Origin of the sequence: Streptomyces sp. NPDC047880 (assembly GCF_040706515.1) — a bacterium.
Lineage (GTDB): Bacteria > Actinomycetota > Actinomycetes > Streptomycetales > Streptomycetaceae > Streptomyces.
This window is the reverse complement of record NZ_JBEZOK010000008.1, coordinates 1-113,964: the sequence shown is the minus strand read 5'-3', so window position 1 is coordinate 113,964 and position 113,964 is coordinate 1. Positions and strand designations below refer to the sequence as shown.

Below are 113,964 nucleotides of genomic sequence, written 5' to 3'. Positions count from 1 at the left end.
GCTCACGGCCGTCGGCGGACGCGCGGCCGTCGTCCTTCCCGACAACGTCCTCTTCGAAGGCGGCGCGGGCGAGAAGATCCGCCGCAAGCTGCTCGACGAGTTCGACCTGCACACGATCCTGCGGCTGCCCACCGGCATCTTCTATGCGGGCGGCGTCAAGGCCAACGTCCTCTTCTTCGAGAAGAAGCCCCCGCGCGCCGACGGCAAGCCGCACACCACCGAGACCTGGGTCTACGACTTCCGCACCGGCCAGCACTTCACGCTCAAGCAGCGCCCGCTCACCCGCGCCCACCTGGACGACTTCGTCACGGCCTACCGGCCGGGTGAGCCCCGCTCCTCACGCGTCGAGTCCGAGGACGAGAACGGGCCGTTCAAGAAGTTCACCTACGAGGAACTGGTCGCCCGCGACAAGGTCAACCTCGACATCACGTGGATGAAGGATCCCGCCCTCGACGACGCCGACAGCGGCCTGCCGCCCGAGGTGATCGCCGAGGAGATCGTCCGCGACCTCCAGTCCGCCCTGAACGAGTTCACGGCCATCGCCCGTTCCTTGGGCGGCGACGTGGACGTGCCGGAGGTCGAGGTCGAGTAGCAGCCGTTCAGCCCTTGGAGGCGTACGCGACGAAGTCGGCCCAGGCCACCGGTGAGAGCTGGAGGCGGGGGCCGACGGCGTTTTTGGAGTCCCGGATGTGAATGGTGCTGGGGGTGTGGGCGACCTCGACACAGTCGCTCGGGTTGCTGCTGTCGCTGTAGCTGCTCTTGAACCACACCAGCTCGGATGCGTCTTCGACAGAGGCCTTGCGGATCATGTCTCTCCCACCAGTTGCTCGACGAAGGCCAGTGACTGCCGTGCAGTCAGAGCCTCGGCCCGGATGATGCCATAGCGCAGTTCAAGGATCCTGACCTGCCTCGGATCATGGACGGGGCGGCCATTGAACTCGTCGTCCATGCGCCCGACCGCCGTACCGTCCTCGAACTTCAACACCTGGACGCGACCTCCGGTTCCAGGATGGTTCCAACGGTCCGTCGGCATCACCTGAATTTCCACGTTTGGCAACTGGCCGACCTCAATCAGGTGTTCGAGCTGACTGCGCCACACCATCTTGCCTCCGACTGGGCGCCTGAGTGTCGTCTCTTCCAGGACGAAGCTGAGCTCAGGAGCTGGCGCACGATCGTAGATCGCCTTTCGAGCCATACGTGCCGCCAGTGCCTGCTCCAACTGGTCTTCCGGGTTCACCGGCCGTCGTGTCCGCAGCAACGCCCACGCGTACTCCTTGGTCTGGAGCAAACCGTGCAGGTTGTGATTGCCGTACGAGAGCAGCTCTGCGGCCTTCGCCTCCAACTCCGCCAGGTCCCGCACCTTCTTCGGGTACCGGACCTTCTTCACATCCTCCTTCATCGCCGAGAGCAGCCCACCAGCCCCCAGCACCTCGTCCGCCATGTCCAGATACTCGGGCCGTGGGATCCGCTTCCCGGCTTCGATCTTGTACACCATGTCCTCGCCGTACCCCACTGCCTCCCCGAACTCGGCGGCCCGCATCCCCGCGGCCTCCCGCCGCAGCTTCAGCTGCCGCCCCACGGTGGCGATGACCGCCAGTCCCCAGTCGTCATCCGGGTCCACCTCCCAGCCCGGTTCGTCAGCCTCGGTCTTGAGCCGTGCTACCTCGCCGTTCACCGACATTCCGTGCCCTCCCGTCGTGCGGCCCTGCCGAACCGCCCCTCGTCGCCGTACGGCCCGTCTCGACAAGCCAGGACACCACCGGACAAGACCGGACAGTCACCGTACGCAACCGCTTCGTCACTGTTCACGGTAAGAGCACTCCGCGACGCTGAGTGACGTGAATCAAGAAACCGCCACCCCTGAGGTGCAACTCCGCCCTCCGATCCGCAACTTCAGCGTTCAGCTGTCACCCACGCCCCGCGGAGCCCGCCTCGCCCGGCTGCTCGCCACCGAACAGCTCCGTTCCTGGGGCCTGCCCCTGGACCCGGCGGCGCACCTCGTGGCCGAACTCGCGGCCAACGCCGCCACACACAGCCGGGTCCCCGGCCGGGACTTCCAGGTCACCCTCTACGTCGTCGGCGCCACCTTGCGCATCGAGGTCACCGACACCCGGGGCGACCACCTCCCGCAACTGCACCACCCGCTCCCTCATGCCGAATCCGGCCGAGGTCTCGTCCTCGTCGACGCCCTCGCCGACCGCTGGGGCACCGCCCTCGGGCCGTACCCGCGAAAGACGGTGTGGGCAGAGTGCCGAGTCGGCCCACCGGCCGAACGCTGCCGGGCCGAAGAGCCGTAACCCTGCATGGCCGAAACGCATACGCACCGTTGAACGCGCCTGAGAAGCCCCAGAAGATGGTCATGAGCGCCCCCGCCTGACCGATATATGGGGCCTCCAGGGCACATGACACGGTGCCGGCGCTTCGAGGCCGGTGGGGAACGGAGGCTGATCGGTGCTGGCGGGCAGCGGCGCGATCGTGAGCGGTGCCCGATGAGGAACCGTATGCAGGTCGTCCTTCAGATCATGCTGGCCCTGGTCGCCTGTTTGCTCGGGATCGCCACCAACTACGCGACCAGTACCGACGACGTCCCCTGGGCGCTGGAGGCCATTCAACGGTTCTCCGTTCCGGCCATCGGCGTGCTGATCGTGGCGCTGGTGGTCGGGCAGGTCGTCGTCTACCGGCTGGAGAACCCCGCGCCGCCTCAGGTCGAATGGCCGCGTGAGAGGGTCCCGTACCCCGGCCTCGACGCCTTCGACGAGGACGAGGCGCCCGTCTACTTCGGCAGGGAGGCCCAGGCTGCCGAACTGACGCGCAGGCTGCACGCCACGGCGACCCATCCCGCCGATCGGTTCCTGGTGCTGGCCGGGGCGTCCGGTAGCGGTAAGTCCTCGCTGGTCAGGGCGGGAGTGATGCCTCGGCTCCGGGAACGCCGCTGGACCGTCGTACCGGCCTTCGCTCCCGGACCCAGCCCGCTCGGTGCCCTCGCGACTGCGCTGGCGGCGGTCGCAGGCGGGCAGGAACCGGCAAGTGCCGTACTGCGCAGACTGCGCCAGGGACCTGGCGCGCTCCGAGCCGAGCTGTCGCGGCTGCGGGGCGGCCGGTTCCGGCGGATACTGCTCGTGGTCGACCAGTTCGAAGAGGTCGTCACCCTGGCGGGGGAGCGGGAACGCGTCCAGTTCCTCGAAGCGCTGCGTGCCTGTGTGGAACAGGATCCGGCGGTCCGCGTGCTGGCGACTCTCCGGGTGGATCTGCTCGGCAGGATCCTCGGCACCCCACACGCGGAGCTCCTCCAGCACCCCGTCGTCATCGGTACCTTGGGCAGAGCACAGCTCGCCGAGGTCGTGGAGCGGCCCGGGGCCCTCGTCGGGCTCGGTTTCGAGGCCGGAGTCGTCGACTCCATCGTGAGCGAGACCGGCGCGGACGACGCACTACCGCTGCTCGCCTATCTCCTCCAAGAGCTGTACTTCGCCTCCGGCCCCGGCGGGACGGTGACCGAGGAACTGTACCGGCGGCTCGGCGGAGTACCCGGCGCCCTGGCGCGCCAGGCGGACAACACCGTGACCGGGCTCGGCGCGGGCGTGGGCATCGACGCTGTTCTCCGAGTCCTGCTCCGCTTCGTCACCGTCGAGGGGCAGGAGGTGGCCCGCCGCCGTGTACCGCTGTCCGAACTCGACGGACAGGAACGCCATATCGTCGAAGCCTTCGTCGAGGCACGGTTGCTGCGCACCGACGCCACCGGTGGCGCCACGACCAACAGCGAGCCCTACGCGCAGGTGACGCACGAGGCGCTGTTCCGCCAGTGGGCCCCCTTGCGCCAGGAGGTCGAGGCGCGTGCCGAACGGCTTCGCGAGCGCGCCGAACTGGAACGGTGGGCCGCCGACTGGGAGCGGGCCGGGCGCAGCGACGACTACCTGCTCACCGGGGAGCGCCTCAGCGCGGCCCGCCGCTGGCTGGAGGGCTTGGAGGAAACCGGGCAGGCGTCCCCACCGGCACGTGCGCTCGTCGAGTCCTCTCAGCGCCGCGACCTGACCTTCCTCAGCAGGGTTTCCGACAGCATCGGCCGACAGGTCCTCCTGAGTGCGGAGGGCGAACCGGAGCGGTCGCTGCTGCTGTCGCTCGCCGCGCTCGGGGAGTGCACACCCACCCCCTCTGCCAGACGTGGCCTGATGGCGGCACTGGCGGCGAGCCACGCCCGTGCCCGGCTCGGCGGGCACACTGACACAGTCCGGCACATCGCCTGGTCCCCCGACGGCCGCATGCTGGCCACGGCGTCCAGGGACGGCACGGCCCGTGTCTACGAGGCGCCGTCCGGACGCACGCTGCTGGTGCTGCCGTGCGACGGCGTCATGGTCGAGTCCGTCGCCTGGTCGCCGGACTCGGCCAGGGTGGCAACCGCCGGCCGTGACCGAGTGGTACGGATCTGGGACGCCACCTCGGGGGAGCCGGTCCGGTTGCTCACCGGAGCGGGGGACCTCAGCAGGCAGGTCGCATGGTCACCGGATGGCCGGCACGTCGCGGCGAGCTCCAAGGACCGGGTCGTCCGAGTCTGGGAGGCCGACAGCGGCCGGGTCGTGCACGAACTGCACGGGCACAGCGACGACGTGTGGGGTGTGGCCTGGGCGCCGGACGGCGATCGGCTCGCCTCGGCCTCCCACGATCAGACCGCGATCGTGTGGGACCTGACGACCGGGACCGCGGCCCTCACGCTCAACGGGCACTCGGACTTCGTCGAGGGCATCGCCTGGTCACCCGACGGGCGGCTCATCGCCACCGGCTCCGGGGACCACACCGCCCGTATCTGGAACGCCAGGACCGGCGACCTGCGTCTGTTGCTGCGAGGACACACCGACTACGTGTGGAATCCGGCCTGGTCGCCGGACGGGCGGATGCTGGCCAGCGCATCCTCGGACCACACCGTGCGCATCGTCGACACCGAGGACGCCAAGGTCCTGGCCGTGCTGCGGGGCCACACGGACACTGTGTGGGGCGTGACCTGGTCGCCCTGCGGGACCATGCTCGCCACCAGTTCCACCGATGGCACCGGCATGGTGTGGGACCTGCGCCCGCGCGGCGCCGAGGCCGTACTGGCCGACGGACACCGAGGCCCCGTGAATCAGGCCGCGTGGTCCAGTGACGGCGACCGTTTCGCCACGGCCTCGGACGACGGCACCGTACGGGTCTGGGACGCGGTCACCGGAGCTCCGGCCGGACCGGTGATCGAGTGGGAGGACCGGGTCTGGTCTGTTGCCTGGGCTCCCCAGGGGGAACGGCTCGCGTTCTGTACGAACGACGGACTGTTTCGGGTCGTCGACGGGCGCGGCAGCACACTGTTCGAGCGGAACGGCGAGGTCGTCGAGGGGTGCGCGTGGTCTCCGAACGGCAGCCGGATCGCCACCGGGGGGCATGACGGTGCCGTGCGCGTCCTGTCCGGGCCGGACGGGACCGAGCTGCTGAAACTGACGGAACACCAGGACTGGGTGGGGCGCGTGGCCTGGTCGCCCAGCGGTCGGCTGCTCGCCAGTTGCTCCGACGACCGCACGTGCCGACTGTGGGACATCGTGGAAGGGCGGCAGTTCACAGTGCTGCGCGGCCACGAGAACTACGTGGAGGACGCGGCCTGGTCCCCGGACGAGACGAGAATCGCCACCGCTTCCGGCGACTGGACCGCCGCTTTGTGGGACGTTGTCACCGGGCGACGGATCGACGTGCTCAAGGGACACGAAGGGCGGCTTCGCGCAGTCGCCTGGTCCCCCGATGGACGGCACATCGCCACGGGCGGCGACGACCGCACCGTACGCGTTTGGTCTGCCGCGACCCTGGAAGAGGTCGCCGTTGTCGGTGTGCACCAGGACAAGGTGCTCTCCGTGGCCTGGTCCCCGGACGGCACGCGGCTGCTCACGGGATCGGCCGACGGGACGGCGCGGGTATGGAACGCCGAGCCCGACTACGACCGGCTGGAGGCCGCGGCCCGGGGGAGGGTTTTCCGCACCCTCACCCACGAGGAACGGCGGCAGCATCTGCTGCCGCTCGATCCCCTGTGACGTAGTGATCAGTAGGCCGACTCGACCGTGCGCTCTTCGGTGCGGACGAGGTAGTCGTCCGGGTTCAGGCCCATCGCTTCGCGCTTGGGCGACGACCAGTACAGCGCGTTGCGTTCGGCGAAGGTCTCCGGGCCCTCGTAGGCGATCAGCCAGAGGAACTGATTGCGCTCACGGTCCACCCAGGCCCCTCCGATCGTGAATCCCAACTCCAGCCGCAGCGGGACGATTTCTTCCCGCCACCGCTGCACCCACTCGTCGAGCAGACCGTCCCGGACCGTGTACGTGCGCAGTTGTGTGGTCTTCGGCATGGCAGACATCCTCTCCGAGCGGCGAAGTCGGGGTACCACCGGAACCCGAGAACTCGTGCTTCGGTGAAAGGGGCGCTCTCTTTACCCAAGGACCACGGCGGCGAAATGACCTCACCAAACCCCACCCCTCCCGCCCGCGGCGCCCCGCTCACCCGCGCGAGTGAACATCGCCAACTCCACTGGATTTCCGGCCCCTAGCCGGCCCTACGCTCGGCGCAACACAACCGCAGACATGAGACGGCCCCCGCCGGGACTGCAATCCCAGTGCGAGGGCCTGACCACCGAGGAAGAGGAAGCTTCCCGATGGGTATCCAGAACCCTAGCGTGCCCCTGCGCGCCCAGGCCCGAGTTGCGGCCCAAAAGCACCCGAACCGGCGGCCCGGCGCGGCCCACCGCACGGGCGGGCTCCAGCACGACAACACCCGCCACACCACCCGCTTCACGGTGATCGGCAATCACCTGGCCCAGCACAGGGAGCTCTCACTCCTCGCCATCGGGCTGGGTACGCACCTCCAGTCGCTGCCCAAGGGCGCCCCCGCAGACATCAAGACCCTCGCCGCCCGCTTCCCCGAGGGTACGAACCGGATCGCCGCCGCCCTGCGCGAACTGGAGGCCCACGGCTACCTGCGCCGCGAACGCGTTCGCACCTCCACCGGCCGCATCGTGACTCGCACGATCTCGTGCAACCAGCCGGAGGCCCGTCACCGCCCCGAGACTCACGACCATCACCCGGAGGCCCGAGCCGCGGCGGCACCGCAGCAGCGGGAGAAGTGTGAGGAAAACAGGACGTACCCCGCGCGGGCGGCGCACGAGAGACGAGCACCCCGCAAGCCGCTCCCCGCAGTACCGAGCCCCGCCTACTCCGCCCCCGCCCTCCTCCAAGCCGCCACCGACCTCCTCGCGGACCTCCACCGACACGACCCCCGGCTGCTCCTCTCCACGTGCGACACCGCCCACCTGGCCCCCGGCGTGGCCGCGTGGCTGGAGCGGGACGTCGCTCCCGCAGCCGTACGCCGCGCCCTGAGCGCCGACCTGCCGCCGGAGGGCGTACGACGCCCGGCCGCGCTCCTCGCCCACCGCCTCGCCACCCAGCTCCCGCCTCCGCCCCCGTTCCGGGTTCCGACCATCCCGCAGCCGCCCGTGTACCCGGTGCGGAACTGCGACGGCTGCGACCGCAGCTTCCGCTCACCCGACCCCGGAGCCCGCTGCCGTGACTGCCGAGCGACCTCCACAGGAGCTTCAGTGTGAACGTGACTATCCCCGCCCCTGCCATGGACGGCGGGGAGCGGGCGCCATGACGACCGCATCCGACGCGTGCCAGGGCCCTCCCACCGGTATCGGGTCATGCGTGACTTCGTTCAGTCCACAGACGGCACGCTTCCGGGCAAGTTGAAGATCACCAAGGAAGGGATTGTTCACGACCTGCTGTGCACCAACGGCCCACACGGGCGAGCCCGACATGGAGAACACACCCGAGGGTGTCATGCGCCGTCCCGACATCATGGTGATCACCGGAGACGACATGGATGTCGCCGGATGTTTCGACGCCCGTACTCTCATCGTCGTCATCGAGGTCGTATCCCGCTCCAGCCCGCGCAACGACTGGGTGGGCAAGGTGCGTGACTACCCGCTGCTCGGCATCCCTGTCTACGCGATCTTCGGCCCTAGTACCGGTACCGGTGCCGTCCTCACCGACATCCATCGGGCCCCGGGCGGGCGTCTGTACGCCACCCGCAAGGAAATCCTCTACGGCGAAGACGTCACCATCCGGGAAGGGACCATTCCGACAAGCGGCCTGCCGCGCTACCGAGACAACGATGCGGAAGAGGTCGGGACCTGAGGGGCTCGATCCGGAAACGGGAGAATCGGTTTCGGTCACCTTCGTCCGGACGACGCGTTCCTGCTTGACCGGCCCCCTGGCAACTTCGCGATCGTTCTCGTAAGGATCGTGGCGAAGAGCGAGTACGGGGTTGCGCATGGCTGTTTCCAGACCACAGACGCGTCAGTTCGAGGCGTTCATGACGAACCTGTCGTACGCCCGGCGCATGGTCGAGACGGGGCGGATGCTCACGCCTCTGCAGTCGCCCACGATCGGCATCGACGACTTCTACCGGGCAGCCTGGGTCCAGGCTGTCGCCGCCATCGATCACTGGCTGCACGAGGAGGTGCTGCGCCGGGTGGCCGAGCTGACGGTCAAGGACAGCCCCGAGATGCCGCCCCAGCTGCGGAGGTACGAACTGCCGCTGTACCGGGTCGAGGCTGTGCGACGAGGTGAGGTCACGCTCTCCGAGGCCGTCGTGGAGCACTTGCGTGAGAAGCTCGCTGTGCAGGCGCTCCAGCACCCCGGAAAGATCTCGGAAGTGCTCAGGCTCGTGACCGAGAAGAAAGTCTGGTACGAGGCGGCGGGATGCATCAACCAGCACTTCTTCCAGGGGCGGACCACGTTCAACGAGAAGAAGCTGCGCGGTCGGTACCTGGAGATCACCCAGCGCCGTAACAAGATCGCACACGACGCAGACCTGATCGACGGCGACCTCAAGCAGCGCCGTCCGATCGACGAGGCCGAGGTCACGGACGCCATCGACTGGATCGAGCGGATCGCCCTGGCCATCGCCCACGTGCTCGACGACGAGGGGTGACAGACCAGGGCGCGACGGACAGTCCCACGGCGCCTCGTAGGCTGGCCCCATGACGGAACTGCCCTCCCGGCGTCTGCTGCTGGTGCACGCGCACCCGGACGACGAGTCGATCATCAACGGCGCGACCATGGCCAGGTACGCGGCCGAAGGTGCCCACGTCACGCTGGTCACCTGCACCCTGGGTGAGCGCGGCGAGGTCATCCCGCCCGAGCTGGCTCACCTGACGGGCGCCGCCCTGGGCCAGCACCGCCGCCGCGAGCTCACCGCGGCCCTGGCCGAGCTCGGCGTCCGGGACTTCCGCCTCCTCGGCGGCGCCGGACGCTACAGCGACTCCGGGATGATGGGCCTGCCCGACAACGACGACCCCGGCTGCTTCTGGCAGGCCGACGTCGACGCGGCCGCCGCGCACCTCGTCGAGGTGATCCGCGAGGTGCGGCCCCAGGTCCTCGTCACCTACGACGAGAACGGCGGCTACGGCCACCCGGACCACATCCAGGCCCACCGCGTCGCCATGCGCGCCGTGCAGCTGTCCGCGGACGCCGGCCTGCCGGTCCCCAAGGTGTACTGGAACCGGGTCCCCCGGCCGGTTCTGGAGGAGTCCTTCGCCCGGCTCCGGGAGGATCTGTCCGGCACGTCCTTCACCAAGGTCGCCGACATCGACGACGTCCCGGGTGTCGTGCCCGAGGAGCGCGTCACCACCGTGATCGACGGCACCGCCCACGCCGCCGCCAAAGCCGCCGCGATGCGCGCCCACGCCACCCAGATCACCGTGGACGGGCCGTACTTCGTGCTGTCCAACGAACTCGCCCAGCCGATCCTCACCACCGAGTACTACGAGCTGGTGCGCGGCGAGGCGGGCGCCGGGGAGCGGGAGACGGACCTCTTCGCAGGTGTCGGGGAGACCTCATGAACGACCGGACGCCGATGCTGGCCCAGCCGATGCGGCCGCCCACGGCCGGACGGGTCGGCGCCTGTCTCGGGTTCTTCGTGCTCGGCGCGGTGATGGGCGTCGCCGGGGCCCTGGTGCAGCCCGGGTGGTTCCCGGGCGGGCTCCTGCTCGCCCTGGCCGGAGAGGCCGGGGCCGTCCTGGGCGGCTCACTCGTGCTCCGCGGCCGGGCCGGGGGCGTCGCGGCCGCCGCCGGCTGGATGCTCGCCGTCGTCCTGCTCACCGCCAGCCGCCCCGAGGGCGACTTCCTCTTCGCCGCGGGGAACGGCTCCTATCTCTTCCTGCTCGGGGGCATCGCCGTGGCTGTGATCTGCGCCACCCTCGCCCCGGGGCGGCAACCGGACGGCGGTCCCGCCCGACTTGCCAAGTGACGTACCACTTCGCCAGACGTGGCCGTGGGGGTCCGGTGTGGGTTTCCAAGGCGGTCACGAGATAAGGGTGAGAAGTGGCCAGTATGGTGGTGCGCGCCGCCGAGCTGCCCGCGTGAGGTTGTGTCGGGCGGCGGAGCCAACCGGGAGAACCTGCCTTGAGTCGTGAAACTGACACTCCGTCCTCCGGGCCCAACGGGCGCGGCGGAGCCGCCTACCCGTCGGGTACGCCGCCGTACGGGACCCCGACGGTCTCCGACGCCGGTACGGACGCGGGCCGTTCCGCCACCCGGCCGGAGGAACGCAAGACCGAGACCACGCTGACGACCCGGATCCGGATCAACATCCCCGGGTCGCGGCCCATTCCGCCCGTGGTGGTGCGCAAGCCCGTCGCGGAGACGGAGGGCACGGCCGACACCGACACGCGCGGTGAGACGTCGACGGCCCCGGGCACCGCCCCGTCCCCGGCACCGGCCGAGCCGGCCGCCGAACCCCCGCAGCAGGGCGACGACAAGCCGGCCAGCGACTGGTTCGCACCCCGCAAGTCGGGCGGCGGCAAGGGCGGTCCGGGCAGCGGCTCCACCAACGGTGCCGGAATGCCGGGCGGTTCGCGTCCGGCGGCGGGTGCTCCCGGTACGGCGGCGCCCGGCTCCGGCGCCGGTGCGTCCGGTGGGGCGCGGCCGGGCACCGGCAGGCCCGGCGGCGTGGTCGGCTCCATGGGCGCACCGGGCGGTTCCCGGTCCGGCGGCACGAACGGCGCCGGGCTTCCGGGCGGCGCCACCGGCGGCCCCGTCGCGCCCGGGCACGGCGGCGGTACCGGCTCCTTCGACGTCACCGAGGCCCTGGCGGCGGGCCCGCTGGGCAGCGGCTCCCGCCCCGCCCCGGGCGGCGCCGAACCGCGCCGCGACGACCTGCCGTACTTCTCCGAGAACGGCCGCGACGGACAGAACAGGCAGGACGGTCAGAACGGCCAGGGCGGTTACGGCGGTCCGGCCGGCGGCCCGGGCACGTCCGACGGCTTCGGCGCGAACGGCACGTCCGGCGGCCCCGGATCCCGGCGCCCGGCCGGCCCGACCGGCGGACCGGTCACCGGCGACGGCCCGATGGTGCCGCCGCCCGGCGGCCCGGGCGGCTCCGGCGAGCAGGGCGGCCCCGGGGCGAGGGACTCCTTCAGCACGCCCGGCGGCCCCGGCGGCTTCAACGCTCCCGGTGCACCCGGCGGCCCTGGCGGCTTCGGTGAGCAGGGCAGGCCCGGCGCTCCCGAGGCCTTCAACGAGCCCGGCCGCACCGGCACCCCGAGCGGCCCCGGTGCCCCCAGTGCCTTCAACGCCCCGGGCAGGCCGGGAGGACGCGGCGCTCCAGGCGGTCCCGGAGCCATAGGCGGTGGCCCGGCGGGTCCGGGCGCCCCGGCCGCCCCCGGCGCCGCGGCCGCGGGCCCCGGCGGTGGCATGAGCGACGACACCGCCGTCCTCACCCCGCAGAAGCCGGCCCCCGAACCGCCGGACGGCCAGGGCCACGGCCCCCGGCACGACAACGTCTCCGGCCACACCGTCACCAGCGGCATGCCCGTCGTGACGCCCGGCGCTGCCTCGCCGTTCGGCTCGGGCGCACCCGCCGACGGCCCCGTGCCCCACGCCGCCCCGAAGCTGCCCGAGCCGGTCTCCCCGCCCCCGGCGAGCTCCTCCAAGGCGCCGAAGAAGAAGGGCCGCAACAAGCTCGTGCTGCTCGCGGTCGGCGTGGTCGTGGCCGCCGGCGGCGTCTACGGCGCCGGTCTGCTGATGAACCGCACCGACGTGCCCAAGGGCACCACCGTGCTCGGCGTCGACATCGGCGGCACGACCCGCGACGGCGCCGTCAGGAAGCTCGACGAGGCCTTCGACGACCGCGTCGGTACGCCGATGAAGCTGTCGGTGGGCGGCAAGACCGTCGCCCTCGACCCGGACAAGGCGGGCCTGCAGTTCGACATGGACGCCACGGCCGACGCGGCGGCGAAGAGCGACTACAACCCGGTCTCCGTGATCGGCTCGCTCTTCGGCGACCACCGTGTCGTCACGCCGGTCATGCCCGTCGACGAGGAGAAGCTGCACGCCTCGCTGGAGGAGGCGGCGGGCGGCTCCGGCGCGTCGACCGACGGAACGATCGAGTTCAAGGGCGGCAAGGCCGTCCCCGTGTACGGCAAGACCGGCAAGGGCGTCGACCTCGCCAAGTCGACGCCGGTCGTGGAGGAGGCGTACCGCACCCAGGTGGAGACCGGCGCGTCCGGTGTGGTGAACCTGCCGACCACCACCCGGCAGCCGACCGTCTCGAACGCCGAGGTCGACCGGGTGCTGAAGGACTTCGCGCAGCCGGCGATGTCGGCCAAGGCCATCGTGCAGACCGACGCGGCGCACAGCATCCCGTTCGGCGCGCTGTCGCTGCCGAAGATCCTCAGCTTCAAGGCCGTCGACGGCAAGCTCGTGGACACGTACAACCTCAAGGCGCTCCAGGAGGCGTACGGCACGACCTTCGACGGCGTGCAGATCGAGGGCGCGAGCGGCAAGCGCGACGTCACGCCGCAGGACGTCGTCACGGCACTGCGCAAGGCCCTGCGGGGCAAGACGCCCGCGGAGCGCGTCGGAGTCATCGACACCAAGCCGAACTGACCTCCGGCCGGCCGCCGTACGAGAGCCCCCGCCCGGTGCGGACGGGGGCTCTCGTCGTCATCTCACCGGCATGACACCTGTCATGCGGCAGTCCGGACACCAGGCACTGCCGCCGCCCGCACCCCCGAAGCCGCCCAGCTCGCCGCCAACGAGGAGCGCCTGCGCCTGGCCAGGGACCTGCACGACCTGCTCGGCCACTCGCTGTCCCTGATCACGCTGAGGAGCGAGCTGGCCGGGCGGATGCTGCCCGACCGCCCCGACAAGGCGGCCCAGCAGGTCACCGACATCGAGCGGGTCAGCCGCCAGGCCCTCGTCGACGTACGGGAGGCCGTCACCGGCTACCGCCGTCCCCGCCTGAACGCCGAGTGCGCCGGTGCCCGGGTCGCCCTGACCGCGGCCGGCGTCACCGCCGAACTGCCCGCCGAGCCGGGCCTCGACGGTGTGCCCGAGGAGAGCGAGTCCGCCCTGGCGTGGGCGCTGCGCGAGGCCGTCACCAACGTCGTACGGCACAGCGGCGCCCGCCGCTGCACAGTCGAGCTGGTGCGCCGTCAGACGCTCGACGGGCCGGTGCTGGAACTCACCGTCGAGGACGACGGCTCGGGCGGTACGGACATCGAGATGCCCGGCGCGACGGGCATAGAGGCCGCGGCCCGCCTGCACGCCGAACTCCCGGCCGTGAAGCTGGTCATCCTCACCACCTTCGGCCGCCCCGGCTACCTGCGCAGCGCGATGGAGTCCGGCGCCGACGCCTTCCTGGTCAAGGACGCCCCCGCGGCCCAGCTCGCGGAGGCGATCCGCAAGGTCCTCACCGGCGAACGCGTCATCGACCCCACCCTCGCGGCAGCGGCCCTGGCGGAGGGCGCCAACCCGCTGACGGACCGCGAGCGAGAGGTCCTCCGGGCGGCTTCCGACGGCTCCACGAACGCGGAACTGGCAGCGGCCCTGCACCTCTCCCAGGGCACGGTCCGCAACTACCTCAGCACAGCCATCCAGAAACTGGCGGTGAGAAACCGGGCGGAGGCGGTCCGGGTGGCACGGGAGAAGGGCTGGTTGCAAGAGCGCCCCGTCAGGGGCGCGGGGCTGTGTCGCTACGCGGCTCCGCCGCGTGAGCGCGAACGGCCCCCGCACACCGGCACCCGCAAGACCACGCGAAGCCGTACGGCGAGAGGTCAGTTCAACATCGCCCTGGCCGCCAGGGCCTCCCCCCGTACCTGCTCCGCGGCCCCCTCGTCCACCGCCGAGACAACCTCCGCATAGGCCTCCAACTCCAAGGCCCCATGGAGAAACTCCCCCCGCTGCACCAGCAACCGCGCCCGCTCGTACCGCAACCGCGCCGGATGCGACGGCAGCAGCAACGACAACTCCACCGCCCACAACGCCACGTCCGACCGCTCGGGCCGGGCCGCCGCCCACGCCCGCACGTTGTTCAGGATCCGCAGCACCACGTCCAGCGGATCGGCCGGCCGCAGCATCGCCGGATCCGGTCGCGCCCCGGTCGCCCCCACGACGAGCAGCTCCGCGTCCGCCCCCGTCAGCACCCTCCCCCCGTCGAACGGATCCGCCAGCACCTGCCCCTCCTCGGGCCCGAACCCGACCACGAAGTGCCCCGGCAGGGCCACCCCGTACACCGGTGCCCCCGCCCGCCTGGCCACCTCCATCCACACCACGGACAGCAGGATCGGCAGCCCCCTGCGCCGCCCCAGCACCGCGTGCAGCAGCGACGACTCCAGACGCTGGTAGTCGCCCGGGGTGCCGTGGAACCCCATCCGCTCACCGAGCAGCTCCCGCAGGGCGACCGCCCACGCCCGCGGCCCGGCGGGCCGGTACGGCAGCAGCCCGGCCAGCCGGTCCAGCTCGACCTGCGCGGCGTCCAGGCCCGCCTCGTCCAGTTCCCGGTCCGCCTCCGCCCCCACCAGCAGGCACAGCGTCGACAGATCGGGCCGTTCGGAGCGGGCCTCCTCGGCGAACCGCCTCCGCAGCTCGGCGGAGCGTTCCGGGGACGGGGGGTACGGGGGACGCATGACTGGCTCGTGCCCTCTCACGACGATCGGTTACCGGCCGTTTCCGGTGTCGCCGGCATCCGGCGCCCGGTAGTGGTGGTAGGCGTGGTGCGCGGCGAAGCCCATGCCGGCGTACAGCGCCCGCGCTGCCGCGTTGTCCGCCTCCACCTGGAGCCACGCGGCCGACGCGCCCTCGTCGAGCGCCCTGCGGGCCAGCGCGGCCATCACGGCCGTCGCGAGACCCTGCCGGCGCAGCGCCGGATCGACCTCGACGGCGGCGAACCCGGCCCACCGCCCGTCCACGACGCACCGCCCGATGGCGGCCGGGGGCGCCCCGTCGGCCGCCCCGGGCACGGTCGCGAACCACACCGACGGCCCGCTCGCGAGCACCCGCAGCGCCACCTCGCTGACGCCCTTGCGCTGGTACCGGGCCAGCCACCCCGCACCGGCCTCCCGGGACAGTGCGACCTCGTCCGGGTCGCCCGCGTCGGCGATCGGCGCCAGCGGCCCGATCCACAGCTCGGCGGTCACCTCCCGCACCCAGCCCCGCCGCTCCAGCTCCGCGCAGAGCAGCTCCTGCGTGCCCTCGGCACCGGTCGCGGTCTGGACGTGGGCGGGCAGCCCACGCTCGCCGTACCAGCGCCGTACGGCCGCGAGTGCCTCGTCGAGCGGCACGCCCGGCGCGCCCAGCGGCAGCACCGAGTTGGCCCGCCGGGTGAATCCCGACGCGGCCCGCAGTTCCCACTCGCCGAGCCGTTCGCTCTCCACGGGTCGCCAGGCCCGCGCGGCGACCCGGGCCAGCTCCTCGTACGAGGCGGCCGGACCGCGGCGACGCGCCGGTGCGGACGGCACGGTCTTGCCCGCGACCAGCGCGGATTCCGCGATTCGGACGCTCTCGCCGTTCTTGCGTGTGATGAGCAGCACACCGTTGTCCCATGATGTGAGAACACCGACCGTGTCGGTGAACTTCTCACCCGGAGCCTCATGTTCGATCAAGCTCCGCACGGAGACCCGTTTGCCCACGTCAGCAGTGGTGATACGGACCTCGAGTCGCCCGGCGGCAGAGATTTCCACAGGTCAGTTCACCCCTCCTGTTCGGATCATGCCCAGGAACGGAGATACTAGGGGCGGGCATCGACGACGCCGCGCTCCCGCGCGCCAGGCGGCGGAGCCTGAGGAGGCCCGCCAGCGCCCTATCGAGGAGGAACGACAGCGTGACCTACGTCATCGCGCAGCCTTGTGTCGACGTCAAGGACAAGGCGTGCATCGAGGAGTGCCCGGTCGACTGCATCTACGAGGGCCAGCGGTCCTTGTACATCCACCCGGACGAATGCGTCGACTGTGGTGCCTGTGAGCCGGTCTGCCCGGTCGAGGCGATCTTCTACGAGGACGACACTCCCGAGGAGTGGAAGGACTACTACAAGGCGAACGTCGAGTTCTTCGACGAGCTCGGCTCGCCGGGCGGCGCCAGCAAGCTGGGGCTGATCGAGCGCGACCACCCCTTCGTCGCCGCGCTGCCGCCGCAGAACCAGTAAGAGCGGCCCGCACTCCGTGCCGCCTCGGTCCCGTACGGCCCGATCACCCGCTGATCGCCGTACGGGGCCGAGGCGTTTGCCGTGACCGGCTCGTACGTGCCAGAAAGTGAGCCAGAACCCGTGTCCGCAGTCTCCGACCGCTTGCCCACCTTCCCCTGGGACAAGCTGACCCCGTACAAGGCCACGGCCGCCGCCCACCCGGACGGCATCGTCGACCTGTCCGTCGGCACCCCGGTCGACCCGGTGCCCGAGCTGATCCAGAAAGCGCTGGTGGCCGCCGCCGACTCGCCGGGCTATCCGACCGTCTGGGGCACGCCCGAGCTGCGCGACGCGATCACCGGCTGGGTGGAGCGCCGCCTCGGCGCCCGGGACGTCACGCACCACCACGTGCTGCCGATCGTCGGCTCCAAGGAGCTCGTCGCCTGGCTCCCGACCCAGCTGGGCCTCGGCCCCGGCGACCGGGTGGCCTACCCGCGCCTGGCCTACCCGACGTACGAGGTCGGCGCACGACTGGCCCGTGCCGCGTACGAGGCCTACGACGACCCGACGGAGCTGGACCCCGAGGGCCTGAAGCTGCTCTGGCTGAACTCCCCGTCGAACCCCACCGGCAAGGTCCTCTCCAAGGAGGAGCTGACCCGGATCGTCGCCTGGGCCCGCTCGCACGGCGTCCTGCTCGTCTCCGACGAGTGCTACCTGGAACTGGGCTGGGAGGCCGAGCCGGTCTCGGTGCTGCACCCGGACGTCAACGGCGGCTCGTACGACGGCATCGTCTCCGTCCACTCCCTCTCCAAGCGCTCGAACCTCGCGGGCTACCGCGCCGCCTTCCTGGCCGGTGACCCGGCGGTCCTCGGCCCGCTGCTGGAGATCCGTAAGCACGGCGGCATGATGACCTCGGCCCCGACGCAGGCGGCGGTGATCGCGGCCCTCGGCGACGACGACCACGTCCGCGTCCAGCGGGAGCGCTACGCCTCCCGCCGTGAGCTGCTGCGCGAGGCCCTGGTCACCCACGGCTTCCGTATCGAGCACAGCGAGGCCAGTCTCTACCTGTGGGCCACCAGGGGCGAGTCCTGCTGGGACACGGTGGGCCACCTCGCCAAGCGCGGCATCCTCGTGGCCCCCGGCGACTTCTACGGCCCGGCGGGCGCGGAGTTCGTCCGGGTGGCGCTGACGGCGACGGACGAGAGGGTGGCCGCGGCCGTCCGGCGTCTGTGAGCGCCGCCGGGCATGCCGATGGGGTCCAGGGAAGCTCCCTGGACCCCATCGGTGTCCTGGTGCGGGCGGATCAGCCGACCGGCAGGCTCTGCACCGGCAGCGTGTCCGCGGACGGCACGCCGCCCTTGGCCAGGGAGTCCGTCGGCAGACCGCCCTGGGCCGAACCGGCCGCGTCACCGACGAGCTGACCGGCGGAGCCGGCCGCGTCACCGGCCGTCTTCTGTGCGACGGGCGTGGTCTTCTTGACCTCCTTGCCGCCGGTCTTGCCCGCGGAGGACACCGCGTTCTTGACGGTCTTGCCGCCGGTCTCACCAGCGGACCCGGTGACCTTCTGCGCCGTGCCGTCGACGGTGTTGCCGACGTTCGCCCCGTCCAGGGCGGTCAGGCCACCGAGGTTCGGGGTGGCGGGCAGCTCGGGGGCCGCGCTGGCGGAGCCGGCCGCACCGACCCCGGCAGCCGCTCCCGCAGCGACGATCAGCGCGGCACGGGCGATACGGCGGGTCAGGGGGAGGGACATGGTGCTCCTTCGACGGAGGAAACGGTGAGCTTGTGAAAAATCCGGCCGGGGTCCGACAGTTGATCGACCGGCTGTCGATCTCCCCGGCCCGGACGCAGTGACTACCGCTCGAAGCCCGCGAAGGTTGCGGCGCCGCAACGTAAAGAGTTGGCAATGCGTCGCATAATCGGCTGCGGATGAATCCGGTCAAAGAGGCGTTCGCCGAAACCCCGCCGAATCCTTCCCGCCCTGTGTTCCCAAGGGATCCCCGCCTCCCGGGTGAGGGTGCGAAAACCTGCGCACACCGTTGCCGCCGGGCCGCGCGGGTAATCCCCGTGGGTGATCCCCCGCACCCCTGCGCGATCTAGCCCATCGTGACGATGCGGACGGCGGCCGCGCCCCGCTCCGCACCCGCGGTGCCCTTCGCCGCGGGATCCCGCCACTGGCTGGCGGTGTTCCCGGCGATCCACTCGCGCCCCGCGTAGGTGACCCGCGCGATGTGCAGCTCCGAGGCGTTGGCCACGGCCCAGTGCGCCAACTGCCAGCCGCGCTGGTCCAGGCTCCGCCCGGCCGCCGCCCTGGGGTCGGCGGTCACCGGCAGCGTCACGGTCCGGCCACCGGCCCCGTCCGCGGCGCTCGGGGACGGTGTGGGCGCCGCCGTCGGCGCACCGCCCACCTCGGCTCCGGCCGGCTCCAGCACATCGCGCCCGAAGTCCCGCACGAGCGCGGCACGCACCCCGCCCGGGCCCGAGGCCCGGGTCGCGGCCGGGCGGCCCTCACAGGTCAGCGTGGCCGCGGACTGCCCGGTCAGGGCCGCGGCCAGCAGCGCGGCGTCCGGCTCGTGCTTGGCGTAGGCCTGCGGGAAGCCGCTGCGCTGCACGCGCTGCGCGGCGACGGTGAGCGGCAGCCGGGTGTAGCCGGGCACCTTGACCAGATGGTCGTAGAACTCACCGGCCGAGTACGTCGGGTCCATGATCTCCTTCGGCGTTCCCCAGCCCTGCGAGGGCCGCTGCTGGAACAGGCCGAGGGAGTCCCGGTCGCCGTGCCTGATGTTGCGCAGGGCCGACTCCTGCAGCGCGGTCGCCAGCGCGATGGTGACGGCCCGCTCGGGCAGCCCGCGTGCGGTCCCGACCGCTGTGATCGTCGCCGCGTTCACCGCCTGCTCGGGCGTGAACTCGTACGACGCCCCGTCGCCCTTGCCGGAGACGACCTTGCAGCCCGGTCCGCCCGAGCCCCCGGTGATGTACTGCACGACGACGTAACCGGCGACCGCGAGCAGGGCCACGAGGGCGGCTCCGCATCGGAAGAGGCGGCCACGACGCTGGGGAGAGGACGACTCTGGCACGCCGTACAAGGTACTGGAGAGTACGGAGTGGTATGGGCCGAGTGGGAAGAGTGGGGGCGGGGCCTGGCGCGTTAGGGTCGACGCCATGGCCGACACCTCGCTTGACCTCACGCTGGACGCCGCGGAGCTCACCGCCCGGCTCGTCGACTTCCGCTCCGAGAGCGGCACCGAGGAGCCCCTCGCCGACGCGATCGAGACCGCGCTGCGCGCGCTGCCCCACCTGACGGTCGAGCGGTACGGCAACAACGTCGTGGCCCGCACGAACCTCGGCCGCTCGGAGCGGGTGATCCTGGCCGGCCACATCGACACGGTCCCGATCGCGGACAACGTCCCCTCCCGGCTCGACGAGGACGGCGTCCTGTGGGGCTGCGGCACCTGTGACATGAAGTCCGGCGTCGCCGTCCAGCTGCGCATCGCGGCCACGGTCCCCGCCCCCAATCGCGACCTGACCTTCGTCTTCTACGACAACGAGGAGGTCGCCGCGGAGCTGAACGGCCTCAAGCACGTCTCCGAGGCGCACCCCGAGTGGCTGGAGGGAGACTTCGCGGTGCTCCTGGAGCCGTCCGACGGCCAGGTCGAGGGCGGCTGCCAGGGCACGCTGCGGGTGCTGCTGAAGACCACGGGCGAGCGGGCCCACTCGGCGCGCGGCTGGATGGGCTCCAACGCGATCCACGCCGCGGCCCCGATCCTGGCCCGCCTGGCCTCCTACGAGCCCCGCCGGCCGGTCATCGACGGCCTGGAGTACCGCGAGGGTCTCAACGCCGTGGGGATCAGCGGGGGAGTGGCCGGCAACGTGATCCCCGACGAGTGCGTCGTCACCGTCAACTTCCGCTACGCGCCCGACCGCACGCCCGAGGAGGCCGTCGCACACGTCCGTGAGGTCTTCGCGGACTGCGGGGTCACGCAGTTCGAGGTCGTCGACCACAGCGGCGCGGCGATGCCCGGGCTGTCCCACCCGGCGGCGAAGGCGTTCATCGAGGCGGTCGGCGGCACCCCGATGCCGAAGTACGGCTGGACGGACGTCTCCCGCTTCTCCGCGCTCGGCGTCCCCGCCGTCAACTACGGCCCCGGCAACCCCCACTTGGCGCACAAGCGGGACGAGCGCGTGGAGGTCGCCAAGATCCTCGCGGGCGAGGAGCGCCTGCGGAACTGGCTGACCGCCTGAGCCCGCGCCCGACACCTCACGGGTTTACGCCGCTGCATCGCGGACATGCTCACGTCCCTCGTTCGTAACCCGCGTAGATCTACGCTGAGGTGGAAAGACAGGCACGACGGAGGGAGCGCACATGGCGACCGGCAACCCCGAGGGGAAGAAGCAGCCGCCGGAGGAAAAGCGCCTGGGCCCGCTCCTCCAGCGGCGGGACCAGGTCCAGGCCAGTACGACCGACCAGCGGCTGCTGGACGAGCGGGCCCCCTCCGACTGGGTCCACACCGACCCCTGGCGCGTGCTGCGCATCCAGTCGGAGTTCATCGAGGGCTTCGGCACGCTGGCCGAACTGCCGCCCGCGATCAGTGTGTTCGGATCGGCCCGGACGCCCGCCGACTCACCCGAGTACGAGGCCGGCGTCCGGCTGGGCCGGGGCCTGGTCGACGCGGGCTTCGCGGTCATCACGGGCGGTGGCCCGGGCGCGATGGAGGCGGCCAACAAGGGCGCCCTGGAGGCGAAGGGCATCTCGGTCGGTCTCGGCATCGAGCTGCCGTTCGAGCAGGGCCTGAACCCGTACGTCGACATCGGGCTCAACTTCCGCTACTTCTTCGTCCGGAAGATGATGTTCGTCAAGTACGCCCAGGGCTTCGTGGTCCTGCCCGGCGGCCTCGGCACCCTCGACGAACTCTTCGAGGCCCTCACCCTGGTCCAGACCCAGAAGGTCACCCGGTTCCCGATCGTCCTCTTCGGCACCGACTACTGGGGCGGCCTGGTCGACTGGCTCCGCCACACGGTGATCGCCCAGGGCAAGGCGGCGGAGAAGGACCTGCTGCTGTTCCACGTGACGGACGACGTGGACGAGGCGGTGGCCCTGGTGTCGAAGGAGGCCGGGAGGTAAGGCGAGCCGGGCTTCTTGCCCGACCGCGCCGCGCGGTGGGTGGGCGCCGGTTCCGGGAGTACCAGGGGGCTGAGCCCCCTGGTACTCGGGCTAGGCCAGCCCGCGCCGGGCGACGGCGGGGGCCCGATGCCCCGCGATCGCCGCCACCATCTCCAGCACCTGCCGTGTCTCGGCGACCTCGTGCACCCGGTACACCTGCGCCCCCAGCCAGGCGGACACCGCCGTCGTCGCCAGCGTCCCCACGACCCGCTCCTTCACGGGCCGGTCCAGCGTCTCCCCGACGAAGTCCTTGTTGGACAGCGACACCAGCACCGGCCACCCCGTGGCGACCATCTCGTCCAGCCGCCGCGTCGCCTCCAGGCTGTGCCGCGTGCTCTTCCCGAAGTCGTGCCCCGGGTCGATCATGATCGACTCCCGCGGCACCCCCAGCGCGAGCGCCCGCTCGGCCAGTCCGACCGTCACGTCCAGGATGTCCCCCATGACGTCGTCGTACTCGATCCGGTGCGGCCGTGTCCGCGGCTCCGCCCCGCCCGCGTGCGTGCACACCAGCCCCACCCCGTACCGCGCCGCGACCTCCGCCAGCCCCGGATCGGCCCCGCCCCACGCGTCGTTCAGCAGATCGGCCCCGGCCTCGCACACGGCCGCGCCGACCTCGGCCCGCCAGGTGTCCACGCTGATGATCACGTCCGGGAACCGCCGCCGCACCTCCGCGACGAACCCGACCGTCCGCCGGGCCTCCTCCTCGGCCGTGACCTCCTCGCCCGGACCGGCCTTGACCCCGCCGATGTCGATGATCGCGGCACCCTCGGCCACCGCCCGCTCCACCCGCGCGAGGGCCGGCTCGTCGCGGAAGGTGGCGCCCTGGTCGTAGAAGGAGTCCGGGGTGCGGTTCACGATCGCCATGATCACCGGCTCGTGCGTTCCGAATTCCCGCTTGCCCAGCCTGAGCATCCCCTGTGACCTTTCCTGGTACGTCCCCGTCTTCCGCCGCCTGCGACCCTAACCGGCGCGCTCGCATGGCACGATCGGAGCCTGACACATCCGACTCGGAGGACGTCCGCAGCGTCCGATCCATCCGCCGTGGGGGCCCCGCGATGGTTATGTTCCTGTTCCTGGTCGTCGCGCTCGCCGTCGTGGTCGCCGCGGTGACGCTCGCCGTGGTGGGCGGCGGCGAGAACGCCCCGCTGCCCGAGGCGGTACCCGAGCGGCTGCGGGATCCGCTGCCCCCGGACCGGCCGGTCGACCGCGCGGACATCGAGGGACTCCGCTTCCCGCTCGCCGCCCGCGGCTACCGCATGGCCGACGTGGACGACGCCCTGAGCCGCCTGGGCGCCGAGCTCGCCGAGCGCGACGCCCGCATCGCCGACCTGGAGTCCGCTCTGGCCGGTGCCCGGTCGGCCGCCGACCACGGGCCGGTGCGCCCTGCCGGGGAGAACCACGTGTCCATGGACAAGCCGCGGCGGGAGGACCGGCCGTGAGCGACGGCGCCGCCCTGGCCGGCCCGGACGGCGCACTGCGCTGCCCCTGGGCCCTGTCCGCCCCCGAGTACGTCGCCTATCACGACGAGGAGTGGGGCCGCCCCGTCCACGGCGACGACGCGCTCTTCGAGCGGCTCAGCCTGGAGGCCTTCCAGTCCGGTCTGTCGTGGATCACCATCCTGCGCCGCCGCCCCGGCTTCCGCGCCGCCTTCGCCGACTTCAAGATCGCTGCGGTGGCCGCCTTCACCGACGAGGACCGCGAGCGCCTCCTGGCCGACGCGGGCATCATCCGTAACCGCGCCAAGATCGACGCGACCCTTGCCAACGCGCGTGCGCTGACCGAATGGGCACCGGGCGAACTGGATGAACTGATCTGGTCCCACGCTCCCGACCCGGCCGGCCGCCCGGCCCCGAAGACCCTCTCGGACGTCCCGCCCGTCACCTCCGAGTCGACCGCGCTGTCCAAGGCCCTGAAGAAGCGGGGCCTGCGGTTCGTCGGGCCGACGACGGCGTACGCCTTGATGCAGGCGTGCGGCCTCGTGGACGATCACTTGGAGGCATGCATGGCGAGGAGCGCCCCGTCAGGGGCGCGGGGCTGAGCCGATGTGCGGCTCCGCCGCGGGGGCGCGGTCCACCATGTGGGACCCGCAGCCCCCGACGGCGCCGAACCCCCGGGCTCACCGGCCCAGGTACTTCGGCTTCTCCTTGTTGACGAAGGCCTGCACCGCGATCGCGTGGTCCTCGGAGGAGCCGGCCCGGGTCTGGAGCTCGTCCTCCTTCTCCAGTGCCTCCTCCAGGGAGTGCGTCAGCCCGAAGGCCACCGACTCCTTCAGGGCCGCGTACGCCACCGTCGGCCCCCCGGCCAGCGCCCGCGCCAGCTTCTCGGCCTCCGCGCGCAGCTCACCGGCCGGCACCAGCCGGTTGGCGATGCCCAGCTCGTACGCCTCCTGCGCGCTGATGCTCCGCGGGAAGAGCAGCAGGTCGGTGGCGCGGCCCGGGCCGATCACCCGCGGCAGCGTCCAGGAGATCCCCGAGTCGGCGGTCAGCGCCACACCGGCGAACGAGGTGTTGAACGCCGCGGTGTCCGCCACGATCCGGTAGTCCGCGGCGAGCGCGAAGCCGAAGCCCGCCCCGGCCGCGACGCCGTTCACGGCGGCGACGACCGGCTTCGCCGCCCCCGCCAGTGCCCGCACGATCGGGTTGTAGTGGTCCCGTACGGTGCTCATGGTCTGCCCCGAGCCGGTCTCCCGGTCCTGGACCAGCAGCCCGATGTGCTCCTTCAGGTCCTGCCCGACGCAGAACGCCCGGTCCCCGGCGGCGGTCAGCAGCACCGCCCGCACGGCGTCGTCGCCCGCCGCCGACTCGACCGCCTCCCGCAGGGCGACCTTGGTCTCCACGTTCAGCGCGTTCATCGCCTCCGGGCGGTTCAGCGTGATCGTCGCGAGTCCGTCGCTCACCTCGTAGAGCACGGTGTCGGCCATGGCGTATCCCCTCCGGGTCGCGGAACGGGCACGTACCGGCCGGTACGCCCCGGGTCTGCAGGACAGCATGACGGAGATCGCGGACGAGGAACCGGACCGGACGTGTGACCTGCGTCAAACAATTCTCGTCCGGATCGGTTCGGCGGAAGTGTGTGCGGTGGCGCAGTATCGCAGTCTCATCGCCGAATTGAGTGGTTTTGCTCGCGTGCGTTGCCCAAGCGATGCCGACTGATGTTGGTCATCGGGTCCTGAGATGCGGGATAATGGCCTGGAAGCAATGTGTTCGATGCCGGTGTCGCGTGTCCTGCCACAAGGGCCGCACGTGTGCCCTTCTCAGGGGCCGTCGGCTTTGACGATGAGCTGGGTTTCAGGAAGGGGAACGAGCATGGCGGCCATGAAGCCGCGAACGGGTGATGGCCCGCTCGAGGTGACCAAGGAGGGGCGGGGCATCGTCATGCGCGTTCCGCTCGAAGGCGGCGGTCGGCTCGTCGTCGAGCTGACCCCTGACGAGGCCGACGCGCTCGGCGACGCCCTCAAGAAGGTCGTCGGCTGACGCGCAAGCGACCATACCCTTTCAGTTGCCCCGGCATCACTTGTGGTGCCGGGGCGGCTGTTTTCCCGCCGCTGACACTCGGCTGCCCCGGCTCGGGCGCCGCTGACGTACGACCCGGCTAGCGTTTCACCGCGCACAGCAGCCCGTCGCCCACCGGCAGCAGGGACGGCACCAGTTCCTGGCTCTCGCGCACCGCGCGCAGCAGCTCCCGCAGCCGCAGCACCTCCGTGGGCTGGGGACCGGAGTCCACCGTCCGGCCGTTGGCGAAGGCCCCCTCGAAGACGACCAGCCCGCCGGTGCGCAGCAGACGCAACGATTCAGCGAGGTAGTCCATGACCTCCAGGCGGTCACCGTCGCAGAAGACCAGGTCGTAACCGGCGTCCGCGAGGCGGGGCAGCACGTCCAGGGCCCGGCCCGGGATGAAGCGGGCCCGGTTGCTGGCGAACCCGGCGGCGCGGAAGGCCTGCCGGGCGAACTGCTGGTGCTCCGGCTCGGGGTCCACGGTCGTCAGGACACCGTCCGGCCGCATACCGTGCAGGAGGTGGATCCCGGAGACACCGCAGCCCGTCCCGATCTCCGCGACGGCCTTCGCGTCGACCGACGCGGCCAGCAACCGCAGCGCGGCGCCCGTGCCGGGCGTCACCGAGCGCAACCCTGCCTCGCGGGCCCGGTCCCGGGCCCACTGCAGCGTTTCGTCCTCGGCGACATAGGCGTCGGCGAACGCCCAGCTCGTCTGCCGGTTGCCGGTAATGACCCTCTCCTGTCCCCGTGAATGCCTGGGCGTGACTGTATCCGTTGGGCACGGGAACCCGCAGATGGGACCGGTCGTTTAAAGGGATGAGCAAGTGGCGCGGGTCGTGACGGGGGGCAGGCAGTGGATCGGGACGCCGAGCAAGTGCCGACGCAGCAGTACGAGGCGTATCAGCACAGATCAAATTCTCGTAAAACCGCTTATCCGGTCCTAACGGGCGAGGTGGCTATGGTAGGGGCTCCACTGGACACCACCAGAGCTGACAGGGGAGGTGCGGCTGCGCCTGTGGATCGCGGAGGAGTGCTCCGGCGCTTCCTCGGACCGGCGGGCAGGCCGACATCTGTGAACGACACCGCTGCTGACCACAGTCACGCCGCTGACTTCGCCCAGACCGCGACCTTCACCACCGACGCGGACGGGCAGGCGTGGACTCCGCCCACGTGGGAGGAGATCGTCAGCACGCACAGCGGCCGGGTCTACCGGCTCGCCTACCGTCTGACCGGCAACCAGCACGACGCGGAGGACCTCACGCAGGAGGTCTTCGTCCGCGTCTTCCGCTCCCTGTCGACCTACACGCCGGGTACCTTCGAGGGCTGGCTGCACCGCATCACCACGAACCTGTTCCTGGACATGGTCCGCCGCAAGCAGCGCATCCGCTTCGACGCGCTCGGCGAGGACGCGGCCGAGCGGCTGCCCAGCAAGGAGCCCACGCCGCAGCAGGTCTTCAACGACGCGCACTTCGACGCGGACGTCCAGCAGGCCCTCGACACCCTCGCCCCCGAGTTCCGCGCCGCGGTCGTCCTGTGCGACATCGAAGGCCTGTCCTACGAGGAGATCGCCGCGACCCTCGGCGTCAAGCTCGGCACGGTCCGCTCCCGGATCCACCGCGGTCGCTCCCAGCTGCGCAAGGCTCTCGCGCACCGCTCCCCGGAGGCGCGTGCCGAGCGCCGTTCCTTCGTGCCCCGTGTTCCCGCCCTGGGAGGAGGGGGCGCGAGCGCGTGAGCGGATCTCGGCCGAAAGCCTCCGAGGGTCACCTCGCAGAGCAGCATCTGGGAGACCGACTCTCCGCCCTGGTGGACGGAGAGCTCGGTCATGACGCGCGTGAGCGCGTACTGGCGCACGTGGCCACCTGCCCGAAGTGCAAGGCGGAAGTGGACGCCCAGCGCCGGCTGAAGAACGTCTTCGCGGAGGCGGCCCCGCCGCCCCCCTCCGAGAGTTTCCTGGCCCGCCTGCAGGGACTACCCGCGGGCGGCGGCCCGGACGGTGATGTGACACCGCCGGGCGGGGGAGGGCTGTCCGGACGGTTCGGATCGTCCGGGGCCTTCGGGATGAAGCGCGGCGAGCGCTTCGACTTCGGGTACGCACCCTCCCGGCCGCACCTGCCCGCGTCCCCCGGGGGAAGCCGGAACCTCCCCGCCGACGCCGGAGGCCCGCTCTCCGGTCACCGGGGCCTCCCCTCCGAGAGAGGCTTCCGCATCCACGACGTCGGCCGGCCCGACAGCGACCGGTCCTCCTCCCGGCTGCGGTTCGCGTTCGTGGCCGCCGGTGCGGTGTCCCTGGCGGCGATCGCCCTGGGCGGCGTCACGGGCGGCACCCCGACCGACGCGGAGGCCCGCGGAGGCCAGGGCACGGGGAGCAACGTGACCCCCATGCGCACCCAGGGCACCGGCGCCGTGACACCACCCGAATCCCAGCGCCGCCGGCCGGCGCCGCTGCTCGGGCAGGTACACGGCGAGAGCCCGCTCGGCCGTGCGCCGGCCGCCCCCACCGAGGTCTCGGCTCCGCTGCTGCCCGGGGTGCCGTCCGCCGCCCGGCACCACGCGATGCACGCGCTGACCGCCCCGGTGGTCGCCGGTGCCGCCGTCATGTCCCCGTTGATACGCCCGCTCGAGGCGGCCACTCCGGCCGCCCTGACCTCGTGGTCCGCGGTTCCCGAGATCACGGCTCCCCTGCTCGCCGTGCCCCTCGCGGACCCGGCCTCGTCCCCTTCTTCCCCCGCCGTGCCGCGCACGGCTCACTGACCGGCCTCTGCGCACCGGCCCGCGAACCTGATTGAATCCGGGGGTTGTCGCCCGCGGCCGAGGTCTGGCCGGGCGCCGGTCAGAGGAACTGCGGCCAACGTGACGAGCCGTGCCGCGGCTGTGGGGAGAGCATGAACGAGGGGAAGCCCACGAAAGCGAAGTGGTGGAGCCGTCCGCGGCCGCAGGACCGGACGGGGGAGCCGGAGGGGACGGACCCGCGCGTGGCAGACGACCAGGTCATGGCGGAGAGTCAGGGCGTGGCCGAGGCCCCGGCCGTGGAGGGCCAGGGCGTGGGCGGTCCGCACCAGGCTGAGTCGGCCCGGGCGGACCGGACCGGCGCCTCCGACGGGGACTTCGAGCTGCCGCGCCCCGCGCCCCGGCCCGATCAGGACGGCGACTACGAGCTGAGGCGTCCCGAGGCGCTTCCGGCCGGGGCCGAGGGCGACTCCGCCGAGCCGGCCCATGGGGCGGTGAAGCCGGATGACGCCGTGGTGGTGGGAGCTGACCAGGCCGTTGCCGCGGTCCCCGCCGCGTCGGCGGACGGGGCGGTGAAGACGGATGACGCCCTGGTCGGAGGCACTGCCCAGGCCGTTGCCCCGGTCCCCGCCGCCCGGCAATCGGCCCAGGACGTCCCGGTCGCCGCCGCCTCACCCGCCGCGCCGCCGGAGGAGGCTCCCAAGCCGCTGCACGACCCCGACCCGTACAGCACCCCGCCTTACGGCGAGCCAGGCCCCTGGGCGCCCGCGCCGCCCGTCCAGCACCCGGCGACCCCGGCGCAGGCAGTGGCGCTGCCGGGGCAGCCGGCCGTGCCGTCGGCGCAGGGCACGCCGCCCATCCCGGCGCCCGGGGGGCCGGCCCCCGCAGCTCATCCCACCGCCGCTCACGGGCCGGCCGGGACGCCGCCCCCCGGCATCCCCGCACCCGCGCCGCACTACGCCGACGTCCCGGCACCCGCCCCGGCCACCGACCCCTGGCAGCGCTACGACCCCTGGGCGGCTCCCGCCGTCGCCGGGGGACAAGGGCCCCTCCAGCAGAACGGCGCCGCCGTGCTCAGCACGGAGCAGCGGCGCAGGCGGGGCAGGAAGTCCCTGGTGCTCGGTGCCGTACTGCTCGCGGTCGTGTCCGGGGGCATCGGCGGCGCCGTCGGGACGTACCTGGAGCGCAACGGCGGCGTCGGGACCGTCGAGCTGCCGCAGGCCGGGAAGGAGGCCACCGCCCGGGACGCGGACAGTGTGGCCGGGATCGCCGGGCGGGCCCTGCCCAGCGTGGTCACCCTGCATGTCAGCGGCGCCGGTGAGCAGGGCACGGGCACCGGCTTCGTGCTCGACACCCGCGGACACATCCTCACCAACAACCACGTCGTGCAGCCCGCCGGCTCCGGCGGCGAGATCACCGTGACCTTCAACGGAGGGCAGACCGCCAAGGCCGAGGTCATCGGCCGGGACAGCGGCTACGACCTGGCCGTCGTGAAGGTGAAGGGGGTCAGCGGACTCACCCCGCTGCCCCTCGGCAACTCCGACAACGTGCAGGTCGGCGACCCCGTCGTGGCCATCGGCGCCCCCTTCGACCTGGCCGGCACCGTCACCTCGGGCATCATCAGCGCCAAGCAGCGGCCCATCACCGCCGGCGGCGAGAAGGGCGACGGCAGCGACGTGTCGTACGTCGACGCGCTGCAGACCGACGCGCCCATCAACCCCGGCAACTCCGGCGGGCCCCTGCTCGACGCCCGTGCCCGGGTCATCGGCATCAACTCGGCCATCCGCTCGGCGGGGAGCGGCTCCGGGCAGGACAGCGGCCGGGCCGGTTCGATCGGCCTCGGCTTCGCCATACCGATCAACCAGGGCAAACGCGTCGCCGAAGAGCTGATCAACACCGGGAAGGCGACCCACCCGGTCATCGGCATCACCCTGGACATGGACTACACGGGCGACGGTGCCCGCGTCGCCGCCGAGGGCGGCGAGGGCGGCGCGCCGGTCACCGCCGGCGGCCCGGGAGCCAAGGCCGGGATCAAGGCGGGTGACGTCATCCGGGAGGTCGACGGCCTGCGGGTGCACTCCGGCGAGGAACTGATCGTCAAGACCCGGGCGCACCGCCCCGGAGACCGGCTGGAACTGACCGTCGAGCGTGGTGGCAAGGAGCGGAAGGTCTCGCTCGTCCTCGGATCGTCGGGTGGCTGAGACATGAGGCCCCGTGGCGCGCGCTTTCACCGCGACAGGCCCCACGAGGGACCGGCAAGGCAAACAATCGGGAAAGCGCTCCCACCTCCCGCACTCGGAGGCCCCGGGACAGTACCGGTCGGACAGGATCGCCGGGTACCGTGGATCCGGCCCGGACCACGGCAAGACCCACACCGACCACGAGGGCCGAGGACCGAGGACATCGCAAGGAGCTTCAGGTGTTCAATGACATAGGACCACTCGAGCTGGTGACGCTCATCGTCCTTGCCGTGCTCGTCTTCGGTCCGGACAAGCTCCCCAAGGTCATCCAGGACGTGACGCGCACCATCCGGAAGATCCGTGAGTTCTCGGAGAGCGCCAAGAACGACATCCGGCAGGAACTGGGCCCGGAATTCAAGGACTTCGAGTTCGAGGACCTCAACCCCAAGACGTTCATCCGCAAGCAGCTGGACAACGAGGACCTGGGCCTCAAGGAGATCCGCAACGGCTTCGACCTGAAGAAGGAGATGGCCGAGGTCACCGACGCCGTCCACAGCCGTGACTCGGACACCTCCCCGGCTTCGTCCGCCGGCTCCTCCGGTTCGTCCGGCGGCCGTATCGACATGACGAAGAAGCCCGAGACGTCCGCCCCGGACGACCGGCCGCCCTTCGACGCGGACGCCACCTGAGCGACCCGCCCAGGGGGGTGCACGCCCCCGGCGCGTGACGCGTTTCATACTCCGGTCGGGCTGCGTACGGCCTGAACCGGGCGCCCGTGCGGCCCACGCGCCGGGCGGTTTCCCTGCTGCTCGCAGCGGTGTGGCTATGCTGCCGAGTTGTTGTGCGGACCGTGACGAGTACGCCCGAAGGGGGGCGGGCCGTTCCGGTCCGACTAGAGCGAGGAGGCGTCCGGGCACATGGAGACGACGAGTCGGGCAGTCGCGCAGACGCCGGCCGCGGAGGATGGACAACAGGCCCCCTCCGCCCGGCGTACGGTCGACGGCTACCTGCGTGCGCCCTTCCCCTGGTACGGCCTCGATGAGGCCTTCACGGGGCCGCGCTGGCTGATGCAGGTCGGTACGACGGCCGACGGGGCCGTGGAGCACGGGTCGATCGGACACGGCGACGAGCCCTCGGTGCGCAACGAGTATGCCGCCGGGGGCGATCAGGAATCCAAGGAGAGGTTCGCGGTCGTCGTGACCGTGGCCGCGAACCCCTCACGGCGTACGGCCGACGGCACGGGGCTGCTGGAGGCCACGTCGGTGTCGTCCGCGGCGTGGCTCGCGGGCGTCGGACTGCTGTCCTTCACCTGGCCCGGCCAGATGGACCACACGCTGCGGGACGACTGGCTGGATCAGCAGACCGAGACCGCGTGGGTGCTGGCGGACGACCTCGACGGGGCCGACTGGTCGACGCTGTCGCTTCCCGTGGACGGGGTGCCGACGACGTTCCACTACCGGGAGTCCGAGTTCGGGTGGGTGCTGGCCGGGTCCACCTCGTCGGGGGTTCACGTCGGGGCTTACGGCCGGGGCATGAGCGCGTACGGGCTCGGCTTCGCCGTGGTCAAGGACATCGCCGCTTACGCGTGATGCGGGGGCGCCGTGTTGTTTCGGCGCCCCTTCGCCGTAGGAGTTCTCGTACGCGGGGGGCTGCAGGGCGTCGCTGGTTGCTCGCGCGGTTCCCCGCGCCTCCCGGGTCAGATCAGAACTTGTTCTTCGGAGTGATGCCGAGCGACAGGCCCGACAGGCCGCGCTGCCGTCCTCCCAGCTTGCCCGCGATCGCGCGCAGCGCCGCACCCGCCGGGGAGTCCGGATCCGTGAGGACGACCGGCTTGCCCTCGTCGCCGCCCTCGCGCAGGCGGACGTCGATCGGGATGCTGCCGAGGACCGGGACGTTCGCACCGGTCGTGCGGGTCAGGCCGTCGGCGACCAGCTGGCCTCCGCCCGTGCCGAACACGTCGACCATCTCGTCGCAGTGCGGGCAGGGCAGGCCGGACATGTTCTCGACCACACCGACGATCTTCTGGTGGGTCTGCACGGCGATGGAACCCGCCCGCTCGGCGACCTCGGCCGCCGCCTGCTGCGGGGTCGTCACGACCAGGATCTCGGCGTTCGGCACGAGCTGCGCCACGGAGATCGCGATGTCGCCGGTGCCGGGCGGCAGGTCCAGGAGCAGCACGTCCAGGTCGCCCCAGTACACGTCCGCCAGGAACTGCTGCAGGGCGCGGTGGAGCATCGGGCCGCGCCAGACGACCGGGGCGTTGCCCGGCGTGAACATGCCGATGGAGATGACCTTCACGCCGTTCGCCGACGGCGGCATGATCATGTTCTCGACCTGGGTGGGACGGCCGTCGGCGCCGAGCATGCGCGGCACGGAGTGGCCGTAGATGTCGGCGTCGACGACACCGACCTTGAGGCCGTCGGCCGCCATCGCCGCGGCCAGGTTGACCGTCACCGAGGACTTGCCGACGCCGCCCTTGCCGGAGGCGACCGCGTAGACGCGGGTCAGGCTGCCCGGCTTGGCGAAGGGGACCTCGCGCTCGGTCTGGCCGCCGCGCAGGGCGGACGCCAGCTCGCGGCGCTGCTCGTCGCTCATCACGTCGAGCGTGACGTCGACGCGGGTCACGCCCTCGACCGCGGAGACCGCGTCGGTCACGCGCTGCGTGATCGTCTCCCGCATCGGGCAGCCCGAGACTGTGAGGTACACGGTGACCGCGACCGCCCCGTCCGCGCCGATCTCCACGGACTTGACCATCCCGAGCTCGGTGATGGGCTTGTGGATCTCGGGGTCGTTCACCGTCGCCAGTGCCTCGCGCACCGCGTCTTCCGTAGCCATAGGACGATGGTACGGCGCTGTACCGGTGCGTAGGAAAGCGTCTCAGCGGTCGTCTGCGTCACGTCCCCGTGACCGTTCCGCCGGGAATACAACGGGGTCGTGCCGGTGGCCGTTCTGCCGTTCCTCCATCTCCTTGATCGTGTCCTGCAGCTCCGAGCGGATCCAGTCGCGGGTGGCGACCTCGCCCAGGCCGATGCGCAGGGCGGCGATCTCGCGGGTCAGGTACTCGGTGTCCGCGATCGACCGCTCGTTCTGCTTGCGGTCCTGCTCCAGGTTGACCCGGTCGCGGTCGTCCTGCCGGTTCTGCGCGAGCAGGATCAGCGGGGCGGCGTAGGAGGCCTGCAGGGACAGCATCAGGGTCAGGAAGATGAACGGGTACTCGTCGAAGCGCAGGCCGTGCGGCGCGAAGATGTTCCACACCACCCACAGGATGATGACGACCGTCATCCAGACGATGAACCGCCCGGTGCCCAGGAAGCGCGCGATGCGCTCCGACAGCCGCCCGAAGGCCTCCGGGTCGTATTCGGGCAGGAACCGGCGCCGGCGCGGCAGCGGCTGGTCGAGGCGGGTGGTGCGGGGCCGGGAGGAAGCCGTGGCGCCCGCCGGCGTGCGCTCGCGCAGGCTCTCGCGCTCAGGAACCATCGGTCGCCACCTCCTCGTCCAGGTGGAACTCCTGCTCCCGCCAGTCCTCCGGGAGCATGTGGTCGAGAACGTCGTCCACGGTGACCGCGCCCAGCAGCGAGCCGGACTCGTCGACGACGGGCGCCGCGACCATGTCGTACGTGGCGAAGAACCCGGCGATGGCCGGCAACTCGGCCTCCGGGTCGAGCGGCTGCAGATCGGTGTCCACGATCGAGCTGACCAGGGACGGCGGTGGTTCGCGCAGCAGCCGCTGGAAGTGGACCGTGCCCAGGTACTTGCCGGTCGGCGTCTCGTCCGGGGGCCGGCAGACGTAGATCTGGGCGGCGAGGGCGGGGGAGAGGTCGCGGTTGCGGACCCGGGCGAGCGCGTCGGCGACGGTGGAATCCGGGCGCAGCACGATCGGCTCGGTGGTCATCAGACCGCCCGCCGTGCGGTCCTCGTACGACATCAGGCGCCGCATGTCGGCCGCGTCGCCGGGCTGCATCAGGCTCAGCAGCCGCTCCTGGTCGTCCGTCGGCAGCTCGCCCAGCAGGTCGGCGGCGTCGTCGGGGTCCATGGCCTCCAGGACGTCGGCGGCACGCTCCTCCTTCAGCTTGCCGAGGATCTCGATCTGGTCGTCCTCCGGCAGCTCCTCCAGCACATCGGCGAGCCGGTCGTCGTCGAGGGCGGCGGCGACCTCGGCCCGGCGCTTGGGGGAGAGGTGGTGCAGGACGTTGGCCAGGTCGGCGGGGCGCAGCTGCTCGAAGGTGGCGAGCAGGCTCTCGGCGCCCTGCCCCTGCTCCTCCAGGGAGAAGCCGGTGACGGCGGTCCACTCGACGGTCAGCGCCTCGCCCTTGGCGCGCCGGAAGGCGCTGCCCTTCCTGCCCTTGCGGACGAAGACCCGGTCGATCTCCCACTCCCGGCGGGCCGGCAGCTGATGCACCGACAGGTCGAGGACGGTGACCTCCTCGCCGGTCTCGGTGAGCGTCACGCGCCGGTCCAGCAGTTCCCCGAACACCAGCCGCTCGGTGGGCCGCTGCTCGAAGCGCCGGACGTTGAGCACGCCGGTGGTGATGATCTGGCCGGACTGGATGGCGGTGACCCGGGTCATCGGCAGGAAGATACGGCGGCGGGTGGCGAGTTCGACGACGAGGCCGAGCAGCCTCGGCGGTCGCTGTCCCACCCGCAGCATGACGACGAGATCGCGCACCCGCCCCACCTGGTCGCCGGCTGGGTCGAAGACGGCGACACCTTGGAGGTGCGATACGAAGATCCGGGGGGCGCCCGCTGCCATGGCCGCGGCTCCTTTTCGTGCGGGGTGGTTCGTTGCTGTCGTTGTGGCTGTCTTTGTGCCTGTGTCTTCCGAATTGCCCGCTCGGGTGGGCTTCAGGCTAGCCCGTCCTGATCGGTGGCGCGTGGGCGGCCGGTCCGGACGGACTGGCTCCGATCCGCCCGCACGACCCCGGTACCCTGCGGTACGCCGTTCAGGTCTCCCGTCAGAGAGGCAGCCCCACCTGTGACTCCGATTCGCCAGAACCGTGGCCGCAGTGCCGTACTCGCGAGCGCGGTGTGCGCGCTGCTCGTGACGGGAACGGTGCTCACCGGCTGCGCGGAGGATCCGAACGAGGGCACCAACGGGGTCGGCAGACTCCCCGCCGCCAAGATCCAGGGCAAGACCCGGTCGGCCGCCGAGACCGCGGGGGCGGTCCGGGTGCACGGCAACGTCGTCAGCGGCGGGCGGACGTACACGCTCGACATGCGGCTGAAGGACGACGGCGGCGACGGTTCGGTCACCGGCAACGGCGCGACCTTCAAGCTGCTGCGCATCGGCGAGCAGCTCTACGTCAAGGCGGACGCCGAGTTCTGGACTCACGGCAGCGGCCAGGAGGAGGGCGGCGAGGCGGACGCGGCGGCGGCCTCCAAGCTCGACGGCAAGTTCGTGAAGGTGCCGCAGGGCGACCCCGCGTACAAGAAGTTCAGCGGTTTCACGGACAAGGCTCTCCTCCTCGACGGTCTGCTGACCCTGCACGGGACGCTCGCGACGGACGGCCACGACGAGGAGGCGGGCGTCCGCACCATCCGCGTCACCGGTGACAAGGGCTCCGGCGGCACCCTGGAGGTCTCCCTCGAGGGCAAGCCGTACCCGCTGCGCCTGGAACGGGCCGGCGGGGCGGGCACCCTCACGTTCTCCGCCTGGGGCGAGGACTTCTCCCTCAGGGAGCCGGAGCGGAACGAGACGGTGGACTACGGCAAGCAGCTGCCCTCGTCGTAGGCCGTCAGGTCCGTTTGCGCTTCTTCAGCAGCAGGCGGGGCAGACCCGCCGGGGCCGGCCGACGGGTGATCGCCGGGGACGGCAGGGGAGGCTCGGACAGGGAGCCGTCGGGCAGCGGCGCCGTCGTCCCCGTCGGTTCCAGGCGCAGCACCCGGCACTCGCGGGCCCAGCGGCCGGTGATGCCCTCGCCGTCCGGTGCGTTCAGCCGCTTGCCCTTGAGCTCGGCGACCGCAGCGTCCCACGCCTCGGAGCCCGGCGCGAGCTCGACGACCCGCGCCGTCCAGGTGACCAGCCGGCCGCCCTTGTCCTTGCTGCGGACCGTCACCGTCGCCTCGGTGCCGTCGGCGAGACCCGGCAGCGGCTGCTCGCCCGGCCCGTCGCCGACCAGGCACGCGGCACCCTCGTGCCACACGTGCCACAGCGCACGCGCCGGGCCGCCGGGGCCCTGGACCCAGACGAGGCCGGACTTCTTCGTGGCCTCCTCGACGAGGGCCTGGTCGAGCAGCTCGCTTGTCATGGGCCCAGCCTAACCAGGCCGCTCACAGCCACCCGTTCCGCTTCAGCGTGCGGTGGATGCCGAGGCAGACGACCACGGTGAAGCCGAGGATCACCGGGTAGCCGTAGCGCCAGTGCAGCTCCGGCATGTGGTCGAAGTTCATGCCGTACACACCGCACACCATCGTCGGCACGGCGATGATCGCCGCCCACGAGGTGATCTTGCGCATGTCCTCGTTCTGGGCGACGGACGCCTGCGCGAGGTTGGCCTGGAGGATGGAGTTGAGCAGCTCGTCGAAGCCGAGGACCTGCTCCTGGACGCGGGCCAGGTGGTCGGCGACGTCCCGGAAGTACTTCTGGATGTCGGGGTCGATCAGCCGCATCGGCCGCTCGCTCAGCAACTGCATGGGCCGCAGCAGCGGCGACACGGCCCTCTTGAACTCCAGCACCTCGCGCTTGAGTTGGTAGATCCGTCCGGCGTCCGAACCGCGCGGCGAGCCCTTGCGCCCCGGGGAGAACACCTCGGTCTCCACCTCGTCGATGTCGTCCTGCACCGCGTCGGCGACGGCGATGTACCCGTCGACGACGTGGTCCGCGATGGCGTGCAGCACGGCCGAGGGGCCCTTCGCGAGCAGCTCGGGGTCGTCCTGGAGGCGGTGCCTGAGGGCGCGCAGGGAGCCCTGCCCGCCGTGCCGGACGGTGATGAAGAAGTCCCGTCCGGTGAAGCACATGACCTCGCCGGACTCGACGACCTCGCTGTTGGCGTCGAGCTGGTCGTGCTCGACGTAGTGGATGGTCTTGAAGACCGTGAAGAGGGAGTCGTCGTAGCGCTCCAGCTTGGGCCGCTGGTGGGCCTGGACGGCGTCCTCCACGGCCAGCGGGTGCAGCCCGAACTCACCGGCGATGCCGGAGAATTCGGCCTCCGTCGGCTCGTGCAGGCCGATCCACACGAAACCCCCGTCGCGGCGCACCAGGCGCACCGCCTCGTGCGGGGTCAGGGCGGTCCCGGTCTCGATGCGGCGGCCGTCCCGGTAGACGGCGCAGTCGACGACGGCCGAGGCGGCGGCGGGGCTGCGGGTGGCGTCGTAGGTGCCGCCCTCCTTGCGCAGCGACACACGGGACGGACGGACAACGGCGCGCAGGTCGCGGATCATCGACATGGCGGGCTCCTTCGCGGGCGTGCGACGAACGGCGCCGGCGACGGGTGGAACTACCCGGAATGAGGACGTTGTGACCACGGATGTTTCGCACGTCCACAAAGCGGGGAGCACCGCATCGTCGCGGTGGCCGGTCTGGTCACTGATTCAGCTACTGAGGCAGATCAGGCAAAGCGAAACGAAGCGCTCTTCCGCGGTGAAGCGAGTGCGAGAGGTGGCAGCCAGGGACAGAAGCAGCTACATCGGCGGCGCGAAGAGCGTGGTGCTACTGCACGGTCGACTTCGATCCATTGCAGCCCCACCTCCTCCGGCCGGTCCCTCGTAAGGGAGTTCCTTCGGCGTCGGAGCTTGATCGCGACGCTTCTGCGTGCTGCCCCGAACCACCGGGCAAGAGTAGCAGCCGACACAACTGTCAAGGTGCTGCTTTGCCCGCTACTGGCGAGTTCTATGCTCGCCGCATGGCAGATGTTCTTCCTCTGGTCGAAGCCCGGTTGCGCACGGCACTGGGCGAACCGGACGCGCGCGCCGCGGTCACCTTCCTCGGCACGGACCGCATCGAGGTGCTCCGCTTCCAGGAGGGCGACATCGTCCGCTACGCCTCGCTGGGCATGTCCGCGCACCCCATGACGGACCCCACGGCGGTGGTCGCCGACCCGGTCAAGGGCCCGCGCGCCGAGCTGGTCCTCTCGGTCCGTTCCGGTCTCGCCGACACCGACAAGGTGCTCCGGCCACTCGCCGTACTCGCCGCGTCTCCGCAGGTGGAGGGCCTGGTCGTGGCTCCCGGCGCGTCCCTCGACGTCGGTGAGCCGCTGTGGCCGGGCGCTCCCTTCACCTCGGTCCTGGTCGCCGAGCCGGGCGGTCTGGTCGAGGACCTGGAGCTGGACGAGCCCCTCGATCCCGTGCGGTTCCTGCCGCTGCTGCCGATGACCCCGAACGAGGCGGCCTGGAAGCGTGTGCACGGTGCGCAGGCGTTGCAGGAGAGGTGGCTGAACCAGGGGACGGACCTCCGGGATCCGTCCCGGAAGTCCGTCCCGCTGGAGTGAGGAAGCTCACCAAACTCCGGCTGCGCGGCCTCAGTTGGCGAAGACGGCGACGCCGTCCTCGGTCGCGTGCCTCGGCTCCGGCTCTTCTGCTTCGCTCGTGAGGGCCTTGCGCCGTACGACGACCACGGCGGCGCCCGCGACCGCGGTGACCGCCGCGACCACGAACGGCATGTGGAGGTCGGTCCACTCCTCGATCTTCGGCGCGAAGTACGGAGCCGCCGCCGCCGCGAACCAGCGCACGAAGTTGTAGCCCGCGCTCGCCACCGGGCGGGGGGCGTCGGAGACACCGAGGGCCAGTTCGGTGTAGACGGTGTTGTTCACGCCGATGAAAGCACCGGACAGGATCGTGCAGACGACGGCGGTGGTGTGCGAGCCGTAGCCGAGCACCAGCACGTCGGCCCCCAGCAGTACCAGCGAACCGCCGAGCACCTTCAGTGAACCGAACCGCTTCTGGAGCCGCGGGGCGACGATCACCGAGAAGACGGCGAGCAGCACGCCCCAGGCGAAGAACACCGCACCCGACCGGTACGGGCTCATGTTCAGCACGAACGGCGTGAAGGCCAGCACGGTGAAGAACGTGTAGTTGTAGAAGAACGCCGAGACCGCCGCGGAGGCGAGGCCGCCGTGGCCGAGGGCCTTGAGCGGGTCCAGCAGCGAGGTCTTGCGGGCCGGCTTCGGCTGCTCCTTCAGGAACACCGTGATGCACAGGAAGCCGACGGCCATCAGGAACGCCGTGCCGAAGAACGGGTAGCGCCAGCTGGCGTCGCCGAGCAGGGCGCCCAGCAGCGGGCCGCAGGCCATGCCGAGGCCGAGGGCCGACTCGTACAGCAGGATCGCCGCGGCGCTGCCGCCGGCCGCGGCGCCGACGACGACCGCCAGGGCCGTGGAGACGAACAGCGCGTTGCCGAGGCCCCATCCGGCCCGGAAGCCCACGAGTTCGCCGACGGATCCGGAGGTGCCCGCGAGCCCGGCGAACACCACGACGAACGCGAGGCCGAGCAGCAGCGTCTTCTTCCCGCCGATCCGGCTGGAGACGAAGCCGGTCACCAGCATCGCGACGGCGGTGATGAGGAAGTACGAGGTGAAGAGCAGGGAGACCTGGCCGGCCGTGGCGTTCAGGCCCTGTGCGATGGACGGCAGGATCGGGTCGACGAGCCCGATGCCCATGAAGGCGACGACCGACGCCCCGGCGGTCGCCCACACGGACTTGGGCTGCTTCAGGAGGCCGCCCGCTCCGGCGTCGAAGGAGTCCATTGCTTGCTCCCTTTCCCGAGACGAGATAGTTGGTATATGCACACACTAAGTTAGCCACGCTAATTAATGCAAGTTACATCTAATGTTGCCGGTGAAGGGTTCCGTCCGGATGGGTGATCGTCCTTGACGCGGCGGGGCGCGGGTAGGACCGTGGGGCCCTATGAGGGGCGAACCCAGTTGCCCGAAGTGCGGTGGCCGGGTCAGGGCTCCCGGCCTCTTCTCCGACTCGTGGCAGTGCGATGTGCACGGCACCGTTCATCCGGTGCAGCCCGTGATACCGCCCAGCGTCGACGCCCTCAACGTCGTGGTGCACCGCACCCGGGTGCCGTTGTGGATGCCCTGGCCGCTGCCGGTGGGGTGGCTGTTCACGGGGGTGGCCTGCGCGGGGGACGACCGCACCGGCGGCCGCGCGACCGCCGTGGCCTGCACGGGACCCGGGCCGCTCGGCGGGATGGGCGAGCTGATCCTGGTGGCCGAGGAGCTCGGCGTCGGGCTCGGGGCGCGCTACGCGGGCATGGACGGGCCGGACCCGGGGCCGCACATGGACGTCGAGAAGCCGCCGCAGGCCAAGGTGCTGGCCGCCGGGCGTCCCACACCGCTGTGGCACGTGGCCGGGGCGCCGGGCGACCGTGCGGTGTTCGCGGGGGAGGCGCTCGGGATGTGGCTGTGGGCCGTGGTGTGGCCCGAGCAGTCCGGGCTGCTGATGTACGACGAACTGGTGCTGGCCGATCTGCGGGAGGCGGGGGCCGAGGTGGAGCTGGTGCCGTGTGGGGCGTTGTCACCGCGCTTGCTTCAGCCGTAGCGCCTGCGGGGGCGTGGGTTCGGCGGCGTTGGCCGCTGCCGGCCGGCTGTGGCCGGTCGCGCAGCTCTCCGCGCCCCTTCAGGACGCGTTGGTGTAGGGGGCGCTTGCCGGATTCGGGTGTGACAGCGGTCGTTGAAAATCCGGTTATCCTTGAGCAGTCCTGTTGCTGCCGTCGCGTCTGGAGTCCGTGTCGTGCGTATCGATCTGCACACCCACTCCACCGCTTCCGACGGCACGGACTCGCCCGCGCAGCTGGTCCGGAAGGCCGCCGCCACGGGGCTCGACGTCGTCGCGCTCACCGATCACGACACCACCCGCGGGTATGCCGAGGCGATCGCCGCGCTGCCCGAGGGGCTCACGCTGGTGACCGGCGCCGAGCTCTCCTGCCGGATCGACGGGGTCAGCATGCACATGCTGGCCTACCTCTTCGACGCCGAGGAGCCGGCCCTGCTCGCCGAGCGGGAGCTGGTCCGGGACGACCGGGTGCCGCGCGCCCAGGGCATGATCGCCAAGCTCCGGGAGCTGGGCGTGCCGGTGACCTGGGAGCAGGTGGCGCGGATCGCCGGTGAGGGGTCCGTCGGACGCCCGCACGTGGCGAGCGCGCTGGTCGAGCTGGGTGTCGTGCCCACCGTGAACGACGCCTTCACGCAGGACTGGCTGGCCGACGGCGGCCGGGTCTTCGTGGAGAAGCACGAGACCGACCCCTTCGAGGCGATCCGCCTGATCAAGGGCGCGGGTGGGGTCGCGGTGTTCGCGCACCCCGGGGCGAGCAAGCGGGGGCTCACGGTGCCGGAGGCCGCCATCGCCGAGATGGCCGCGGCCGGACTGGACGGCATCGAGGTCGACCACATGGACCACGACGCGGACACGCGGGCGCGGCTGCGGGGCCTGGCGAAGGAGCTCGGCCTTCTCGTGACCGGGTCCTCGGACTACCACGGCAGCCGCAAGACCTGCGTGCTCGGCGAGTACACGACGGATCCCGAGGTGTACGGCGAGATCACGCGGCGGGCCTTCGGGGCGTTCCCGGTGCCCGGGGCCGGCGGGGCCGTCTGAGGTTCCCCTGCTCCAGATCCATTCCAGGCACTCGGCGCTGTTCGCCGTGCCCACCCGTTCCTCCCCCGGTCACACAAGGGCCTGAGGGGACTCTCTGAGGAACGCCTGCCCACAGCGGTGCCGATACCCCGTGCTCCGCCGTTCCACCCATACCGCAAGGCCATCACGCTCATGTTCGACCTCGCCGTCTTCGGCTCCCTGTTCCTGACCCTCTTCGTCATCATGGATCCCCCCGGGATCACACCGATCTTCCTCGCCCTCACCGCCGGCCGGCCCGGCAAGGTGCAGAAGCGGATGGCCTTCCAGGCCGTCTGCGTCGCCGGCGGTGTGATCACCGTGTTCGGGCTCCTCGGCCACCAGATCCTTGACTATCTGCACGTGTCCGTGCCCGCGCTGATGATCGCGGGCGGTCTGCTGCTCCTCCTGATCGCGCTGGACCTGCTCACCGGGAAGACCGACGAGCCCAAGCAGACCAAGGACGTCAACGTCGCCCTCGTACCGCTGGGCATGCCGCTGCTGGCCGGACCCGGGGCGATCGTGTCGGTCATCCTCGCCGTGCAGAAGGCCCACAGCGTCACCGCTCAGGTGTCCGTGTGGGCGGCCATCCTCGCCATCCACGTCGTGCTGTGGCTGGTCATGCGCTACTCGCTGGTGATCATCCGGATCATCAAGGACGGCGGTGTGGTCCTGGTGACCCGCCTCGCCGGCATGATGCTCTCCGCGATCGCCGTGCAGCAGATCATCAACGGCGTCACCCAGGTGATCCAGGGGAGCTGACGATTCTCGTCAGGGCCTCAGGACGCCGCGGATCTCGCGGGCCGGTCCGGGATGCCCGAGGTACTCGTCGATCTTGTGCGCGCGGTCGCGGCCGTTGGAGACGGCCAGCTGGGTGACCTTCCCCCACCGTTCGTCCGCCAGCGGGCAGCCGATCGCCACCGCGTCGGTGGGGCACCAGACGTTCACCCAGTCACGCACCCTGGGCGGCTGGTGCGGGCCTCGGGTGAGGAGCCGTTCGTTGACGCCGTCCAGCCCGAGCGGGCTGCCCGCGGTGACCAGCAGGACGGGATCGAGGCCTTCGGGCAGCCGGTTCAGCAGGTCCATGCCCACGACCGTGCCCAGGCTGTGCGTGACCAGCACCAGCTCGCCGCTCGTGGGCATCGTCTCCATGACGCCGTCCAGCACCGCCTGCCGTACGGCGCCGTCGCCGAGGTACAGGTCGACGTCCCTCAGGAACGTGGCGATGGTCCACTCGTCCAGGTCGGACCGGGCGGCCAGCCAGCTCAGTGGCCGGTGCAGCGCCCCGGCCAGACCCGCGCCGAAGCCCTCCGTCGCCGCCGGCCCGTTCTGGGGCATGCCGGCCCGGGCCGCCGCCTCGTAGAGCAGCCGCTCGTAGGAGCCGGTGGGTGACTCCGCGGCGAACACCTCGGCGGCAGCCGCGGCGCTCAGCCGGTCGAGGCCGATGGGCTCGGCCACGCTCTCCCTGCCACTCACGAGGTCGTGCAGTCGCGTGCCGTAGAACGGGAACCACACGTCCTGCGGGTCCAGCGGGGGCAGCGAGGCGAGCGTGAGTCCCCGGTTCAGGCCGGCCGTCCAGGTGCGGCGCAGATCGTCGGGGTGGTTGTCCTGCTGGTCGCGGCCGTGCAGGAAGACCAGGTGCTGACGGCCGCCGAAGGCGGTACCGCGGGCCCGGAGCCCCACCTGGGGTCCACGGTCCGCGGCCTCGCTCCCGGCCGTGGGCGCCGACGGGGCCGTGACACCCGGCACCGCCGCCGCACGTGGCGGTGTGCCGGGGGCCGTGGAGGGGAGTGCCGACGCGGTGGGCACGGCCTGATCCAGACCGGTGTCCGTGCCCATCTCGGCCAGCAGGGCGCGCCGCGCCGGGTCGAGGTCCAGGCCGGCCAGGTGCTTGAGGATCGAGCTGACCCGGACGCCCTCGTTGGCGACCCACTCGATGGCGTCGTCGCCGTCGCCCTCCTGCCAGGGCCGGCCGTCCTTGCGCAGGACGCGGCCCTGGTCGTTCTTCTTCGGCACCCCGCTGTGATGCAGCGCCACGACCTCCCACTGGTCGTTGAAGACGGGGGAGCCGGAGTTCCCCGGTTCGGTGTCGGTCGTGTAGTGCACGAAGTCGTCGAGGCGTACCAGCACCGCGTTGTCACGCAGCGCGATCTCCTTCAGCCGGCCCGAGGGGTGGCCGATGATGTTCACCTTCTCGCCGAGCACCAGCTTGCCGATCTGCACGCTCAGCCGGTTCCAGCCGAAAAGATCGCCCGGCGCGGGGCCGTCCGGCGTGGCCGCCAGCGCCACCAGGGCGAAGTCGAGCCGCTGGTCCGCCGTGAAGAACGCCCCGGGGTCGAGCTCCATGCGGACGACCGTGTCGGGCACGTTGTCCGCCGTGACCTGGGCGTTGAACTCGGCGAAGCAGTTCCGGGCGAAGCTCTCGTCGGGCAGGACGTGGTGGTTGGTCATCAGCAGCCGCGGCGAGACCAGGAAGCCGGTGCCGTGCGGCAGCTCGCGGCCGCCGCGCCGCAGGGTGATCCGGGCGACCGTGGCGCCCGCCCTGACCCCGCGCGGCAGGAAGCTCCAGGCCTGGAGCTCGTTGGAGAGGTCGATGATCCGCTCGTTGGCGTCGAGCAGGCCCATGGCCTCGCGGTGGATGTCCGCCACCACCGCCGAGGGCGACAGACCGCCCCGGTCGAGGATCCGGTCGGCGCGGACGGCGAGCGCGTCCGGGGAGTCCGGGAACCGCACACCGGCCGCCAGCCGGCCCTCGACCCGCTCGCGCTCGGCGGCGGAGTCCTCGTAGCGCCGCGCGGCCTCGGCGGCGGCATGGTGATGCAGTTCCCTGTGCGACCGGTCCGTCACCGACATGCTCAACCGTCCTGTTCTGGCTCGCGCTGGGCCCCTCAGCCAGTACGCCCCCGACCTCGGAGGTCCGCAACAGCGGAGCCCCCGCACGGCCGATGCCGGGCGGGGGCTCCACGTACGGGAGAGCTGCGCGCGTTATGAGGCCGCGGTCTCGGCCGGGCGGATCCAGAGGCGCTGCCCGATGGCGGCCGCCTGCTGAACGATGCGGTTGACGGAGGCGGCGTCCACGACGGTCGTGTCCACAGCCGTGCCGTCGACGTCGTCGAGTCGCATGATTTCGAAGCGCAAGGGCTTCTCCCTTCGTCTGGTCATCCTCCTGAGGAGAACTACTCGGTGTTCCGTATGAGTCAACGGAGACGGGTGGGTGAAACATTCCCTACGCTAAAGAAATTTTTCGAACGACTAATTACCGAGTCGTAAGAGTGTGGTTACGGGACCGAACGGGACCGGTTGTGTTCGCAGTGTGACCGCCGGGACAATGGAGGTGATGAACGACGACCTCGCGGCCCTCAGCGCCCGCATCGACCACACCAACGAGCTGCTCCAGCGCATGCTCGCCGAGGTGGCGAAGACGCCCTCGACCCACGCGATCTTCGTCGATGCCGGGTACCTGTACGCGGCCGCCGGGCGGCTCGTCGCCGGCACCGAGGACCGCCGCGCCTTCGACGTGGACGCTGAGGGGCTGATCGACGCGCTCATCGACCGGGCCCGCACGATCTTCGCGGACAGCCGGCTGCTGCGGGTCTACTGGTACGACGGCGCCCGGCGCCGCATCCACACGGCCGAACAGCAGACCATCGCCGAACTGCCGGACGTCAAGGTGCGGCTCGGCAACCTCAACGCCAACAACCAGCAGAAGGGCGTCGACTCACTCATCCGCTCCGACCTGGAGTCCCTCGCCCGGCACCGCGCCATCAGCGACGCGGCCCTGCTCGGCGGCGACGAGGACCTGGTCTCGGCGGTCGAGGCGGCCCAGGGCTACGGCGCCCGCGTCCACCTCTGGGGCATCGAGGCGCCGGACGGCCGCAACCAGGCGGAGCCCCTGCTCTGGGAGGTCGACAGCCAGCGGACCCTCGACCTCGACTTCTTCAAGCCCTACGTCTCCCGCCGCACGGCCCCCGCTCACGAGACGACGACGGAACGGCCCACCCGCGAGAAGGTGCGGTTCGTGGGCGCGCAGATCGCGGCGAAGTGGCTGGCGGCACGCGGCCGGGACGCGCTCGTCGAGCTGCTGCCCGGACACCCCTACCTGCCCGGCTCGGTGGACCAGGACCTGCTCGTGGAGGCGGAGGGCCTCCTGCAGTACTCGCTGCGCGGCCAGGCGGATCTGCGGCGTGCGCTGCGTGACGGCTTCTGGGAGCACTTGCGGACGCAGTATTGAGCCGTCCTGCCGGACACGGTATGGAGCCGTCCTGGCGGACGCGGTAGGGAGCCGTCCTGGCAGACGCCGTATCAGGCCGTCTCGGCGGATGCAGAATGAGGCCGTCCTGCCGGACACAGCGCTGTGCCGTCCCGCCGGACACAGCGCTAGGTGTACTGACCAGTGAGGTTGGGGACGCGGCTGGCAACGTTCGCCCCGTCGCGACGCCCGCCACGCACTCTCGCCGCACCGGCCGAAAGTCCGAGTACGTCCAGTACGAGGGCTTCCGGCCGGCACGCCGAGAGCACGCACCGGACGCCGCTCCGTCACGGGCGAACGTTGCCCGCCGCGGCACTAGGCCGTCCCGCGAGCCGCAGGGCCCCGGCCCTTTCCGAGGCCGTCCCAGAAGTCCGCGAGGGCGTGGGCCGTCGGCAGGGGCCGGTCGGCGTTGGGGGAGTGCTCGGCTCCCGTGACGACCGTGCGGCGCGCGTCCAGCCGGCGGGCCATGTCGTCGAGGATCGCCACCGGCCAGGTGTCGTCGTGCGCACCCGACAGCACGTGGAACGGCAGCGGTACGGCGGCGAGTTCGGCCACGCGGTCCGGCTCCGTGCACAACTGGCGCCCCGTCGCGAGCAGTTGGGCAGGGCTGTGACCCAGCCAGCGGCGGCGCAACTGGTCCTGGTCACCGAGGCCGCGGGCAGGTCCGCCCACTTCCTCCGGCGGGCCCATGGCCTGGATGGCCTCCCACACCTCCGCCATCGACAGCACGGCCAGCGCGTCCCGCAGCAGCTTCACGCGCTGCTGCTGGGAGACGGAGATCTCCGCCGGGCCGGACGAGACCAGGGTGAACGACAGGAAGGGGGAGTGGTCGAGCAGCACGGCCGCACGGGCGATCTGCCCGCCCAGCGAATGCCCCACGAGGTGCACGGCCCCGCCCAGCGCCTCGGCCTGCGCGAGCACGTCCCGCGCCAGTTCCCGCTGCGCGTAGGCCGACTCGTCGTCCAGGGGCCCGGCCGACTCGTGCTGCCCCCGCCCGTCCACGGCGACGACCCGGTACCCCCGCTCCGCGAGCGGCTCGTGCAACAGCCCGAAGTCCTCCTTGCTGCCGGTGAACCCGGGCAGCATCAGAACGACCCCCCTGCCCTCCGCACCGGGCTTCGGCCCCGAGTCGACGACGGCGAACTCACCGCGAGAGGTGTGCAAGGGGTAGGCGCGGGCGCCCGGGGGCGGGGGGAAGGCGGGGTGGCTCGTCACGGGGCGAGGGTAGCGGGGTGGGGCCGGGCTCGTCGCTCGGGTTCGGTGCCGGGGGTCCGGCTTCGTATCGAGGGGCGGGCTGGGGGGAGGTAAGTGGTCTCCGCCGTGGCGATGGCTTGGTGGGTGGGGGCTTGTCGTCCGGGTCGAACGCCGACGGCCCGGCCCCCTGTGTGGGGGCCGGGCCGTCATGGAGGGGTGTGTCAGCCCTCCGTGGGCTCCGCGGTGGCCGTGGCCTTGCGGGTGCGGCGCGCCCTGGGCTTCGCCTCCGCCGTGTCCTCGGCGGCGGCAGGCGTCGCGGCCGTGGCCTTGCGCGTGCGGCGCGGCTTGGCGGGCTCCTGCTCCTGATCCGCCTGCGCGGGGATCTCCGTCGGCTCCGTGGCCTTGCGGGTGCGGCGGCGCGGCTTGGCCTCCGTGCCCTCGGCGGTGTCGACGGCTGCCTCGGCCGCGGTGGCGGTCTTCCGCGTCCGGCGCGGCTTGGAGTCGGCCGCCTCCGCGTCCGGGGTAGCGGCTGCCGTCTTGCGCGTCCGGCGCGGCTTGGCCTCCGCCGCCTCCGCCCCTGCCTCCGTGCCCGGAACGGCGGCGGCGGTCTTCCGCGTCCGCCGGGGCTTGGCCTCGGCGGCCTCCGGCTCCTGAGCCGTCTGGGCCGGGATCTCGGCGACGGCCGGGGCGGCCTCGGCGGCCTTGCGGGTGCGGCGGCGCGGCTTGGCGTCCGTGCCCTCGGCGGTGTCGACGGCTGCCTCGGCCGTGGCGGCGGTCTTCCGCGTCCGGCGCGGCTTGGTCTCCGCCACCTCGGCAACCTCGGCCGTGTCCGCGGTCTCGGCGGCCTTGCGGGTGCGGCGGCGCGGCTTGGCCTCGGCGGCCTCCGCCGTGTCGACGGCGGCTTCGGCCGCGGCCGTCGCCTTGCGCGTACGCCTGGGCTTGGCCTCGGCCGCTTCGGCGGTGTCCGTGGCGCTCTCCGCGGCCGCGGCCGTCTTGCGGGTGCGGCGCGGCTTGGCTTCGGTCCCCTCGGCCGTGTCGACGCCGGCCTCCGCCTTCGCAGCGGCCTTACGGGTACGGCGCGGCTTGGCTTCGGCCGCCTCGGCCGCTTCGGCGGTCTCGGCGGTGTTCTCCGCGGCCGCGGCCGCCTTGCGGGTGCGCCGCGGCTTCGTCTCCGTCGGCTCCGGCGCGGACTCGGTGGTGCCCTCGGCCGTGTCGAGTGCCGACTCGGCCGCGGACGCCGCCGTGGCCTTGCGGGTGCGGCGACGGGGCTTGGCGGCTGCGTCGGGCTGCGCGGCATCCACGGCGGCCGGGGTCTCGGCGACGACCGCCGGCTCCGCCGCCGACGGCGTCACCGCGGCCTCCGTCTCCACCGCCGGGGTCTCCACCGACGGGGTCTCCGCGCGGCGCGTGCGGCGTCGGCGCGGCTTCGCGGCCGCCTCGGCGGCCTCCGCGACCGTGCCCTCCGCCGTCGCGACGGCGTTCTCCGCCTGCTCGGACGCGGGCGACTCGACCGCCGCGACCGGAGCAGTCTGGGACGGTGCCCCGCCGCGGGTCCGGCGGCGGCGGCGCGGAGTGCGCGGAGCCGTCACGGCGTCCGCCTCGATGGCACCGTCGGTCGCCGTGGTGCCCGGGGCGGTGGTGCCGACGGACTCGGGAGCCCCGTCCACGGCGGCCCCGCCGCGCGTACGGCGACGGCGACGCGGCGTACGCGACGACCGCTCGCGATCGGCCGAACGGGACTCGTCCCGGTCGCCACGGCCATCTCGGCCGCCGCGCCCGCGCGGCCCGCGGCCGCCCGGCTCGCCCAGGTCCTCCAGCTCCTCCGCGTCCAGCCCGGCGCGCGTGCGCTCAGAGCGCGGCAGGACGCCCTTCGTACCCTCGGGGATGCCGAGGTCGGAGTAGAGGTGCGGGGAGGTGGAGTACGTCTCCGGCGGGTCGTTGAAGTCCAGCTCCAGTGCCTTGTTGATCAGCTGCCAGCGCGGGATGTCGTCCCAGTCGACCAGCGTGATCGCCGTACCCTTCGCGCCCGCGCGGCCGGTACGGCCGATGCGGTGCAGGTACGTCTTCTCCTCTTCGGGCGACTGGTAGTTGATGACGTGCGTCACGCCCTCGACGTCGATGCCGCGGGCGGCGACGTCGGTGCAGACGAGCACGTCGACCTTGCCGTTGCGGAAGGCCCGCAGCGCCTGCTCACGGGCGCCCTGGCCGAGGTCGCCGTGGACCGCGCCGGAGGCGAAACCGCGCTGCTTCAGCTGGTCCGCGAGATCGGCCGCCGTGCGCTTGGTGCGGCAGAAGACCATGGCCAGCCCCCGGCCATCGGCCTGGAGGATGCGCGCGACCATCTCGGGCTTGTCCATGTTGTGCGCGCGGTAGATGTACTGCTTGGTGTTCGCGACCGTCGCGCCCGCGTCGTCCGGCGACGTGGCACTGATGTGCGTGGGCTGCGACATGTAGCGGCGGGCGAGGCCGATGACCGCGCCCGGCATGGTGGCCGAGAACAGCATCGTCTGGCGGCGCACCGGCAGCATGTTGATGATCTTCTCGACGTCGGGCAGGAAGCCCAGGTCGAGCATCTCGTCGGCCTCATCGAGGACCAGCGACTTGACGTGCTTCAGGTTCAGCTTCTTCTGACCGGCGAGGTCGAGGAGCCGGCCCGGGGTGCCGACGACCACGTCGACGCCCTTCTTGAGGGCCTCGACCTGGGGCTCGTAGGCCCGGCCGCCGTAGATGGCGAGGACGCGGACGTTGCGCACCTTGCCCGCGGTCAGCAGGTCGTTGGTGACCTGCGTGCACAGCTCGCGCGTGGGAACGACGACGAGCGCCTGCGGGGCCTCGGTGAGGGCCTCGGGGGCCGCGCGCCCGGCCTCGACGTCGGCGGGGACGGTGACGCGCTCGAGGAGCGGGAGGCCGAAGCCCAGCGTCTTGCCGGTGCCGGTCTTGGCCTGGCCGATGACGTCCTTGCCCGAAAGGGCCACGGGGAGCGTCATCTCCTGGATGGGGAAGGGAGTGGTGATGCCGACGGCTTCCAGGGCCTCGGCGGTCTCGGGGAGGATTCCGAGCTCTCGGAACGTAGTCAGGGTGCTGCCTCTTCTGTGTGGGCGGCGCGAGGCGAGCGCGGGGTCGTGTCAGACCGTGCCGGGGACGTCGGCTGCCTACGGGCGGGCCGTAGAGCACGGGACCGCGCCGACGCTCTAGCGCTCGTGCCGCTGAGGGTGTCCCCCTCCGGGTCTCGTACGCACTGTGGCGGACGGCCGGGGAGGGCTGTCGGGTCGGAGCCGATCGGGCCACCGACCGGGCATCCTCATACGTGCGGCCTGTCGAGGTACGTCGACGTACCAGCAGGCGCATTACCACCATACCCCGGAATCGCGCACATGCGATGGCCGATTCGGTCACGTAGTCGTCGTCACAGTGATTGACCAGGGCCTTACGCCCCCCGGCAAGCGGGTTATTGTGCGCTTCATGACGAGCTCTGACAAGCCTGACAACGCCTCGGACACCGCCGCCGCCGCATCCGTCTCAGTCGCCGCCCGGGACTGGGCGACGGCCTCCGCCGATCCCCAGTACCGCGCCGCGGTCGTGGACCTGCTCGGTGCGCTCGCCTACGGGGAGCTGGCGGCGTTCGAGCGGCTCGCGGAGGACGCCAAACTGGCGCCGACGCTGGCGGACAAGGCGGAGCTGGCGAAGATGGCGTCGGCGGAGTTCCACCACTTCGAGAGGCTGCGCGACCGGCTCGCCGAGATCGGGGAGGAGCCGACGCGGGCGATGGAGCCGTTCGTCGCCGCGTACGACGGCTTCCACAAGCAGACGGCCCCCTCGGACTGGCTGGAGGGCCTCGTCAAGGCCTACGTGGGCGACTCCATCGCCAGCGACTTCTACCGGGAGGTCGCCGCCCGGCTGGACTCCGACTCCCGCGATCTGGTGCTGGCCGTGCTCGACGACACGGGGCACGGCGGCTTCGCCGTGGAGAAGGTACGGGCCGCGATCGACGCCGACCCGCGCGTGGGCGGGCGGCTCGCGCTGTGGGCGCGGCGGCTGATGGGCGAGGCCCTGTCGCAGTCCCAGCGGGTGGTCGCCGACCGCGACGCGCTGTCGACCATGCTGGTGGGCGGGGTCGCGGACGGCTTCGACCTCGCCGAGGTCGGCAAGATGTTCTCCCGGATCACCGAGGCCCACACCAAGCGGATGGCCGCCCTGGGGCTGGCCGCCTAGGCCCTTCGGGCGACCCGCGTCCTCAGAAGCGCCACCGTCGGCGACCCGTCACGCGGTCGCCGACCGGCGGCGCAGTCTTCCCGCGGGGCGCAGCAGCAGCGACAGCGAGGCCACCGAGACGATCACGGCGCCGAGCAGGATGAGCAGGACGTGCCCCGCCTCCAGCGCGCTGTGCATGACGAAGGCCCCAAAGAGGGCGCCGGCGATTCCGGTCGACAGCACCAGGGAGCGGGCCGGGAGGCGGTGTGGCAGGCGGTGTGCGGCCGCCCATGCCAGGGCCAGGCCGAGGATCGCGGAGCTCAATGCTTCCAGCAGCATGTCGGGGTCCCTCCCATGTGGCCGGCCTGCCCAAATCGGTCGTAGCCCGTCTTACCCCTGACCTGCGAAATCCAATCCACCCCTGTGGGCGACGTGTGCTCCATCCGTGGCGGAACCGGTGCGCCGCAAGGGGAAGCCGGGGCAAGGGACGGCGAAGCCCACGCGGAACGCGGGCGAGGATGCCGAGGGCCACACGGGAGGGGTGTCCGTGGGAGGGCGACGCAAACGGGGCGGGTACGGCCGACAGCCGTCCCGCCCCGCTCCACGCGTGCGCCTACAGCGCGCCGAAACCCACCTTGCGCGGGGCCGGCTCACCGATCTCGACGTAGGCGAGACGGTCGGCCGGGACGAGGAGCTTGCGGCCGTGCTCGTCCACGAGGCTCAGCAGCTGCGACTTCCCGGCCAGTGCCTCGGCGACCACGCGCTCGACCTCCTCGGCAGTCTGACCGCTCTCCAGAACGATCTCGCGGGGCGCGTGCTGCACGCCGATCTTGACCTCCACGGCTATGTCCCTCCGACGGTCAGTGATGTGCGCGACCTTCCGCGCCGTACGCAGCACACATTAGCCCGGTGAGGGGACGTACATGCTCCGCCCGAGAACGCCACGAGCGAACATCGGGCGGGAACAAAGACGCCTGTCAGTGCTGCGGCTGGTCCATGCCGTGCAGCGGGAAGCCCGCGATGCCGCGCCAGGCCAGCGAGGTGAGCAGCTGCACCGCCTGGTCGCGCGGCACACTGCGGTCGCTGTGCAGCCAGGACCGCGCCACCACCTGGGCGAGGCCGCCCATGCCCGAGGCGAGCAGCATCGACTCCGCGCGCGACAGACCGGTGTCCTCGGCGATGACGTCGCAGATCGCCTCCGCGCACTCGTTCGTGACCTTGTCGACGCGCTCGCGTACGGCGGGCTCGTTGGTCAGGTCCGACTCGAAGACCAGACGGAAGGCGCCGCCGTCGTCCTCGACGTACGCGAAGTAGGCGTCCATGGTCGCCCGGACGCGCTGCTTGTTGTCGGTCGTCGACGCGAGCGCGTTGCGCACGGCCTGGATGAGCGACTCGCAGTGCTGGTCCAGCAGCGCGAGGTAGAGGTCGAGCTTGCCCGGGAAGTGCTGGTAGAGCACCGGCTTGCTGACGCCGGCCCGCTCGGCGATGTCGTCCATCGCCGCCGCGTGATAGCCCTGGGCCACGAAGACCTCCTGGGCGGCACCCAGGAGCTGGTTCCGTCGGGCACGGCGCGGCAGGCGTGTGCCCCGCGGGCGAACCGCCTCTGTCTGCTCGATGGCTGTCACGCCGCCTCCCATAGTCGTCCACATGCGGATCTGGCCGCGTCGCCATCGTACTTTTCGGTAACCGTGGTGTGCGCGGTGAGAGCGCAGAATTTCACGGACCGGACGGATGCGAAAGCGGTTGCGAAGGTTTCAAACACGGTCAGAGCGGGCAAAAATCCGCCCCTTTCCCGTCCGGTGGAGCAGCTCGCCCGTCGGCGGCGAGGGTCACCGGTAGTCGTCCTCGTCGAGCGAGACGATCCGGGCCTGCTCCACGAGGTCCGCCTCGTTGGCCCGGTCCGGGTCGACGCCGGTCAGCGGGTCGTCGCGGTCCGGCGCGAGGTCCGCCTGCTGCTCGGCCGCGTCGACCTCGGGCGCCTCGACGTCGAACTCCTGCACCTCCGGCGCCTCCTCGGCCTCGAACGTCTCCGGGTCGGTGGGGTCTACGGCCATGATGGGCTCCCTTCCTACGAACGTCCCTGGGGATGCAGGGGCCACACGCGGGTGCCCTCTGTACGAGCCTAGGAGACACCCGATCCGGACGCTATGCGATCCGCGTCCGGGATGTGACGCAGTGCTGATCCCGTTGACTGCTGCCCGTCCGCCCCCGGGTGCCGACTCCTCCGCGGCTTCAACCGCCGGATTCCTGTGACGGCGAACACAGGCGAACACATGAGTCACTGCGTGATCGTCTCGTAACATTGCCGCATGTCTTCGACCGAGCTGCCGTTCGTGCCGCCCGCCAATGTGCTGCCGAAGGTGGGGACCGTCCGGGTCGCGGAGGGCGAGCGGCTGAGGTCGGTCGAGCTGCCCGGTGTCACGCTCACGATGCGGTCGCGGCCGCCGGCGCGCGAAGGACTGCCTCCCGCGTTGTACGTGCACGGGCTCGGCGGCTCCTCGCAGAACTGGTCGGCGCTGATGGCCCTGCTGGACGGTACCGTCGACGGCGAGGCCCTCGACCTGCCCGGCTTCGGCGACTCCCCGCCCCCGGACGACGGCAACTACTCCGTCACGGCCCACGCCCGCGCGGTCATCCGCTACCTCGACGTCGCCGGACGCGGCCCCGTGCACCTGTTCGGGAACTCGCTCGGTGGCGCCATCACCACCCGTGTCGCCGCGGTTCGGCCCGACTTGGTCCGTACGCTCACGCTTGTGTCGCCCGCTCTGCCGGAAATCCGAGTGCAGCGCACCGCCGTGCCGACCGGGCTGCTGGCGGTGCCGGGCGTCGCCCTGCTCTTCACCCGGCTCACCCGGGGGTGGACGGCGGAGCAGCGGGTCCGTGGCGTGATGGCGCTGTGCTACGGGGATCCCGGGCGGGTGTCGGCGGAAGGGTTCCGCAACGCGGTACAGGAGATGGAGCGGCGGCAGCGGCTGCCGTACTTCTGGGACGCGATGGCGCGCTCGGCGCGCGGGATCGTCAACGCCTACACGCTGGGCGGACAGCAGGGGCTGTGGCGCCAGGCGGAACGAGTCCTCGCACCCACCCTGCTCGTCTACGGCGGCCGTGACCAGCTCGTCGGCTTCCGCATGGCCCAGAAGGCGGCCCGGGCCTTCCGCGACTCCCGGCTCGTGACATTGCCCGATGCGGGCCATGTGGCGATGATGGAGTACCCGGAGACCGTGGCCACGGCTTTTCGTGAACTCCTCGACGACGCGGGCGAGTCGGGCACGCGGCGGGTGAGGCGGGCCGGCCGGGCGGACACCGGGGGCGACGCCGTCGGTGCATCGGGTACCGACGAGAGCATGGGGGGCTGAGGCGCGACGTGGGACGCCACAGCCGCCGCGGACCGGTCGTCAAGGGCGACACCGCGGACACGACCGCAGCACGGGACGGCCGGGCCGGGCCCGCGAAGGGTCCGATGCCGGGCCAGGTCCAGGGCCACCCGCCGGACGCCGGCCGGGGAGGCAGGACCGCACCGCCCGGTGCCCCGCAGGGCGGCTGGCCGCCGCAGGCCCCGCGCCGGGTGCCGGGGCCGCGGCCCGCGCCCGCCCAGGGGACACCGCCGCACGGCTTGCCGCGCCTGCCCGACGGCTGGCACCCGGACGGCACACCGGCCCAGGGCCTCCCACGCCTGCCCGACGGCACACCGGCACGCGGAACACCGCGCCTTCCCGACGGCACTCCCGCACACGGGGTACCGCGGCCGGCTGAGGGCACTGCGGCGCGTGGTGTCCCCCGGTTCCCGGACGGGACTCCCGCGCAGGGTGTTCCGCGGCTGCCGGACGGCACCCCGGCGCACGGCTTCCCGCACACGCGTGGTGGGCATCCCGAGCAGCGGGAGGCCGGGGGCGGCTGGGGTGAGTTGAGGGGGGACGGCGGGGGGACCGCCGGGGGCGCTGTGCCCATACCGCGGCAGCGCCGGGCATCCGTGCCCGGGCCGCGGCAGGACTACATCGAGGCCTTCGTCGACGAGGAGGACGACGTCTTCGCGCCCCGCACGCCCGCCTCCGCGCACGCCGCGGACGCCTATGCCTCCGTCGCGGACTGGAACGCCGGCACCCCCGCCGACTCCGGGTCCGGCCACGACGACGCGGGGCCCACCGGCACGCCCGCGCCGGGCAAGGGCGGCAAGGGCCGTGCCTTCACCGGCATCGCGGCCGCGGCCGTCACCACCGTGCTGGCCGTCATCGTCGCCGGGCAGGTCGCCGACGACAACGGCGGTGGCGCCGGCGTGCAGTCGCAGTCCGCCACCGACCAGGCCCGCGACCTCCGCGACCCCGCGTCGCGCGCGGACGACAGGGCACCCGCGCCCGAAGCCGTGCCGCTGACGTACGACGAGAAGATGAGCAGGACGTACCCGCTCGGCGCCACCCTCAGCGGCTCCGGGAAGTTCGACGCCGTCCCCGGCATCGCCAAGGCGCCGGGCGCCGGGCAGAAGTTCACCTACCGCGTGGACGTGGAGCAAGGGCTCGGACTGGACGGCGCGCTGTTCGCCGAGGCCGTGCAGAAGACCCTCAACGACCAGCGCAGCTGGGCCCACAACGGCGCGCGCACCTTCGAGCGCATCTACTCCGGCAAGCCCGACTTCGTGATCACCCTCGCCAGCCCCGGCACGACCGCCGACTGGTGTGCCAAGTCGGGTCTGGACACCACCGAGGACAACGTCTCCTGCGACTCGGCCGCGACCGAGCGCGTGATGATCAACGCCTACCGGTGGGCGCAGGGCTCGGAGACCTACGGCGACGGCAACATCCACGCCTACCGGCAGATGCTGATCAACCACGAGGTCGGCCACCGTCTCGGCTACAACCACGTCACCTGCGACAAGGACGGCGACCTGGCCCCGGTCATGCAGCAGCAGACCAAGTTCCTCGACCACGACGGCATCCACTGCCGCGCCAACGCCTGGGCGTACCCCCGGAGTTGACAGGCGCCCCACGGGATGTGGCGCGGCTCGCGTTGACATGCTCGGGAAGTTCGATCATATTTCTGAGCATGTCGCCCCGTCACGTCTGCGCATGCGCCGCCATCGAGCTGGCGCTCATCGGCGTGACAGCGCTCTGCGTGGCCGACGTTCACTGTTGCTGACGCCCGCCCCCGGCGCGCGTCGCTCACTCTCCCCGTGACCCGGTCACGGCTTTCCCGACGACTCGGCGCCGGGCAGACGTCTGTCTTCTTCCGTCTCACTCTTTGTCTTTTCGTCTCGCGATACGAGAAATCGTGGTCCGGGGCGCCTTCCGAGAGGTCGTCATTCCGATGCGCCAACCGTCCGTCACAGCGCGCCGCGTGGCCGCGGCATCCGTCAGCCTGGTCCTGGCAGCGGGCGCCGCCGCCTGCGGGCCGGAGGACAACGATGCCAAGGGTGCCGCCGGTGACTCGACGCCTCACAAGGGCGGCACGCTCACCGTGCTGAACGCCAATCCGCAGCAGGACTTCGACCCGGCCCGCCTGTACACCTCCGGCGGCGGCAACGTCCCGTCCCTGGTCTTCCGTACGCTCACCACGCGCAACCGCGAGAACGGCGCCGCCGGCGCGAAGGTCGTCCCCGACCTCGCCACCGACACCGGGCGTCCCAACAAGGACGCGACCGTGTGGACGTACACCCTGAAGAAGGGCCTGACGTACGAGGACGGCACTGCGATCACCTCGGCCGACATCAAGTACGGCATCGAGCGCTCCTTCGCCCCCGAGCTGTCGGGCGGCGCCCCCTACCTGCGGGACTGGCTGGTCGGGGCCGCCGACTACCAGGGCCCGTACAAGGACAAGAAGGGCCTCGACGCGATCGAGACGCCGGACGAGCGGACCATCGTCTTCCATCTGAACAAGCCCGAGGGCGAGTTCCCCTACCTCGCCACGCAGACGCAGTTCACGCCCGTCCCGAAGAGCAAGGACACCGGCACCAAGTACGAGGAGCACCCGGTCTCCTCCGGGCCGTACAAGGTCGTGCAGAACGACAACGACGGAGAGCGGCTGATCCTGGAGCGCAACCCGCACTGGTCCGCCGCGACCGACGCCGAGCGCAAGGCCTACCCGGACAAGATCGACGTGCGGTCCGGGCTCGACTCGTCCGTGATCAACCAGCGGCTGTCCGCCTCCCAGGGAGCGGACGCCGCCGCGGTCACCACGGACACCAACCTCGGCCCGGCCGAGCTGGCCAAGGTCACCGGCGACAAGGACCTCGCCTCCCGCGTCGGCACCGGGCACTTCGGCTACACCAACTACATCGCGTTCAACCCGAAGACGAAGCCGTTCGACAACGCCAAGGTGCGCCAGGCGATCTCGTACGCCATCGACCGGTCGTCCGTGGTCAACGCCGCGGGCGGGTCCGCGCTGGCCGAGCCCGCCACCACCTTCCTGCCCGACCAGAAGTCCTTCGGGTACACGCCCTACGACCACTTCCCGGCGGGCAAGGCCGGCGACCCGGCCAAGGCCAAGCAGCTGCTGAAGGAGGCCGGATACGCGAAGGGCCTCACCGTCACGCTGACGCACTCCAACGCCAAGGACTTCGAGACCAGCCCCGAGATCGCGACCGCCGTCCAGGACGCGCTCAAGAAGGCAGGCATCACGGTCAAGCTGCAGGGCCTGGAGGAGAACGACTACTCCGACAAGATCCACGACGTGAAGTCCGAGCCCGGCTTCTTCCTCGCCCACTGGGGTGCCGACTGGCCCTCCGGCGGTCCGTTCCTCGCCCCGATCTTCGACGGCCGGCAGATCGTCAAGGGCGGCGCGAACTTCAACACCGGCCAGCTGAACGACAAGTCGGTCAACGCCGAGATCGACGCGATCAACAAGTTGACGGATCTTGACCAGGCCGCCAAGAGGTGGGGTGCACTGGACCAGAAGATCGGGGAGAAGGCGTTGACGGTGCCGCTGTTCCACCCCGTCTACAAGCGACTGGTCGGCAAGGACGTCAAGAACGTCGTGATCAGCGACTGGACCGGTGTGCTGGACATCTCGCAGGTCGCGGTGAAGTGACGCCGTGAGTGAGGCACTTCTCGCCGCCGAGGCGGCCGGGACGGATCCTGTCGTCCCGGCCGCCTCGGGGGCCCGTCAGTTCTGGCGGCGGCTGCGCACGCAGCGCGCCGCCCTCGTCGCGGCCGGAGTCGTCGCGCTGCTCGTCCTGGTCGCGCTCGCCGCGCCGCTGCTCACCGCCGTCGAGGGCCAGGACCCGACCACCTACCACCCGTCCCTCGTGGACTCCGCGCGCGGCGGCGTGCCCGTCGGATCCCTGGGCGGAGCGAGCGCCGACCACTGGTTCGGCGTCGAACCGCAGACCGGCCGTGACCTGTTCGCGCGGCTGGTGTACGGGGCGCGCGTGTCGCTGGGCGTCGCCCTGGCCGCGACCGTCGTGCAGGTCGCCATCGGCATCACCCTGGGTGTCGCGGCCGCGCTCGGCAAACGATGGGTCGATCAACTGCTGAGCCGGTTCACGGACGTCATCGTCGCCATGCCGCTCATGATCATGTCGCTGGCGCTGCTCGCGATCGTGCCGTCGAGCTTCCCGCGACCCGTGCTCGTCGCGCTGGTCATCGGCCTGATCGGCTGGGGCAACATCGCCCGGATCGTGCGCGCGCAGACCCTCACCCTCAAGGAACTCGACCACGTCTCCGCGGCCCGGCTCAGCGGCTGGGGCACCTGGAGCATCGCCCGCCGCGAACTCCTGCCCGGAATCGCCGCACCCGTCATCACCTACGCCGCCCTGCTCGTCCCGACGAACATCACCGTCGAGGCCGCGCTCTCCTTCCTCGGCGTGGGCGTGAAACCGCCGACACCCTCCTGGGGACAGATGCTCACCGCCGCCGACGTCTGGTACCAGGCCGCCCCGCAGTACCTGCTGCTGCCCGCGGGCGCCCTGTTCGTCACGGTGCTCGCCCTCACGGTCCTCGGCGACGGCGTCCGCACCGCCCTCGACCCCCGTGCGGCCTCCCGGCTGCGCGTCGGCACGGGACGCAGGCGGGAGTCGAAGGCGGCCGAGGGAGGCACGGCATGACCGGGTTCACCGGCTTCGTCCTGCGCCGCACCGTCGGCGCCGCCGTCACCCTGCTCGCCATCTCGGTGATCGTCTATGTCGTCTTCTACGCCACCCCCGGCAACGTCGCCCAGATCACCTGCGGCCCGCGCTGCTCACCGGAACAGGTGCACCAGGTGGCCCGGCAGCTGAACCTCGACGACCCGCTGGTCGTGCGCTACGGGCACTTCCTCCAGGGCCTCGTCGCCGGCCAGGACCACTCGACCGGCACGTCCGTCCAGCACTGCTCCGCGCCCTGCCTCGGCCTGTCGTACCAGAGCGACCAGCAGGTCACGCAGCTGATCTGGGCGAAGCTCCCGGTCAGTCTGTCCCTGGTGGCCGGGGCGATGGTGCTCTGGCTGATCCTCGGGGTCGGCACCGGCGTGCTCTCCGCCTGGCGGCGCGGCCGGTTCTCCGAGCGGGTGCTGACCGGCCTCACCCTCGCCGGCACGGCCACCCCGGTCTTCGTCATCGGCCTGGTCCTGATGATCGTCGTCTGCGGGGAGCTGCAACTGCTCCCCTTCCCGCAGTACGTCGCCCTCACCGACGACCCCGAGCAGTGGGCGTGGAACCTGCTGCTGCCCTGGCTGTCGCTCGCCCTCATCGAGGCGGCCGCGTTCGCCCGGCTGACCCGGGCCTCGATGCTGGAGACGCTCGCCGAGGACCACATCCGCACCTTCCGTGCCTACGGCGTCGGCGAACGGTCGATCGTCGGACGGCACGCGCTGCGCGGCGCGTTCGCGCCGGTCATCGCGCTCAACGCCAACAACGTCGGGTCGGCGATCGGCGGCGCGGTGCTCACCGAGACGCTGTTCGGCCTGCCCGGCATCGGACAGGAACTCGTCCATGCCGTCAAGGTCGTCGACCTGCCGGTCGTGGTCGGCATGGTCCTGGTCATCGGATTCTTCGTGGTCCTCGCCAACGCCGTCGCGGACGTCCTGTACGCGGTGGCCGACCGACGGGTGGTGCTGACATGAGCCTGGTCGAGGTGACCGGTCTCAGTGTGGAGTTCGGCGCGCTGCGCGCCGTCGACGGACTCTCCTTCAGCCTGGAGGAGGGCGCCGCCCTGGCCCTGGTCGGCGAGTCCGGTTCCGGCAAGTCCACCGTGGCGTCCGCGCTGCTCGGCCTGCACCGTGGCACGGGCGCGCGGGTCGAGGGCTCGGTCGAGGTGGCCGGCACCGACGTGCAGCGGGCCTCCGACGAGGAGTTGCGGCGGCTGCGCGGCGGGCGGGCCGCCATGGTGTTCCAGGATCCGCTGTCCTCCCTCGACCCGTACTACGCGATCGGCGACCAGATCGCCGAGGTGTACCGCGTGCACGCGCGGGCGTCCCGGCGGGCGGCACGCGCGCGTGCCGTGCAGGTCCTCGACCGGGTGGGCATCCCGGACGCGGCCCGGCGGTCCCGGTCCCGGCCGCACGAGTTCAGCGGCGGCATGCGCCAGCGCGCCCTGATCGCCATGGCACTCGCCTGCGAACCCCGGCTGCTGATCGCCGACGAGCCGACGACCGCCCTCGACGTGACCATCCAGGCCCAGGTCCTCGACCTGCTGCACACCCTGCGCGAGGAGACCGGTATGGGCCTGCTGCTCGTCACGCACGACGTGGGCGTCGCCGCCGAGAGCGTCGACGAGGTGCTGGTGATGCGGCACGGCCGGGCGGTCGAACACGGCCCGGCCGCCGACGTGCTGGGCTCCCCGGCCCAGCCGTACACCCGGGAACTGCTCGCCGCGGTTCCCCGGCTGGACGCGCCGCGCAAGGCCTCGGCGGCCCCCGAGGAGGCCGTCCTGGAGGCGACCGGCCTGCGACGGGAGTTCGGGCGCGGGAAGCGGGCGTTCACGGCCGTGGACGACGTGTCGCTGACCCTGCGCCGCGGCGAGACCCTCGGGATCGTCGGCGAGAGCGGCAGCGGCAAGACGACCCTCGGGCGCATGCTCGTCGGGCTGCTGGAGCCGACGGCGGGATCGCTGAACTTCGAGGGCCGCGCGCACACCGGGGTGGACCCGGCCGTACAGATGGTCTTCCAGGACCCGGTCTCCTCCCTCAACCCCCGCCGCAGCGTGGGCGAGTCCATCGCCGACCCGCTGCGCGCACGGGGTGAGCGGCACGAGGGGCGCATCCGGGAGCGCGTGGGTGAACTGCTGGAGCGCGTGGGGCTCGAAGCGGCACACCACGACCGATACCCCCATGAGTTCAGCGGCGGACAGCGCCAGCGGGTCGGCATCGCCCGGGCGCTCGCGGCCGATCCGCGGGTCATCGTCTGTGACGAGCCGGTCTCGGCCCTCGACGTCACCACCCAGGCCCATGTGGTCGACCTGCTGGGGGAGTTGCAGCGCGAGCTCGGGCTCGCACTTGTCTTCGTCGCCCACGACCTGGCCGTCGTCCGCCAGGTCAGCGACCGGGTCGCGGTGATGCGACGCGGCCGGATCGTCGAGGAAGGGCCCGTCGGGGAGGTGTACGAGTCACCGCGCGACCCCTACACCAGGCAGCTGCTGGCCGCGGTGCCGGCGCTCGATCCGCAGGTCGCCGCGCGACGCCGGGCACAGCGACGGGAGTTGGCCGCCGCATGACGATCGGTGTCCGCTTGATCTCCTAGCGCGACAGAACGCGACCTGCACGGGAAAGTTACGACCGTTCACCCCTTTTGGTGGTGCGACGGACAACCGTCCGTCGCACCACCGCCTTGTCCGCATACGTTCGTCCCGCTGCGAGCCGCCGGACAACGGCGGCTCCCCATACGGGAGATCGGGGGTGCACTCGTGCGCATCGGACTGCTTACGGAGGGTGGGTATCCGTATGTGAGCGGTGACGCCAGGCTCTGGTGCGACCGGCTGGTGCGCGGACTCGCCCAGCACGAGTTCGACGTCTACGCGCTCAGCCGCAGCGAGCACCAGGAGGACGAGGGCTGGGTCCCGCTGTCGCCGAACGTCCGCAGGGTGCGCACCGCGTCCCTGTGGATGGCGGAGGACGACGAGGTGGTGCTCGGGCGCCGCGCACGCCGGCGGTTCACCGAGTACTTCGCGGAGCTGGCCGCCGTGCTGTGCGACGGGCCGGGGGGAGCCTCCCCTGCCGCCGGGGGGTCCGGTGGAGGTGCGTTGACCACTGAGGCGGACCGTTTCGCCACCGCTCTGTACGGGCTCGCCGAACTCGCCCGTGAGGAAGGCGGGCTGGCGGGAGCCCTCCGGTCGGAAGCCGCCGTGCGCACCCTGGAACGCGCCTGTCGTGCGCCCGGCGCCCACCGTGCGGCGCGCCAGGCGCGCGTACCGGACCTGCTCGCCGTCGCCGCACACCTGGAACGCGCCCTGCGCCCCCTCTCCCTCGACTGGTACGAGGACGACGGGCTGGGCGCGGTCGACCTCTGCCACGCCGCGTCCGGCGGCGCGGCGGCCCTGCCCGGCCTGCTCGCCCGGCACTTCACCGGCGTCCCCCTGATGGTCACCGAGTACGGCGTGCGCCTGCGGACGCACTACCTCACCGCTCCCGACGCCCCACCCGCCGAACGGACCCTGGTGGCTGCCTTCCAGGGCCGGCTCGCCGCCGAGGCCTACGCGCGGGCGGAGTTCGTCACCGCCGGCAACGTCCACACCCGCCGCTGGCAGGAGCGCTGCGGCGCCGACCGCGCCAAGCTCCGCACGGTCTACCCCGGCATGGACGCACGGCCCTTCGCCGAGGTGGGCGAGTCGCCGGACCGCGCGGATCCGGACACGCTCGTCTGGGTCGGCCGCGTCGAGCCCGCCAAGGACCTGGTCTCGCTCCTGCACGCCTTCGCGGAGGTACGCAAGCAGGAGCCGAGGACCCGCCTGCGCATCGTGGGTGCCCCCGCCGGCCCCGAGGGTGCGGCCTACCTCGGTCACTGCAGGACCCTGGCCGCCCAGCTCTTCCCCGACGAGGCCGAGGGCCCGCACGTCGCCGGTGACAATCCGGTGTCCTTCGAGGAGATCGGCGGCCCGGAACTCCCGGTTGCCGCAGACGTCTACGCCTCGGGCGCGGTGACCGTCCTGTCCAGCGTGGTCGAGGGCTTTCCCGTCGGCCTCGTCGAGGCGATGTTCTGCGGGAGTGCGACGGTGTCCACGGACGTCGGCGCGGTCGTGGAGGTCATCGGTGGCACGGGGCTCGTCGTACCGCCGCGCAATCCACAGGCGCTCGCGGAGGCGTGCGTGGCGCTGCTGCGCGACCCGCAGCGCCGTGCGCGCCTGGGCGCCGCCGCCCGTGCCCGCGCGCTCGAACTGTTCACGGTCGAGCAGAACGTCGAGGCATTTCACGGCATTTACCTGGAGATCGTCTCGCGCGCGCCCGTCCGCCGTGTCCTCCTCGACAGGGCGGGGGCACCGCTGCCGTTCGCGGTTCCCGCCGAGGCCCACGTCCCCGTCCACTGGACCGCCGCGTCACCCCGCCTCGCCGCCCGCAGCGGCCCCGGCTGGGCAGCGGGCAGGCCCGTGCGCGCCACCACCCCCGTCCCCACCCCGGAGGGTGCGTGATGAGCGACCTGGACGAACTGGACCCCACGGCACCGGAAGCGGTCACCGAAGGCAACGTGCCCAGAAGCCGGAAGCCGGCAGCCTCGCGGGAGACGGCCTCGTGTGAGACGTCCGGGGCGGAGGAGCCCGCCGCCGAGGGCAGCGTGCCCGCGAGCCGGGAGACGGCCGTCGATCGCAAGGCCTCCCCCACGCGCCGGGGTGCCGGCGACCCGGTCAAGGCGCTGATGCACCGGCACCGTGAGCTGTGCGAGCGTGCGGTGGACCCCTTGGAGATCGCCGCGGGTCTGGAGGCACACGGCATCACCGAGCGGACCGCCGCCCGCTTCCGCCACCGCGACGTCTTCTCCCTCGCCGAGGAGATGTACGCACGGGTCTCACGGGACGGTGACACCCCCCTGCCCACGCCGGCAGCCCCGCCCCGGGTGCGTGCCGACTGGGTCCTCCTGACCCTCCTGCCCGGTGCGCTGTGCGCAGCCGCCGCGGCCGCGCTGCAGCTCACCCGAGGGCAGTCGCGCCTGTTCGCGGGTGTGGCCGGCGCCCTCGCCGTGGCCCTGGCTCTCCGCGCGGCCCTGCGCCAGGGCCCCCTGAGCAGGACCGACCCGGACCGGCCCGGGCCGCGACCCGGCGCAGCCTCCGGCAGGACCACTCCCTGGACTCTGTGGCTCGTCGCCTACTCCCTCCTGGGGGACGGTCTGCTCCGCAACGCTCTCGCCGGCGGCCCCGACGCCCTGCCCACCGGCTCGCCCGGCGGCCCCTGGCCCCTCACGGCCACGCCGGTCCTGGCCCTCGCCCTGGCCTGCGCGCCCGCCGCCTGGACCGCGCACCTCCTCACCGTGCGCGCCCGCCGCAAGCTCGCGTCCAGCCGTGGCCTGGAGGACTTCGCCGCCGCCGTACGTCCTCTCCTGCTCGGCACGTTCGCCCTGTTCATGGGTGCCCTGGCGGGCCTTCTGACTCTCTGCTCGGCAGCCCTCGACGAGCCCGCGGCCTACCTCCAAGTCCTCGCCCTGGGCGCCCTCCTGTTCCTGGCCCGCCTCCTCACCACGCACGGCTTCACCTACGCCCCCGCCGTGGTCCTCGCCGCGGTGGCCACGGCGGAGGCGGCCGCCCTCGCCACCGTCTTCGCCTCCAGCCTCCCCGGCCTCGGCTTTCTGGCCGTCCCCGTCGAAACGCTCGTCACCGCCGGGGGCGCCGGCAGCGTCCCCGCCCTCGCCTGCACAGCCGCGGCCCTGGCCCTCCTGGTCCACGCGGTCCGCAAGCTCACCCGGGCCTCGGCGCACGCACCGTCGGAGCCCGCCGGGTGACCACCACCGGCATCGGCCCCACGGCCACAGACAGGTCCCGTCTCTTACCTGCCTTCCTCCCTTCCTTTTCACTTCGAGGAGCACCCGCATGATCACCCACCCAGGAACCCCGGCGACCCCGGGAGCCATGCGATGAGAGTCCTGCTGATCGGAGCCAACGGCTACATCGGGCGCTTCGTCGCCGACCGCCTGCTCGCCGACCCGGCCGTGCAGCTCACCGCCCTCGGCCGTGGTGACGACGCCGACGTCCGCTTCGACCTCGCTTCCGGCAGCCCCGGTGCCCTCACCCGCTTCCTCGACGCCGTCCACCCGGGTGTCGTCGTCAACTGCGCCGGCGCCACCCGCGGCGGGGCCCGCGAGCTCACCCGCCACAACACCGTCGCCGTCGCCACCGTCTGCGAGGCCCTGCGCCGCAGCGGCTGCGGCGCCCGGCTGGTGCAGATCGGCTGCAGCGCGGAGTACGGCCCGAGCCAGCCCGGCTCCTCCACCCCCGAGGACGCGGTGCCCCGGCCCGGCGGCCCGTACGGCGTCAGCAAACTCGCCGCCACCGAACTGGTCCTCGGCTCCGGTCTGGACGCCGTCGTCCTGCGCGTCTTCTCCCCGGCCGGACCCGGCACCCCCGCGGGTTCCCCGCTGGGCCGTCTCGCCGAGGCCATGCGCCGTGCCATGCAGTCCGGCGACGGCGAGCTGAAACTCGGCGGCCTCGGCGCCCAGCGCGACTTCGTGGACGTCCGTGACGTGGCCCGTGCCGTCCATGCCGCCTCGCTCTCCGCGGCGCAGGGCGTCATCAACATCGGCTCCGGCCGCGCCGTGCGCCTGCGCGATGCCGCCGCGGTCCTCGCCCGGGTCGCCGGATACGGCGGCGCCCTCCACGAACTCGACGGTCCGCCCGGCGCCCTTCGCACGGCCATCGGCCACCCACGTCCCGACCCGGACCACGCGCCCCCCGTCGCGTACCCGTACCCGGACGGCTGCGGCAGCTGGCAGCAGGCCGACGTGCGCACCGCGCGCGACCGGCTGGGCTGGCGTCCCCGGATCGGACTGGAGGAGTCCCTCGCCGACATCTGGATGGAGGCGGCATGCCGCATCTGACCAGATCCCGGCGGCACGCCGCCGGCACGGAACTGCGCCCCGGCGTCGGAGTCCCGGGCTACGCGCACCCCCTCCTCGCCCCCACCGAATGGGGCGAACTGACCCGCCCCGGCACCCCGCTGCACTGGGTGGTCCTCAACGTGGACGACGGCCCCGGCACGCGCCCCGACCCGCACTGCCTGGCGGCGGCCGGCCGCCTGCGCAACGCGGGCATCCGTGTCCTCGGCCACCTCGACACCCGATACGGCACCCGCAACTTCGGTGAGCTGATCTCGGACGCCCACCGGTTCGTCGACTGGTACCGGGTCGACGGCTTCCTCCTTGAGCGCTGCCCCGCCGATCACGCCGGGCTGCCCGAGATCCGCCGCACGGTCGCCACGCTCCGCGTGATCCGTGACGCTGCCCACATCGTCCTCGGCCACGGCATCCACCCGCATCCCGGCTACGTCGAGCTCGCCGACCAGCTGGTCACCTTCTCCGGGCCCTGGAGCGACTACCGCTGGTCGCAGGTGGCCGAGTGGACCACCGACCACTCTCCCGAGCGCTTCTGCCACTTCGTCCACGGCGTGCCCCGCCCCCACCTGACCGAGGCACTGCGCATCGCCCGCTGGCAGGGCGCCGCGACGGTATGGATCACCGACCACACGGACCGGGGCGGCCGCACCGACCCCTGGGAGGCCATGCCCGGCTACTGGGACGAATTCGTCTCGCGTATCGGAACAGGTGTCTCGGAATGAAAAAGGGCATGGCACTGTTACGGGGAGAACAACCGTAGTGATCGACCGACCAACGGAGTCCCCGTGTCGCTGCCACCCCTGGTCGAGCCGGCTTCCGAGCTCACCGTAGACGAGGTCCGCAGGTACTCCCGCCACCTGATCATCCCCGATGTGGGGATGGACGGGCAGAAGCGGCTGAAGAACGCCAAGGTGCTGTGTGTGGGCGCCGGCGGCCTGGGCTCGCCGGCGCTGATGTACCTGGCCGCCGCGGGCGTCGGCACCCTCGGCATCGTGGAGTTCGACGAGGTCGACGAGTCGAACCTGCAGCGCCAGATCATTCACAGCCAGGCCGACATCGGCCGCCCCAAGGCCGAGTCCGCGCGCGACAGCGTCAAGGGCATCAACCCGTACGTGAACGTGATCCTTCACGAGGAGCGGCTCGAGGCCGACAACGTGATGGACATCTTCAGCCAGTACGACCTGATCGTCGACGGCACGGACAACTTCGCGACCCGCTACCTGGTCAACGATGCCTGCGTGCTGCTGAACAAGCCGTACGTGTGGGGCTCGATCTACCGCTTCGACGGCCAGGCGTCCGTCTTCTGGTCCGAGCACGGCCCCTGCTACCGCTGCCTGTACCCGGAGCCCCCGCCCCCCGGCATGGTCCCCTCCTGCGCCGAGGGCGGCGTCCTGGGCGTGCTGTGCGCGTCCATCGGCTCCATCCAGGTCAACGAGGCCATCAAGCTCCTCGCCGGCATCGGCGACCCGCTGGTCGGCCGACTGATGATCTACGACGCCCTGGAGATGCAGTACCGCCAGGTCAAGGTCCGCAAGGACCCGAACTGCGCGGTCTGCGGCGAGAACCCGACCGTCACCGAGCTCATCGACTACGAGGCCTTCTGCGGCGTCGTGTCCGAGGAGGCCCAGGCGGCGGCCGCCGACTCCACGATCACTCCCAAGCAGCTCAAGGAGTGGATCGACGACGGCGAGAGCATCGACATCATCGACGTCCGCGAGCCTAACGAGTACGAGATCGTCTCCATCCCGGGCGCACGGCTGATCCCGAAGAACGAGTTCCTCATGGGCACCGCCCTGGAGAGCCTTCCGCAGGACAAGAAGATCGTCCTGCACTGCAAGACGGGTGTCCGGAGTGCGGAAGTCCTCGCGGTGCTGAAGTCCGCGGGCTTCTCGGACGCGGTGCACGTCGGCGGTGGCGTGATCGGCTGGGTCAACCAGATCGAGCCGTCCAAGCCGGTGTACTGAGCCGTATCCGGCCTCCCTTCCCGAACGGCGGGGGCTTCTGGCGCCACGAGTGCCCGAAGCCCCCGCCGTCGTCATGAGCAGACCTTGCCGTTCTTCGGTACCGAACCGTCCAGGAGATACGCGTTCACCGTGGAGTCGACGCAGTCGCTCCCGCTGCCGTACGCGCCATGCCCCTCGCCCCGCCAGGTCAGCATCACCCCGACGCCCTTGCCCAGTTCGTCGGCCATCCTCCGCGCCCCCTCGTACGGGGTGGCGGGGTCGCCGGTGTTGCCGACCACCAGAACCGGCGCCGCGCCGGGGGCGCTCACCTCCGGGGTGTCGTGCTGTCCGGGCACCGGCCAGTCGTGGCACCAGCCGGCCGTGTCCCAGCCGAGGAACGCCCCGAAGACCGGGGAGACCTTCTCGAACCGGGGCAGCAGCCGTTTCGTCTCGGTCACGGTCGGCCGCTGCTTGTCGTCCAGGCACGATATGACCCGTTGGGAATGGGTCGTCGTGCCGTAGCGCCCCGACGGGTCGCGTTCGTTGTAGCGGTCGGCGAGGGTCAGCAGCTCGGAGCCGTCGCCCCTTTCGGCCGCGTCGAGGGCGGCGGTCAGCGTGGGCCAGCTGTCCTTGCTGTACAGCGGCAGAATGATGCCGGTGAACGCGAGGGACTGGGTCAGTTTCCGCCCGGGCACGCTCGTGGGAAGAGGGCGGGCGTCGATCCGCTTCAACAGGTCCGCGATCTTCCGCGAGCCCTTCTGAGGGTCCTGCCCGGTGGACGCGAGGTAGCTGTCCAGCGCCCGCTGGAAGCCTCTGGCCTGGTTCTCGGCGTGGCCCACGGTGTCCGCCCCGGGGTCCACGACCGCGTCGAGCGTCATGCGCCCCACCTTTTTCGGGAACAGGTGCGCGTAGGTGCCGCCCAGTTCGGTGCCGTAGGAGATCCCGAAGTAGTTCATCCTGGCGTCGCCGAGGGCCTCCCGGATGCGGTCCATGTCACGGGCCGAGTCGGCGGTCGAGACATGGGCCAGGAGCCTGCCGGCGTCCTCCTGACAGCCCTTGCCGAAGTCGGCGGCGTCCTCCAGGTACGCCTTCTCCTCGGCAGGAGTGTCCGGGGTGAGGTCCACCGACTCGGCGGACTGGATCTCCTTGTCGCCCCGGCAGCGCACTGACTCGCTGGCGCCCACGCCGCGCGGGTCCCAGCTCACCAGGTCGTACCGCTCACGGAGGGAGGAGACGGCCGGGGCGTACGACGGCATCATGGACACGCCGGAGGCACCCGGGCCGCCGAAGTTGAACAGCAGCGACCCGACGCGGTCGTCGCCACGGGCCTTGGCGCGGATCAGTCCCAGGCCGATCGTCTCGCCGTCCGGCTTCGACCAGTCCAGCGGCACCTTCAGCGTCGCGCACTGCCATTCGCCGCTCGGTGCCGGGCCGTCGGCGGTGGCCTTGCAGCGCCCCCAGGAGAGCCCGCTCCTGTTGTCGTCGGACGTGCCGCCGCTGCAGCCCGCGGTCAGCAGGGCCGCGGCGGCCGCCAGAGCGGTCCACCGAACCAAGCGTGTCATTGCCCATCCCCCCTCGCCGGCCGTCCGCTCCGTGCCGCGGATGGCGGTCAGGCCATGGTAGGCAGATCCCGCTTCGGCCGTTTCAGCCTGTGGATAACGCTTTGACCTGCGAGTTTGTCAGATGGCTGGGAGAATCAGGTGCAGACGGTCCCCGTCGGTGGCACCTTCCCGTCCAGCAGATAGCCGTTGACCGCACCCTGCACGCACCGGTTCTTGCTGTCGTAGGCGCCATGGCCCTGCCCCCGGTACGTGAGCTCGACCCCGACGCCCTTGCCAAGCGCGTTCACCATCGCCTTCGCACCCTCGTACGGCGTGGCCGGGTCACCGGTGTTGCCGACGACCAGGATGGGCGCCGAGCCCGGAGCGCTGACGTCCGGGTGGTCGGCGGCGCCCGCGACGGCCCAGTCGGTGCAGCCGATCATGCCCCAGGCCAGAGAGTCGCCGAACAGGGGTGACGCGGCCCGGAACTCCGGCAGCCGCCGCTCGACGTACGCGGCGTCGTAGCGCGGTTTGGCGTCGGCGCAGCCGATGGCGGTGAAGGCGGCGGTCGAGTTGTCGTACTCGCCGTTCTCGCTGCGTCCGTTCATCGAGTCGGACAGCAGCATCAGGGTGCTGCCGTCACCGTCGTAGGCCTCCTCCAGGCCGTCGGTGAGGAACTCCCAGAAGTCCTGCGAGTACAGGGCCTGCAAGATGCCGCTGGTCGCCGCGGTCTGGGTCAGCTGCCGCGGGAAGATGCCCGGGATCGGTTTGCGGTCGAGGTCGTGAAGCAGCCGCGCGATGCGGTCCTTCACGTCCTGCGCGCTGTCGCCGATCGGGCACTCCTCGGTCTTCGACACACAGTCCTCGGCGAAGTTGTCGAGCGCGAGCTGGAAGCCCTTGGTCTGCCCCAGCGAGCTCTGCTCGGGGTCCTGGGTGGGGTCGACGACGGCGTCGAACACGGCACGGCCGACCCGCTCGGGGAAGAGGTGGGCGTAGACGCCGCCCAGTTCGGTGCCGTAGGAGATGCCGAAGTAGTGCAGCTTGTCGTCGCCGAGGACCTGGCGCATCAGGTCCAGGTCACGGGCCGCGTCGGTGGTGCGCACGTGCGGCAGGATCTGCTCCGAGTTCTGCTCGCAGGCGTCGTTGAACTCCTTGGTGCTGTCCAGGAGCTGGGTGCGTTCGGCGGCGTCGTCGGGGGTGCCGTCCTGCTGGAAGTACGCGTCGAGCTGCTGGTCGTTCTCGCAGATCACGGGGTCGCTGCGGCCGACGCCGCGCGGATCGAAGCTGACCAGGTCGTAGCGGGTGCGCAGCTTCTCGTAGTCCTTGGCGAAGGCGGGCAGCGTGGCGACGCCCGAGCCGCCGGGGCCGCCGAAGTTGAAGACGAGCGAGCCGATGCGTTCGTTCCCGGTGCCGGTGGTCCTGACCCTGATCAGTTCGAGTCCGATCGTGTCGCCCTTGGGGTCGCTCCAGTCGAGCGGGGCCTTCATCGTGGTGCACTCCCACTCACCGTCGTCCGGCAGGGGAGTGGGCGCCGGGCCGCCGCCCTGGGCCTCGTCCGGGGCCGGGCAGGCCTTCCAGCTCAGTTCCTGCCGGGTCACGTCCTCGTCCTTGGCGTCGTCGCCGCAGCCCGCCAGCACGGTGGACAGCAACACGGCGGAGGCGGTCAGGGCGGCGGCGCGCAGCCGGAGGAGGGTTGGCATGGTTCCATCCTGCGGCGGCCCAGGACCGGGCGCGCGGGGGCGCGTGCCGTAAGAGGTAGGAGGGTTCAGTGAGGCGTGAGAGAGCTCGCCGGCCGGGCCGAAGGGGCTGCCGACCCGCGCCGGTCTGGCGGGTCCGGAGGGCCTGACCGGTGCCGGACCGGCGGGGTCAGACGGCCTGACCGGTGCTGGACCGGCGGGGTCGGACGGCTTGACCCGCGCCGGTCCTGTGGGACGCGGAGGGGCTGCCCCGCGCCGTTGGAGGCGGGATGCGGAGGGGCTGACCCGCGCCGGTTCCGGCCGGGTCAGAGGGCCTGCTTGCGTGTGAGGTGGTTGAAGGCCAGCCAGCCCGGCAGGACGGGCAGCCACAGCGTCAGGAGGCGGAACAGCAGGACCGCGGGTGCCGCGACCTCCTTCGGGAGACCGACGGCGATCAGACCGACCGTCAGGGTCGCCTCGACCGCGCCCACACCGCCCGGCGTCGGCGCCGCCGACCCGAGGGCGTTGCCCGCGAGGAAGACGACGGCGACGCTGGCGATGCTGATCGAGGTGGACTCGTCGCCGAACGCGCGGATCGAGGCGTCCAGGCACATCACGAAGCAGGCGGTCAGCAGCAGCATGCCGCCGATGCCGGTGACCAGCTTCTGCGGCCGCTGGAGCACGTCCAGCATGCGCGGCACGACACCCGCGAACAGGGACCGCACGCGCGTGGAGACGAACTTGCGCAGGAACGGCACGGACGTCACCACGAGCACCAGCACCGCCACCGTCAGCAGGCCGGCGATGACCGTCCGGGACGGCGACAGCGACGGCGTCTTCTCGGTGCCGGTCAGATAGCCGAAGGACAGCAGCATCAGGATGTGGCAGCCGAGCCCGAACAGCTGCGACGCGCCGACACTTGCCACCGCGAGCCCCGGCCGCACTCCCGCGCGCTGCAGGAAGCGGGTGTTCAGCGCGACACCGCCCACCGCCGCCGGGGCGACGATCTTCACGAACGATCCGGCGACCTGTGCCGCCACCGTCCGCACGAATGGCACCCGCTCGGGCACGAATCCGAGCAGGGCCATCGCCGCCGCGACGTAGCTGCACATCGAGAACAGCACGGCCGCGGCGACCCAGCCCCACTCGGCATTGGCGATGAGCGGCCCGAACTCGATGTGCGTGAGCTGCGTCAGCAGGAAGTACGCGCCGATCGCACCGGCCATGAAGCTGATCAGCGTGCGCGGACGCACCCGCTCCAGCCGGGCCGGTTCGACGGGTGCCTGCGGCCTGATCCGCAGCACCGCGTGCCGGATCTGCGTGAGCAGGTCCTCCTCGCGCGCCTCCTCCAGTGCCTCGTCGATGGCCCGTTTCTCGGCGCGCTGCTCCGCCCGTACGGCCTTCTTGTCGGGCTTCTCCAGGACGGGCGCGGACTCGTCCGCGTGTTCCTCCATGCGGTCCTGCTTGGCCTGCCGGGAGGCCTCCAGGACCGCGTCGCGCTCGCGCTGTGCCCGCTCCCGGGCCAGTCTGCGCAGCGTCGCGCGCGTGGAGCGGCTGAGCGCGATGGGCTGGAGCATCGGCAGGCAGTCCGCCACGGCGTCGGGCCCGAGCACGCCCACTGCCGAGGCCACTGCCCGCTCAGCGCCCACCCGGAGGCCGAGCGTCACCAGCAGCTGGGAGGTGTCCATGCGCAGCAGCAGGTCACCGGCCGCGATCTCGCCGACGCGCAGGTCGGTGAGGATCACCTTGCCGGAACGATCCACCAGGATGGCATCGCCCACCAGCCTTCGATGCGCGATGCGCCGCGACTGCAGCGCCTTCACCTGGTGCCAGGTGTCGTGCAGCAGGTCGTCGGTGATCTCCTCGTCCGGCAGCGAGTCGAGGGTGCGTCCGCCGCTGTGCTCGTAGACGAGCATCACCGCGTCGGGGCCGAGTTCGGAGGTGGCGATCAGCTTGGGCGCGTTGGCGCCGGCCGCGATCGCCGCGTACGCCAGCAGCGCCTCCTGCTCCAGGGCCTGCCGCAGCGACTGGAGGCTGCTGCGGGTGGCGAAGCCGCGCAGGGTGAGGTTGCGCCAGGCGCGGTAGAAGAAGCCCTGCGCCTGCTGCTCGCGGTCGACGACCGTCACGTCGAGGGGCGGGCCGTCCTCGAGGGTGACGAAGTAGCGGCGGCCCCGGTCCCCGGTGTCCGGGTTGTCCGAGGTGTCCTCGCGTGAGGCGCTGACCGGGCGGAAGCCGACGGTCCGCAGGCCGGCCATCAGGGTCTGCCCGGTGGGCCGGACATTGGGTGAGCCGACCGCGTACAGCGTGCCGTAGGCGACGGTCCAGCCGATCAGCACGGTCAGGATGATCGAGAACGGCGTCGTGTACCCGGTGACGAGCATCGAGAAGGCGTCGAGGAGCAGCACGACCCACAGCACCGCGCGCCATCGCGGTCTGCGGGACATGCCGACGGCCGTCATATAGGCGATGACCGGCGCCAGGTAGCCGTGCACGGGATCGGTCAGCGCGTGGATGTCACCCGGGGAGGGCTGGGTGAGCGCCTCCTGGATCGAATCGGGCGCGGCCCGGGCCACCCACAGGTCCGTGGCGAGGGTCACACCGTGGGCGAGGACCGCGGCGAGTACGCCGTCGGCGATGCGGAGCCCGTCCCGTTTGATCAGGCGCTCGATGGCGAAGGCGACCGGTACCAGCAGGATCGCGATGCTGGAGGCCAGCCCCGCGATCTTGATGAGCAGGTCGGGCGCCTGCCCGGTGCCCTTGTTGATGTCCTGTTCGAGGCCGGAGGTGGTGCCGTGCGCGAACGCGGCGATCCCGATCAGGAGCGCGACGGCGAGCACGCCCACCAGCAGCCGCATCAGGTCGGACGGCCGGTGCACGCGCGCGGGGAGCAGCGGTTCGTCGCCCTCCACCTCGTCGATGTGCGCGAACTCCGGCTCCCGGGCGGGTGCGCGGGTCTTCTTCGCCGCCGTCCTGGGACGGTCCTCCGGAGTGCCCGGGCGCGACGAAGCGTCAGGGGTGCCCTCCGTGTCCTCGGGGTGCGCGCCCTGCTGCTTCATCGTCTCTTCTTGGTCTCGTATCACCGGTCACCGCCCGCACGATGGTGGCATGCCGCACCGGCACACGGGGCATTCAGGGTGCACATGCGGGGGCGGACAGTCTGCCCGACGCGCCCCTGCCGCGCGCGGGAAACGCCCGGGAGCGCGCCCGGCCCGTTGTCGGTGGGGTGGGGCAGGATGGGGCGGATGAGTGAGCAGAGGAGCCCTGAGGGGGGCCGGCACGAGGACGAGCCCGCGCAGGCGCTGCCCGAGTACGCCGAGCGGGTCCTCGACGTCGCCGACCTGATCCCGCCGGGCCGTGTCATGACCTACGGGGACGTCGCCGAGTGGCTGGAGCAGGGCGGTCCGCGCCAGGTCGGCCGTGTGATGGCGCTCTACGGGGGCGCCGCTCCGTGGTGGCGCGTGGTCCGCGCGGACGGCGTCCTGCTGCCGGGCCACGAACAGCGGGCGCTCGGCCACTACCGGGCGGAGGGCACGCCCCTGAAGGCCGCAAGCCGCGAGGCCGAGGGCCACCTGCCGCGCATCGACATGAGACGGGCGCGGTGGGACGGCGGTGATCGCGCGGAGGGTCACACCTGACAGCTTCCGCCATCGGACGCCCTCCCGTGTGACCCGTGATCCGTACGGGGGAATCGGGGCACACCGGGGCCATGACGTACGTTCGTGGGACGAGGGGCACGCGTGCCACGAGCGTCGTGAGGGGGCGACGGGAAGAAGGGGAAGCCCTGCTTCCGCCTCCCCCGGCGGCGTAGCGTCGGCTGCGCGCGCTCCCGTCACCCCGCGGTCACCGCCCGCCACGCGCGGTGGCCCGCCACCCAGCACTTCCACCAGAACCGGCGAACCACGTGAGCTCCTCTTCCTCCACCAGCGGCCTGTCGCACCCCCGGGTGCGGCGGGGGAACAGTGGCGCTTACCGACTGGTACGTACCCCTCCCGCTCGGGTGGACCCCCCTCTTCTGGACGCCGCGCAGCGCTCCGTGGTTGACCACAAGGCCGGTCCGCTGCTCGTCCTCGCAGGTCCGGGCACCGGTAAGACCACGACGCTGGTCGAGTCCGTGACCGAGCGGATCGCCCGCGGCGGGGATCCCGAGCGCATCCTGGTGCTCACGTTCAGCCGCAGGGCCGCCGTCGAACTGCGCGACCGCATGGCCCTGCGGACCGGGGCGGCCCGCGCGCCCCGGGCGACCACCTTCCACTCTTTCTGCTACGCCTTGGTCCGCGCCCACCAGGACAGCGACCTGTTCGTGGAACCACTGCGGCTGCTGTCCGGCCCCGAGCAGGACGTCTCCGTGCGGGAGCTGCTCGCGGGGCAGATCGATCTGGAACGCCTCGGGCTCGCGCACGTGCGCTGGCCCGACGAGCTGCGCGCCTGTCTGACCACCCGCGGTTTCGCCGACGAGGTCCGCGCGGTCCTGGCCCGCAGCCGCGAGCTGGGACTCGGCCCCGACGCCCTGGACGCCTTCGCCCGCCGCACGGGACGGCCCGACTGGCGCGCCGCGGCCGCCTTCCTCGCCGAGTACCTCGACGTGCTCGACCTCCAGGGCGTGATCGACTACGCCGAACTCGTCCACCGCGCGGTGCTCCTCGCCCGCCGCCCCGAGGTCGCCGCCTGGCTCGCCGCCCGCTACGACGCCGTCTACGTCGACGAGTACCAGGACACGGACCCCGCCCAGGTGCGACTGCTGGAGGCCCTGGCCGGCGCGGGCCGCACGCTCGTGGCCTTCGGCGACCCCGACCAGTCCATCTACGCGTTCCGTGGCGCCGACGTGAACGGCATCCTGGACTTCCCGCACGCCTTCCCGCGCGCGGACGGCCGCCCGGCCCCCGTCGCGGTGCTGCGTACGTCCCGCCGCTCCGGCGCCGCCCTGCTCGCCGCCACCCGGCTGCTCACCCAGCGCATGCCCCTGACCCGCCTGCCCGCCGAGAAGGTCCGCGCCCACCGCGAACTCGCCCCCGTGCGGGACGGCGGCCGCGTTGAGGCGTACACCTACCCGACGGCCGGGACGGAGCTGGACAACATCGCCGACATCCTCCGCAGGGCCCATCTGGAGGACGGCGTCCCGTGGCGGGACATGGCCGTGCTGGTGCGCGCCGGGTCCCGGACCATCCCGACGCTCCGCCGCGCCCTCTCGGCGGCGGGTGTCCCGGTGGACGTCGACGGTGACGATCTGCCCCTGCGGCACGAACCGGCGGTGGCACCGCTGCTGACGGCGTTGCGGGCGGTGGCCGAGGCGGAGGCGGGATCCTCCGCCGAGCCCCGGGAAGCGGAGGCGCAGGAGGCCGAGCTCCGGGAAGCGGAGGCGCAGGAGGCCGAGCCCCGGGAAGCGGAGGCGCAGGAGGCCGAGCCCCGGGAAGTGGAGGCTCAGGAAGCCGAGCCCGGGGAGGCCGAGGCCGGTGATCGTCCACGCGACGCGTCTCCCGAGCCGGCGGAGGCCGACGCGGCCTCCGGGTCCTCCGGGTCTTCCGGGCCCTCCGAGGGCGCTTCTCCCACGCACCTCCGGGGCAGCACCTGCTGGCTCGACACCGAAACCGCCCTCTCCCTCCTGACGTCCCCCCTCGCGAGCATGGACGCCGCCGACCTGCGCCGCCTCGGGCGCGCCCTGCGTGACGAGGAACGCGCCGCCGGCAACCCGCTGCCGCCACCCTCCGACGTGCTGCTCGCACAGGCGCTCGCCGAGCCGGAGCGGCTCGCCGTGCACGACCCCACGTACGCGCGTGGCGCCCAGCGCCTCGGCGCGCTGCTGCGCAAGGCCCGCGAGCGCCTGGCCCGCGGCGGTACGGCCGAAGAGGCGCTGTGGGACCTGTGGGAGGGCACGCCATGGCCCACGCGACTGGAGCGGGCCGCCCGCCGCGGTGGCGCCGCCGGGCGCAACGCGGACCGCGACCTGGACGCCGTGTGCGCCCTGTTCGCCACCGCGGCCCGCGCCGAGGAGCGCACCGGCGGCCGGGGCACCCTGAACTTCCTGGCGGAGATCGACGCCGAGGACATCGCCGCTGACACCCTCACGCGGCGTGCCGTACGTCCCGACGCCGTCCGTCTGATGACCGCGCACCGCTCCAAGGGCCTGGAATGGCGCCTGGTGGTCGTCGCGGGCGTCCAGGAGGGCCTGTGGCCCGACCTGCGCCGCCGCGGCTCCCTCCTGGAGGCCGACCGCATCGGCCGCGACGGACTCGCCGAACCCCTCACCCCCGGCGCACTGCTCGCCGAGGAGCGCCGCCTGTTCTACGTGGCCGCCACGCGCGCGCGTGAACGCCTTGTGGTCACCGCGGTCAAGGCCCCCGCGGACGACGGCGACCAGCCCTCCCGCTTCCTGACCGAACTCGGCGTCGAACCCAAGGACGTCACCGGACGCCCCCGGCGCCCGCTGTCCGTGGCGGCGCTCGTCGCCGAACTGCGCGCCACCACCGTCGACCCACGCGTCTCCGACGCGCTTCGCGAGGCCGCCGCCCGCCGTCTGGCACGGCTCGCCGCGCTCGCCGACGAGGACGGCCGCCCCCTGGTGCCGTCCGCGCACCCCTACCGCTGGTGGGGCATGTTCGAGCCGACCGAGTCCAAGGTGCCGCTGCGCGACCGCGACCAGCCCGTCGTGCTCTCCGGCAGCGCCCTCGACCAACTGGCCAACACCTGCGCCCTGCAGTGGTTCCTCGGACGTGAGGTGAAGGCCGACGCGCCCGCGACCGCCGCCCAGGGCTTCGGCAACGTGGTGCACGTCCTCGCCGACGAGGTCGCCTCCGGACACACTCCGGCCGACCTCACCGTCCTCATGGAACGCCTCGACTCGGTGTGGAACGCACTGGCCTTCGACGCACCGTGGAAGTCGGCCCAGGAGAAGGACAACGCGCGCGTGGCGCTCGAACGGTTCCTGCAGTGGCACGTCATGAACCGCACCGGACGCACCCCCGTGGCCAGCGAGCACGACTTCGACGTCACCCTCGAAGCGGGCGACTGCCAGGTGCGCATCCGCGGCCAGATGGACCGGGTCGAGGCGGACGGCGACGGCCGCGCCTACGTGGTGGACTTCAAGACCGGCAAACAGGCGCCCAGTTCCAAGGAGGTGGAGCGCCACCCCCAGCTCGCCGTCTATCAGCTGGCCGTCCGCGAGGGGGCCGTCGACGACGTGTTCGACGGCGTACGTCCCGTGCCGGGCGGCGCCGAACTCGTCCACCTTCGGCAGGGAGCCGCCAAGCGGGACGGCGGCGAGAGCCTGCCCAAGGTGCAGGCCCAGGAGCCGCTGGAGGGGGAGTGGATCGGTGATCTGCTCGCCACCGCCGCCGGCAAGGTCCTCGACGAGCGCTTCACGCCGACCGCCGGGCAGCACTGCACGCACTGCGCGTTCCGGGCCTCGTGCAGCGCGCGTCAGGAGGGGCGGCACATCGTCGAGTGAGGTATCGCACCACCTGTGCTGACCTGCGCTTCTCCTGTCCCGGGGGCCGGTTCGGTCACCACTGTCAGTGGCCGCCGCTAGCCTTTCGATGTGCCCGCCCGTATCACCGATCCCGACCAGCTCAAGGAGCTCCTCGGCATCCCGTTCACCCCGGAGCAGACGGCCTGCATCACCGCGCCGCCCGCCCCGCAGGTGATCGTCGCCGGAGCCGGCTCCGGCAAGACGACGGTGATGGCGGCCCGCGTGGTCTGGCTTGTCGGCACCGGCCAGGTCGCCCCCGAGCAGGTGCTCGGCCTCACCTTCACCAACAAGGCCGCCGCCGAACTCGCCGAGCGCGTCCGGAAGGCCCTCGTCAAGGCCGGCGTCACCGACCCGGACGCCATCGACCCGGACAACCCGCCGGGCGAGCCGGTGATCTCCACGTACCACGCCTTCGCGGGCCGTCTGCTGACCGACCACGGCCTGCGCATCGGGCTGGAGCCCACCTCCCGGCTGCTCGCCGACGCGACCCGCTTCCAGCTCGCCGCGCGCGTCCTGCGCGAGGCCCCCGGGCCCTACCCGGCGCTGACCCGCTCCTTTCCCGACCTGGTCGGCGACCTCCTCGCCCTCGACGCCGAACTGGCCGAGCACCTCGTACGCCCCGAGGCTCTGCGCGCGTACGACGCCGAACTGCTGTTGACCCTGCGGGGCGCCAAGCTCAGCAACGCCGACCTGCGCAAGGTCCCCGAAGCGGCCGCCGCCCGGCGGGAACTCGCCGAGCTGGTCACCCGCTACCGGGCAGCCAAACGCGAGCGTGACCTGATCGACTTCGGCGACCAGATCGCCCTGTCGGCCCGTCTCGCAGAGGTCCCCGAGGTGGGCCGCCTCCTGCGCGACGAGTTCCGAGTGGTCCTGCTCGACGAGTACCAGGACACGTCCGTCGCCCAACGCGTCCTCCTGGCAGGCCTCTTCGGTGCGGGCACCGGCCACCCGGTCACCGCCGTCGGCGACCCCTGCCAGGCGATCTACGGCTGGCGCGGCGCCTCCGTCGCCAACCTCGACGACTTCCCCGAGCACTTCGCCCACACCGACGGCCGCCCCGCGACCCGCCAGGCGCTCAGCGAGAACCGCCGCAGCGGTGGCCGCCTCCTCGACCTCGCCAACGGCCTCGCGGAACCCCTGCGCGCCCTGCACGCGGGCGTAGAGGCCCTCCGCCCCGCCCCCGGCGCCGAACGCGACGGCACGGTCCGCTGTGCCCTGCTGCGCACCCACGCCGAGGAGATCGACTGGGCCGCCGACTCCGTCGCCCACCTCGTCCGGACCGGAACCGCGCCCGGCGAGATCGCCGTCCTGTGCCGTACCGCGACCGACTTCGCCGAGATCCAGGGCGCCCTGGTCGCCCGGGACATCCCGGTCGAGGTCGTCGGCCTGTCCGGGCTGCTGCACCTGCCCGAGATCGCCGACCTCGTCGCCGTCTGCGAGGTCCTCCAGGACCCCGGCGCCAACGCCTCCCTGGTGCGCCTGCTCACCGGCCCCCGCTGGCGCATCGGCCCGCGCGACCTCGCCCTGCTGGGGCGGCGCGCGCGGTTCCTCGTGGCCCACGCGCGCGTGGCGGACGACGACGATCAGGACCGGCGCCTCGCCGAAGCCGTCGAAGGGATCGACCCGTCCGAGGTGATCTCCCTCGCCGACGCCCTCGACACGTTCCTGGAGACACCGCTGGACGGCCGCGGGGACGACGACGGACTGCCGTTCTCGCCCGACGCTCGCGTGCGCTTCGCCCGGCTGGCCACCGAACTGCGGGAGCTGCGCCGCTCCCTGGCCGACCCGCTGATGGACGTCCTGCACCGCGTCCTCGCCGTCACCGGCCTGGAAGTGGAGCTGTCGGCATCCCCGCACGCCCTGGCCGCCCGCCGCCGCGAGACCCTGTCCAACTTCCTCGACGTCGCCGCATCCTTCTCCGCCGGCGACAACGAGGCGACCCTGCTCGCCTTCCTCGGCTTCCTGCGCACCGCCGCCCAGTACGAGAAGGGGCTCGACAACGCCCTGCCCGGCGGGGAGAACACCGTCAAGGTGCTCACCGCGCACAAGTCGAAGGGCCTGGAGTGGGACGTCGTGGTCGTCCCCGGCCTGGTCACCGGCACCTTCCCCAGCAGCCAGGGCCGCGAGAAGTGGACCTCCCAGGGCAAGGTCCTGCCGCACGGGCTGCGCGGCGACGCCGACACCCTGCCCGACGTGGGGTCCTGGGACGCCAAGGGGCTGAAGGCCTTCCACGAGGCCATGAAGGACCACCAGCACACCGAGGAACTCCGCCTCGGTTACGTCACCTTCACCCGCCCCCGCTCCCTCCTCCTGGGCTCCGGCCACTGGTGGGGTCCGACCCAGAAGAAGCACCGAGGGCCGTCCGCCTTCCTCCAAGCCCTCTACGAGCACTGCGAGGCCGGGTACGGCGAGATCGAGGCCTGGGCGGAGGAACCCGCCGAGGACGAGGAGAACCCGGCCCTGCACCGGGCGGCGGCCGACCAGGTGTGGCCCCTGCCCCTGGACGAGGCGGCATTGATCCGCCGCCGCGCGGCCGCGGAGACCGTGCTGGCCCACTTGGCGGACCTCGCCTCCCAGGAGGACGGGCGCCCCGCGGCCACGCACGACCCGGACGCCCTCGAGGATCCGGAGTGGCCGGCGCCCCCCGAGGACGACGCGTCTCCCCGTGAAGAGCCTCCGTACGACGAGCCCGACCCGTTCGGCGAGGACCCGTTCGACGGTCCGGGTCCGTTCGGCGAGGACCCGTACGACGAGCACGACCCCTTCGAGAAGGACCCGTTCGAGGATCCGGGCCCGTTCGCCGAGGACCCCTTCGACGAGGGTGGTTCGTTCGAGGAGGCGCTCCGCAAGAACGCCCATGGCGAAGACCCGGCCGGCGGTGACGCCCGGGGCACAGCCCGCCCCACCGTCCCCCACCAGGCCGCCCCACCGGAACCGCAGGCCGCCCGCCCGCACCCCAGGACCCCCGGGCAGCCGGGCCACCGCGACGGGGAACACCAGCACCTCACCCCGGAGGAGGCCCGCACCATCGCCTCCTGGGACCGCGACCTCGACGCCCTCACCGGCGAGCTCCTGCGGGCCCGCGACGGCGTCACCGACGTCCCCCTCCCCGCCTCGCTCTCGGCGTCGCAGCTGCTGCGCCTCGCCGCCGACCCGGACGGCTTCGCCCAGGAGCTGGCCCGCCCCATGCCCCGCCCGCCCCAGCCCGCGGCCCGCCGCGGCACCCGCTTCCACGCCTGGGTCGAGTCCCGCTTCGAAGAGCTCATGCTGCCCCTGCTGGAGCCGGAAGAACTGCCCGGCGGCGAAGCCGAGATCGCTGACGAACGGGACCTGGAAGCCCTCAAGGAAGCGTTCGAGCGCACCCCGTACGCGCACCGCACGCCCTACCAGGTGGAGGCCCCCTTCCAGCTCGAGATCGCCGGCCGGATCGTCCGGGGCCGCATCGACGCCGTCTACAAGGAGGGCGAAGGACAGGACGCGACGTACGAGATCGTCGACTGGAAGACCAACCGCTCCCGCACTGCCGACCCGCTGCAGCTCGCCGTCTACCGTCTGGCCTGGGCCGAGCAGCGGGGCGTTCCGCCGGAGTCCGTCACGGCGGCGTTCCTGTACGTGCGCAGCGGGGAGGTCGTCCGTCCGGAGCTGCCGGACCTCGCCGATCTGGAGCGGCTGCTGCTGGAGGATCCGTCCGGCGGGGAGATCGGTGCGCGGAAGGGGGCAGGTGCCGGTGAGGAACCGCACTCCGAGGACGTCGGCGCGGGCCGATAGGGTCGTGACCATGAGCCAGGCCCCGGACAGCGTCGTCCGTACGTACATCCAGCAGCACCGCGCCGCCTTCCTCGACGACCTCGCCGAGTGGCTGCGCATCCCGTCGGTGTCCGCCCAGCCGGACCACGCGCCCGACGTACGACGCAGCGCCGACTGGCTCGCCGCGAAGCTGCGGCAGACCGGTTTCCCGACGGCCGAGGTCTGGCAGACCCCGGGAGCCCCCGCGGTCTTCGCCGAGTGGCCCTGTGACGATCCGCAGGCGCCCACGGTGCTGGTCTACGGCCACCACGACGTGCAGCCCGCCGCCCGGGAGGACGGCTGGGACAGCGACCCCTTCGAGCCCGCCGTCCGCGGGAACCGCCTCTACGCGCGCGGGGCGGCCGACGACAAGGGACAGGTCTTCTTCCACACCCTAGGCGTCCGCGCCCACCTCGCCGCCACCGGCCGCACCACCCCGGCGGTGCACCTGAAGCTGCTGATCGAGGGCGAGGAGGAGTCCGGCTCGCCGCACTTCCGGGATCTGGTCGAGCAGCACGCCGAGCGGCTCGCCGCCGACGCCGTGATCGTCTCCGACACCGGCATGTGGGCGGAGGACACCCCCACGGTGTGCACCGGCATGCGCGGCCTCGCCGAGTGCGAGATACGCCTGCACGGCCCCGGCCAGGACATCCACTCCGGCTCGTTCGGCGGCGCAGTGCCCAACCCGGCGACGGCCGCCGCCCGCCTGGTCGCCGCCCTGCACGACGAGCACGCGCGCGTGGCGATCCCCGGCTTCTACGACGGCGTGGTCGAACTCACCGACCGGGAGCGCGAACTCTTCGCGGAGCTGCCCTTCGACGAGCAGCAGTGGCTGCGCACGGCGAAGTCCCACGCCGCCCAGGGGGAGGCCGGGTACACCACGCTGGAGCGGATCTGGGCCCGCCCCACCGCGGAGGTCAACGGCATCGGCGGCGGGTACCAGGGCCCCGGCAGCAAGACGATCATCCCTTCCTCCGCCATGGTGAAGCTGTCCTTCCGCCTGGTGGCGGGCCAGGACCCCGGCCACGTCGAGAAGGCCGTCCGCGCCTGGGCGGAGCAGCAGGTGCCGCCCGGGATCCGCTGCGACATCACGTTCAGCGGGGCCACGCGCCCGTGCCTGACGCCGCTGGCTCACCCGGCCCTCCGGTCGGTCGCCCGCGCCATGGGCCGGGCCTTCGAGAAGCCGGTCCGCTTCACACGCGAGGGCGGCTCCGGACCGGCTGCGGACCTCCAGGACGTCCTCGGCGCCCCGGTGCTGTTCCTGGGCGTCTCCGTCCCTTCCGACGGCTGGCACGCCCCGAACGAGAAAGTCGAACTCGACCTGCTCCTCAAGGGCGTCGAGACCACCGCGTACCTGTGGGGTGACCTCGCCGAGAACTGGCGCCATGCGCCCTGAGCGTCCCGTTCCGTCCGGGCCGGTCACGCGCGCGGGGCACACTGGAAGCGCCGCCCCGCACCGACCGAGCCCGCCGGACCCGGTCGCCGCACGTCCCGCTGAACCGCCCGCCGAACCCGACCGTTGCACCGGGGAGTTGGAAACACCCGTGACCACCTGGACCGACCACAACGCCGACCGTCCCATCTCGCTCACCGCCCCGAGCGGCATCGACCGGGCCGCCCACCACCGGCTCGACGAGGCCTGGCTCGCGGCGGCGTGGAGCCACCCGACGACGCGCTGCTTCGTGGTCTCCGGCGGACAGGTCCTCATCGACGAGACGGCGGACGGGCGCACCGAACTCGTCATGACCCCCTCCTTCGAGGCCCCCCTCACCGAGGCACACCGCTACTTCCTCGGCATCGACGAGGACGGCGTCAGCTACTTCGCCCTCCAGAAGGACGCCCTGCCCGGACGGATGGACCAGTCCGCGCGCCCGGCCGGCCTGCGTGAGGCGGGCGCATTGCTGTCGGCCCGCGACGTGGGCCTGATGGTGCACGCGGTGGGCCTGGAGAACTGGCAGCGCACGCATCGCTTCTGCTCGCGCTGCGGCGAGCGCACCGTCATCGCCGCCGCCGGACACATCCGCCGCTGCCCGGCCTGCGGCGCGGAGCACTACCCGCGCACGGACCCCGCCGTGATCATGGCCGTGACCGACGAGGACGACCGCATCCTGCTCGGCCGCCAGGTCCACTGGCCCGAGGGCCGCTTCTCGACGCTGGCCGGCTTCGTCGAGCCCGGCGAGTCCATCGAGCAGTCCGTGCGGCGCGAGGTCCACGAGGAGGTCGGCATCAGCGTCGGCCAGGTCGAGTACGTCGCCAGCCAGCCCTGGCCCTTCCCGTCCAGCCTCATGCTGGGCTTCATGGCCCGCGCCACCTCGACCGAGATCGAGGTCGACGGCGACGAGATCCACGAGGCCCGCTGGTTCTCCCGCGAGGAACTGCACGCCGCCTTCGAGTCGGGCGAGGTGCTCCCGCCCTACGGCATCTCCATCGCGGCCCGCCTGATCGAACTCTGGTACGGCAAGCCGCTGCCTACGCGGAGTGTCGTCTGACCTCGTCGGTGAAGGAGAGATGCAAGAAAGCGGCCCCTGAGCTGTCTCAGGAGCCGCCTTCCCCGCACGAGTACCCGGCGACTAGGCGCCGATCTTCTGCTTCACCTGGGCCAGCGAGGGATTGGTGAGCGTCGAGCCGTCCGGGAACAGGACGGTGGGCACCGTCTGGTTTCCGCCATTCGCCTTCTCGACGAACGCGGCGGACTCCGGGTCCTGCTCGATGTTGATCTCGGTGTACGCGATGCCCTCGCGGTCCATCTGGCTCTTCAGCCGGCGGCAGTAGCCGCACCACGTGGTGCTGTACATCGTCACAGTGCCCAGCATGTCTCTCGTGCTCCTTCGGTGGCTCGGGGCGGGTGGTCGCAGTGACAGAACGTATGTGAAAGGTCCGCCATTCCCGGGCCCGGGGCCCGGCCCGACGTGACGCCTGCCGCATTCATACGACGATCAGTGCCCGCCTGTGGACAACCGGCGCTGTCGTCTCGCGCGACCTGGCAGCATGGCCGTGTGACAGCAGCAACGCACTCCACCCTGTTCCCGCAGGTACCGGACTCCGCCGACGCCGTGCTCGAGGGGCTCGACCCCGAGCAGCGCGAGGTGGCCACGGCCCTGCACGGTCCGGTGTGCGTCCTGGCGGGCGCGGGCACGGGCAAGACCCGGGCGATCACCCACCGCATCGCCTACGGAGTGCGCGCGGGCATCCTGCACCCCTCCAGCGTCCTCGCCGTCACCTTCACCAACCGCGCCGCCGGAGAGATGCGCGGTCGGCTGCGCCAGCTCGGCGCCGCCGGCGTCCAGGCCCGTACGTTCCACTCGGCAGCGCTGCGCCAGCTCCAGTACTTCTGGCCGAAAGCGGTCGGTGGCTCCATGCCCCGGCTCGTCGACCGCAAGATCCAGCTCGTCGCCGACGCGGCGGCCGCCTGCCGCATCCGGCTCGACCGTGGCGAGCTGCGGGACGTCACCGCCGAGATCGAATGGTCCAAGGTCACCCAGACCGTCCCCGCCGACTACGCACCCGCCGCGGCCAAGGCGGGCCGGGAGTCCCCTCGCGACCCGGCCGAGATCGCCCAGCTCTACGCCGCCTACGAGGACGTCAAGCGCGAGCGGTCCGTCATCGACTTCGAGGACGTGCTGCTGCTGACCGTGGCCGTCCTCCAGGACCGGCACGACATCGCGGAGCAGATCCGCGCCCAGTACCAGCACTTCGTGGTCGACGAGTACCAGGACGTCAGCCCCCTCCAGCAGCGCCTGCTCGAACTGTGGCTGGGTGAACGGGACAGCCTGTGCGTGGTCGGGGACGCCAGCCAGACGATCTACTCCTTCACCGGAGCGACCCCGGACCATCTGCTCGACTTCCGCACCCGCCACCCCGGGGCCACCGTCGTCAAGCTCGTCCGTGACTACCGCTCCACTCCCCAGGTCGTCCACCTCGCCAACGGCCTGCTCGCCCAGGCCCGGGGCCGGGCCGCCGACCACCGCCTGGAGCTCGTCTCCCAGCGCGCCGCGGGGCCCGAGCCGGTCTACACCGAGTACACCGACGAACCCGCCGAGGCGGAAGGCGCCGCCCGCCGCATCCGCGAGCTCATGGACTCGGGGGTCCCGGCCTCCGAGATCGCCGTCCTGTTCCGCACGAACGCGCAGTCCGAGACCTATGAGCAGGCCCTCGCCGACGCCGCCGTGCCCTACCAGCTGCGCGGCGCCGAGCGGTTCTTCGACCGCCCGGAAGTGCGCAAGGCGGGCATCGCCCTGCGTGGCGCAGCCCGCTTCGGCGGCAACGACTCCCTGCTCGACGACGCCGTCGACCTCCCTTCCCAGGTGCGTGCCGTGCTGTCGGGAGAGGGCTGGACGCCACAGCCACCGGCCGGCTCGGGGGCGGTCAGGGAGCGCTGGGAGTCCCTGGCCGCCCTGGTGAACCTCGCCCAGGACTTCGCCGCCGCCAAGCCGGGCGCCACCCTGGCGGACCTCGTCGCCGAACTCGACGAACGGGCGAACGCCCAGCACGCACCCACCGTGCAAGGCGTCACCCTCGCCTCCCTGCACTCGGCCAAGGGCCTGGAGTGGGACGTCGTCTTCCTGGTCGGTGTGGCCGAGGGCATGATGCCGATCACCTACGCGAAGACCGACGAACAGATCGAGGAGGAGCGCCGCCTTCTCTATGTAGGTGTCACCCGCGCTCGCGAGCACCTCCATGTCTCCTGGGCGCTCTCCCGCTCACCCGGCGGCCGCGCCAACCGCCGTCCCAGCCGATTCCTCGACGGACTGCGCCCCGGCACGACGACCACCACGGGGCGCGCCAGCGCCGGCGGGGCGGGCGGAATCGAGCGCGGAATCCCCGGAACCAGGGGTTCCGCCCCGCGGCGGGCTCAGCGAGTTCCCGCCCGCTGCCGGGTCTGCGGCCGCACGCTGACCGACCCCGGCGAGATGAAGCTGATGCGCTGCGACGACTGCCCCTCCGACATGAACGAGGGCCTGTACGAGCGGCTGCGCGAGTGGCGCGCCGACCAGGCACGCAACAGCGGCCAGCCCGCCTTTTGCGTGTTCACGGACAGGACTCTGATGGCGATCGCCGAGTCCGCCCCCGACGACGAGCGTGAGCTCGCCCGCATCCCTGGCGTCGGGATGCGCAAGCTCACCCGCTACGGAGCCGACGTACTGGCCATCTGCGCAGGCCAGTCGGGCGTGGAGAGCACGGATCAGGACTGACACGAACTCGTCGAAAAAATAGTTTGCGCATGCCCCAGCAATCCCCATAGGTTCTTAGGCACGAGAACAGCGGCCTTCTCGGAGGCCCTGATTCCGTGTTCTACTTGCATATCCGTCGGACTGGTTCATCCAGTCCCCCGAGACGCCGAGAGGAGGCGAGTCCAGTGATCAGCATCAACACCAGCTCCGTCAGCATCGTGAAAATGACCGATCGCTCGGCCGTCTCCGCGTGCATGCTCGGCGTTTCGAACCTGGGCACCGGTCTGTCCGGCATTCGTGCCGTCCGTCCGGCGTCCTCCTCCGTTGCTCCCGCGGGCCTTCCCGTTCGTGAGCGCAATGAGCGACCGACCAAGGCACTGGAAGCGGCAGTAACGGCACAGGCACAGGCCTATGCCTTTACGGCGACCGGTGCCGGATTCCGGAAGCAGACGACGCAGCACCACCAGATGTGGGCCTTCCGTGGGCCAGAACCCTGGAGTGATCCAGCCTGATCAACGATCAGGCCGGCGCCTTCAGGGCCGCGGAACCCCATCCGGGATCCGCGGCCCTTCTGTTTGTCCCTGAACAGGGATGACAGACCGAAGGAGCCTCGGGACAAGAAAAGAACCCGGTACCACCACCCCTCGGCCAACAGGCCGGCACGAGCAGACGAGGAAGACGAACCGTGCAACTCGAAGCGCACGCCCCGTCCGTACCGCCTTCCGACACGATCCCCAAGCCCGGCTCCACGGAGGACCCCGCCTTGACCCCGCTCACCGCGCTCACCGCGCTCGACGACGCCATCGAGAACCTCGGCGTACCCGTCCCGTGCCGTTCCTACGACCCGGAGGTCTTCTTCGCCGAGTCGCCCGCGGACGTCGAGTACGCCAAGTCCCTCTGCCGCACCTGCCCGCTGGTCGAGGCCTGCCTCGCCGGTGCCAAGGAGCGGCGTGAGCCCTGGGGCGTCTGGGGTGGCGAGCTGTTCGTCCAGGGTGTCGTCGTCGCCCGGAAGCGGCCGCGTGGCCGCCCGCGCAAGAACCCGGTCACGGCATGAACACCGCAGGAACGATCGACCGCCCCCTCACGCACGACCCCCAGAAGCAGGCCCCGATGAAGCCGTCCACTTACGAGCCCGCCGGCTCCGCAACCCAAGACTTCACCATCAGCGGCGCGAAGGACTCGCGTCAGAACAGGACCCGAGAGATGCAACTCATCCCAGAAGCCATGGCTCGCGCGCATATGCGCGACCGACTGCAGGAGGCGGAGCGGGATCGCCTGGCCGTGCGCCTGGCGGCCGCTCGCCGCATGCAGCGCAGGGCGGAGCGCGCCTCGCTGCGTGCCCGACGTGCGCTCGCCATGGCGGTCATGCAGTAATCCGCCGCACCTGAAGCGGGGCTTCCCGGCCCGGAAAGCCGGGCTGCCGCCGCCCAGCTCTCTACCGCGGGGGCCGATCCGTGCAGAACGGGCCGGTCCCCGCGGCGCGTTGTACCGACTGACCCCGGCGGTGCGTCGTACTGACTGACCCCGGCGGGGCGTTGTACCGGCCGGTGGACGCCGGGCGTCCACCGCACCGGGGCGCCGCTTGCCGGGCCGGCGGCGGTGCCTGCCTGTGAGACCAAGGGCGGGTGCCCGTCGAGCCGGGACCAGCGACGAAGGAGCGCAGGGCGTCGTGCCCAGCGTGTTGCCTGGCGCGGAGATATCGTCGCCGGATGACGCGTCCTTCAGGAGGCAGCGATGACGAGTCCCTCAGGGCGCAGTGACGACGGGTCCGCCGCGAAGCCGCGGCGCTTCCTCTGTGCCCGCTGCGGCACATCGGCCGAGGTCCTGACCGAAGGCCCGCCGCTCACCTGGACCTACTCCGTGGAGGACGGCGCCCGTCGCCACTTCTGCGAGAACTGCTCCCGGGAGAACCTCCGGTCCATCGAGGGGCGCCTGGACTCCGACTGGTGGTGAATCCCGCGGCCGGGACTCACGCCTGCGCCACCGCCTCCTCGCCTTCGGCCGGGTCCTCCGGCACGAACCCCGGCAGCCACTCCTCCAGTTCCTCCCGCAGCCGCACCGTCGCGCCCAGCTGGCACAGCACACCGATCGTGCTCAGCGTCACCCGGTGGATCAGCAGGTAGGACGGGGGCAGGTTGAGCTGCTTGCCGAGCTGGTAGGCAGGGGAGCGGGGGTCGGCGACCCGTGCCGCCTGGCTGCGCATCCAGCCCCGTGTGAAGGTGAACTCCCCGACCTGGGCCGGCTCGATGATCGGCAGCAGGTAGTCCATGACGGCGTCCGGGTCCAGCTCTATGGTCTCCTTGACGAACCCTTCCGCGCAGAGGAGCTCGTAGACCGCCTCGGCCTCCCCGTCGAGAGTCATCCGCAGCGACTCGCCGATGGTGGCCGGCAGGCCCCCCGGGAGCCGGTCGACCGTACCGAAGTCCAGCACACCGAGGCGCCAGTCGTCCTCACCGTCCGCGCCGCCCGGCAGGAGCCGGAAGTTGCCCGGGTGGGGATCGGCGTGCAGCAGCCCCGTGCGGGCGGGACCGGAGAAAAGGAAGCGGGCCAGAAGCTGACCGGCACGGTCGCGTTGCTCCTGGGTGCCGTCCGAGATGATCTCCGACAGCGGGACGCCGTCGATCCACTCGGTCACCAGGACCTGGTCGGACTGGTGGACCACCTGCGGCACGACCACGTCCGGGTCGTCCGTGAACTCTTCCGCGTGGGCCTGCTGGGCCTGGGCCTCCAGGCCGTAGTCCAGCTCCTCCGAGACGCGGTCCTTCAGCTCCGCGATCAAGGGCTTGATGTCCATGCCGGGGATCAAAGGACCGAGCAGGCGCGAAAAGCGGCTCAGCTGGTTCAGATCCGACAGCAGGGCCTCGCCGGCGCCCGGGTACTGCACCTTGACCGCCACCTCGCGGCCGTCGTGCCACACTCCCCGGTGGACCTGGCCGATCGAGGCCGCAGCGGCGGGCTTGTCCTCGAACTCGAGGAACAGCTCGTGCCAGCCCTCACCGAGCCGCTCCTCCAGCACCGCGTGCACGGTCCGGGTCGGCATGGGCGGCGCCGCCTCCTGGAGCTTGGTCAGCGCGGCCCGGTAGGGGCCGGCCACCTCCTCCGGCAGCGCCGACTCGAAGACGGACAGGGCCTGGCCGAACTTCATCGCGCCGCCCTTGAGCTCACCGAGCACCTTGAACAGCTGCTCAGCCGTGCGCTGTTGCAGTTCGCGGCCGACGAGCTCGGCGGACTCGCCGACGATCCGCTTGCCGAATCCCCAGGTCGCCCGCCCGGCGATGCCGAGCGGGAGCGCGGCGAGCTTGGCGGTCCGGGTAACCGCCTTCCGGGGAAGATCAGACATGCGCCCTCCAAGTCCCAGCCGGCCGCTCCGCCTCTGCCTCACGGCACTGCTCCGACGGCCGTTGCACAGCCATTGTCTCGTGCGACCCCCCGTCCTCCGAGGGGTGCTCCCCATTTCCTCTCTCCGACGCCGCGCACGGGCACTCCTGATGCGCCCGGACCGGCCGCGCGCGCCACTGGAGACCAGGGACGGAGCATTCCCAGCGTGCCCCGGCGCTGGAGGGGGCCCGGCCGTCCAGGAACGCGAGCGCGTGGGCGGCCGCCAGCCCGGCCACGGCCGTGGCCAGTGTCACGTCGCATGGCCGGACCTGCCGCTGCCTGCCGGAGCGCCACTGGGCGACCAGACGCGGCCAGGCCGCGTCAAGATCGGTGCGGCTCTCTTGGAGACATCCCGCACATCCCGTCTCGCCGGGCAGGACGAGAGGACCGACGAGGCCGGTGCCCTCCACGACCCCGGCGTACAGATGGGGTGTCCCGGCGGCCATCAGCGGCTCGGCGACGGCCGGGTCGGGCGCGTACACGGCGACATCGTCCCGCGGTGCGAGAACCACCAGTGAGAATCCCGGGTCACCTTCCTCGGAAGACACCTCTGCCGCCGTGCGGCGCGGCGGCCGGTCCGGGGCCGCTCTGCGCACGGCACGGCGGGCCGATTCGTCCCTGCGCTCGCCGACGGCGTCCGCAGGGTGGCCGCCCGGCGCGACGTCCCACGGCTCCACACAGCCGCCGTCCATCACGTCCACCCCGCCCACGCCCGCCGCGGCCAGCAGCGAGGCCAGCGCGGCACCCACCCGGCCCGCCCCTCGGATCTGCACGCGCTGGGAGCGCCGCGCGGCCAGCCGCCCGATGGCGTCGCCCGGGGCCGAGGCCGTCAGCGAGAGGGAGGCCAGGTCGGGACGCAGCCGGTCGAGGACACCCTGCTTCTTCCGCAGGGCGTCGGCGGCAGGCCCGCCGCCGCGGGCGTCGTCCAGCAGCCCGGCCCGCGCAAGCCCCTGCACCAGCCTGTCGACATGACCGTCGGGCAAATCCATGCGGCGTCCCTCGTCGCGCAGCAGTTCCAGTCCGCGCGTGCCGTTCAGCAGGTCCAGGAAGCTGCCCGTCGCCAGGTCCATCGGGCCGAGCGTCATCGCATGCGCCGGTGTCATCCCGAATTGCACGGTTTTGAGGTCGCGCCAGCCGCGCCTGAGCGCGGGTTTCACCATCGGATGCATGACAGGCCCCCGTACGTCGTAGATCGTCCCCGTGCGCCGACGGTCCCGAGCGCGGGCGCGGTCCCTGGCCCCGGACCGGCCCCGCCGTCGCTTCGCCGACGAGATCCAGCATGCCCAACCCCGCCGCGGGCTGCCGAAAGTTGTCCACAGGTGTGGGTATTCGTCGTACTGGTCGTACCAATCGGGCGACCGGCGCGTAGGAATGGCGGCGCCTGTGCCGCACGGAGCAGGCGCCTGTGCCACACGGATCCGGCGACCGTGCCACACGGATCCGGCGACCGTGCCGCACCGATCCGGCAGCCGGGCCGTACCCGCCGGTCGTACACGCCGGGCCGTACCCGCCGGTCGTACGCACCGGGTCGTACAAATCCGGCGGCCGGTGGGAGCGGCGGCACCGAAGCGTCCCGGAGTCGGGACTTCCCCGGGTGCAGCGGGTAACGTCGGGGCGTGCCCGCCGACCCACTGCACCGCGCCGGAACCGCACAGCGCAGCACGACGAGCCAGCCGCCGAGCGGCTCGAGGGCGAGCGCGATCGAGGTCCGCAGGAGTACCCGCCGACGCAGAACCGTCTCCGCGTACCGCGAGGGCGATCGCACCGTGGTGCTCATCCCTGCCCGGATGTCCGAGGCGGAGGAGCAGCGCTGGGTGACCGTCATGCTCGACAAGCTGGCCGCCCAGGAGAGCAAGCGGGCCCTCGGCGACGCCGAGCTGACCGAGCGGGCCCGGCGTCTTTCGGACCAGTACTTCGAGGGCCGGGCCCGGCCCGCTTCAGTGCGCTGGGTGACCAACCAGAACACGCGCTGGGGCTCCTGCACCCCCTCCGAGGGCAGCATCCGCCTCTCGCACCGCCTCCAGGGCATGCCCGAGTACGTCGTCGACTACGTCCTCGTCCACGAACTCGCGCATCTGCTCGTTCCGGGACACGGGCCTCGCTTCTGGGAACTCCTCAAGGCCTATCCGCGCACGGAACGGGCCCGGGGATACCTCGAAGGCGTGGTCGCCGCCGAGCGGTTGCCCCATGTACCCGGCGCGCGGGGCGGAAGCCCGGCCGGGTGACCGACCGCTTTCCGCGAGCGAACAGCCGATACGGCCGTGCGGGCGTTGTGTACCGGCTCTGTACCGACCTCGTCCGGTGTCCGAGTTTGCCGTTAGCCTGGCGCGACGCACTCACGTTCTGGATGGGGGACGGTCGTTACGCATGGCCAGGGAATTCCAACGCGGCCACAAGGCCAGGATCAGTGATCTCACGGCGGGCACGGATCTGTACGTAGGTGTACAGATCACCGGCCCCGGACTGAGCTTCGACATCAGCTGCTTCGGCCTCGACGCCGACGAACGGCTCTCGGACGACCGGTACTTCGTCTTCTTCAACCAGCCCAAGTCCCCCGAGGAGTCCATTCAGCTCCTGGGCGCCCAGGCGGGCGACACAGAGTCCTTCCGGGTGACGCTCGACCGGATCCCTTCGCAGATCCAGAAGCTGTCCTTCACTGCGACGATCGACGGCGCCGGACAGATGTCGCAGATCGCCTCCGGGTATCTCCGCATCGTGGCGGGCGGCGAGGAGGTGGCGCGCTACTCCTTCAACGGCTCGGAGTTCTCCACCGAACGGGCCGTGATGCTGGGCGACTTCTACCTCAAGGACGTCTGGCGGTTCGCCGCCGTCGGCCAGGGCTTCGACGGAGGCCTGGACGCACTGCTGAAGAACTTCGGCGGTGAGGTGGCCGAGGAGGAGACGCCCGCGCCCGCCCCGCAGCAGCCGCAGGCGGGCGCAGCCCCGGGCTTCGCCCCGCCCGCGTTCGGCGTTCCCGGCACTCCGGAACCCGCCCCGGCCCCCGCGCCCCAGCCGGCCGCCCAAGGCTTCGCGCCCCCGCCCGGCTCCACCCCGTCTCCCGCCCCGGCGCCCGCGCCCCAGGTGCACGCCGCCCCGACCATCGTCGCGCCCTTGCACACTCCGCCGGGTGGCTCTCAGGTGCCGCCTCCGGCCCCGGCGCCCGCGCCGTACGGCCAGCCGGGCCAGCAGCCGCCGCAGTACGGTCAGGTCCCCGGTCAGGCCGCGCCGCCGCCTCCTGGCTACGGCCAGCCCCAGGCACCTCATGCGTCGCAAGCGCCCCAAGCCCCGGCCCCGCCGCCCGGCTACGGCCAGCCCACCCCGCCCCCCGGCTACGGCCAGCAGCAGCCGCCGTTCGGGCAGGCCCCCTACGGAGCCCCGCAGGGCGTCCCACAGGGTGCCCCTCAAGGCGCTCCCCAGGGCCCCGGTGTCTCCGCCGCCCTCCAGCAGTTCAAGGAGACCCCCACCGGACAGCGCTGGACGCAGCAGAACAAGAAGCTCGTCCGCGTCGACCTCGGCATCGGCGGACAGCCGGTACTGGCCCGGCAGGGCAGCATGGTGCTCTACCAGGGCAAGGTCGACTTCAGCTACAAGGGCGCCGGGTTCTCCGGCCGGATCGTCGGCAACGCGACCGGCCAGGAGATGCAGCTGATGCGCTGCACGGGGCAGGGGCAGGTGTTCCTCGCCGAGAACTCGACCATGCTGCACCCCCTCGAACTGGAGGGCGACGCCGTCTGCGTCTCGGCCGAGAACGTCCTCGCCTTCGACGAGAGCCTCACCTACGAGGTACGGCGCATCGAGGGCCACGGCATCCCAGGCGGCGCGCTGTTCACCATGCAGTTCCAGGGCACCGGCACCATCGTCGTGAAGACGCACGGCACGCCCGTGGTCCTGCCCGTCACACCCACCACGTTCGCCGACTGCAACGCCGTGGTCGCCTGGTCGGCCGCCGCGCAGGTCGTCGTCTCCAGCCAGGTGCGCATGCGCCGCAACGCGTACCCCGGTGACACGGGGGAGAGCGTCAACCTCCAGTTCCGGGGAGCGCCCGGCAACTTCATCGTCGTCCAGCCGTACGAGGTCTGAGGGAGCCCGTCATGACACAGCAACTCGCGGGCCACGCCCCCGCACCCGTCACCGCCCGCATGGAGAACCACGGCAACCACATGCTCAAGGTCGCCATGCAGACCGGCAACGACCTCCTCGCGCGCGTGGGGTCGATGGTCGCCTACGAGGGGTTCGTGCAGTACGAGCCCAACCCGCCGGCCGTGCGCCAGATCGCCAAGGACTGGCTCACCGGCGAGGGCGCGCCCCTGATGAAGTGCTCCGGCGACGGCCTGCTCTACCTCGCCGACTACGGGGCGAACGTCGTCGTCATCAACCTCAACGGCGACGGAATCTCGGTCAACGCCACCAATCTGCTCGCCTTCGACGCCCACCTGACATGGGGCGTGGAGCGGGTCAAGGGCCTGGCGAAGTTCGCCGGGCAGGGCCTGTGGAACACCAAGATCTCCGGGCAGGGCTGGGTCGCGCTGACCTCCCGGGGCAAGCCCATCGTCGTCGACTGCGGCGGCGGCGAGGACGAGACCTACGTCGACCCCGACGCGCTCGTCGCCTGGTCCCCGAACCTCAAGGTGAAGGGCAAGCGCAGCTTCCGGGCGCAGTCGCTGATCGGCCGCGGCAGCGGCGAGGCCTACCAGATGGCCTTCTCCGGTCAGGGCATCGTCGTCGTCCAGCCCAGCGAGGACAGCACCGACCGCCTCCGGTTCCGGGGCTGAGGGGGAGCCACACGTCATGCAGAGCCCGATTTTCGCCTACAACGAGCAGCAGACCCAGGAACGCTGGAGCCTGCAGAACAAGCAGATGCTGCGCGTCGCCCTGGAGGGCCACGACGACGTCCTGGCCCGCAAGGGCACCATGGTCGCCTACCAGGGCCTCGTCGAGTTCGACGCCGAGTTCCAGAGCAACCAGCAGTCCCGCGCGCGAGCGCAGACCGGGGAGGGACTGGACCTCATGCGCTGTCACGGGCAGGGCACGGTCTACCTCGCCAACCTCAAGCAGCACGTCCACGTCATGGAGGTGGACCAGGACGGCCTCACCGTCGACAGCAGCTACGTGCTGGCGATGGATTCCTCCCTGCACCACGAGGTCATCGCCGTCGACAGCCTGTACGGCATCTCCGGCTCCGGGAAGTACCAGCTCAACATCTCGGGACGGGGCAAGGTCGCCCTGATGACCTCCGGGATGCCGCTGCTGTTGCAGGTGACGCCGGACAAGTACGTCAACTGCGACGCCGACGCGATCGTCGCCTGGTCGACGAGCCTGAGGGTGCAGATGCAGGCCCAGACGCACTCCTCCGGAGTGTGGCGGCGCCGCGGCAGCACGGGTGAGGGCTGGGAGCTGAGCTTCATGGGCAGCGGCTACGCACTGGTCCAGCCGAGTGAGCTGCTGCCGCCGCAGAACGCCCAAATCGGCTCGGGTCTCGCCGCGCAGTACGGCATGGGCCAGCAGGGAGCGCGGGGGCAGAACCAGGGCAACGTCTGGAGCTGAGTGCTCCGCGGGGACGGCCGAGAGGTTCAAGGGGCGGGCGGTCTCGTGCCCGCCGCGGGCTGTCTGTGGCTGGTCGCCCAGTTCCCGCGCCCCTGAACGGGGCGCGGCCCCCGGTCAAAGTGAATGTAAGGGGCGGCGGCTGACAAGGCGGCCGCCCCTTACACGCGTTCAGACCGCGAGCCTCGCGCGGGTCGCCGCCAGGAGCTGGACGACCGACTCGTCCGCCACCTCGGCCACCTCGTCGTAGCCGAACCAGCGCACGTCGAGCGATTCGTCGCTGATCACGTGCGTGGCGTCCGGTGGGGCCAGGACCGCGTACTGGACGTCGAAGTGGCAGTGGCACGGCGGCGGGATCGGATGCCGGTCGAGGCGCACCGGGCCGCCCGGCAACAACGTGAGCCCCGGAACTCCGGACTCCTCCGTCGCCTCACGCAGGGCCGCATCGGACAGGGAGGCGTCGCCCGGCTCACAGTGGCCGCCCATCTGCAGCCACTTCCGGAGCTTCTTGTGCAGGGTCAGGAGCACCCGGCCGCCCTCGGGATCGATCACCAGGGCGCTCGCCGTGATGTGGCCCGCATGGCAGGCCTTCCACAGGCCGTCCGGGTGGTCCGCCAGGTGATCCAGATAGGCCTGGCGCAGCTCCGCCTGGCCCTCGTACCCCTTCAGTACGAGGACCGCGTCGTCGTACAGGCTCACCCGGCGTCGTCGCCCCTGTCCGTGTCCTTGTCCTCGCCCTCGTCCTTCTTCTTCTGGAGGTCGGGCTTGTCCGCCGCCTCGCCGAGCATCTTGTCCAGCTCGGAGAAGTCGATCTGCTCCCGGTGCACGAAGCCGTCCGGATCGTCCAGGTCGGTCGCGGTCGGCAGCATGTCCGGGTGGTGCCACAGGGCGTCCCGGCCGTCGACCCCGCGCGCGTCCGTGAGCGAGGCCCACAGACGGGAGGCGTCCCGCAGGCGGCGCGGGCGCAGCTCCAGGCCGATCAGCGTGGCGAACGTCTGCTCAGCCGGGCCGCCCGACGCACGGCGGCGGCGCAGCGTTTCGCGCAGGGCGTCAGCGGACGCCAGGCGGGGCTTCGCGGCGGCGTGGACCACCGCGTCCACCCAGCCCTCCACGAGCGCCAGAGCCGTCTCCAGACGGGCCAGGGCGGCCTTCTGCTCGGGCGTGTCCTCCGGCTGGAACATGCCCTGCTGGAGGGCCTCCTGCAGCTGCTCCGGGTTCTGCGGGTCGAACTGGCCGACGACGTCCTCCAGCTTGGCCGTGTCGACCTTGATCCCGCGGGCGTAGCCGTCGACCGCACCGAACAGATGCGAGCGCAGCCACGGTACGTGCGCGAAGAGGCGCTGGTGGGCGGCCTCGCGCAGGGCGAGGTACAGCCGCACCTCCTCCTGGGGGACGCTCAGGTCCTTGCCGAAGGTCTCGACGTTGACCGGCAGCAGCGCGGCCTTGCCGGCCGGGCCGAGCGGCAGGCCGATGTCGGACGAACCGACGACCTCGCCGGCGAGCACACCGACGGCCTGCCCGATCTGCGTGCCGAACATGGCGCCGCCCATCGAGCGCATCATGCCGATCAGCGGGCCGGCCATGGCCTGCATCTCCTCCGGCAGGACGTCGCCCATGGCGGTGCCGACGCGCTCGGCCACCGGGTCGACGAGCTCCTTCCAGGCGGGCAGGGTGGCCTCGACCCACTCCGCGCGGCTCCAGGCCACCGCGGAGGCGGCGCCGGAGGGCAGGGACGTGGCGTCGTCGAGCCACAGGTCGGCCAGGCGGACGGCTTCCTCGACGCCCTTGCGGTCGGCGGGGCCGACACTGGCGTCCTTGGTGCCGTCGGGACTGCCCTGGGAGACCGTCTGGCGGGCGATCTGCTTGGCCATGTCCCAGTTCACCGGGCCGCCCTCGTAGGAGAGCATCTGGCCCAGCTGCTGGAACGCGGCGCCCAGGTCGGTGGGGTTCAGCGACCCGAACATGGCTGCGAACGGATTGTCCGCACCGGGGCCGCCAGGGCCACCGGGGCCCTGGCCGAAGCCACCGGCTCCGGGCAGGCCGCCGAAACCGAACGGGTTGGCCGGTCCCTGACCACCACCGCTCTCCTGGTCCTTCTTCTTGCCCTCGTCGCCGTCGTCCGGCTCCTCCGGCGGAAGGCCGAATCCGAATGGGGTGTCACTCACGGGATTCCTCGGCTGGTAGGGCCGCCGGTTCTTTCCGGCGGCACGGCTGCCCGACAACACCACCCAGCGTAGACACCCGGGGCGGATCGGGCCTCGGTGCTTCGCCGACTGACGGCCTGCGGCAGGATGGATGCCACCTGGTACGCACGCGTCGGACGCGCTCGTACTGAAGACAACCGCTGGAGACGCCCGGTGAGTTCCCCAGATCCGCAGGTTCGCGCAGCGCGAAACCAGTCAACCAGTTCCGCGAGCCCCGGGGCGCGCGGCCCCGTCGTCGCGGTGACCGGCGCCGCGTACGGCGTAGGAGCCCTGCTCACGGAGCGGCTGGCCGCATCCGACGAGGTCAAGCAGGTCCTCGCCATCGACGAGCGGCGCGGCGAGTGCGCGGCGGCCCAGTGGCACATCCTGGACGTACGGGACCCGGCCATCGCGGACAAGCTGCGCGGGGCCGACGTGGTGGTGCACCTGGCGCTCGATCTCGACCTGGAGACCGACGCAGCCGCCCGAACGGCCTACAACGTGCGGGGGACACAGACCGTCCTGACGGCTGCCGCGGCCGCCGGAGTGCACCGGGTCGTGCTGTGCACCTCGGCGATGGTCTACGGGGCGCTGCCCGACAACGAGCTGCCGCTGTCCGAGGACGCCGAGCTGCGTGCCACGGCCGAGGCGACGGGCGTCGGCGACCTGCTGGAGATCGAACGGCTGGCGCGGCGCGCACCCCGGGCACACCCCGGGCTCAACGTCACCGTGGTACGGCCGGCCGTACTGGTCGGAGGCACCGACACGGCGCTGACCAGGTACTTCGAGTCTCCTCGGCTCCTCGTCGTCGCCGGGTCGCGGCCGGCGTGGCAGTTCTGCCACGTCGAGGACCTGTGCGGCGCGCTGGAGTACGCCGTCCTGGAGAAGGTCGAGGGCGAGCTGACCGTCGGCTGCGACGGCTGGCTGGAGCAGGAGGAGGTCGAGGAGCTCAGCGGGATCCGGCGGATGGAGCTGCCGTCGGCGGTCGCGCTGGGGGCGGCGGCTCGGCTGCACCGCATCGGGCTCACGCCGTCGCCGGCGGGGGACCTGGCGTACACGATGTACCCCTGGGTGGTGAGCGGCAGCCGGCTGCACGACGCAGGGTGGCGGCCGCAGTACACCAACGAGGAGGTGCTGGCGGAACTCCTGGAGGAGGTCTCCGGCCGGCACACGGTCGCCGGACGGCGGCTGGGCCGCAAGGACGCGACGGCCGCGGGGGCCGCCGGCGCGACGGTGGCGCTGCTCGGTGCGGCCGCGGTCGTGCGGCGGGCACGCAAGGCCCGGCGGCGGATCTGACGGCCGCCTCTGCGCAGGCGCGGATCCGAGATACGCCTCGCAGCGCGGGACACCTCTGCGGAGACACCGAAGGAGCCGCCCCTGTAGGAGGCTCCAAACGCGTACGCGCGCGTGCCGGTCGATGGCTCTATTCCGCCCTGTCGGTCGCGTGCGGCACGATGGGCACATGGCAACCACGAACGATCACCCCGGTGAGCAGGCCGCGCAGGACCCGATCAAGCTGATCGGGATCCGGGACTCGGCCCTCTCCCTGGACGAGGTGTTCCGGGCCGTCGGGGACGACGCGGCCGGCGGCACCGCCCTCTTCGTGGGGACCGTGCGGAACCACGACGGGGGTGCCGACGTGGACGAGCTGGGGTATTCGTGCCACCCCAGCGCCGAGGCGGAGATGCGGCGCATCGCCGAGAAGGTCGCCGCCGAGTTCCCCGTGCGTGCCCTGGCGGCCGTGCACCGCGTGGGCGACCTGCGGGTCGGGGACCTCGCCGTGGTCGTCGCCGTCTCCTGCCCGCACCGCGGAGAGGCCTTCGAGGCCTGCCGCAAGCTGATCGACGACCTCAAGCACGAGGTGCCGATCTGGAAGCACCAGAAGTTCTCGGACGGCACCGAGGAGTGGGTCGGCGCCTGCTGATCCCGTGAGTCCGCCCACTGATCCCGCAAGCGTGCTTGCTGGTTCCGGAAGCCGCCCGCCGGCCCGGTAGGAGCGACTGCCGGTTCCGGATGTCGCCCCCCGGCCCGGTGGGCGCGCCTGCCGTTTCCGAAGCCGTCCTCCGGTTGCGTAACCGCACCCCTGGCGTGAGCGTTGTCACTGCGGATCGTTAATCTGCTGATCAGTCAGTTGCGGATGCTCGAAGGGGTTGGAGGTCGGCATGGCGGTGCTCGCCTGGTTGCTGATTCCGCTTGTGGCTGCCATCGGCGCGGGGCTCTGGGGGAGTTGGGCCAACCGGACCCGCAAGGTCCGCAACGACGGGCCCGAGCTCACCGGCTACGCCCGCTTCCGCGAGGCCATGGAGAAGCCCCGGCCGGGTGCCTGACGGTCGAGGAAACAGCAGGTCACACGTGTTGCGAAGGTCAGGGTCGCCCCGGACGGGCGGCCCTGACGGTGCGCTGACAGGACCGTCCCGTACTGTCGACTCATGCCACGCCGCACCGCGACGATGCTCGCCTCCACCCTGATGCTGATCGCGCTCCTGTGCGCGGGAGTGTTCATCCCCGTGCCCTACTCGGAGATGTCCCCGGGGCCGACGGTGAACACGCTGGGCGATCACGACGGTGAGCCGGTGCTGCAGATCGCGGGCAGGAAGACCTACGCGACCAGTGGCCACCTGAACATGACGACGGTCCGGGTGACGAGCGCCGACTACCGGATGAACCTGGTCGAGGCCGTCTACGGCTGGCTCGCGCACGACAACAAGGTCGTGCCGCACGAGACGCTCTACCCGGACGGCAAGACCGAGGAGCAGTCCACCCAGGAGAACGCCGAGGAGTTCAGCCAGTCCCAGGAGAGCGCCAAGGTCGCCGCCCTGAAGCAGCTGGACGTCCCGGTGAAGTCCTGGGTGATCGTCTCCACGGTCGTCAAGGGATCCCCCGCCGAGGGCAAGCTGCACGCCGGGGACGTGATCAAAGCCGTCGACGGTACGGCCGTGAAGGAACCGGCCGACGTCGCCAAGCTGGTCACCCGGCACAAGCCGGGCCAGCAGGTCCGCTTCACGATCGTCCCCGCCAAGGAGCAGGCCGCCGCGGAGAAGGAGAAGCGGACGCCGACCGGGACGCAGGACGTCACCATCACCACCACGACGTCCGACGACACCGGTGAGAAGCGCGCCATCGTGGGGATCTCCGCGGGAACCGACCACACCTTCCCGTTCACCATCGACATCAAGCTCGCGGACGTCGGCGGCCCGAGCGCCGGGCTGATGTTCGCGCTCGGCATCTACGACAAGCTCACCCCGGGCAGTCTGACCGGCGGCAAGTTCGTGGCCGGCACCGGCACGATCGACGACGCCGGCAAGGTCGGGCCGATCGGCGGCATCGAGATGAAGACCGTGGGCGCGCGGGCCAAGGGCGCGCAGTACTTCCTGACGCCCGCCGACAACTGCGCGGCCGCGGCCAAGGACACCCCCGACGGCCTCACCTTGATCAAGGTGGGCACCATCAAGGACGCCTTGGGCGCGTTGCAGGACATCCGCAGCGGCGACACCGCCGACCTGCCGAAGTGCGGTAAGTAGCCCGGGGCCGAAGCCCCGGGCCGCACACCGCACGGCCCTGCGGGACTACTCCTCGAACGTCGCCGACAGCGCCTCCGCCAGCCCCGGGACCAGGTCGGAGCCGGTCAGGACCTCGGTGGGGGAGTCCTTCTCGCGCAGCCGCAGGGCCGACTCGCGCGTGCCGTCTCGCAGCACCGCGACCGTCATGCGGACCTCCTGGCGGTCCGGGTGGTCCGCCACCCACTTCGTGAGCTCGGCCTCGCTCAGACCCTTCGGAACCTGGGCCTCCGCGGACGGCGGCAGCATCAGGCGCTCCACGGCGAGGGCGCAGCCGGCCACCGCGCCGGGCCAGGCGATGGTGGCGAGGAACTCGTCGAGCGGCTTGCCCGTTGGCACTTCGTCCTGCTCGATCGGGGTGAGGCCGGAGTTCTCCGGCTCGTCACCGAGACCGAGCCGGTCGGCGAGCGAGGGCTCATCGGCTCGCAGCCGTGCGGTGTCGACGAGGGCGAAAAGGCGGGCCGGCTGGTCCCAGCCGAGGCCGGAGACGTACTCGTCGATCTCGAGAACGGCCCGGGTGAGCGGGTTCGCAGCCATGGGAGTGTTGGACATGGTCACAATCCTGCCTCGTTCCCGGCCGGAATCGGGAACCGAGTAAACGGTGAGTAAGTTGCATAGGTGGGGGCCCACGATCACGGGGGCCACGGACGGTCCGTGAAGACGCGGGCCTGACGAATCAACAGCGAACTTCGAGGTGCGCACCTTGGCTTTCCAGATGCCGGACCGCGGCGGAGGCCCGACAGGGCCGCGGATGAGAGTGGGCCGCCCGTCCCGGCGAGTCCGGACCCTGCTCATGACGCTGGGCGTCCTGGCCGTTCTCGGCATGGCGTTCACCATGTTCGCGGGCTTCTGGACGGACTGGCTCTGGTACCGCTCGGTGAACTACTCCTCGGTCTTCACCACCACCCTGTGGACCAAGATCGGGCTCTTCTCCGTCTTCGGCCTGCTCATGGCACTCGCCGTCGGCTTCAACATCTGGCTGGCGCACCGGCTGCGGCCGCCGCTGAGCGCCATGTCGATGGAGCAGCAGAACCTCGACCGCTACCGGATGGGCATCGCGCCGTACAAGAAGTGGCTGCTGCTCGGGATCACCGCCCTCGTGGGCCTGATCGCCGGCGCCTCCGCCTCCGGCCAGTGGCGGACGTGGCTGATGTGGGTCAACGGCGTGCCCTTCGGCGAGAAGGACCCCCAGTTCAACCTGGACGTCTCCTTCTACGCCTTCGACCTGCCCTGGTACCGGTTCCTGCTCGGCTTCGGCTTCGCCGCAGCGATCCTGTCCGTGATCGCCGCCGCGCTCACGCACTACCTGTACGGCGGGCTGCGCGTCACGAGCCCCGGCGCCCGCGCCACGGCCGCGGCCACCGGCCACCTGTCGGTGCTCATCGGCATCTTCGTCGCCCTCAAGGCGGTCGCGTACTGGCTCGACCGGTACGGACTGGCGGTGAAGTCCAGTGACTTCAGGGCGACCGACAACTGGACGGGCCTGAGGTACGTCGACGCCAACGCCTACCTGCCGGCCAAGACGATCCTGTTCTGCATCGCCGTCATCTGCGCGCTGCTGTTCTTCGCCACCATCTGGCGGCGCACCTGGCAGCTGCCCGTGATCGGCTTCGGCCTGATGGTGCTCTCCGCGATCCTCATCGGCGGGCTGTACCCGGCGATCGTGCAGAAGTTCCAGGTCCAGCCGAACGAGCAGGCCAAGGAAGCGCCGTACGTCGAGAAGAACCTCGAGGCCACGCGCCAGGCGTACGGCATCGACGGGACCAAGGTCACGGACTACTCGGGCTCGAGCAAGACCGAGGACAAGACCACGCTGCGCGACGACGTCCCCGCCACGGCGAGCATCCGGATCATGGACCCGAACATCGTCTCGCCGACGTTCCAGCAGCTCCAGCAGATCAGGAACTACTACGCGTTCCCGACCAACCTGGACGTCGACCGCTACCCCAAGGACGGCAAGGACCAGGACACGGTCCTCGGTCTGCGTGAGATCAACCTCGCCGGTATCCCGAAGAAGAACTGGATCAACAACCACTTCCGTTACACCCACGGATACGGAGTGGTCGCCGCCGAGGGCACCAGCGCCGACAGCCAGGGCCGGCCGAACTTCACGGAGTCCGACCTGCCCTCCGAGGGTGACCTCGGCACGTACGAGCAGCGGGTCTACTACGGCGAGAAGACCACCACGTACTCGATCGTCGGCGGTCCCCAGAAGGAGATCGACTACTCCGACGACAACGGCGAGAAGACCACCAGCTACAAGGGCGACAGCGGGGTCGACCTCTCCAACCCGGTCAACCGGGCCGCCTACGCGGTGGCGTTCGGCGAGCCGCAGATCCTGTACTCCGGGGCCATCGGCGAGGGATCGCGGATCCTGTACAACCGCACGCCCAAGGAGCGCGTCGAGGCGGTCGCCCCCTGGCTGACCATCGACGGCGACGCCTACCCGGCGGTGGTGAACGGCCGGATCCAGTGGATCGTCGACGCGTACACGACGACGAACGGCTACCCGTACTCCTCGCGTACGACCCTCGGCGACACCACCGCCGACTCGCTGACCGCGACCAACGACAGCCGCGCGGTGGTGGCCCAGCAGAACCAGGTCAACTACATCCGCAACTCGGTGAAGGCGACCGTCGACGCCTACTCCGGCGAGGTCAAGCTCTACCAGTGGGACACCAAGGACCCGGTCCTGAAGACCTGGATGAAGGCCTTCCCGGACACGGTCGAGCCCAAGAGCGAGATCTCCAAGGACCTGATGGACCACCTGCGCTACCCGCAGGACCTGTTCAAGGTCCAGCGGGAGCTGCTCACGCGCTACCACGTGAAGGACGCGACGACGTTCCTCAGCGGCAGCGAGGTGTGGCAGGTGCCGGACGACCCGACGAACCGGTCGGGCAGCGCGGTGCCGCCGTACTACCTGAGCATGAAGATGCCGGACCAGAAGGCGCAGGCGTTCTCGCTGACGACGACCTTCACGCCCAACGGACGTGACAACCTCAGTGCGTTCATGGCGGTCGACGCCGAGGCGGGCACCGGTGACTACGGCAAGATCAGAATCCTGAAACTGCCGACCAACACCACGGTCAACGGACCCAAGCAGGTCCAGAGCCAGTTCAACTCGCAAGAGGACATCGCCGAGTCCATCAGGCTCCTGAGAGGCGGCGACTCCGAAGTCGAGTACGGCAACCTGCTGACGGTGCCGCTCGACGGCGGACTCCTGTACGTGGAGCCGGTCTACGTCCGCGGTGGTGGGCTGAAGTACCCGCTGCTGCGCAAGGTGCTGGTCACCTACGGAGGCCAGACCGCGTTCGAGAACACCCTCGACAAGGCCCTCAACAAGGTCTTCGGAGCGGACGGCCCGACCACCGAACCACCGGACGAGGGCGATACGACGCAGCCACCGCCGACGTCCGACAACCCGACGGTCCAACAAGCCCTGGAGGACGCCCAGAAGGCGTTCGACGCGGGCCAGGAGGCCCTGAAGAAGAACGACTGGGAGGCGTACGGCAAGGCGCAGAAGGACCTCGAGGACGCCCTGCGGCGGGCCGAGGACGCGCAGTCCGAGGCGAGCCGGTCGGGCGGTGCCGGGGGCGGCGAGAGCAAGCCCGGCGGCAAGCCGAGCAGCAGCCCCAGCGGCAGTCCGAGTCCCAAGCCGAGCAGCTAGGCCCCTGGCCTGGTCAAACGCCCACCCCGCGCCGTGATACGGTAGTGAACACAACGGCGCGGGGTGGAGCAGCTCGGTAGCTCGCTGGGCTCATAACCCAGAGGTCGCAGGTTCAAATCCTGTCCCCGCTACTGAAGTCGCGATGTCCGAGTGACGGAGCGACATCGAAGGCCCGGATTCCACAAAGGAATCCGGGCCTTCGTGATGTGTGAACGCATGTACTGGCGCCGCTTGTGGCCGTGCCGCCGGGGGGAGTTGGGCGATCTGTGTTTGACTTGTCTCTCTGTGGGCATGTCGACAAAACGCTGAAGTGACCTCACTGGCTGCGGTATACCAGGTGTACCCAGGTTGCAGGTGGTGCGACGATGGACGTTATGGGGGACAAGGCAACTCTGTTCGAGACAGGGCGTTTTGTGCAGCCTTCCAGCCGGGAGGACACCGAGACCCCGGACGAGACCGGGGAGATCGCCGACGAGGCGGCCGAGGAGCTGCGTCAGCGACTCGCCGCCGAGGCCGGCGACGTCGAGGCGATGAGTGTCCTCGGGGCCATGTTGCTGCGCCGTGGTGACCTGGACGGTGCCGAGCCTCATCTGCGTGCCGCCACCGCCGCGGGCGACCGGGCGGCCGCCAACAATCTGGGAGTCCTCCTGCACCAGCGGGGGTACGCCGACGAGGCCGCCGGCTGGTGGCGGATCGCCGCCGTCGCCGGTTCCACGGCGGCCGCGCACGCCCTCGGGCGGCACCACCGCGAGCGCGGCGACGAGCCCGCCGCCGAGTACTGGCTGCGCCAGTCCGCCGAACAGGGTCACACTCTGGGTGCCTACGCGCTCGCCGATCTGCTGGAGCACCGCGGTGACGCCGGGGCCGAGCGGTGGATGCGGATCGCGGCCGAGCGGGGGCACCGGGAGGCGGCGTACCGGCTCGCGCGGGCGCTGGACCGGAAGGCGGCCGGGGAAGCCGACGGCGACAACGGTGTCCAGGCGCCCCAGGAGGCCGAGCAGTGGTACCGGCAGGCCGCCGCGCGCGGCCACCGGCGGGCCGCGCTGCACCTCGGGACGATCCTGGAGAGGCGGGGCGAGCTCAAGGAGGCCGGACGCTGGTACCTGACGTCCGCCAAGGACGGGGAGGCGCGTGCCGCGTGCGCGCTCGGCTTCCTGCTGCGCGACGCGGGCGACACCGAGAACGCCGCCGTGTGGTGGCTGCGGGCCGCCCAGGACGGCGACGGCAACGCGGCGAACGCGCTGGGGGCGCTGCACGCCGAGCGGGGCGAGACCCAGACCGCCGAGCGCTGGTACCGGGCCGCGATGGACGCGGGGGACGTGAACGGCGCGTACAACCTCGGTCTGCTCTGCGCCGAGCAGGGGCGCACCCCGCAGGCCGAGCAGTGGTACCGGCGCGCGGCCTACGCCGGGCACCGCGAGGCCGCGAACGCGCTGGCGATCCTGCTGCTGCGAGGCGGCGACGAGACCGGCGCGGAGCCGTGGTTCTCCAAGGCCGCCGAGGCCGGGAGCGTCGACGCCGCCTTCAACCTCGGCATCCTGCACGCCGGGCGGGGCGAGGAGCAGGCCGCGCTGGGCTGGTACGAGCGCGCCGCCGCCGCAGGGCACACCGAGGCGGCGCTGCAGGTCGGCATGGCGCGACTGCGCGACGGCGACGAGCAGGAGGCCGAGCGGCACCTGCGCTGTGCCGCCGGGGGCGGGAGCGCCGAGGCCGCGTACCGGCTGGCCACCGTGCTCGACGCGCGGCGCCCGCCGGAGCCCGCGCACGAGCTCGGGGAGCCGGTGCACCGGCGGAGCGAGTGCGAGGAGTGGTACGAGCGGGCCGCGTCCCAGGGGCACCGGCGTGCGCAGGTGCGGGTCGGCATGCTGGCGGCTGCCCGCGGCGATGTCGTCGAGGCGGCCCGGTGGTACCGGGAGGCCGCCGAGGCCGGCTCCCGCAACGGCGCGTTCAACCTCGGGCTGCTGCTGGCCAGGGAAGGGAGCGAGCCCGAGGCGGCGGTGTGGTGGACGCGGGCCGCTGACGCCGGTCACGGGCGGGCGGCGCTCCGGCTGGCCCTGGTCTACGCGCGTCGGGGTGAGCTGGCTGAGGGGCAGCGCTGGGCCGACCGGGCCATGTCGATGGGGCCTGCGTCCGTCGCCGAGAGGGCGGAGCGGCTGAGGGACGCGCTGCGGCAGGAGCTGTCGGCGTGAGGTGCTGCCGCCTGGCCCGGGCGGGGTGCCGGGGAATGGATTTGCATCCGTCCTCTGCGGTGACGTAACGTTGCATTCACCGACGCGGGGTGGAGCAGCTCGGTAGCTCGCTGGGCTCATAACCCAGAGGTCGCAGGTTCAAATCCTGTCCCCGCTACTGAAGGCCGAGGGCCGGAATCCGAAAGGGTTCCGGCCCTCGGTGCGTTTGAGGTCCTCCGAGGGTGTGGCCCACCCCTCGGCTGAGACCCCGAGGGGCTGGTCCCCTCCGCCTCCGCCTCGTACGGCACGGCAGCAGAGAGCCCCGGCACCCATCGGTGCCGGGGCTCTCTGCGCGTTTCGTGCGGCTAGACCGCGGCGCAGTTCGGGCAGACGCCGCGGTACGTGACCTCGACGTCCGAGACCGTGAAGCCGAAGCGCTCGGTGTCGGGGAGGTCCGCCAGCGGATTGCCGGTGGGGTGGACGTCCCGGATCGCGCCGCACCGTGCGCAGACCAGGTGGTGGTGCGGCTGGTGGGCGTTCGGGTCGTACCGCTTGGCGCGCTGGTCCGTGGAGACCTCCAGCACCTCGCCGAGGGTCACGAGTTCGCCCAGCGTGTTGTAGACGGTCGCCCGGGAGATCTCGGGCAGCTTGGCGACGGCCCGGGCGTGGACCTCGTCGGCCGTCAGATGGACGTGTTCGCCGTCGAGGACCTCAGCCACGACACGCCGCTGCGCGGTCATCCGCCATCCGCGTCCGCGCAGCCGTTCCAGAAGGTCACTCATAGCCACCAGCCTAACAGCAAAGAAGACCAGGTCCCGAACAGGTGTGAGTTTAGAGTCCCACTTGCTTTAGACATTGTCTATTGTAGGATCGAGCATGGCTTTGGCCAGTGGACAGGACTGGTCAGGAATGGTGCAGGAGGCGCACGTGACGCAGGGACCGCTTACGACGGAGGCCGGGGCTCCGGTCGCCGACAACCAGAACAGCGAGACCGCGGGCGTCGGTGGCCCGGTGCTCGTCCAGGATCAGCTGCTGCTGGAGAAGCTGGCCCACTTCAACCGTGAGCGCATCCCGGAGCGCGTGGTGCACGCCCGCGGCGCGGGGGCGTACGGCACCTTCACGGTGACCGCCGACGTCACCCTGTACACGCGTGCCGCCTTCCTCTCCGAGGTCGGCAAGCAGACCGAGGTGTTCCTGCGCTTCTCGACGGTGGCCGGCAACCTGGGCGCGGCGGACGCCGTCCGTGACCCGCGCGGCTTCGCGCTGAAGTTCTACACCGAGGAGGGCAACTACGACCTCGTCGGCAACAACACCCCGGTCTTCTTCATCAAGGACGCCGTCAAGTTCCCGGACTTCATCCACACCCAGAAGCGCGACCCGTACACCGGCTCGACGGAGGCGGACAACGTCTGGGACTTCTGGAGTCTGTCGCCCGAGTCCACGCACCAGGTGACCTGGCTGTTCGGCGACCGGGGCATCCCCGCCTCGTACCGTCACATGGACGGCTTCGGCTCGCACACCTTCCAGTGGAGCAACGCGGCCGGCGAGGCCTTCTGGGTGAAGTACCACTTCAAGACCGACCAGGGCATCGAGAACCTGACCAGCGCCGAGGCCGCCCGGCTCGCCGGTGAGGACCCCGACTCCCACCAGCGCGACCTGCGCCAGGCCATCGAGCGTGGTGAGTACCCGACGTGGACCGTCGGTGTGCAGATCATGCCGGTGGCCGAGGCGGCGACGTACCGCTTCAACCCGTTCGACCTGACCAAGGTCTGGCCGCACGCCGACTACCCGGTGATCGAGATCGGCAGGCTGGAGCTCAACCGCAACCCGCAGAACGTCTTCGCCGAGGTCGAGCAGTCGATCTTCAGCCCCGCCCACTTCGTGCCGGGCATCGGGCCGTCCCCGGACAAGATGCTCCAGGGCCGCCTCTTCGCCTACGGTGACGCCCACCGCTACCGCGTCGGCATCAACGCCGACCACCTGCCGGTGAACCGCCCGCACGCCACCGTGGCGCGCACCAACTCCCGTGACGGGTACCTCTACGACGGCCGTCACCAGGGGGCGAAGAACTACGAGCCGAACAGCTTCGGCGGCCCGTACCAGACGGACCGTCCGCTGTGGTCCGCCACGGCCGTGAGCGGCGCGACGGGCAACCACCCGGCTCCGTTCCACGCCGAGGACGACGACTTCGTGCAGGCGGGCAACCTCTACCGGCTGATGGGCGAGGACGAGAAGGAGCGCCTGATCGCCAACCTGGCCGGCTTCATCGCCAAGGTCTCGCGCGACGACATCGTCGAGCGGGCGATCGACAACTTCCGTCGGGCCGACGGAGACTACGGCAAGCGGCTGGAGGCCGCGGTCCAGGCCCTGCGCGGCTGAACTCCAGCGCTGGACCGCTTGCGGTAGCGGACGGGCCGGGCCCTTGCCGGGGCCCGGCCCGTCCCTGTCGTCACGCCGGGACGTGCTGGCGTGCCGGTGCCCAGCAGCGGATGATGTCGCGGACCGAGACGATGCCGGCCGGTTCGCCGCCGTCCAGCACGATGAGGTGCCGGAAGCCGCCGTGTGCCATGGCGGCCGCCGCCTCCTCCAGCGTCCAGGCGGGAGTGGCGAAGACGACGTTGTTGGTGGTGTGGGCGTGGGCGCGTTCCGTGTCCGGGTTCTGGCCCAGACCCACGGAGTTGAGGATGTCGCGTTCGGTGAGGATGCCGATGCCGCCGGCGTCGGGGTCGTGGACCACCGCCGCCCCCACCTTGCGGGCGGACATCAGCGCCGCGGCCTGACGCAGGGTGTGGGTGGGGCCGATCGTGAGGACGACAGTGCTCATGGCGTCACGGACGAGCATGGATGGAGCCACCTCCTGGGAGTCTCCCCCGCCGTTCGTTCGGAATTTCACAAATTCACAAATGGGGGGACTCTCAGGGTGGCAGGCAAAGGGAGGGTCAACAAGGGGGCGCTCGGTAACAACGGGGGGCTCAGTAGCGCTGGTTGAGGTATCCCAGCAGCTCGTCGTGCAGCAGGCCGTTCGACGCTGCCGCGTTGCCGCTGTGGGGGCCCGGGCGGGCGTCGAGGCCGGTGAAGGTGCCGCCGGCCTCGGTGACGACGATGGCGGGGGCGGCCATGTCCCACAGGGACAGCTCCGGCTCGGCGCACATGTCGACAGCGCCTTCGGCCACCATCATGTACGGCCAGAAGTCGCCGTACGCGCGCGTGCGCCACACCTCGCGGGTGAGGTCCAGGAAGCCGTCCAGCCGCCCCTGCTCCTCCCAGCCGCTGAGCGAGGAGTAGGCCAAGGACGCGTCGGAGAGCTTGGAGACGCGGGAGACCTGCAGCCGGGTCGCCTTGGTGAGGCTGCGGCCGGAGAACGCGCCATGGCCCTTCGCCGCCCACCAGCGCCGACCGAGGGCAGGGGCGGAGACGACCCCGACGACCGGCTGGAAGCCGCCTTCACCGGCCTCCATCAGCGAGATGAGCGTGGCCCACACGGGCACGCCCCGTACGTAGTTCTTGGTGCCGTCGATCGGGTCGATCACCCAGCGGCGGGGGCCGGTGCCCTCGACGCCGTACTCCTCGCCGAGGATCGCGTCTCTGGGGCGGGCGCGCTGGAGCTGGCCGCGGATGAGTTCCTCTGCGGCCTTGTCCGCCTCGCTCACCGGAGTCATGTCGGGTTTGGTCTCGACCTTGAGGTCGAGGGCCTTGAACCGGTCCGTCGTCGCGGCGTCGGCGGCGTCGGCGAGGACGTGGGCGAGACGCAGGTCGTCGAGGTAGTCGGGCATGCAACGAACCTATCTGCCGAGGTGGGGCTGGGGCTACCGGGGGTTTGTGACGGTGGGGGAGTGGTTGGGTGAGGCCCGGCGCGGGGGCGCGGGTGTCAGTGATCCGCGCCCGGCTCGGCGCCGTGTGGACAGGTGCCGTGTGGATCGGTGTCGTGCGCTGCGGTGTCGTGTGAAGCAGTGCCGTGTGGATCGGTGTCGTGGGCTGCGGTGCCGTGTGAAGCAGTGCCGTGTGGATCGGTGTCGTGCGCTGCGGTTTCGTGCGCAGCGGCGTCGTGCGCAGCGGTGCTGGACCTGGTGTGCAGGATGTCGCGTGCCTGCTCCGCGGCGCGGGCGGTGCTCTCGGAGACGAAGTCGAGGAAGCGGGCCACGTTCTCGAGGCGGTCCGCCGCCGGGGTACCGGGGCCGAGTACACCGACGCCCTGCCGCGCGACCCCGACGACCTGCGTGATGGCACGCGCGCTCGCCAGCATCGACTGGTACCAGACGTCGTCGTCCACGACGTAGCGCTCACGGCGGCCTTCGCCCGTCTCCCTGCGGACGAAGCCCTGACCGTCCAGGAACGTGATCGCCTTGGAGACGGAGGCCGGGCTCACCTGGAGCCGCTGGGCGAGTTCGGACGCGGTGAGGCTGCCCGAGTCGGTCATGCAGAGACAGGCCATCACCCTCGACATCATCTTGGGCATGCCCGACCCCATGAGGACGGTGGTGAACGTCTCCTCGTACTCGCGCAGGGCCTCGGCGTCCCGCCCGTCGGTCTGCGGGGGTGTGGCCGAGTTCCGAGGGGCGGTCCGCCTGCGGCGCTGCGTGCGGCGTTCCGTGGCGCGATGGGCCAGGTCGGCGCGGTAGGCCGTGGGACCGCCGTTGCGCATCACCTCGCGGGTGACCGTCGACGTCGGGCGGTCCAGGCGCCGGGCGATCTCCGCGTAGGCGAGGCCGTCGGCCAGTCCCAGTGCGATCTGCTGGCGTTCCTGCTGGGTGAGTCTGCCTCCCGGCATCGTGGCCTCCTTCGTGGTGCGCGGTGGTCGCACCATAGCGTTCACTGGCATCTCATTGCAACGAAATGGTCGCCGTGTTGCATTCATTCGTGGACTCATTGCAATGATTTTTTGGCTCTGAGCTGCGTAAATAGTCATTTTGTGCAACAGAAACGTTGCTGCCTATGTGAACGCAACGTAGCTTTTCCTTCATCGGAAACAGCGCACCGCGCGAAACGAAGGAGAGCACGATGCAGAAGTTCGACACCCCCGCCCCCGTCTCGGCCGTCCTCGACATCCCCGCCGGGCGCATCCGGTTCATCGCCGCCGACCGGGCCGACACCACCGTCGAGGTGCTGCCCGCGGACGCCGCCAGGAGCCGCGACGTGAAGGCCGCCGAGCAGATCGGCGTCGGCTACGACGACGGCGTCCTGCGTATCACCGCCCCCGAGGCGAAGAACCGGATGCTCAGCCACTCCGGAGCCGTCGAGGTCACCGTGCAGCTGCCCGCCGGCTCGCACGTGGCGGGCAAGGCCGCCGCCGGTGAACTGCGCGGCGTCGGACGGCTCGGCGACGTCGTCTTCGAGGCGGCACAGGGTGCGGTCAAGCTCGACGAGACCGCCGGCGCCCGGCTCAGCCTGCTCGCCGGCGACATCACCGTCGGCCGTCTGGGCGGTCCGGCGCAGCTCAGCACCCAGCAGGGCGACCTCACCGTCACCGAGGCCACACGCGGCGCCGTCGCGCTGCGCACCGAGCAGGGCGACATCTCGGTCGGCGCCGCCCGTGGTGTCTCCGCCGCCCTGGACGCCGGCACCGCCTACGGCCGTATCCACAACACGCTCAACAACAGCGACGGCGCCGCCGCCGGTCTGACCATCCACGCCACCACCGCCCAGGGCGACATCACCGCCCGCAGCCTCTAGTAGTGCTTGGTCAGGTCGGTTGTGGTGGTGCGTGTCCTCCGGGCCTGGTGTGGCGTTGAGGGTGTGTGACTCCGGACGAGATTGGCTTGGT

99 protein-coding genes, 2 tRNA genes and 3 pseudogenes (1 of these 104 only partly in view) are annotated in these 113,964 nt (G+C 71.7%); 67 read left to right on the top strand and 37 right to left on the bottom strand.

Translation table 11 applies throughout. From position 1 onward, the window contains the following. A protein-coding gene (locus tag AB0937_RS15100; protein WP_366711998.1) for a class I SAM-dependent DNA methyltransferase crosses the window boundary here: on the top strand, positions 1 to 592 show its 3' portion. The gene continues 1,004 nt to the left of window position 1, outside the view; the window shows 592 of its 1,596 coding nt (coding positions 1,005-1,596); its start codon lies beyond the left edge, outside the window; it ends in the stop codon at positions 590 to 592. A gap of 7 nt (positions 593 to 599) precedes the next feature. Here the strand turns inward: AB0937_RS15100 and AB0937_RS15095 are convergent, their stop codons facing one another. Continuing rightward, positions 600 to 809: a DUF397 domain-containing protein gene (locus tag AB0937_RS15095; RefSeq protein WP_366711997.1), complete on the bottom strand. Its 210-nt coding sequence runs from the start codon at positions 807 to 809 to the stop codon at positions 600 to 602. Beyond that, entirely contained in the window at positions 806 to 1,681 is an 876-nt protein-coding gene (locus AB0937_RS15090; RefSeq protein ID WP_366711996.1) for a helix-turn-helix transcriptional regulator, read from the bottom strand. Before AB0937_RS15090 ends, AB0937_RS15095 begins: the two co-directional genes overlap by 4 nt. 157 nt (positions 1,682 to 1,838) lie before the next feature. Here AB0937_RS15090 and AB0937_RS15085 point away from each other — a divergent pair, with 157 nt between their 5' ends. Both AB0937_RS15085 and AB0937_RS15080 read left to right on the top strand, forming a co-directional pair. Beyond that, on the top strand, positions 1,839 to 2,297 hold the full coding sequence (locus AB0937_RS15085; RefSeq protein WP_366711995.1) for an ATP-binding protein: 459 nt from the start codon (positions 1,839 to 1,841) through the stop codon (positions 2,295 to 2,297). 204 nt (positions 2,298 to 2,501) lie between these two features. Then, positions 2,502 to 6,041: an AAA family ATPase gene (locus AB0937_RS15080; protein ID WP_366711994.1), complete on the top strand. Its 3,540-nt coding sequence runs from the start codon at positions 2,502 to 2,504 to the stop codon at positions 6,039 to 6,041. An 8-nt stretch (positions 6,042 to 6,049) separates the two neighbouring features. Here the strand turns inward: AB0937_RS15080 and AB0937_RS15075 are convergent, their stop codons facing one another. Next, complete coding sequence (locus AB0937_RS15075) at positions 6,050 to 6,349, bottom strand: NIPSNAP family protein (RefSeq protein ID WP_366711992.1); 300 nt, start codon at positions 6,347 to 6,349, stop codon at positions 6,050 to 6,052. 303 nt (positions 6,350 to 6,652) lie between these two features. On the opposite strand from AB0937_RS15075, the gene AB0937_RS15070 reads away from it, so the two are divergent. From AB0937_RS15070 to AB0937_RS15035, 8 genes and pseudogenes are all read left to right on the top strand, one after another. After that, positions 6,653 to 7,597: a helix-turn-helix domain-containing protein gene (locus tag AB0937_RS15070; protein ID WP_366711991.1), complete on the top strand. Its 945-nt coding sequence runs from the start codon at positions 6,653 to 6,655 to the stop codon at positions 7,595 to 7,597. A 96-nt stretch (positions 7,598 to 7,693) separates the two neighbouring features. Then, positions 7,694 to 8,189: pseudogene (locus tag AB0937_RS15065) on the top strand (Uma2 family endonuclease). Positions 8,190 to 8,325: 136 nt separating this feature from the next. Beyond that, positions 8,326 to 8,988, top strand: a complete 663-nt coding sequence (locus tag AB0937_RS15060; RefSeq protein ID WP_366711989.1) for a hypothetical protein — start codon at positions 8,326 to 8,328, stop codon at positions 8,986 to 8,988. A 49-nt stretch (positions 8,989 to 9,037) separates the two neighbouring features. After that, a complete protein-coding gene (gene mshB, locus AB0937_RS15055; RefSeq protein ID WP_366711988.1) occupies positions 9,038 to 9,898 on the top strand; it encodes an N-acetyl-1-D-myo-inositol-2-amino-2-deoxy-alpha-D-glucopyranoside deacetylase in 861 nt (286 codons plus the stop codon). Further along, entirely contained in the window at positions 9,895 to 10,305 is a 411-nt protein-coding gene (locus tag AB0937_RS15050; RefSeq protein ID WP_366711987.1) for a DUF6113 family protein, read from the top strand. The genes mshB and AB0937_RS15050 overlap by 4 nt, the downstream gene beginning before the upstream one ends. 155 nt (positions 10,306 to 10,460) lie before the next feature. Then, a complete protein-coding gene (locus AB0937_RS15045; RefSeq protein WP_366711986.1) occupies positions 10,461 to 12,944 on the top strand; it encodes a hypothetical protein in 2,484 nt (827 codons plus the stop codon). A gap of 132 nt (positions 12,945 to 13,076) precedes the next feature. Continuing rightward, positions 13,077 to 13,550: pseudogene (locus AB0937_RS15040) on the top strand (histidine kinase); the annotation flags it as partial. 3 nt (positions 13,551 to 13,553) lie between these two features. Next, a pseudogene (locus AB0937_RS15035) lies at positions 13,554 to 13,997 on the top strand (response regulator transcription factor); the annotation flags it as partial. A 116-nt stretch (positions 13,998 to 14,113) separates the two neighbouring features. On the opposite strand, the gene AB0937_RS15030 reads toward AB0937_RS15035, so the two are convergent. Then, complete coding sequence (locus AB0937_RS15030) at positions 14,114 to 14,965, bottom strand: transglutaminase-like domain-containing protein (protein ID WP_366711984.1); 852 nt, start codon at positions 14,963 to 14,965, stop codon at positions 14,114 to 14,116. Between the two features lie 30 nt (positions 14,966 to 14,995). Next, the gene (locus tag AB0937_RS15025) at positions 14,996 to 16,018 is read right to left on the bottom strand and encodes a GNAT family N-acetyltransferase (RefSeq protein WP_366711983.1); all 1,023 of its coding nucleotides are present in this window, start codon (positions 16,016 to 16,018) and stop codon (positions 14,996 to 14,998) included. A gap of 140 nt (positions 16,019 to 16,158) precedes the next feature. On the opposite strand from AB0937_RS15025, the gene fdxA reads away from it, so the two are divergent. Together fdxA and AB0937_RS15015 are read left to right on the top strand one after the other, a co-directional pair. Continuing rightward, positions 16,159 to 16,479 (top strand): ferredoxin, encoded by a 321-nt coding sequence (fdxA, locus tag AB0937_RS15020; protein WP_003973842.1) that lies wholly within the window; start codon positions 16,159 to 16,161, stop codon positions 16,477 to 16,479. Between the two features lie 120 nt (positions 16,480 to 16,599). Then, complete coding sequence (locus AB0937_RS15015) at positions 16,600 to 17,691, top strand: bifunctional succinyldiaminopimelate transaminase/glutamate-prephenate aminotransferase (RefSeq protein WP_366711982.1); 1,092 nt, start codon at positions 16,600 to 16,602, stop codon at positions 17,689 to 17,691. A gap of 70 nt (positions 17,692 to 17,761) precedes the next feature. On the opposite strand, the gene AB0937_RS15010 is transcribed toward AB0937_RS15015, so the two are convergent. Together AB0937_RS15010 and AB0937_RS15005 are read right to left on the bottom strand one after the other, a co-directional pair. Then, entirely contained in the window at positions 17,762 to 18,208 is a 447-nt protein-coding gene (locus AB0937_RS15010) for an ATP-binding protein (protein WP_366711981.1), read from the bottom strand. Between the two features lie 343 nt (positions 18,209 to 18,551). Beyond that, complete coding sequence (locus AB0937_RS15005) at positions 18,552 to 19,472, bottom strand: heavy metal transporter (protein ID WP_366711980.1); 921 nt, start codon at positions 19,470 to 19,472, stop codon at positions 18,552 to 18,554. Between the two features lie 145 nt (positions 19,473 to 19,617). Between AB0937_RS15005 and dapE the strand changes: the two genes are divergently transcribed. Both dapE and AB0937_RS14995 read left to right on the top strand, forming a co-directional pair. Beyond that, a complete protein-coding gene (gene dapE, locus AB0937_RS15000) occupies positions 19,618 to 20,697 on the top strand; it encodes a succinyl-diaminopimelate desuccinylase (protein ID WP_366711979.1) in 1,080 nt (359 codons plus the stop codon). 121 nt (positions 20,698 to 20,818) lie between these two features. Continuing rightward, positions 20,819 to 21,577, top strand: a complete 759-nt coding sequence (locus AB0937_RS14995; protein WP_366711978.1) for a TIGR00730 family Rossman fold protein — start codon at positions 20,819 to 20,821, stop codon at positions 21,575 to 21,577. Between the two features lie 90 nt (positions 21,578 to 21,667). Here the strand turns inward: AB0937_RS14995 and folP are convergent, their stop codons facing one another. Next, positions 21,668 to 22,528 carry a dihydropteroate synthase gene (folP, locus tag AB0937_RS14990; RefSeq protein ID WP_366711977.1) on the bottom strand — a complete coding sequence of 287 codons (861 nt, stop codon included), beginning with the start codon at positions 22,526 to 22,528 and terminating at the stop codon, positions 21,668 to 21,670. Between the two features lie 143 nt (positions 22,529 to 22,671). Here folP and AB0937_RS14985 point away from each other — a divergent pair, with 143 nt between their 5' ends. Next, entirely contained in the window at positions 22,672 to 23,055 is a 384-nt protein-coding gene (locus tag AB0937_RS14985; protein WP_366711975.1) for a DivIVA domain-containing protein, read from the top strand. Further along, the gene (locus tag AB0937_RS14980; RefSeq protein ID WP_366711973.1) at positions 23,052 to 23,654 is read left to right on the top strand and encodes a DNA-3-methyladenine glycosylase I; all 603 of its coding nucleotides are present in this window, start codon (positions 23,052 to 23,054) and stop codon (positions 23,652 to 23,654) included. Before AB0937_RS14985 ends, AB0937_RS14980 begins: the two co-directional genes overlap by 4 nt. A gap of 78 nt (positions 23,655 to 23,732) precedes the next feature. On the opposite strand, the gene AB0937_RS14975 is transcribed toward AB0937_RS14980, so the two are convergent. Further along, a complete protein-coding gene (locus tag AB0937_RS14975; RefSeq protein WP_366711971.1) occupies positions 23,733 to 24,536 on the bottom strand; it encodes an enoyl-CoA hydratase-related protein in 804 nt (267 codons plus the stop codon). Between AB0937_RS14975 and AB0937_RS14970 the strand changes: the two genes are divergently transcribed. Both AB0937_RS14970 and AB0937_RS14965 read left to right on the top strand, forming a co-directional pair. Next, positions 24,535 to 24,768 carry a hypothetical protein gene (locus AB0937_RS14970; RefSeq protein WP_366711970.1) on the top strand — a complete coding sequence of 78 codons (234 nt, stop codon included), beginning with the start codon at positions 24,535 to 24,537 and terminating at the stop codon, positions 24,766 to 24,768. The two genes, AB0937_RS14975 and AB0937_RS14970, sit on opposite strands and share 2 nt — an antisense overlap. Positions 24,769 to 24,921: 153 nt before the next feature. Next, positions 24,922 to 25,089 (top strand): DUF3117 domain-containing protein, encoded by a 168-nt coding sequence (locus AB0937_RS14965; RefSeq protein ID WP_003966491.1) that lies wholly within the window; start codon positions 24,922 to 24,924, stop codon positions 25,087 to 25,089. A 118-nt stretch (positions 25,090 to 25,207) separates the two neighbouring features. Here the strand turns inward: AB0937_RS14965 and AB0937_RS14960 are convergent, their stop codons facing one another. Continuing rightward, positions 25,208 to 25,906, bottom strand: a complete 699-nt coding sequence (locus AB0937_RS14960) for an O-methyltransferase (RefSeq protein ID WP_366712180.1) — start codon at positions 25,904 to 25,906, stop codon at positions 25,208 to 25,210. A 162-nt stretch (positions 25,907 to 26,068) separates the two neighbouring features. Here AB0937_RS14960 and sigE point away from each other — a divergent pair, with 162 nt between their 5' ends. The 5 genes from sigE to AB0937_RS14935 all read left to right on the top strand — a co-directional run bounded on the left by sigE (position 26,069) and on the right by AB0937_RS14935 (position 31,606). Further along, a complete protein-coding gene (sigE, locus tag AB0937_RS14955) occupies positions 26,069 to 26,842 on the top strand; it encodes an RNA polymerase sigma factor SigE (protein ID WP_190902436.1) in 774 nt (257 codons plus the stop codon). Then, positions 26,839 to 27,861 carry a zf-HC2 domain-containing protein gene (locus AB0937_RS14950; RefSeq protein ID WP_366711968.1) on the top strand — a complete coding sequence of 341 codons (1,023 nt, stop codon included), beginning with the start codon at positions 26,839 to 26,841 and terminating at the stop codon, positions 27,859 to 27,861. The genes sigE and AB0937_RS14950 overlap by 4 nt, the downstream gene beginning before the upstream one ends. Before the next feature lie 131 nt (positions 27,862 to 27,992). Further along, the gene (locus AB0937_RS14945) at positions 27,993 to 30,038 is read left to right on the top strand and encodes a trypsin-like peptidase domain-containing protein (RefSeq protein ID WP_366711967.1); all 2,046 of its coding nucleotides are present in this window, start codon (positions 27,993 to 27,995) and stop codon (positions 30,036 to 30,038) included. A gap of 218 nt (positions 30,039 to 30,256) precedes the next feature. Then, positions 30,257 to 30,706, top strand: coding sequence for a sec-independent translocase (locus AB0937_RS14940; RefSeq protein ID WP_366711966.1), 450 nt, complete (start codon positions 30,257 to 30,259; stop codon positions 30,704 to 30,706). Positions 30,707 to 30,934: 228 nt separating this feature from the next. Further along, positions 30,935 to 31,606 (top strand): hypothetical protein, encoded by a 672-nt coding sequence (locus AB0937_RS14935; protein WP_366711964.1) that lies wholly within the window; start codon positions 30,935 to 30,937, stop codon positions 31,604 to 31,606. A 112-nt stretch (positions 31,607 to 31,718) separates the two neighbouring features. On the opposite strand, the gene AB0937_RS14930 is transcribed toward AB0937_RS14935, so the two are convergent. From AB0937_RS14930 to AB0937_RS14920, 3 genes are read right to left on the bottom strand one after another with little or no spacing between them, the layout of a single operon-like run. Further along, a complete protein-coding gene (locus AB0937_RS14930; RefSeq protein ID WP_366711963.1) occupies positions 31,719 to 32,852 on the bottom strand; it encodes an Mrp/NBP35 family ATP-binding protein in 1,134 nt (377 codons plus the stop codon). A gap of 42 nt (positions 32,853 to 32,894) precedes the next feature. Further along, a complete protein-coding gene (locus AB0937_RS14925; protein ID WP_366711961.1) occupies positions 32,895 to 33,494 on the bottom strand; it encodes a DUF1003 domain-containing protein in 600 nt (199 codons plus the stop codon). Then, positions 33,484 to 34,767: a CBS domain-containing protein gene (locus AB0937_RS14920; RefSeq protein WP_366711960.1), complete on the bottom strand. Its 1,284-nt coding sequence runs from the start codon at positions 34,765 to 34,767 to the stop codon at positions 33,484 to 33,486. The genes AB0937_RS14925 and AB0937_RS14920 overlap by 11 nt, the downstream gene beginning before the upstream one ends. Positions 34,768 to 34,989: 222 nt before the next feature. Between AB0937_RS14920 and AB0937_RS14915 the strand changes: the two genes are divergently transcribed. Continuing rightward, positions 34,990 to 35,745, top strand: a complete 756-nt coding sequence (locus AB0937_RS14915) for a hypothetical protein (RefSeq protein ID WP_366711959.1) — start codon at positions 34,990 to 34,992, stop codon at positions 35,743 to 35,745. Between the two features lie 4 nt (positions 35,746 to 35,749). Here the strand turns inward: AB0937_RS14915 and AB0937_RS14910 are convergent, their stop codons facing one another. Further along, a complete protein-coding gene (locus AB0937_RS14910) occupies positions 35,750 to 36,262 on the bottom strand; it encodes a hypothetical protein (RefSeq protein ID WP_366711958.1) in 513 nt (170 codons plus the stop codon). Between the two features lie 22 nt (positions 36,263 to 36,284). Further along, the gene (locus AB0937_RS14905) at positions 36,285 to 37,400 is read right to left on the bottom strand and encodes a magnesium and cobalt transport protein CorA (protein WP_366711956.1); all 1,116 of its coding nucleotides are present in this window, start codon (positions 37,398 to 37,400) and stop codon (positions 36,285 to 36,287) included. A 455-nt stretch (positions 37,401 to 37,855) separates the two neighbouring features. Between AB0937_RS14905 and AB0937_RS14900 the strand changes: the two genes are divergently transcribed. Beyond that, positions 37,856 to 38,440 (top strand): suppressor of fused domain protein, encoded by a 585-nt coding sequence (locus tag AB0937_RS14900; RefSeq protein ID WP_366711955.1) that lies wholly within the window; start codon positions 37,856 to 37,858, stop codon positions 38,438 to 38,440. Between the two features lie 30 nt (positions 38,441 to 38,470). On the opposite strand, the gene AB0937_RS14895 is transcribed toward AB0937_RS14900, so the two are convergent. Continuing rightward, positions 38,471 to 39,694 carry an MFS transporter gene (locus tag AB0937_RS14895; RefSeq protein ID WP_366711954.1) on the bottom strand — a complete coding sequence of 408 codons (1,224 nt, stop codon included), beginning with the start codon at positions 39,692 to 39,694 and terminating at the stop codon, positions 38,471 to 38,473. 160 nt (positions 39,695 to 39,854) lie between these two features. Here AB0937_RS14895 and AB0937_RS14890 point away from each other — a divergent pair, with 160 nt between their 5' ends. The 3 genes from AB0937_RS14890 to AB0937_RS14880 all read left to right on the top strand — a co-directional run bounded on the left by AB0937_RS14890 (position 39,855) and on the right by AB0937_RS14880 (position 42,326). After that, positions 39,855 to 40,496: a DUF6758 family protein gene (locus AB0937_RS14890; protein ID WP_344458643.1), complete on the top strand. Its 642-nt coding sequence runs from the start codon at positions 39,855 to 39,857 to the stop codon at positions 40,494 to 40,496. 192 nt (positions 40,497 to 40,688) lie between these two features. After that, on the top strand, positions 40,689 to 41,549 hold the full coding sequence (locus AB0937_RS14885) for a PHP domain-containing protein (RefSeq protein ID WP_366711952.1): 861 nt from the start codon (positions 40,689 to 40,691) through the stop codon (positions 41,547 to 41,549). A gap of 171 nt (positions 41,550 to 41,720) precedes the next feature. Beyond that, a complete protein-coding gene (locus AB0937_RS14880; RefSeq protein ID WP_366711950.1) occupies positions 41,721 to 42,326 on the top strand; it encodes a MarC family protein in 606 nt (201 codons plus the stop codon). Positions 42,327 to 42,335: 9 nt separating this feature from the next. Here the strand turns inward: AB0937_RS14880 and AB0937_RS14875 are convergent, their stop codons facing one another. Both AB0937_RS14875 and AB0937_RS14870 read right to left on the bottom strand, forming a co-directional pair. Further along, positions 42,336 to 44,417 (bottom strand): serine protease, encoded by a 2,082-nt coding sequence (locus AB0937_RS14875; protein WP_366711949.1) that lies wholly within the window; start codon positions 44,415 to 44,417, stop codon positions 42,336 to 42,338. A 132-nt stretch (positions 44,418 to 44,549) separates the two neighbouring features. After that, positions 44,550 to 44,702, bottom strand: coding sequence for a hypothetical protein (locus AB0937_RS14870; protein WP_366711948.1), 153 nt, complete (start codon positions 44,700 to 44,702; stop codon positions 44,550 to 44,552). Positions 44,703 to 44,901: 199 nt separating this feature from the next. On the opposite strand from AB0937_RS14870, the gene AB0937_RS14865 reads away from it, so the two are divergent. Beyond that, positions 44,902 to 45,795 (top strand): NYN domain-containing protein, encoded by an 894-nt coding sequence (locus AB0937_RS14865; RefSeq protein ID WP_366711946.1) that lies wholly within the window; start codon positions 44,902 to 44,904, stop codon positions 45,793 to 45,795. Positions 45,796 to 46,128: 333 nt separating this feature from the next. Here AB0937_RS14865 and AB0937_RS14860 read toward each other — a convergent pair whose 3' ends face one another. Both AB0937_RS14860 and AB0937_RS14855 read right to left on the bottom strand, forming a co-directional pair. Then, on the bottom strand, positions 46,129 to 47,028 hold the full coding sequence (locus AB0937_RS14860; protein WP_366711944.1) for an alpha/beta hydrolase: 900 nt from the start codon (positions 47,026 to 47,028) through the stop codon (positions 46,129 to 46,131). A 200-nt stretch (positions 47,029 to 47,228) separates the two neighbouring features. After that, the gene (locus tag AB0937_RS14855; RefSeq protein WP_366711942.1) at positions 47,229 to 49,994 is read right to left on the bottom strand and encodes a DEAD/DEAH box helicase; all 2,766 of its coding nucleotides are present in this window, start codon (positions 49,992 to 49,994) and stop codon (positions 47,229 to 47,231) included. 475 nt (positions 49,995 to 50,469) lie between these two features. Here AB0937_RS14855 and AB0937_RS14850 point away from each other — a divergent pair, with 475 nt between their 5' ends. Then, positions 50,470 to 51,219, top strand: coding sequence for a ferritin-like domain-containing protein (locus AB0937_RS14850; protein ID WP_366711940.1), 750 nt, complete (start codon positions 50,470 to 50,472; stop codon positions 51,217 to 51,219). Positions 51,220 to 51,267: 48 nt separating this feature from the next. Here the strand turns inward: AB0937_RS14850 and AB0937_RS14845 are convergent, their stop codons facing one another. The 4 genes from AB0937_RS14845 to AB0937_RS14830 form a co-directional block, all read right to left on the bottom strand. Further along, positions 51,268 to 51,537, bottom strand: a complete 270-nt coding sequence (locus AB0937_RS14845; RefSeq protein WP_366711939.1) for a hypothetical protein — start codon at positions 51,535 to 51,537, stop codon at positions 51,268 to 51,270. A 274-nt stretch (positions 51,538 to 51,811) separates the two neighbouring features. After that, a complete protein-coding gene (locus tag AB0937_RS14840) occupies positions 51,812 to 52,039 on the bottom strand; it encodes a DUF3107 domain-containing protein (protein ID WP_030854792.1) in 228 nt (75 codons plus the stop codon). A 136-nt stretch (positions 52,040 to 52,175) separates the two neighbouring features. Further along, a complete protein-coding gene (locus AB0937_RS14835) occupies positions 52,176 to 52,823 on the bottom strand; it encodes a TetR/AcrR family transcriptional regulator (RefSeq protein ID WP_351627601.1) in 648 nt (215 codons plus the stop codon). A gap of 204 nt (positions 52,824 to 53,027) precedes the next feature. Continuing rightward, positions 53,028 to 53,252 (bottom strand): hypothetical protein, encoded by a 225-nt coding sequence (locus AB0937_RS14830; protein WP_366711937.1) that lies wholly within the window; start codon positions 53,250 to 53,252, stop codon positions 53,028 to 53,030. 255 nt (positions 53,253 to 53,507) lie between these two features. Between AB0937_RS14830 and AB0937_RS14825 the strand changes: the two genes are divergently transcribed. The 12 genes from AB0937_RS14825 (at position 53,508) to moeZ (ending at position 68,094) form a co-directional block, all read left to right on the top strand. Next, entirely contained in the window at positions 53,508 to 54,554 is a 1,047-nt protein-coding gene (locus AB0937_RS14825; RefSeq protein WP_366711936.1) for an alpha/beta hydrolase, read from the top strand. Positions 54,555 to 54,562: 8 nt separating this feature from the next. Further along, a complete protein-coding gene (locus tag AB0937_RS14820; protein WP_366711934.1) occupies positions 54,563 to 56,167 on the top strand; it encodes a DUF3152 domain-containing protein in 1,605 nt (534 codons plus the stop codon). 68 nt (positions 56,168 to 56,235) lie between these two features. Beyond that, positions 56,236 to 56,328 carry an Ms4533A family Cys-rich leader peptide gene (locus AB0937_RS14815; RefSeq protein WP_366711933.1) on the top strand — a complete coding sequence of 31 codons (93 nt, stop codon included), beginning with the start codon at positions 56,236 to 56,238 and terminating at the stop codon, positions 56,326 to 56,328. A 168-nt stretch (positions 56,329 to 56,496) separates the two neighbouring features. After that, positions 56,497 to 58,215 carry an ABC transporter substrate-binding protein gene (locus tag AB0937_RS14810; protein ID WP_366711932.1) on the top strand — a complete coding sequence of 573 codons (1,719 nt, stop codon included), beginning with the start codon at positions 56,497 to 56,499 and terminating at the stop codon, positions 58,213 to 58,215. 4 nt (positions 58,216 to 58,219) lie between these two features. After that, positions 58,220 to 59,230: an ABC transporter permease gene (locus AB0937_RS14805; RefSeq protein ID WP_366711931.1), complete on the top strand. Its 1,011-nt coding sequence runs from the start codon at positions 58,220 to 58,222 to the stop codon at positions 59,228 to 59,230. After that, complete coding sequence (locus tag AB0937_RS14800) at positions 59,227 to 60,225, top strand: ABC transporter permease (protein ID WP_366711930.1); 999 nt, start codon at positions 59,227 to 59,229, stop codon at positions 60,223 to 60,225. The genes AB0937_RS14805 and AB0937_RS14800 overlap by 4 nt, the downstream gene beginning before the upstream one ends. Then, entirely contained in the window at positions 60,222 to 61,814 is a 1,593-nt protein-coding gene (locus tag AB0937_RS14795; protein WP_366711929.1) for an ABC transporter ATP-binding protein, read from the top strand. Before AB0937_RS14800 ends, AB0937_RS14795 begins: the two co-directional genes overlap by 4 nt. 189 nt (positions 61,815 to 62,003) lie before the next feature. Beyond that, on the top strand, positions 62,004 to 63,722 hold the full coding sequence (locus AB0937_RS14790) for a DUF3492 domain-containing protein (RefSeq protein WP_366711928.1): 1,719 nt from the start codon (positions 62,004 to 62,006) through the stop codon (positions 63,720 to 63,722). Next, positions 63,722 to 65,023 carry a hypothetical protein gene (locus AB0937_RS14785; RefSeq protein WP_366711926.1) on the top strand — a complete coding sequence of 434 codons (1,302 nt, stop codon included), beginning with the start codon at positions 63,722 to 63,724 and terminating at the stop codon, positions 65,021 to 65,023. Before AB0937_RS14790 ends, AB0937_RS14785 begins: the two co-directional genes overlap by 1 nt. Before the next feature lie 132 nt (positions 65,024 to 65,155). Continuing rightward, complete coding sequence (locus tag AB0937_RS14780) at positions 65,156 to 66,115, top strand: NAD-dependent epimerase/dehydratase family protein (protein WP_366711925.1); 960 nt, start codon at positions 65,156 to 65,158, stop codon at positions 66,113 to 66,115. After that, a complete protein-coding gene (locus tag AB0937_RS14775; protein WP_366711924.1) occupies positions 66,103 to 66,852 on the top strand; it encodes a spherulation-specific family 4 protein in 750 nt (249 codons plus the stop codon). The genes AB0937_RS14780 and AB0937_RS14775 overlap by 13 nt, the downstream gene beginning before the upstream one ends. Before the next feature lie 63 nt (positions 66,853 to 66,915). Continuing rightward, entirely contained in the window at positions 66,916 to 68,094 is a 1,179-nt protein-coding gene (moeZ, locus tag AB0937_RS14770; protein WP_031112256.1) for an adenylyltransferase/sulfurtransferase MoeZ, read from the top strand. Between the two features lie 71 nt (positions 68,095 to 68,165). Here moeZ and AB0937_RS14765 read toward each other — a convergent pair whose 3' ends face one another. The 3 genes from AB0937_RS14765 to AB0937_RS14755 form a co-directional block, all read right to left on the bottom strand. Next, positions 68,166 to 69,635 (bottom strand): alpha/beta hydrolase, encoded by a 1,470-nt coding sequence (locus AB0937_RS14765; protein ID WP_366711923.1) that lies wholly within the window; start codon positions 69,633 to 69,635, stop codon positions 68,166 to 68,168. Between the two features lie 134 nt (positions 69,636 to 69,769). Continuing rightward, positions 69,770 to 71,314 carry an alpha/beta hydrolase gene (locus AB0937_RS14760; RefSeq protein WP_366711921.1) on the bottom strand — a complete coding sequence of 515 codons (1,545 nt, stop codon included), beginning with the start codon at positions 71,312 to 71,314 and terminating at the stop codon, positions 69,770 to 69,772. Positions 71,315 to 71,616: 302 nt separating this feature from the next. Next, a complete protein-coding gene (locus tag AB0937_RS14755; protein WP_366711919.1) occupies positions 71,617 to 74,346 on the bottom strand; it encodes a lysylphosphatidylglycerol synthase domain-containing protein in 2,730 nt (909 codons plus the stop codon). A gap of 186 nt (positions 74,347 to 74,532) precedes the next feature. On the opposite strand from AB0937_RS14755, the gene AB0937_RS14750 reads away from it, so the two are divergent. The 5 genes from AB0937_RS14750 to nudC all read left to right on the top strand — a co-directional run bounded on the left by AB0937_RS14750 (position 74,533) and on the right by nudC (position 85,027). Beyond that, on the top strand, positions 74,533 to 74,925 hold the full coding sequence (locus tag AB0937_RS14750; protein ID WP_366711918.1) for an MGMT family protein: 393 nt from the start codon (positions 74,533 to 74,535) through the stop codon (positions 74,923 to 74,925). A 266-nt stretch (positions 74,926 to 75,191) separates the two neighbouring features. Beyond that, positions 75,192 to 78,731, top strand: a complete 3,540-nt coding sequence (locus tag AB0937_RS14745; RefSeq protein WP_366711917.1) for a UvrD-helicase domain-containing protein — start codon at positions 75,192 to 75,194, stop codon at positions 78,729 to 78,731. Positions 78,732 to 78,821: 90 nt separating this feature from the next. Continuing rightward, positions 78,822 to 82,520, top strand: a complete 3,699-nt coding sequence (locus tag AB0937_RS14740; RefSeq protein WP_366711916.1) for a UvrD-helicase domain-containing protein — start codon at positions 78,822 to 78,824, stop codon at positions 82,518 to 82,520. Between the two features lie 10 nt (positions 82,521 to 82,530). Continuing rightward, positions 82,531 to 83,934 (top strand): dipeptidase, encoded by a 1,404-nt coding sequence (locus AB0937_RS14735; RefSeq protein WP_366711915.1) that lies wholly within the window; start codon positions 82,531 to 82,533, stop codon positions 83,932 to 83,934. Between the two features lie 148 nt (positions 83,935 to 84,082). After that, positions 84,083 to 85,027, top strand: coding sequence for an NAD(+) diphosphatase (gene nudC, locus AB0937_RS14730; protein ID WP_366711914.1), 945 nt, complete (start codon positions 84,083 to 84,085; stop codon positions 85,025 to 85,027). An 81-nt stretch (positions 85,028 to 85,108) separates the two neighbouring features. Here nudC and AB0937_RS14725 read toward each other — a convergent pair whose 3' ends face one another. Next, on the bottom strand, positions 85,109 to 85,351 hold the full coding sequence (locus AB0937_RS14725) for a mycoredoxin (protein ID WP_003992805.1): 243 nt from the start codon (positions 85,349 to 85,351) through the stop codon (positions 85,109 to 85,111). A 126-nt stretch (positions 85,352 to 85,477) separates the two neighbouring features. Here AB0937_RS14725 and AB0937_RS14720 point away from each other — a divergent pair, with 126 nt between their 5' ends. From AB0937_RS14720 to AB0937_RS14700, 5 genes are all read left to right on the top strand, one after another. Continuing rightward, on the top strand, positions 85,478 to 87,730 hold the full coding sequence (locus AB0937_RS14720; protein ID WP_366711913.1) for an ATP-dependent DNA helicase UvrD2: 2,253 nt from the start codon (positions 85,478 to 85,480) through the stop codon (positions 87,728 to 87,730). Positions 87,731 to 87,894: 164 nt separating this feature from the next. Continuing rightward, on the top strand, positions 87,895 to 88,221 hold the full coding sequence (locus AB0937_RS14715) for a hypothetical protein (RefSeq protein WP_234850634.1): 327 nt from the start codon (positions 87,895 to 87,897) through the stop codon (positions 88,219 to 88,221). Positions 88,222 to 88,394: 173 nt separating this feature from the next. Continuing rightward, positions 88,395 to 88,763: a WhiB family transcriptional regulator gene (locus tag AB0937_RS14710; RefSeq protein ID WP_033313877.1), complete on the top strand. Its 369-nt coding sequence runs from the start codon at positions 88,395 to 88,397 to the stop codon at positions 88,761 to 88,763. Then, positions 88,760 to 89,083: a hypothetical protein gene (locus AB0937_RS14705; protein ID WP_366711912.1), complete on the top strand. Its 324-nt coding sequence runs from the start codon at positions 88,760 to 88,762 to the stop codon at positions 89,081 to 89,083. Before AB0937_RS14710 ends, AB0937_RS14705 begins: the two co-directional genes overlap by 4 nt. Before the next feature lie 360 nt (positions 89,084 to 89,443). Continuing rightward, a complete protein-coding gene (locus AB0937_RS14700) occupies positions 89,444 to 89,662 on the top strand; it encodes a hypothetical protein (RefSeq protein ID WP_366711911.1) in 219 nt (72 codons plus the stop codon). Between the two features lie 16 nt (positions 89,663 to 89,678). Here the strand turns inward: AB0937_RS14700 and AB0937_RS14695 are convergent, their stop codons facing one another. Both AB0937_RS14695 and AB0937_RS14690 read right to left on the bottom strand, forming a co-directional pair. Further along, the gene (locus AB0937_RS14695) at positions 89,679 to 91,049 is read right to left on the bottom strand and encodes an AarF/ABC1/UbiB kinase family protein (RefSeq protein WP_366711910.1); all 1,371 of its coding nucleotides are present in this window, start codon (positions 91,047 to 91,049) and stop codon (positions 89,679 to 89,681) included. Continuing rightward, positions 91,042 to 92,256 carry a ThiF family adenylyltransferase gene (locus AB0937_RS14690; RefSeq protein WP_366711908.1) on the bottom strand — a complete coding sequence of 405 codons (1,215 nt, stop codon included), beginning with the start codon at positions 92,254 to 92,256 and terminating at the stop codon, positions 91,042 to 91,044. Before AB0937_RS14690 ends, AB0937_RS14695 begins: the two co-directional genes overlap by 8 nt. A 447-nt stretch (positions 92,257 to 92,703) precedes the next feature. Between AB0937_RS14690 and AB0937_RS14685 the strand changes: the two genes are divergently transcribed. From AB0937_RS14685 to AB0937_RS14670, 4 genes are all read left to right on the top strand, one after another. After that, a complete protein-coding gene (locus tag AB0937_RS14685; RefSeq protein WP_366711907.1) occupies positions 92,704 to 93,312 on the top strand; it encodes a M48 family metallopeptidase in 609 nt (202 codons plus the stop codon). A gap of 142 nt (positions 93,313 to 93,454) precedes the next feature. Then, on the top strand, positions 93,455 to 95,167 hold the full coding sequence (locus tag AB0937_RS14680; protein ID WP_366711906.1) for a TerD family protein: 1,713 nt from the start codon (positions 93,455 to 93,457) through the stop codon (positions 95,165 to 95,167). A gap of 11 nt (positions 95,168 to 95,178) precedes the next feature. Continuing rightward, entirely contained in the window at positions 95,179 to 95,859 is a 681-nt protein-coding gene (locus tag AB0937_RS14675; protein ID WP_234845832.1) for an AIM24 family protein, read from the top strand. Positions 95,860 to 95,875: 16 nt separating this feature from the next. Then, positions 95,876 to 96,631, top strand: coding sequence for an AIM24 family protein (locus tag AB0937_RS14670; RefSeq protein WP_366711905.1), 756 nt, complete (start codon positions 95,876 to 95,878; stop codon positions 96,629 to 96,631). A gap of 168 nt (positions 96,632 to 96,799) precedes the next feature. Here the strand turns inward: AB0937_RS14670 and AB0937_RS14665 are convergent, their stop codons facing one another. Then, positions 96,800 to 97,327: an NUDIX hydrolase gene (locus AB0937_RS14665; RefSeq protein WP_366711903.1), complete on the bottom strand. Its 528-nt coding sequence runs from the start codon at positions 97,325 to 97,327 to the stop codon at positions 96,800 to 96,802. Further along, the gene (locus tag AB0937_RS14660; protein ID WP_366711901.1) at positions 97,324 to 98,793 is read right to left on the bottom strand and encodes a zinc-dependent metalloprotease; all 1,470 of its coding nucleotides are present in this window, start codon (positions 98,791 to 98,793) and stop codon (positions 97,324 to 97,326) included. Before AB0937_RS14660 ends, AB0937_RS14665 begins: the two co-directional genes overlap by 4 nt. Before the next feature lie 192 nt (positions 98,794 to 98,985). Between AB0937_RS14660 and AB0937_RS14655 the strand changes: the two genes are divergently transcribed. The 4 genes from AB0937_RS14655 to AB0937_RS14640 all read left to right on the top strand — a co-directional run bounded on the left by AB0937_RS14655 (position 98,986) and on the right by AB0937_RS14640 (position 102,332). Further along, the gene (locus AB0937_RS14655) at positions 98,986 to 100,107 is read left to right on the top strand and encodes an SDR family oxidoreductase (protein ID WP_366711899.1); all 1,122 of its coding nucleotides are present in this window, start codon (positions 98,986 to 98,988) and stop codon (positions 100,105 to 100,107) included. Positions 100,108 to 100,273: 166 nt separating this feature from the next. Next, complete coding sequence (locus AB0937_RS14650) at positions 100,274 to 100,735, top strand: molybdenum cofactor biosynthesis protein MoaE (RefSeq protein WP_031108363.1); 462 nt, start codon at positions 100,274 to 100,276, stop codon at positions 100,733 to 100,735. A 226-nt stretch (positions 100,736 to 100,961) separates the two neighbouring features. After that, positions 100,962 to 101,138 carry a hypothetical protein gene (locus AB0937_RS14645; protein ID WP_366712193.1) on the top strand — a complete coding sequence of 59 codons (177 nt, stop codon included), beginning with the start codon at positions 100,962 to 100,964 and terminating at the stop codon, positions 101,136 to 101,138. A gap of 102 nt (positions 101,139 to 101,240) precedes the next feature. After that, a complete protein-coding gene (locus tag AB0937_RS14640; RefSeq protein ID WP_366711898.1) occupies positions 101,241 to 102,332 on the top strand; it encodes a PDZ domain-containing protein in 1,092 nt (363 codons plus the stop codon). 45 nt (positions 102,333 to 102,377) lie between these two features. On the opposite strand, the gene AB0937_RS14635 is transcribed toward AB0937_RS14640, so the two are convergent. Further along, on the bottom strand, positions 102,378 to 102,920 hold the full coding sequence (locus tag AB0937_RS14635; RefSeq protein WP_366711897.1) for a PPA1309 family protein: 543 nt from the start codon (positions 102,918 to 102,920) through the stop codon (positions 102,378 to 102,380). A 163-nt stretch (positions 102,921 to 103,083) separates the two neighbouring features. Between AB0937_RS14635 and AB0937_RS14630 the strand changes: the two genes are divergently transcribed. The 4 genes from AB0937_RS14630 to AB0937_RS14615 all read left to right on the top strand — a co-directional run bounded on the left by AB0937_RS14630 (position 103,084) and on the right by AB0937_RS14615 (position 108,381). Further along, entirely contained in the window at positions 103,084 to 106,035 is a 2,952-nt protein-coding gene (locus AB0937_RS14630) for a UPF0182 family protein (protein WP_366712179.1), read from the top strand. Between the two features lie 57 nt (positions 106,036 to 106,092). Next, a tRNA-Met gene (locus AB0937_RS14625) sits at positions 106,093 to 106,166 on the top strand. Positions 106,167 to 106,400: 234 nt separating this feature from the next. After that, positions 106,401 to 108,224, top strand: coding sequence for a tetratricopeptide repeat protein (locus AB0937_RS14620; protein WP_366711895.1), 1,824 nt, complete (start codon positions 106,401 to 106,403; stop codon positions 108,222 to 108,224). 83 nt (positions 108,225 to 108,307) lie between these two features. Next, a tRNA-Met gene (locus tag AB0937_RS14615) sits at positions 108,308 to 108,381 on the top strand. A 187-nt stretch (positions 108,382 to 108,568) separates the two neighbouring features. Here the strand turns inward: AB0937_RS14615 and AB0937_RS14610 are convergent. Beyond that, the gene (locus tag AB0937_RS14610; RefSeq protein ID WP_366711894.1) at positions 108,569 to 108,985 is read right to left on the bottom strand and encodes a Fur family transcriptional regulator; all 417 of its coding nucleotides are present in this window, start codon (positions 108,983 to 108,985) and stop codon (positions 108,569 to 108,571) included. Positions 108,986 to 109,130: 145 nt separating this feature from the next. On the opposite strand from AB0937_RS14610, the gene AB0937_RS14605 reads away from it, so the two are divergent. Next, positions 109,131 to 110,582, top strand: a complete 1,452-nt coding sequence (locus tag AB0937_RS14605) for a catalase (protein ID WP_366711893.1) — start codon at positions 109,131 to 109,133, stop codon at positions 110,580 to 110,582. Between the two features lie 70 nt (positions 110,583 to 110,652). On the opposite strand, the gene AB0937_RS14600 is transcribed toward AB0937_RS14605, so the two are convergent. From AB0937_RS14600 to AB0937_RS14590, 3 genes are all read right to left on the bottom strand, one after another. After that, entirely contained in the window at positions 110,653 to 111,045 is a 393-nt protein-coding gene (locus tag AB0937_RS14600) for a CBS domain-containing protein (protein ID WP_366711892.1), read from the bottom strand. A gap of 130 nt (positions 111,046 to 111,175) precedes the next feature. Then, positions 111,176 to 111,976: a histidinol-phosphatase gene (gene hisN, locus AB0937_RS14595; protein WP_366711890.1), complete on the bottom strand. Its 801-nt coding sequence runs from the start codon at positions 111,974 to 111,976 to the stop codon at positions 111,176 to 111,178. A 95-nt stretch (positions 111,977 to 112,071) separates the two neighbouring features. Next, positions 112,072 to 112,971 (bottom strand): helix-turn-helix domain-containing protein, encoded by a 900-nt coding sequence (locus AB0937_RS14590; protein ID WP_366711888.1) that lies wholly within the window; start codon positions 112,969 to 112,971, stop codon positions 112,072 to 112,074. Positions 112,972 to 113,201: 230 nt separating this feature from the next. On the opposite strand from AB0937_RS14590, the gene AB0937_RS14585 reads away from it, so the two are divergent. After that, positions 113,202 to 113,873 (top strand): DUF4097 family beta strand repeat-containing protein, encoded by a 672-nt coding sequence (locus AB0937_RS14585; protein ID WP_366711886.1) that lies wholly within the window; start codon positions 113,202 to 113,204, stop codon positions 113,871 to 113,873. Positions 113,874 to 113,964: the final 91 nt, after the last annotated feature.

Bases quoted from the DNA above. Each gene is read 5' to 3' on its own strand.
- AB0937_RS15095 (WP_366711997.1), bottom strand. From the start codon at position 809: ATGATCCGCAAGGCCTCTGTCGAAGACGCATCCGAGCTGGTGTGGTTC.
- AB0937_RS15090 (WP_366711996.1), bottom strand. From the start codon at position 1,681: ATGTCGGTGAACGGCGAGGTAGCACGGCTCAAGACCGAGGCTGACGAA.
- AB0937_RS15080 (WP_366711994.1), top strand. From the start codon at position 2,502: ATGCAGGTCGTCCTTCAGATCATGCTGGCCCTGGTCGCCTGTTTGCTC.
- AB0937_RS15075 (WP_366711992.1), bottom strand. From the start codon at position 6,349: ATGCCGAAGACCACACAACTGCGCACGTACACGGTCCGGGACGGTCTG.
- AB0937_RS15070 (WP_366711991.1), top strand. From the start codon at position 6,653: ATGGGTATCCAGAACCCTAGCGTGCCCCTGCGCGCCCAGGCCCGAGTT.
- AB0937_RS15060 (WP_366711989.1), top strand. From the start codon at position 8,326: ATGGCTGTTTCCAGACCACAGACGCGTCAGTTCGAGGCGTTCATGACG.
- mshB (WP_366711988.1), top strand. From the start codon at position 9,038: ATGACGGAACTGCCCTCCCGGCGTCTGCTGCTGGTGCACGCGCACCCG.
- AB0937_RS15050 (WP_366711987.1), top strand. From the start codon at position 9,895: ATGAACGACCGGACGCCGATGCTGGCCCAGCCGATGCGGCCGCCCACG.
- AB0937_RS15030 (WP_366711984.1), bottom strand. From the start codon at position 14,965: ATGCGTCCCCCGTACCCCCCGTCCCCGGAACGCTCCGCCGAGCTGCGG.
- AB0937_RS15010 (WP_366711981.1), bottom strand. From the start codon at position 18,208: ATGTCCCTCCCCCTGACCCGCCGTATCGCCCGTGCCGCGCTGATCGTC.
- dapE (WP_366711979.1), top strand. From the start codon at position 19,618: ATGGCCGACACCTCGCTTGACCTCACGCTGGACGCCGCGGAGCTCACC.
- AB0937_RS14995 (WP_366711978.1), top strand. From the start codon at position 20,819: ATGGCGACCGGCAACCCCGAGGGGAAGAAGCAGCCGCCGGAGGAAAAG.
- folP (WP_366711977.1), bottom strand. From the start codon at position 22,528: ATGCTCAGGCTGGGCAAGCGGGAATTCGGAACGCACGAGCCGGTGATC.
- AB0937_RS14985 (WP_366711975.1), top strand. From the start codon at position 22,672: ATGGTTATGTTCCTGTTCCTGGTCGTCGCGCTCGCCGTCGTGGTCGCC.
- AB0937_RS14970 (WP_366711970.1), top strand. From the start codon at position 24,535: ATGGCGTATCCCCTCCGGGTCGCGGAACGGGCACGTACCGGCCGGTAC.
- AB0937_RS14975 (WP_366711971.1), bottom strand. From the start codon at position 24,536: ATGGCCGACACCGTGCTCTACGAGGTGAGCGACGGACTCGCGACGATC.
- AB0937_RS14965 (WP_003966491.1), top strand. From the start codon at position 24,922: ATGGCGGCCATGAAGCCGCGAACGGGTGATGGCCCGCTCGAGGTGACC.
- sigE (WP_190902436.1), top strand. From the start codon at position 26,069: ATGGTAGGGGCTCCACTGGACACCACCAGAGCTGACAGGGGAGGTGCG.
- AB0937_RS14945 (WP_366711967.1), top strand. From the start codon at position 27,993: ATGAACGAGGGGAAGCCCACGAAAGCGAAGTGGTGGAGCCGTCCGCGG.
- AB0937_RS14935 (WP_366711964.1), top strand. From the start codon at position 30,935: ATGGAGACGACGAGTCGGGCAGTCGCGCAGACGCCGGCCGCGGAGGAT.
- AB0937_RS14930 (WP_366711963.1), bottom strand. From the start codon at position 32,852: ATGGCTACGGAAGACGCGGTGCGCGAGGCACTGGCGACGGTGAACGAC.
- AB0937_RS14925 (WP_366711961.1), bottom strand. From the start codon at position 33,494: ATGGTTCCTGAGCGCGAGAGCCTGCGCGAGCGCACGCCGGCGGGCGCC.
- AB0937_RS14920 (WP_366711960.1), bottom strand. From the start codon at position 34,767: ATGGCAGCGGGCGCCCCCCGGATCTTCGTATCGCACCTCCAAGGTGTC.
- AB0937_RS14910 (WP_366711958.1), bottom strand. From the start codon at position 36,262: ATGACAAGCGAGCTGCTCGACCAGGCCCTCGTCGAGGAGGCCACGAAG.
- AB0937_RS14905 (WP_366711956.1), bottom strand. From the start codon at position 37,400: ATGTCGATGATCCGCGACCTGCGCGCCGTTGTCCGTCCGTCCCGTGTG.
- AB0937_RS14900 (WP_366711955.1), top strand. From the start codon at position 37,856: ATGGCAGATGTTCTTCCTCTGGTCGAAGCCCGGTTGCGCACGGCACTG.
- AB0937_RS14895 (WP_366711954.1), bottom strand. From the start codon at position 39,694: ATGGACTCCTTCGACGCCGGAGCGGGCGGCCTCCTGAAGCAGCCCAAG.
- AB0937_RS14890 (WP_344458643.1), top strand. From the start codon at position 39,855: ATGAGGGGCGAACCCAGTTGCCCGAAGTGCGGTGGCCGGGTCAGGGCT.
- AB0937_RS14880 (WP_366711950.1), top strand. From the start codon at position 41,721: ATGTTCGACCTCGCCGTCTTCGGCTCCCTGTTCCTGACCCTCTTCGTC.
- AB0937_RS14875 (WP_366711949.1), bottom strand. From the start codon at position 44,417: ATGTCGGTGACGGACCGGTCGCACAGGGAACTGCATCACCATGCCGCC.
- AB0937_RS14865 (WP_366711946.1), top strand. From the start codon at position 44,902: ATGAACGACGACCTCGCGGCCCTCAGCGCCCGCATCGACCACACCAAC.
- AB0937_RS14855 (WP_366711942.1), bottom strand. From the start codon at position 49,994: ATGACGCTCCCCGTGGCCCTTTCGGGCAAGGACGTCATCGGCCAGGCC.
- AB0937_RS14850 (WP_366711940.1), top strand. From the start codon at position 50,470: ATGACGAGCTCTGACAAGCCTGACAACGCCTCGGACACCGCCGCCGCC.
- AB0937_RS14845 (WP_366711939.1), bottom strand. From the start codon at position 51,537: ATGCTGCTGGAAGCATTGAGCTCCGCGATCCTCGGCCTGGCCCTGGCA.
- AB0937_RS14830 (WP_366711937.1), bottom strand. From the start codon at position 53,252: ATGGCCGTAGACCCCACCGACCCGGAGACGTTCGAGGCCGAGGAGGCG.
- AB0937_RS14825 (WP_366711936.1), top strand. From the start codon at position 53,508: ATGTCTTCGACCGAGCTGCCGTTCGTGCCGCCCGCCAATGTGCTGCCG.
- AB0937_RS14815 (WP_366711933.1), top strand. From the start codon at position 56,236: ATGTCGCCCCGTCACGTCTGCGCATGCGCCGCCATCGAGCTGGCGCTC.
- AB0937_RS14810 (WP_366711932.1), top strand. From the start codon at position 56,497: ATGCGCCAACCGTCCGTCACAGCGCGCCGCGTGGCCGCGGCATCCGTC.
- AB0937_RS14800 (WP_366711930.1), top strand. From the start codon at position 59,227: ATGACCGGGTTCACCGGCTTCGTCCTGCGCCGCACCGTCGGCGCCGCC.
- AB0937_RS14795 (WP_366711929.1), top strand. From the start codon at position 60,222: ATGAGCCTGGTCGAGGTGACCGGTCTCAGTGTGGAGTTCGGCGCGCTG.
- AB0937_RS14785 (WP_366711926.1), top strand. From the start codon at position 63,722: ATGAGCGACCTGGACGAACTGGACCCCACGGCACCGGAAGCGGTCACC.
- AB0937_RS14780 (WP_366711925.1), top strand. From the start codon at position 65,156: ATGAGAGTCCTGCTGATCGGAGCCAACGGCTACATCGGGCGCTTCGTC.
- AB0937_RS14775 (WP_366711924.1), top strand. From the start codon at position 66,103: ATGCCGCATCTGACCAGATCCCGGCGGCACGCCGCCGGCACGGAACTG.
- AB0937_RS14765 (WP_366711923.1), bottom strand. From the start codon at position 69,635: ATGACACGCTTGGTTCGGTGGACCGCTCTGGCGGCCGCCGCGGCCCTG.
- AB0937_RS14760 (WP_366711921.1), bottom strand. From the start codon at position 71,314: ATGCCAACCCTCCTCCGGCTGCGCGCCGCCGCCCTGACCGCCTCCGCC.
- AB0937_RS14755 (WP_366711919.1), bottom strand. From the start codon at position 74,346: ATGAAGCAGCAGGGCGCGCACCCCGAGGACACGGAGGGCACCCCTGAC.
- AB0937_RS14750 (WP_366711918.1), top strand. From the start codon at position 74,533: ATGAGTGAGCAGAGGAGCCCTGAGGGGGGCCGGCACGAGGACGAGCCC.
- AB0937_RS14735 (WP_366711915.1), top strand. From the start codon at position 82,531: ATGAGCCAGGCCCCGGACAGCGTCGTCCGTACGTACATCCAGCAGCAC.
- AB0937_RS14725 (WP_003992805.1), bottom strand. From the start codon at position 85,351: ATGCTGGGCACTGTGACGATGTACAGCACCACGTGGTGCGGCTACTGC.
- AB0937_RS14705 (WP_366711912.1), top strand. From the start codon at position 88,760: ATGAACACCGCAGGAACGATCGACCGCCCCCTCACGCACGACCCCCAG.
- AB0937_RS14700 (WP_366711911.1), top strand. From the start codon at position 89,444: ATGACGAGTCCCTCAGGGCGCAGTGACGACGGGTCCGCCGCGAAGCCG.
- AB0937_RS14695 (WP_366711910.1), bottom strand. From the start codon at position 91,049: ATGTCTGATCTTCCCCGGAAGGCGGTTACCCGGACCGCCAAGCTCGCC.
- AB0937_RS14690 (WP_366711908.1), bottom strand. From the start codon at position 92,256: ATGCATCCGATGGTGAAACCCGCGCTCAGGCGCGGCTGGCGCGACCTC.
- AB0937_RS14680 (WP_366711906.1), top strand. From the start codon at position 93,455: ATGGCCAGGGAATTCCAACGCGGCCACAAGGCCAGGATCAGTGATCTC.
- AB0937_RS14675 (WP_234845832.1), top strand. From the start codon at position 95,179: ATGACACAGCAACTCGCGGGCCACGCCCCCGCACCCGTCACCGCCCGC.
- AB0937_RS14670 (WP_366711905.1), top strand. From the start codon at position 95,876: ATGCAGAGCCCGATTTTCGCCTACAACGAGCAGCAGACCCAGGAACGC.
- AB0937_RS14650 (WP_031108363.1), top strand. From the start codon at position 100,274: ATGGCAACCACGAACGATCACCCCGGTGAGCAGGCCGCGCAGGACCCG.
- AB0937_RS14640 (WP_366711898.1), top strand. From the start codon at position 101,241: ATGCCACGCCGCACCGCGACGATGCTCGCCTCCACCCTGATGCTGATC.
- AB0937_RS14635 (WP_366711897.1), bottom strand. From the start codon at position 102,920: ATGTCCAACACTCCCATGGCTGCGAACCCGCTCACCCGGGCCGTTCTC.
- AB0937_RS14630 (WP_366712179.1), top strand. From the start codon at position 103,084: ATGCCGGACCGCGGCGGAGGCCCGACAGGGCCGCGGATGAGAGTGGGC.
- AB0937_RS14620 (WP_366711895.1), top strand. From the start codon at position 106,401: ATGGACGTTATGGGGGACAAGGCAACTCTGTTCGAGACAGGGCGTTTT.
- AB0937_RS14610 (WP_366711894.1), bottom strand. From the start codon at position 108,985: ATGAGTGACCTTCTGGAACGGCTGCGCGGACGCGGATGGCGGATGACC.
- AB0937_RS14600 (WP_366711892.1), bottom strand. From the start codon at position 111,045: ATGCTCGTCCGTGACGCCATGAGCACTGTCGTCCTCACGATCGGCCCC.
- hisN (WP_366711890.1), bottom strand. From the start codon at position 111,976: ATGCCCGACTACCTCGACGACCTGCGTCTCGCCCACGTCCTCGCCGAC.
- AB0937_RS14590 (WP_366711888.1), bottom strand. From the start codon at position 112,971: ATGCCGGGAGGCAGACTCACCCAGCAGGAACGCCAGCAGATCGCACTG.
- AB0937_RS14585 (WP_366711886.1), top strand. From the start codon at position 113,202: ATGCAGAAGTTCGACACCCCCGCCCCCGTCTCGGCCGTCCTCGACATC.